Genomic DNA, 112,054 nt, shown 5'->3' with positions numbered 1-112,054 from the left:
TCAGTCCAGGGTACGCGCACTATGGCTGTCTCAACTGGTTCACCTTCGCCTGATCTAAATACGACGGGAAGATTCGGCAATGCCGAGACACGGTGACCCCGATCCCTGTCCTGCAAGGAGCTCTGCAGAGAACCTACTATGAAGATTCGACTTTTCCTGGTGTTAACGATGTTTCCGGTGATCGCTTGGGGCGAAGGTGGGTGCCCACCGGGGCATTACCCGATTGGCGGCCAGGGTGTACAGGGCTGTGCTCCCATTTCCGGGCAAGGCAATTCCAATGGCAGTTCCTCCGCACCGCGTCCTGCAGGAAAATGGGAGGACCGCTGGGGGGAATTGCTGTAGAGAGTTCGGTTCTTGCTCCGGGAGTTCAAGTTCCCACGGGTATCTCTGAGTCGAAGCGGTCCAAGAGGGAGGCTGTGTCATCAGCAATGGACCAATGTCAGCGGCTGGGGGGGGATAAATGCAGAATCTTGGTCACTTACCACAACCAATGTGCCGCTCTCGCCGACCCCACATTGGCTGGAAGTGCGCCCGCAGGTAGGTCAGCGGCAGGCACGGCTGAGACAAAGAGACAAGCGGAGGCTCTCGCGGTTGCGCAGTGCTCTAAGGCGAGCGTAGGCAGATCATGTTCTGTCGTCTATTCGGGCTGTAGCATGTCTGAGTTCAGATTCTTCTGAACGCGACGGGTCCCGCAATTGATGACGCGGTCATGGGATGCCTTCTTGATTCGTCGATATTGCTCTGCGCGATGCGAGCATCGAGTGGTGATGTCCACGCAGGGACATAGCGTTTTGAATTGCGACACCCCGGGAAAGCCGCGGATGATGCGGCAGCCTGCAGGGACAACCGCCGGGTTCTTATGTGCCGCAGCAGGCGCAGAATTCAGGGAGTCATGAGCAGGCGTCTTCAAGCAATCCGCGGCAGGAAATGGCTAGAAGCGTAGGGTATGCACAGAGCGCGGCGACACCTGACACTGGCAGGATGGGCGCCGCGAATCGTGGAGAGTAAGTATATTTTTCTATGTCGGTTGGTTGAGTGAGGCCCTTATGCGCGCTGCATTACTTTCAGCATTCCTTCTGGCTCCAACGATTGCGTTGGCGGAGGGGGCTTGCCCCCCAGGTCAGTATCCTGTCGGCGGACAGGGGGTCGTGGGATGTGCGCCTATTTCGCAGGGCGGCACGGGCGGTTCCGTCGCAGCCCCGCGTCCTACAGGTAAATGGGAAACCCGTTGGGGCGCGGTCGTTGAGGACAACACGTCTTCAAATCTGGCTACGGGCACAGCCGTGTCTCGCAAATCGAAGAGAGAAGCGATTGCCGCGGCGACTATGGTGTGCGAAGAGATGGGTGGCAAAAGATGCAAGCCACGGATTACGTACTACAACCAGTGCGTCGCCCTTGCGGATCCAACCGAGGAATCGCGGCGTGGAGGTGCTACTCAGACGATCGCGTCCGCCGAAAAAACCGTTGAGCTGGCCCGGTCACGCGCCCTCAGTCGCTGCGAGTCCGAGGCAGCGGGCCGACAATGCAGTATTGTGTACTCAGAGTGTAGTCCTTCTGAGTTCAAGGCATTTTGACGGATTCAAAAACATGGAAAAAGAGAGGTTTACCTGGTGTATCGCTGGCAGTTTCTGATCGTAGCGTCCTTTCTTGTGCCGGCGATTGCCTGCGCAGAAGGCGCTTGCCCTCCAGGTCAGTATCCTGTTGGCGGACAAGGCGTACAGGGCTGTGCACCAATACAGACGGGTTCGAGCGGCGCGGCTTCATCTGCGCCTCGACCTGCTGGGAAGTGGGAAACGCGGTGGGGAGCAGTGGCTGAAGGTCGCGGTTCTTCGGGGCCAGATGCGCCTACCGCGACCGGGGTCTCCGTATCACAGCCTTCAAAGAAACTCGCCACTAGCGTTGCCTTGGACGAATGCAAGCGCGGCGGTGGCCTGGAATGCAAGATTCGAATTGCCTACCACAATCAATGCGTGGCCATCGCGGATCCAATCGCAAGCGAACGGGCGCGCGGAGCTACGACGTCCAGTGTGGTTGGTGCTGAGACTCTATCAAAAGCATCCAAGATGGCGCAGGACCGCTGCGGCTCTCGCGGCGCGTCCTGCGAAATTGTTTACTCAGCTTGCAGCATGTCCGAATTCAAGGCCTTCTGACGGCGGGCTACTGACCGCCCGCAGTGACGCTTACCGCGTCACTGCATGCATTCGCTGAAGACGATCGGGCAGACCTTGGCGCCGGCGCCGATGCAGTCGGTCAGCGCTGCTTCGTCGGCCACGTCCTTGGTCTTGCCACGACCGCCGAAGCTGATGTTGCGTCCGTCCGTGCCGCGCAGGCGGATGGCCGCTGCGCACTCGCCGTGCGGCACGGCCACCAGTACCTTGCAATCGCCGCCGCCGCATTTGCTCAGCGCGGTATCGCTGGCGTCCTGCTGGTTCAGTCCCCAATGCACCGCATAGGCGTTCGCGCCGGTGCCGGTGGCAATAGCGGTCCAAGGGCGGGCCATACGTGTCATGCCCTCGGCGCGCCGCTCCACCATCACTCCGGCGTAGGAACGGTTGGGGTCCGCAGGCATGTCGGTATTCACTGCCTTCATCGCTGTGGAGGTGCCGCGCTTGGCGGGCGGTTTGGCCAGATATTCCTGCGCGCCGGGGAAGGGGATCAGCTTGGCCGTGGCCACGTCTCCGCGTGCGGTCAGGTCCGCGCGGTGCAGGAAGCGGTCGACCGCGCGGTAGGCGTACTTCCAGCCGGAGCAGAACGCTTCCTGCGACGGGCTCTGGCACTGCGCACCGCCGGCCGCGCTGCAGGCGCTCGTTGCCGCGGCACCGGCGGTTTCGCGGCTCTCACCCTGGCCCCAGTACATACCGCCCTGCTGGCTGTAGGCCGGCGCCATGCACGCATTGGCGAACGTGAGCACCGGCGAACAGGTTCCTTTGCACTGGCGCATGGCATCCAGCATGGCCTCGCCCTTGTCCTGCTCGTTGAGCACGACGTTCCAGGAACCGTCGTCGGTGCTGACCACCACCACGCCCCACCAGTCGCGGATGGCATCCTTGCGGATCCTGGCCTTCTCGGCGGCGCGGATATTGGCGGCGATCTGCGCGGCTGCGGCAGCCTCCGCCTGGTTCACGTAGGTTCCCGCCGCCTGGTTGCGCATCCAGCCTTCGTAGTTGTGCACGGCCTGCGCATGCCGCTGCTGCTCGGCCTGGGCACTGTTCTGCGCCATGGCCGGTGCCGCCAGCAGCAGGGCGGCTGCCAGCAGCATGGTGACGAGGTTAGAAGCAGTAGTCATTCTGCGACTCGCACTTTGCGCCACCGCCAGCCTTGCATTGTTCCAGCGACTTCGCCGCGAGTTCGCCGGGCTTGGTCTTGGTACTCTCCGCCACGTTGACGAACAGGGCGCGGACATTCGGCTTGGCCTTCTTGTCCACGGCGATGCCCATGCAGTGGTTGCGCAGGGGGAAGGTCACCAGCTCGACGCAGCCCTTGTGCTTGCCGTTGCATTCCTGAAGCGAACGGATGCGTGCCTCCGCCGCGCTCATGCCCATGTTCTGGCTGACCTGCTGGTCGGCGTCGCTTACCGCCATGCTGAAGAACATCTCGACACCTTCCGGCATCTGCGCGCTCATGGTGCCCGGCGGCGGCAATCCGGCGGGGGCATCCTGTGCGCCTGCCGTGCCAACCATGATGAGGGCGAGAGCCAGCATCCCGCGGGCACGCAAGGGGTCCAGCAGCATACGTTTCATGTGTTTTCCCGGACAGTGGTGCCACGCAGGCGCGGGCATGAGAATCGTCCTCCCACAATAGCGGCGCAGGCCAGGCCAGCGTATAGGTATTTTCCTACATTTGACGCCGTGACGTAGTGCCACGCCCTGCGTGGCAAAGCATCCCAAGCCGCGTTAGGCCCCATCAACCAAAAGCCGGAATTCGAGTCAAACAATCAAATTCCCATCGCATCGCACACAGCGCATGGTGGCGTCCCACATCACGATCGATCTGGAGCGGGCAGTGCGGGCATTGAAGGGGAAAAGAGAAAAGGGTCGGCTCTCCGCCCTGGGACGGCACATCGCCGCGCGCCTGCTGATCGCGGCGCTGCTGGCTGCTCCCGCCGCCAATGCAGGTGCGCCGGTCATTGACATCACCTCGATCATCGGCGATCTCCGCGCCTGGCTGGACGACACCGTCCAATACGCCAAGGAAGCGAAACGCTGGAAGGAAGTGCAGGCACAGATCAACAGTGTGCGCGCGATCTTCGACCCGCTGCGCTTTTCGATCGGCCTGCCACCGGGGGCGACGCTGGAGAAGGTGGCGCCGGACTATCTGGTCGTGGAAGCCTGTGGAAAGGGCGCCGCAGATCTTCGGATGCAGAGCGCAGTGACGCCCCTGCGCTTCGCCCGAAGGGAAGAAAGGAAGGAGAGGGAGGCCCAGCAGCGGCAGATCTGCGTGAACATTCAGATGATGCAGAACCGCAAGTTCAACGAAACGGTGACCTTCCTGGAGCGCACGATCGATGACGCTGAAACCGCAATGCACGACATTTTCCAGGCCCGCGTGGACAGCAACAACACCACTGGCGGCGTGCAGGCGACCCAAAGCGATACGGCGAGGCTGACCAACCACCTCAACCTGACGGCCCAGCAGTGGTCCACGCGCATGCAGGCGTACGATGCCTACATCGCGGTCATGCGATCGCGACAGAACGTCATTGCGCGGGCTGCACTGCAGGGCGACCCGACCGCGGACGCCGTCTCCGACATCATGCAGACGGTGCTTCTGGAGCAGGCGTTGAAAATCAAATGAGCGGCGTGGACGATCAGTCAGCGCTGACCCGTTCAAATCGGCGGCGCAGGACCCCGTCAGCTTCTACCTGCGCACAGAACATTTCGTAGGGTCGTACCCACAGTCCCAGATCCTCATCCAGGGGCCGGTAGAGGACCATTGGCTCCAGCGTCTCGCTGTGCCGGACCACGTCCAGCACTTGGTAGTTGCCGCCCTTGAAATGACGGTATAGGCCAGGTGGCAGGGCGGGCAGGGGAGTCAGATCGGACATGCGAAACCGTCGTCGGGTGGGTGTCGGGCCATTTTAAGGCCACGGCGGCCTGGAGGGCCTGTCAGGCCGTCATGCTGCGTGCCGAGGCCTGCTCACGCTCGGCAGCGGCCTGCAAGGCACGACTGCTCTGTTCCAGCGGCGTGTTCATCGCAGGAACGGTATCGACCGCGACGCGCAGGTGGGCAGGGTCATCAACCCGGCCCTGCACTGCGAACGTGCGCTCCGCGTCGTTGCTCATCAGGACGGCATCAATGCGACTTCCGCCGGCGGCATGCATCCGGGTGGCCAGGCTGCCGGCCAGCTGGTCGCTGGCATGGTCCGGGGTCCGGCCCACCCGGGCGTCCTGCGCGTGCACGCCGCGCTGGGCGTCCTTGAACAGCGAGTAGCCGGGGTGGCCCGGATCGTCCATGCGCGCGCCGTCGCGATCAGGGTTGTCCTGGCCGGTGTGGCGGCGCGCCGGCTCGCCCGGCTCAAGCGGCCCCCGCAGTTTGTCGTAGGCATCGATCACGCCGCCGGGAACGCCGCGCGAGATGACGGTAGCGCCCGTGCGAAAGCCGTCGATATCGCTGCGGTACTCGTGAATCATCCGCGCATTGGCGGCGGCCAGCTGCCGGGCGCTGCCCATCAGCAGGACGGATTCATCGCCGATGAACTGGCCCATCTTGTGGGAATCCACAGACGCGGCTGCGGCGGTGATGGGGTAACCCGGAATCAGGACGTTGAGCGCGCTGTTGCTGTAGTGCGCCTGAGACAAGGTGTCGATCTCGTGCTGCCTGGCATACACCCGCACTTCGCCAGAATGCGGCGAGGCCGCGCTGACTGCGTCGGCGGCCATCACGTGATTGACCACGCTGTGCCCGCCTTGCGGAATGCGGTGCCTGGAGAGGCTCACTGCACCATAGGCGTTGAAGGTTTCGCCCTTCAGCCCGTAATGGTGGGCGGTGATCTGGGCGAGTGAACCGCCCAGCGAATGGCCGGCGACCGTCACTGGGATATCGTGGCCAACGTTGTCGCTCAGGCGCTTCCCCTCATCCATGGCACGCCCGGTCAGGGCGATCGCCTGCGCCGCCTGGGGATTGCTGCGAGCCAGCACCATCGCTGCGTCGGTGAGCATGCCATCCTTGATGATCTCGGCCGTACCGCGATGGGCGACGATGAGTTCCTTGGAGTCAACGCGTTGATATAGGGTGCCTTGATAGCCGGTTCGCGGATCGCTTTCATGTTCACGGATCTTGTATTGATGCCGATTGAGATGGACGTTTTCTTCCTGACCAGGGATCCGTCGGCCGACGACTCTATCTTTGTAGGCATCATCGGCTAGCGCTGCGTAGTCCTGGCTGGTCATTGTCACGGGGATTTCTCAACCGCCGTGATCGATATTGAGAAGAGCGCGTCCCGCAAGCCAGGCCTGTATTCCGTCGGGTCGTCTTCGCCGCTGGAGGCGTAATCATCGATGGCGGGGATATCCGCGCCATCGATGGGACCTGCACGCGGATAATCTCGCAGCGGGTAATACCGCGTATACGTCTTCCCGGCCACGAGCTCCGGCGCATCCATGAACGTCAGGAAGCGCGTCTCTTCGTGCGCGCCGGTGGCCTTGAGCAGGGCGCCGGCCCCAGTGAATTCCCAGCGGCAAAGGCCGCGCCCGTAGTAGTCCTGATCCTGCATCCGGTCCAGGTAGAGGGTGCCCTGGTATTCCTCGTCGGAGATCCGGGTCAGCTCCAGCGGCTCCTGGCTGGTGATGCGCGAGGGCGTTCCGGTGGCCGGTTCGATATGCCCGCACTGTTCTTCATTGATCACGTCGTACTGGGCACTGCCACGGACGTGCTGGAAAGTGCCCGGGGCACCGTGGATGCGCAGGGTGACCTGGTACGCCTTGACCGGTGCGGGGTTGAGGGTGGCCAGCCCACGGCCGCCGGCGGCGATATCGGCTTCGGCGGTGGACAGGTCGCGGCTCGTGGCAGGCTCCGAACGGTTGCAGGCCGTCATCAGTACGGCGGACAGGCAGAACAGGGTCAATCGATTCAAGACGGCACTCCAGCCGGGTGGTCGCGCGAGTGGCTGCGCGGTGAAGACAAAAGGCGGCAGTACGGTGCGCGGTCAAGTCATGCTCGCAGCGCGTCAGAGGTGATTGTCACGGCTCAACTCTTGCCGCGCTGATTGAGATTGAGAAGAACCTACCCTGCAGCTTGGGCGCGAATTCCTGTGGATCAACCTCACCGCTCGACGGGTAGTTGTCGGGAATTTCAAGGTCTGGATGGTCCTCGATGGGCTTTACGCGCGGGTAGTCATCCTGAGGGTAATACCGCGTATACGTCTTCCCGGCCACAAGCTCCGGCGCATCCATGAACGTCAGGAAGCGCGTCTCTTCGTGCGCGCCGGTGGCCTTGAGCAGGGCGCCGGCCCCAGTGAATTCCCAGCGGCAAAGGCCGCGCCCGTAGTAGTCCTGATCCTGCATCCGGTCCAGGTAGAGGGTGCCCTGGTATTCCTCGTCGGAGATCCGGGTCAGCTCCAGCGGCTCCTGGCTGGTGATGCGCGAGGGCGTTCCGGTAGCCGGTTCGATATGCCCGCACTGGTCTTCATTGATCACGTCGTACTGGGCGCTGCCACGGACGTGCTGGAAAGTGCCCGGAGCACCGTGGATGCGCAGGGTGACCTGGTACGCCTTGACCGGTGCGGGGTTGAGGGCGGCCAGCCCACGGCCGCCGGCGGCGACATCGGCTTCGGCGGTGGACAGGTCGCGACTCATGGCAGGCTCCGAACGGTTGCAGGCCGTCATCAGGACGGCGGACAGGCAGAACAGGGTCAATCGATTCAAGACGGCACTCCAGCCGGGTGGTGGCGCGAGTGGCTGCGCGGTGAAGACAAAGGGCAGCACTACGGTGCGCGGTCAGGTCATGCCAGCAGCGCGTCAGAGGGAGGTTGCGTGTGCGTGGTCACGATCACGATCACGCCGACATGCCCCGGAAGACAGCCTGGGTTTCCGCAAGTTGCAGGCTCCGCTGTTCTGCCTGCTGGCTGGCCGCAGCCTGCAAGGCACGACTGCTCTCTTCCAGTGGCGTGTTCATCGCAGGAACGGTATCGACCGCGACACGCAGGTGGGCAGGGTCATCAACCCGGCCCTGCACTGCGAACGTGCGCTCCGCGTCGTTGCTCATCAGGACGGCATCAATGCGACTTCCGCCGGCGGCATGCATCCGGGTGGCCAGGCTGCCGGCCAGCTGGTCGCTGGCATGGTCCGGGGTCCGGCCCACCCGGGCGTCCTGCGCGTGCACGCCGCGCTGGGCGTCCTTGAACAGCGAGTAGCCGGGGTGGCCCGGTTCGTCCATGCGCGCGCCGTCGCGATCAGGGTTGTCCTGGCCGGTGTGGCGGCGCGCCGGCTCGCCCGGCTCAAGCGGCCCCCGCAGTTTGTCGTAGGCATCGATCACGCCGCCGGGAACGCCGCGCGAGATGACGGTAGCGCCCGTGCGCAAGCCGTCGATATCGCTGCGGTACTCGTGAATCATCCGCGCATTGGCGGCGGCCAACTGCCGGGCGCTGCCCATCAGCAGGACGGATTCATCGCCGATGAACTGGCCCATCTTGTGGGAATCCACAGACGCGGCTGCGGCGGTGATGGGGTAATCCGGAATCAGGACGTTGAGCGCGCTGTTGCTGTAGTGCGCCTGAGACAAGGTGTCGATCTCGTACTGCCTGGCATACACCCGCACTTCGCCAAAATGCGGCGAGGCCGCGCTGACTGCGTCGGCGGCCATCACGTGATTGACCACGCTGTGCCCGCCTTCCGGAATGCGGTGCCCGGAGAGGCTCACTGCGCCATAGGCGTTGAAGGTCTCGCCCTTCAGCCCGTAATGGTGGGCGGTGATCTGGGCGAGTGAGCCGCCCAGCGAATGGCCGGTGACAGTGACGTCGGGCGTGGGTATCCCGGATTCATTACCGAATCGTCTCGCTTCGATCATCGTGCGACCGACGAGCGCGATGGCTTGGCCAGCTTGTGGATTGCTCCGTGCGGATATCATTAGGGCATCAGTTGCGACCCCGTCCCTGATGAGCTGCTCCGTGCCCCTATGAGCTATGACAACTTCGTTGGTATTTGCGCGTTGATAGACGGTTCCCTGATAACCGGTGCGTTGGTCGTCAACATGCTCCAGAATTTTGTACTGTTGGCCATTCAAATAGATACGTTCTTCCTGGCCGGGCTCCCTTCGGCCTACTCTGCGATCAACGTATGCATCGTTTGCCAGCGCTGCATAGTCCTGACTTGTAATTGTCATGGCTTTATTTCGACGGCAGATATCTGGATCGAGAAGAGCTGGTCCTGCAGGTTCGGGGCATACTCAGTTCGCTGCTCGCGCCCTCGGGCCGCATAGTCCGCGATCGCAGGAAGCGAGGGATCATTATCGATCTGGCCCGCACGCGGATAATCGCGAAGCGGGTAATACCGCGTATACGTCTTCCCGGCCACCAGCTCCGGCGCATCCATGAACGTCAGGAAGCGCGTCTCTTCGTGCGCGCCGGTGGCCTTGAGCAGGGCGCCGGCCCCAGTGAATTCCCAGCGGCAAAGGCCGCGCCCGTAGTAGTCCTGATCCTGCATCCGGTCCAGGTAGAGGGTGCCCTGGTATTCCTCGTCGGAGATCCGGGTCAGCTCCAGCGGCTCCTGGCTGGTGATGCGCGAGGGCGTTCCGGTAGCCGGTTCGATATGCCCGCACTGGTCTTCATTGATCACGTCGTACTGGGCGCTGCCACGGACGTGCTGGAAAGTGCCCGGAGCACCGTGGATGCGCAGGGTGACCTGGTACGCCTTGACCGGTGCGGGGTTGAGGGCGGCCAGCCCACGGCCGCCGGCGGCGACATCGGCTTCGGCGGTGGACAGGTCGCGGCTCATGGCAGGCTCCGAACGGTTGCAGGCCGTCATCAGGACGGCGGACAGGAAGAACAGGGTCAATCGATTCAAGACTGCACTCCAGCCGGGTGGTGGCGAGTGGCTGCGCGGTGAAGACAAAGGGCGGCAGCACGGTACGCGGTCAGGCCATGCTAGCAGCGCACCACAACCGGACGTCGGGTGACCGGTCACGGATCACGCAGAGCGCTCAGTCCGCGTCGAATTCTTCAGGCGGACCGGCGCGGCAGGCCAGTACCAGCTGCGTGACGGCTTCAGCACTCATCGGCCGCGCCAGGTAGTACCCCTGTGCCTCGTTGCAGTTCCACAAGCGCAGCAGCGAAAGCTCGGCCTCGTGTTCGACGCCTTCGGCAACGGTGCGATAGCCCAGCTGGTGAGCGAGCTTGATGATGGCTTCCACCTTCAGGCGCGCGGTGCGGGATTTGGCCAGCCCGGTGACCAGGCTCTGGTCGACCTTGATGTGGCTGATCGGCACTTCGCTCAGGTACCCGAAGTTGCTGTAGCCGCTGCCGAAATCGTCGATGGCGATGCGCACCCCGGCAGCGGCCATCGCGCGCAGCTGGGGCAGGGCGGCGGGGTGGCTGTGCAGCCACTGCCCTTCGGTGATTTCCACTTCGATCTGTGACGCGGCGAGGCCGTGCAGCTGCAGGCGGTTGCCCATGCCGGCCCACAACTGCTCGTTGTCGAAATCGCGCGGCGACAGGTTGAGCGACAGTGCGAAGCCCGGCAGCAGTCGCTGCCAACGCGCGGCCTGCTCAAAGGCGTGTTCGATGACCCATTGGCTGAGGGCGGGCATGAGCGCCGTGCATTCCAGCACCGGAATGAACTCGCCGGGACTGATCGGACCCAGCATGGGGTGGGTCCAGCGCAGCAGCGCCTCGGCCGAGACCGGCTCGCCGGTGCCGAGATCGTAGCGTGGCTGGTAGACCAGGCTGAACTGGTCCTGCGCCAGCCCACGCGCCGCGTCCGACGCCAGCCGGTAGCGGCGGCGCAGGTGTGCATCGCGGTCGGCCGAGTACCAGCACAGGCAGGCATCGGTGTGCAGGGCATGGTTCAGCGCCACCATGCATTTGCGCAACAGGTCGTTGGCTTCGTCCGGATCGGCGTGGAAATCGCACAGCCCGGCATGGAACTGCGGCGACATCGGAATGCTGCCCACCATCAGCGGGCGTCGCATGCGTTCGCGCAGCCGACCCATCAGTGCCTCGGACTGGTCATGCGCGTGGTCGCGCAGCACGAACGCAAAGCAGGTAGAGGCCACGTGATACACCTGCACGCTGTCCTGCACCACTTCCTGCACGCGAAGTGCGGCCTGGCGCAGCAGCGATTCCACCGGCTTCAGGCCCAGTGCCTGGCCGGCGTCGTTGGCACTTTGCAGGTCGAACACATCCAGCAGCACGCCAGTGTAGCGGCTGGCGCCATCGCGGCGGCTAAGCACGCTCAGGTCGGCCTGGAACTGCTGGCGGTTCGGCAGGCCGCTGATCGGCTCGCGGCGGCCCACCGACATGGTCAGCTCCATCTGGTTCACCACGATCCGCGCCAGGGTCTGCAACTGGCGCTGCTCCTCGGCGGACAACTGCCTGGGTGCGCGGTCCATCAGGCACAGCGTGCCCAGCGCGATGCCGTTGCGGGTCACCAGCGGTGCCCCCGCATAGAAACGCATGCGCTCGGAACCCGAAACGAGCGGATTGTCGTGGAAGCGGGGGTCTTCGCGCAGGTCGCTGATCTGCAGGATCCCGGTGGACTGCAGCGCGCACGAGCAGATGGAATGGTGCCGATCGGTGCGCTCCAGGCTCAACCCGACCCGCGAAATGAAGCGCTGCGAGTCCGCATCGACAATCGAGATCAGCGCGATCGGCGTGCCGAAGGTGAAGGCCGCCAGTTCGGTGATCGGGTCAAGCGAACGGCCCAAGGCTGGATCCATCACATTCAGCGCTTCGATCAGCGCGACACGTTCAAGATCCTGGCTGCGGTCGAGCATCCGGTGCGTCCTGTCATTCGGAATACACAGGTACTATCCCGCCGCAGTTGCAGAGTTGGTGTGAAGTATTCCGTTCAGGGATGAAGCGTTCACGCCGATGCGGGTCACCCCGCCGGGACGGTACCGCGAAGAAGATCCACGAGCTGGCGCAGACGGTAGGGCTTTGGAATGAAGGTGACGTGGTCCGGCAGCGCTGGCAGCTGCGAGCGCGCAAACCCGGAGGCCAGGATCATCCGCGCATTGGGCAGACGTTCGGCCACGTGCTCGCTCAATTCCAGCCCGGTCATGTTGTTGGGCATGTTGATGTCACTGAACACGACATGGAAATCGCCGGTTTCATCAATGACGCGCAACGCATCGGGGCCGTCGTTGGCGGTGTGAACGTCGATCCCGAAGTCCCTCAACGCCATGCCGATGAGTTCGCGCAGCTGCTCCTGGTCTTCGACCATCAATACGCGGAGGGGCTCAGACATGTGCGGGTTCCTCAAGGGCAGGTAACAACAAACGGACCGTGGTGCCGCGTCCCGGGGCGGTCTGGACGTCGACGAAGCCATCGCACTGGGACACGAACCCGAACACCTGGCTCAGGCCGAGTCCGCTGCCCTTGCCCACCTCCTTGGTGGTGAAGAACGGCTCGCTTGCACGCTCGGCGACCTCCGGCGGCATGCCACTGCCTGCGTCGGTAACCGTAATGGCAACGTAACGGCGCTGGGTAGGCGTCGCCAGGTCCGGGGCGAGGCGTTCTTCGACCTGGGCGCTGAGCGTGATGGTCCCGCCCGACGGCATCGCCTCGCAGCTGTTCAGCAGCAGGTTCAGCACCGCAGTGTGCAACTGTACGCCATCGGTGCTGATTCGAGGTAGGTCGAAAGGCACTTCCGTACGCAGAAGAATGTTGGCCGGGCAGGCGCGCTGCAGCGAGTGCAGTTCGTCCTGCAGCAGGCGGGCAACCTGCAGGGGCTCGCGAATGAGGGTCTGGTCGGCCGAGAACGCAAGCAACTGGCGGGTCAGCAGCGAGCCCCGGTCGGCCGCTGCCTGGGCCAGCTCCGCCAGCTCGCGGGTACGGGCGTCGGCGACCGGCGCCATCGCGATCAGGTCCAGCGCGGTGCCGATGGTGGTCAGCAGGTTGTTGAACTCATGCGCCAGCCCGCGGGTCAGGCGACCCACGCCTTCGAACTGCTGAAGCTGTTCACGTGCGCGCTGGGCATCCTGCAGCAGCCGCTGGGCCTGGTAGCGCTCGGTAATGTCCTGGGTGACCTTGACGAAGCCGAGCAGGGCGCCGTCCTGGCGGACCGCTTCGATGACCTCGCTGGCACGGAACCGCTCGCCGCTGCGGCGCACCCGCCAGCCTTCGCCCACGAAACGGCCTTGGCTCCCGGCCTGCGCCAGGGTCTGCTGCGGCACGCCGTTGGCGCGGTCATCACTGCCGTAGAACAGCCCGACATGCTGGCCCAGTGCTTCTTCGGCGGTATAGCCCTTGACGCGTTCGCAGCCGCGGTTCCAGCTGCGGATGCAGCCGTGTGCGTCGAGCATGTAGATCGCGTGGTCGGAGACGTGATCGATCAACAACTGCAACTGCAGGCGATCATCAGCAAACGGCGCGATGTCGGTGATTGCCTGGACCACGGCGATGACGATACTCCCCCGGTAAGGGGCTGAACCCTAGAAGCGATGGTGTGAAGATAGTGTCAAGAACGTGGTTGGATACGTCGCCAACTGGCGGATATCGCACGCATTCACTGTTCGGTTACCATCGAACCCCTTTTTGCGTTGGAACCGTCTGGATGAATGCTGCGCCGACTGCCCGCGACCGCTGGATATGGCTGGCCTCGGCTGGGCTGATGGGCCTGACCATCGGCCTGGAGCTGGTGGTGCCGTTGGGCTACGCGGTGTGGCTGACCTATTTCATGGCGGTGGGGATCACCCTGTTCCAGCGGCGCCTGGAAGCGCCGATCCTGGTGGCGCTGGGTTCGTGCGTGCTGCTGGTGGTGGGCTACAACCTTGCACCGGCCAGCACCAATTCTGCATTTTCGTTCGTCAACCGCAGCATCGGCGGGGTCGCGTTCGTGCTGATGGCGCTGACCGTGGTCAAGGCGATCCAGGCGCGGCGTACCGCTGCCGACGCGCTGTGGCTGCAGGAGGGCGAGAACGACGTCACCGTGAGCCTGCGCGGCGACCCCGAGCCCGGCACCTTGGCCGATGCGGCCATGCGCTCGTTGTGCGCGCGCCTGAATGCGGATGTGGGCGCGCTGTACCGGCTGCAGGGCGAGCGCCTGGTCCTGGTGGGCGGCGCGGCGTTGCCGCCCGGACTCGCCGACAGCCTGCCGGCGCAGGCCGGGCAGTGGGGCGAGGTGCTGCGCGGCGGCGAGCCGCGCCGGCTGGAAGAAAGCGGGAGCGCGCTGGAAATCGAGACCGCGTTGGGCCGCACGCCCGTTCACCAGCGTCTGCTGGGTCCGATCACGGCCGATGGCGTGGTGGTCGGTCTGATCGAACTTGGCCGTGCGGGCGTGTCGCCGGCCCGTTCGCTGGAACTGGACCTGCTGCTGCAGTGCGCCGAGCCGGTCGGCATGGCCCTGCGCACCGCGCTGCTGCGCGCGCAGCTGGTGGAGCTGCTGGAAGAAACCCAGCGCCAGAGCGAAGAACTGCAGACCCAGCAGGAAGAGCTGCGGGTGGCCAATGAGGAACTGGAAGAGCAGAGCCGCAGCCTGCTGCACTCGCAGGCCAACCTGGAACAGCAGCAGGCCGAGCTGGAACAGACCAATGTGCAGCTGGAAGAGCGCACCCACGAGCTGGAAGCGCGCCAGCAGGCGCTGCTGGTGGCACAGGGCCAGCTGGTGCAGAACAGCCGCGAGCTGGAGGCGAGCTCGCGCTACAAATCCGAGTTCCTGGCCAACATGTCGCACGAGCTGCGCACGCCGCTCAACAGCGCGCTGATCCTGGCCAAGCTGCTGGCCGACAACAAGGACGGCACGCTGACCGCCGAACAGGTCAAGTATGCGCAGGCCATCCACTCCTCCAACAACGACCTGCTGGCGCTGATCAACGACATCCTTGACCTGTCGCGGATCGAAGCCGGGCATGTCGAGCTGGCCGAGGAAAACCTGGCGGTGTCCAGCGTGCTGCAGCGCCTGAAGGAAACCTTCGAGCCGCTGGCCGCCCAGAAGGGCCTGCTGCTGGAGATCCGGGCCGAGGACGATGCGCCCACCCAGCTGGTCGCCGACGGCCAGCGCCTGCAGCAGATCCTGAAGAACCTGCTGGCCAATGCGGTCAAGTTCACCGAGCATGGCAGCGTGTCGCTGGTCGTGCGCGGCGACCGGGCAGGGCGCATCCAGTTCGCCGTGACCGATACCGGGATCGGCATCGCCCAGGCGCAGACCGAGGTGATCTTCGAAGCCTTCCGCCAGGCCGATGGCAGCACCCGTCGCCGCTATGGCGGTACCGGGCTGGGCTTGTCGATCTCGCGTGACCTGGCCGCGCGCATGGGCGGCGATATCGCCGTGTCCAGTGAGCCCGGTCGTGGCAGCTGCTTTACCCTGACCCTGCCGCTGGCGGCGGGCGCCAGCGCCGCGCCGCTGGCCAGCGCGCCCGATGTGCGCCCGGCGCCCACGGCCAAACCGGCCGCGCCGACACCCCTGTTCGGCACCGGTCACGACGCGCCGACCGTGGCGCAGGGCCCGCGCGTGGCCGACGACCGCGGCCGCCGCAGCCGCGCGGGGCGCATGATCCTGGTCGTCGAGGACGACGTCGCATTCGCCGAGGCCCTGGTCGGCATGGCGCATGAGCTGGACTTCGACTGCGTGGTCGCGCAGAGCGCGGAGGAAGCGCTGGCGCTGGCCTCCGAGCTGCGACCGAACGGCATCCTGCTGGACATCGGCCTGCCCGATGTGTCCGGCCTGAGCGTGCTGGAGCGCCTGAAGCGCGACCCGGCCACGCGCCACATCCCGGTGCATGTGGTCTCCGGGCTGGAGCGTTCGCAGCTGGCGATGGAGCTGGGTGCGATCGGCTATGTCATCAAGCCGGCCACGCGCGAACGCCTGGTCGAGGCGATCCAGCAGCTGGAGGCGACCAGCGAGCGTGATGTACGCCGCCTGCTGATCGTCGAGGACGACAGCGCGCTGCGGTCCAACCTGCAGCTTCTGCTGGGACGCGACCAGCTGGAGATCACCGCGGTCGGCACCATCGCCGAGGCGATGGCCGAGCTGGCCAATTCCACCTTCGACTGCATGGTGACCGACCTGGCACTGCCCGACGGCACCGGCTACGACCTGCTGGAGCACATGGCCGGCAACGAGGCCCTGGGCTTCCCGCCGGTGATCGTCTACACCGGGCGTGCACTCACCCGCGACGAAGAGCAGCGCCTGCGCCGTTATTCCAAGAGCATCATCATCAAGGGCGCACGCTCCCCCGAGCGCCTGCTCGACGAGGTGACCCTGTTCCTGCACAGCGTGGAAGCCTCGCTGCCAAGCGACCAGCAGCGCCTGCTGCGCGAAGCGCGCCGCCGCGATGCAGTGCTGGACGGGCGCACCGTGCTGCTGGCCGAGGACGATGTGCGCAACATCTTCGCGTTGTCCAGCGTGCTCGAGCCGCTGGGGGTCAAGCTGGAGATTGCCCGCAACGGCCGCGAGGCGCTGGATCGGCTGGGCCCGGAGATCGACCTGGTGCTGATGGACATCATGATGCCGGAGATGGACGGGCTGACCGCGATGCGCGAGATCCGCAGCGACAACCGCTGGCGCGACCTGCCGATCATCGCGCTGACCGCCAAGGCCATGCCCGACGACCGCGAGCACTGCCTGCAGGCCGGCGCCAACGACTACATCGCCAAGCCGATCGACGTGGACAAGCTGGTATCGCTGTGCCGTGTGTGGTGCTCGCGCCGATGAACGACAGCGAGCTGTTCGACCTGGAGCTGCGCCTGCTCCTGGAGGCGGTGTACCAGCGCTACCACTACGACTTCCGCAACTATGCGCTGGCGTCGCTGCGGCGGCGCATGCGCCATGCGATGGCGCGGTTCGAGTGCCCCAGCATGGGCGCCCTGCAGCACCGCCTGCTGCACGAGCCGGAAACGTTCGCGCAGGCGATGCAGTACTTCACCGTGCAGGTGTCGGAGATGTTCCGCGACCCCGCGTATTTCCGCATGCTGCGCGAGCACGCCATTCCCGTGCTGCGCACCTATCCGTCGATCAAATTGTGGATCGCCGGTTGCAGCACCGGGGAAGAAGTGTGGTCGCTGGCGATCCTGCTGCACGAAGAGGGGTTGCTGGACCGCGCGATCATCTACGCCACCGACATCAACCCGGAGGCGCTGGCGGCAGCCGAGGCCGGTGCGTTCCCGATCGACCGGATCGCCCAGTTCAGCCGCAACTACCTGGAGGCCGGTGGCAGCACGTCGCTGTCGGACTACTACAGCACCGGCTATGGCAACGTGGTGTTCGACCGCCGGCTCAAGCGCAATATCGTGTTCGCCGACCACAGCCTGGCCACCGACACCGTGTTCTCCGAGGTGCACCTGGTGTCATGCCGGAACGTGCTGATCTACTTCCAGCGCGCCCTGCAGGACCGCGCCATCGGCCTGTTCCTCGAGGCCCTGGTGCACCGCGGTTTCCTTGGCCTGGGCAGCAAGGAGTCGCTGCAGTTTGGCGAGCACGCGAATGCGTTCGAGGCCTGCGCCCGCGAACAGCGCCTGTACCGGAAGCTGGCCTGATGCACGCCGAGTCCTCGCAGCCCGCCATCGAACTGATCGTGGTCGGCGCCTCGGCCGGCGGCGTCAGCGCGCTGCAGCAGCTGCTGGCGGCGTTGCCGGCCGAATTGCCGATGCCGGTGCTGGTGGTGCTGCACCTGCCGCGCGATCGCCCCAGCGGCATTGCCGGCCTGCTCGACGTCGGCTGCGCGCTGCCGGTGCGCGAGGCCGAGGACAAGCAGGCCCTGCTGCCCGGCACGGTGACGTTCGCGCCGCCGGATTACCATCTGCTGGTGGAAGATCGTGACAGCGTGGCGCTGTCGGTGGATCCGCTGGTGCTGTTCTCGCGGCCGGCGATCGACCCGCTGTTCGAAAGCGCGGCCGATGTGTTCGGCAGCGGCGTGCTGGCGATCCTGCTGACCGGGGCCAGCAACGATGGCAGTGTCGGCGTTGCCCGGGTACGCCACGCCGGTGGCCAGGCCTGGATCCAGAGTCCCGACGATGCCTATTCCCCGATCATGCCGGCCGCAGCGCTGGCGCATGCCGGCGCTGATGCCGTGCTGACCCTTGTATCCCTATGTTCGCGTATGAAAGGCCTTGCACGATGAACCTGATTGCGCCCACCCCCACGGCCGCCACCGAACGCGTCAACCTGCTGATCGTCGACGACGTGCCGCAGAACCTGGTGGCGATGGAGGCACTGCTGCGCCGCGACGGGCTGGACATCCTGTGTGCCGCCTCCGGCGCCGAAGCGCTGGAACTGCTGCTGGAGCATGAAGTGGCGCTGGCGCTGCTGGACGTGCACATGCCCGAGATCGACGGGTTCTCGCTGGCCGAACTGATGCGCGGTTCGCAGCGCAGCCGCGACGTGCCGATCATCTTCCTGACCGCCTCGCCGAACGACCCGGTGCGCGCGTTCAAGGGCTATGAAAGCGGCGCGGTGGATTTCCTGCACAAGCCGATCGAGCCGCAGGTGATCATGAGCAAGGTCAATGTGTTCATCGAGCTTTACCAGCAGAAGCAGTTGCTGAAGGCGCGCAACCAGGCGCTGGAGCATGCGCTGACCTTGAACGAAACGATGATGGCGGTGCTCACCCACGACCTGCGCACGCCGCTGTCGGCCATCCTGCTGTGCGCGGACAAGCTGGCGCTGGACGTGCCGGGCGATCCGTCGGTGCAGCAGACCCTGGTACACCTGGAAAACAGCGCCGTGCGCATGGCGCGCATGGTGGAGCAGCTGCTGGACTTTTCGCGCATCCGCAGCGGTGGCCTGCGCCTGCAGCAGGTGGAGTGCGACCTGGCCGAAGTGGCGGCAGCGGTAGTCAGCGAAATGGGCCGCGCCCATCCGCAGGCGCAGATCGAGTTGCAGGTGGAAGGCGACACGCGCCTGCACGGCGATCCGGACCGGCTGGCGCAGCTGCTCTCCAACCTGGTGGGCAATGCGGTGCTGCACGGCGGCAGTGCGCCGGTGCTGGTCGCGGTGCGCGGCCTGCAGGGCGATGCGCTGCGACTGCAGGTACGCAACGCCGGGCAGATTCCCGAGGCATTGCTGCCGCGGCTGTTCGAACCGTTCAAGGCCAGCTTCCACGACAGCCGTGGGCTGGGCCTGGGGTTGTTCATTGCCCATGAGTTTGCCCGGGCGCATGGCGGGATCCTGGCCGCACGCAACCTGGACGGCGAGGTGCTGTTCGAAACCGGGCTGCAGCGGCGCGCCGGGTGACAGGGCGACCCTGCTGCCGCGGTTGACGGGCATGGCCTTCGTCAGTTGACGGGCATGGCCCGTCACTACGGTAAACTGGGGGTATGTCGCCCTCTCTCCGCAAGTCGTCTACGCCGCTGATCGATGCCCAGGTGCATGTCGAAGGGTTCGTGCAGGTGCGCGAGGCGCGGCGCTCGGAGCTGGTTGAAGATTACGTGGAATTGATCGCCGACCTGATCGCCGACGGCCGTGAGGCCCGGCAGGTGGATATCGCCACCCGGCTGGGCGTGGCGCAGCCAACCGTCGCCAAGGCGCTCAAGCGGCTGGTCAAGGAGGGCTGGGCCGTGCAGCGGCCGTACCGGGGGGTGTTCCTGACGCCGGCGGGTGAGCAGCTGGCGGTGGAGATGCGGGCCCGGCACCAGACCGTGGAGCGCTTCCTGCTGGCGCTGGGGGTGGACGCCGATTCGGCGCGGCGCGATGCCGAGGGCATCGAACACCACGTCAGCGAAGCCACCCTGGCCGCGTTCGAGGCCTTTCTGCGCAAGGCCGACGCCGGTGGTTGAGCGCCTGCCCGCGCCGCCGCCGTTGGGCGTGCCGGTGCACGACCAGGACGAATACTGGATGCACCAGGCGCTGCGCCTTGCCGAACGTGCGGAACGTGAGTTCAACGAGATCCCGGTGGGCGCGGTGCTGGTCGCGGCCGACGGCAGCGTGCTGGGCGAGGGCTGGAACCTCAACATCGCCGACCACGACCCCAGTGCGCATGCCGAGATCGTGGCGATGCGCCAGGCGGGCAGGGCGCTGGCCAACCATCGGCTGCTGGGCAGTACGCTGTATGTCACCCTGGAGCCGTGCGCGATGTGCGCCATGGCCGTGGTGCATGCGCGGGTGGCGCGGCTGGTCTACGCCGCCAGCGATCCCAAGACCGGCGCCTGCGGCAGTGTGTTCGACCTGCTTGGCGACCCGCGCCACAACCATCGCGTGGACGTGCACGGCGGGGTGCTGGCCAAGGACGCGGGGACCCGCCTGACCAATTATTTCCGCGCCAAGCGCGGCAAGCCGCCGCTGCTGCTGCCATGACACCGGCCGGCGGCTGGCGCTACGCGATATCATGGTCCTCTCGTAGACAAGGTTTGAACACATGGCCGACAACGGCGCCGAAGGCGAACGACTGATCTGGATCGACCTGGAAATGACCGGTCTGGATACCGACAACGACGCGATCATCGAGATCGCCACCGTGGTCACCGACGCGCAGTTGAACGTGCTGGCCGAAGGCCCGGAACTGGCCATCCACCAGCCGGTGGAGCGGCTGGAGGCCATGGACGAGTGGAACCGCAACCAGCACCGCCGCTCCGGGCTGTGGCAGCGGGTGGTGGACAGCCAGGTCACCCTGGCCCAGGCCGAGGCGCAGACGGTGAACTTCCTGGCGCAGTGGATCAAGGCGGGCGCATCGCCGATGTGCGGCAACTCGATCTGCCAGGACCGTCGTTTCCTGCACCGTGAAATGCCGCGGCTGGAGAAGTACTTCCATTACCGCAACCTGGACGTATCCACGGTCAAGGAACTGGCGCGGCGCTGGGCCCCTGCGGTGGCTGCTGGCGTGGGCAAGACCTCCAGCCACACCGCGCTGAGCGACGTGCACGACTCGATTGCCGAACTGCGCCACTATCGCCAGTTCATGGGCGCGCTGTCGGGGCTGTCGGCGGCCTGAGGGGCGTCGCATGGCTGAGACGTTCGTGAGGGCCGGCCAACGGCCGGCGCTACCGGTGCCTCCGGTTCCGTCGGGCGGGGGTATGATCGGGTGATGAGCCATATCGTCCGGATCCTCCCGCCGCCGCTGGAAGCGAAGATCGCGCCTGCGTCCAGGGACTGGGCCGACCTCGAGCGGGCCGTCGCGCTGCTCGAGTCGCCTACGTTGACCGCCAAGATGGCGAACCTGGTCGGCTCGCCGCTGGAGTTCGCGGTCCGGAAGCTGCCGGACGTGGTGTCGCGCCGCATCCACGGCGCGGTCGAGGCGGCGCTGTTCAAATCGGCCCAGGCCGCGCTGTGGAGCATGGACAACACGCCCGGCAAGGCGGCCTCGACGCGCTGGCACAAGGCGGCCGCAGCCGCCACCGGCGCGCTTGGCGGCGCCTTCGGTTTCACCGCGCTGTTCCTGGAACTGCCGGTGTCCACCACCATCATGATGCGCTCGGTCGCCGACGTGGCCCGCAGCGAAGGCTTCGACCTGAGCGAGATGGGCACGCGCCACGCCTGCCTGGAAGTGTTCGCGCTGGGCGGCAACTCCGGACAGGACGATGCCAGCGAGACCGGCTACTACATCACCCGGGGCTTCACCGCCGAGGTGATGCGCCACCTGTCGGCCGAACTGGCCGGTGCGGCGGTGGGCGGCGGGGGCGTGATGATCGGCCTGACCCCGAAGGAAGCCGGCAAGTGGCTGGCCAAGATCGTGGAGAAGGTCGCGGCCCGTTTTGGCGTGGTGGTGACCGAAAAGTTCGCCGCGCAGGCCGTGCCGGTGATCGGCGCGGTCGCCGGCGCCACCCTCAATACTATGTTCACCGACTACTACCAGGACATGGCGCGCGGCCATTTCATCGTGCGCCGGCTGGAAAAGCAGTACGGCTACGAAACCGTCCGCGCCGCGTACAACCAGCTCGCAGGCCAAACCCCGTAGCGACAGGCCCTGCGTGTCCCAGGCGGTCCTGGCGTCGGATCATTGCACCCACGGCACAACTGTTTTGCCGCCATGGCGCTTTTTGCCGCGTCGGGTCGTCCCCATTCTTGGCACAGTCGTTTACCAAGGACCTCCCCCCATGCTGTTCACCCCCTACCGCCTCGGCCCGCTGACGCTGCCCAACCGCATCGTGATGCCGCCGATGACCCGCTCCCGCGCGGCCAGCGGCAACGTCGCCACGCCGATGATGGCCAGGTACTACGCCCAGCGCGCCTCGGCCGGCCTGATGGTCAGCGAAGGCACCCAGATCAGCCCGCAGGGGCAGGGGTACGCCTGGACCCCGGGCATCCACGATGACGCCCAGGTTGCCGGCTGGCGCGGCGTCACCGACGCGGTGCACGCGGCCGGCGGGCGCATCTTCGCCCAGCTCTGGCACGTGGGCCGGGTCTCGCACGTCGCCCTGCAGCCCGATGGCGCCGCACCGGTGTCGGCCTCGGCACTGCAGGCCGACGGGGTCAAGGTATTCGTCGACGTGGCCGGCAGCGGGCCGCAGGGTGGGGTGGGGGAAATGGTCCAGCACTCCATGCCCCGCGCCCTGGATAGTGCCGAGATCCCGCAGATCGTGCGCGATTATGCGCTGGCAGCGCGCCGTGCGATGGATGCGGGCTTCGATGGGGTGGAACTGCACGGCGCCAATGGCTACCTGATCAATCAGTTCATCGACTCCGGTTCCAACCAGCGTACCGACGGCTACGGTGGTTCGCTGCAGAACCGCCTGCGCTTCCTGCGCGAAGTAGCCGCAGCCGTCGCCGCCGAAGTGGGCGCCGACCGTGTCGGCGTGCGCCTGGCCCCGCTGACTACCCTGCAGGGCGCCGTGGACGACACCCCGCAGGCCACCTACCTGGCCGCCGCGCACATCCTGGACAGCATCGGCGTGGCCTACCTGCATATCGCCGAAGCCGACTGGGAAGACGCCCCGGTCATGCCCGTGGCATTCAAGGAAGCGCTGCGCATGATCTACCGCGGCACCCTGATCTACGCCGGCAAGTACACCGTCGAGCGCGCCGAGGAAGCGCTGGCCAACGGCTGGGCCGACCTGATCGGCTTCGGTCGTCCCTTCATCGCCAACCCCGACCTGCCGCTGCGCCTGCAGTACGGACTGGCGTTGAACGCCCCTGACAAGGCGACGTTCTTTGGCGGCGCCGAACCCGGGTTCACCGATTACCCCAGCGCCGAAACAATCGAAGCGTAGTGACACGCCACGCGTGTCACGCGGAGCCCGAACACAAAAAACCCCGCCGAAGCGGGGTTTTTCGTTATCAGCCCTTGGCCTTCAACTTGGCCAACCGCAGCCAGGTATCCACCACGGTGTCGGGATTCAACGACACCGACTCGATGCCTTCCTGCATCAGCCATTCGGCCAGGTCCGGATGGTCGGACGGGCCCTGCCCGCAGATGCCGACGTACTTGCCCTTGGCGCGTGCCGCCTTGATCGCCATCGACAGCAGCTTCTTCACCGCCGGGTTCCGTTCGTCGAACAGGTGCGCCACGATCGACGAATCGCGGTCCAGGCCCAGGGTCAGCTGGGTCAGGTCGTTCGAACCGATCGAGAAGCCATCGAAGATGTCCAGGAACTCATCGGCGAGCAGCGCGTTGGACGGCACCTCGCACATCATGATGATCTTCAGGCCGTTCTCGCCCTGCTTGAGGCCATTCTGCTCCAGTACCTCGACGACCTTGCGGCCTTCTTCCAGGGTACGCACGAACGGAATCATCACCCACAGGTTGTCCAGGCCCATCTCGTTGCGCACGCGCAGCACGGCCTTGCATTCCAGCGCGAAGGCGGCCGAGAAGCTCGGGTCGACGTAGCGGCTGGCGCCGCGGAAGCCGATCATCGGGTTCTCTTCGTGCGGCTCGTAGTTGCTGCCGCCGATCAGGTTGGCGTACTCGTTGGACTTGAAGTCCGACAGGCGCACGATCACCGGGTTCGGCGCCACCGACGCGGTCAGCGTGGCGATGCCTTCGGCCAGGCGGTTGACGTAGAAGCTGACCGGATCGGCATACCCGGCGATCTTCTCGTCGATCTTCTTCTTCGTGGCCGCATCCTGGCGGTCGTATTCCAGCAGCGCGTTGGGATGGATGCCGATGTGGCTGGCAATGATCATCTCCAGGCGGGCCAGGCCGATGCCGGCGTTCGGCAGCTGGCCGAAGTCGAAGGCACGTTCCGGGTTGGCCACGTTCATCATGATCTTCAGCGGCGCAGGCGGCATGTTGCCCAGGTCCGTGGTGGTGCGTTCGAAGTCCAGCTTGCCTTCGTAGATGAAGCCGGTGTCGCCCTCGGCGCAGCTGACCGTCACTTCCTGGCCGTCCTGCAGCACCTGGGTGGCGTTGCCCGAGCCGACCACGGCCGGCACGCCCAGCTCACGCGCGATGATCGCCGCGTGGCAGGTACGGCCACCGCGGTTGGTGACGATGGCCGAAGCGCGCTTCATCACCGGCTCCCAATCGGGGTCGGTCATGTCGGCGATCAGCACGTCGCCCGGCTGCACGCGCGCCATGTCGTCCAGCGACTTGACCACGCGGGCCACGCCGGCACCGATCTTGGCACCCACCGCGCGGCCCTCGGCCAGCACCTTGCCGTCCTTCTGGTTCAGCGCGAAGCGCTCGATCTGCGTGGCATGGCCCCGCGACTTCACCGTTTCCGGACGCGCCTGCACGATGAACAGCTTGCCGCTCACGCCGTCCTTGGCCCACTCGATATCCATCGGGCGGCCGTAATGCTTTTCGATGATCAGCGCCTGCTTCGACAGCTCCTGCACATCCTCGTCGCTGATCGAGAAGGTGTTGCGGATCTCCACCGGGGTGTCTTCGATGCGCACGCGCTCACCGGGCACGTCCGAATACACCATGCGGATCGCCTTGCTGCCCAGCGAGCGACGCAGGATGGCCGGCTTGCCCGCATTGAGCGTGGGCTTGTACACGTAGAACTCGTCGGGGTTGACCGCACCCTGCACGACCATTTCGCCCAGGCCGAAGCTGGAGGTCACGAAGACCACGTCGCGGAAGCCCGATTCGGTGTCCAGGGTGAACAGCACGCCCGACGACCCCACGCCCGAGCGCACCATCAGCTGCACGCCGGAGGACAGGAACACGTCTTCGTGCTTGAAACCATGGTGCACGCGGTAGGCGATGGCACGGTCGTTGTACAGCGAGGCGAACACTTCCTTGACCTTGTGCACGACATCGTCGGCACCGGTCACGTTGAGGAAGGTTTCCTGCTGGCCGGCGAAGGAGGCATCGGGCAGGTCTTCCGCGGTGGCCGAGGAGCGCACGGCCACGGCCACGTCGCCGCCGCCGTTCTCGTCGCACAGCTGCCGGTAGGCGCTGCGGATGTCCTGGTCCAGCTGCGGCTGCAGCGGCGCGTCGATCACCCAGCCGCGGATTTCCTTGCCGGCGGCGGTGAGCGCGGCCACATCTTCCACGTCCAGCGTGGCCAGCTTGTCGAAAATGCGCTTGGAAAGATCGTTATGCGCGATGAAGTCCTTGAAGGCTTCAGCGGTGGTCGCATAACCGCCGGGGACGGACACCCCCAGCCCGGCAAGATTGCCGATCATTTCGCCCAGCGACGAATTCTTGCCGCCTACGCGGGCCAGGTCGGCCAAGCGCAGTTCGTGCAACCACAGGATATTCTCGTTCAAGCGCGATGCTCCGTTTGGCCATCGCCCGAGGCGGGCTTAATGGCCACGTCCGTAGGAAGAAGCCGATATGATGCCGGGCAGACCGCCGTCGGCACAAGCTTGTATCGTCGGCCTTTTTAAGCTTCAGAGGGGTTAAAAGCCGTATGTCGACGATCCGTCCGGTCTTCTACGTATCCGATGGAACCGGTATCACCGCTGAAACCATTGGGCATAGCCTGCTCACCCAGTTCTCCGGGTTCAGCTTCATTACCGACCGCATGTCGTTCATCGACGACCCGGAAAAGGCGCGCGAAGCCTGTGAACGGATCCGCGCGGCGGGCGAGCGCTACCAGGTCCGGCCGATCGTGGTCAGTTCCTGCGTGGACAGCGGACTGAGCATGATCCTGGCCGAAAGCGGCGGGTTGATGCTGGACGTGTTCGCCCCCTTCATCGAGCCGCTGGAGCGCGAACTGGCCGTCAACCGGCATTCCCGGGTGGGCCAGGCGCATGGCATGGTGGACTTCGAGACCTACCACCGGCGCATCAACGCGATGAACTTCGCGCTGACCCATGACGACGGGATCGCCATCAACTACGACGACGCCGACGTGATCCTGGTAGCGGTATCGCGGGCCGGCAAGACCCCGACCTGCATCTACCTGGCCCTGCATTACGGGGTCCGCGCGGCCAACTACCCACTGACCGACGAGGACCTGGAGCACGATCGCCTGCCGCCCCGCCTGCGCCCTTACCGCAACAAGCTGTTCGGCCTGACCATCGACCCGGACCGGCTGCAGCAGATCCGCCAGGAGCGTCGCCCCAATTCGCGCTATGCCAACCTGGAGACCTGCCGCCGCGAGGTGGCGGCGGCCGAGACCATGTTCCGCATGGAGCGCATTGCGACCCTGAGCACCACCCATACCTCGATCGAGGAGATCTCGAGCAAGGTGTTGACCACGCTGGGATTGCGGCGCGAGTTGTATTAACGGAAGGCGTCACGACCAACGGTCGTGACCTACCGGTCCGCCTGCGGCGTCCCCACCTGTGTCCTACCAACGTGTAGGATCGGATTCATGGCCCAGGCATCGCCCCGCATCGAACGTATCCCCCGGCTCAGTCGGCTCAGCTGGCTGATGGGTCTGTACGCGGAGAACTATCGCCATCTGGTGCGGTTGTTCGAACCGGCCGACCTGGCCGCCGGCAGCTATGTATCGTCGGTGGGCGATGGCCTGGACGTGCGCCTGGATGTGATCGAATGCCATCGCTACACGGTCGAGCTGCGCCTGACCTACGATTTCGCCGACCCGGTCACCGGGCAGCCCGACCCCTCGGCGTATGTGCGCCTGTACCGTGACGCCCGCCAGGCCGAGACCACCCATTGCTATGTCGGCCGGCGCTGGCAGGACGTGGTGGGGATGTACCCGCCGCCGGCCGAGCTGATCAGCCACCGCATGCGCATGAACACCTTCCTGGGCAAATGGCTGGAATACCTGGCCGAGCGCGGCCACGGCGTGGCCACACTGCGCCGCGATGGCGACGCCGCGCCCGCACCCTCCGATGCCCGCCGCACCCAACTTGCCAGCTGACCCATGCCCTATACCCCGATCGTAGCCACGCTGGGCTACGTGCTGTCGCCCGATGGCCGCCAGGCCCTGATGATCCACCGCAACGCGCGGCCCGGCGACCAGCACCTGGGCAAATACAACGGCCTGGGCGGCAAGGTCGAGCGCGATGAAGACGTGGCCGCCGGCATGCGCCGCGAGATCCTGGAAGAGGCCGGCATCGAGTGCGGGCGCATGCGGATGCGCGGCACGATCAGCTGGCCGGGGTTCGGCAGGGCTGGCGAAGACTGGTTCGGGTTCGTGTTCGTCATCGACGATTTCACCGGCACGCCGCTGACCTCCAACCCGGAAGGCACCCTGGAATGGGTGGACGTGGACAAGCTGGAAACCCTGCCACTGTGGGAGGGCGACCGCCAGTTCCTGCCGCTGGTGTTCGATGCCGACCCGCGTCCGTTCCACGGGGTCATGCCCTACCGCGATGGCGCCATGCAGGGGTGGTCGTATACCCGTCTGTAGGGATGTGCCGCGTTATCCACAGGGGGTGTGGATGACCGGTGCGTAAGTTTGTGGATAAGCCCCGGCATCGACCAGCACCCCTTGCTGTCAAGATGGGTGGCGAAAAATTCACCGCAGGTCGACGCGGCGTGAGGGCTGCGCGAACGCCGACCGGAGCGTGAAGGCTGTCGCGGTTTGGCCCGCTCGCGGTACTCTTCCTGCATTGTCGTCATCCGAGCCTCCATGAAACGTCACTTCACGATGCTGCGCGAATTCCAGCTGGCCGACTGGTTCACCCTGGCCAATGCGTTCTGCGGCACCGGCGCGGTCTTCGCGGCCATGCGCTTCCTGCAGGATGGCGAGCGCAGCTACCTGCTGTTCGGCATGGCGTTGATCCCGCTGGCCTTCATCTTCGACGCCCTGGACGGGCGCATCGCGCGCTGGCGCAAGTCCAGTTCGACCCTGGGCCGCGAGCTGGATTCGCTGTCGGACGTGATCTCCTTCGGCGTGGCCCCGGCCTCGCTTGCGTATGCCTGCGGCATGCAGGGGGGATGGGACTGGCTGGTGCTCAGCTATTTCGTGTGCTGCGGGGTCAGCCGCTTGGCCCGTTACAACGTGACCGCCGAGGCGCTGGCAGGCGAGGGCGACAAGGTGCCGTACTTTGAAGGCACCCCGATTCCGACCAGCCTGGCGCTGGTGGTGGTACTGGCGGTCGCCGCCAGCATGGGCGCGATCGGCCATGAGCTGTGGCTGGGACGCTGGCAGCTGGGCCCGTGGCAGCTGCACCCGCTGGTGCTGCTGTTCGCCCTGTCCGGGTCGCTGATGATCAGCAAGACCCTGCGCATTCCCAAGCCGTGAGCCGGAGCCCGACCATGCTGCCGTCGCTGTCCCGTCGCCCTGGAGCCGTCCTGTGAGCACCGCCGGCAGCGGCCATGACGCCGGCGACTTCGAGGCGCTGGCGCGGCAGTACTTCAGCGCCTGGGGCGATGCGCTGCGCCATGCGGCGGTTCCGGGGGCCGGCGACGGCGCCGCGCCGGGCAGCTGGCAGCAGACCATCGAAGGCTGGGCGCAGCTGATGTCCGCCCCCGGCAATCGCCAGTCGGAAGACGCGGTGCACCGCTTCCGCGAACAGGCCGGCGGCTGGTACGGCACCATGCAGCAGGTGGCGGCTCGTTTTGCGGGCCAGGATGCCAGCAGTGCCGACATCGCCCAGGCCTGGCGCGAAGCCGTTGAAGGGCAGGGCGACGGTCTTCTCAAATGGATGCTGCAGGGCGCGCGCGGCCACACCCAGCCCGGTGGGCCGGACCTGCTCGGGCTGCTGGAGCGCCTGCAGCAGGAACTCGGCCCGTGGCTGCAGAGCCCGGCGTTCGGTCCTGGTCGTGAGCATCAGGCGCGCTGGCAGGCGCTGCTGCGCGCCCAGCAGGAATTCCAGGGCCACGCCGGCGACTACGTGGACCAGATCAAGCAGGCGCTGGACGACGCCTTCGCGCTGTTCGAGCAGCGCCTGGCCGAACACGAACAACCGGGTAACCAGCTGACCAGTGCGCGCGCGCTGTTCGACCTGTGGATCGAGGCGGCTGAGGACGCCTACGCCAAGGTCGCCCTGTCCGAGCCGTTCCAGCAGGTGTATGCGTCGCTGGGCAATGCGCAGATGCGCGTCCGCGCGGGTGCCCAGCAGGAGGTCGAGCGGCTGTGCGAGGCGGTCGGCCTGCCGACCCGGACCGAAATGGATGCCGCGCACCGGCGCATCACCGAGCTGGAGCGGCTGGTGCGGCGCTTGGCTGCTGCGGCCGGGCCGGCACCGGCACCGGCGCCGGCAGCGGCCAGGCCGGTGAAGAAGGCCGCGAAGAAGGCGGCAAAGACACCGGCAGCGAAGCCAGCCGCCAGGCCGCGCGCGCGCAAGGCGGCGCCGTGAAGGGGCCACTGGGCTTCAATGCCGAAGACCTGCTGCAGGAAACCCTGTCGATGCAGCGCAAGCTGATGGACGGGTTGAAGCTGCTGCCCTCGGTGGAGGACGTGGATTACGGCGCGACCCAGCGCGAGGAAGTCTGGCGCGACGGCAAGGTCACCCTGTACCGCTTCGTCGGCGAACAGGCGCCGGTCCAGCGCACCCCGCTGCTGATCGTCTACGCCCTGGTGAACCGGCCCTACATGGTCGACCTGCAGGCCGACCGTTCGCTGGTGCAGCGACTGCTGGCGCTGGGCCAGGACGTCTACGTGCTGGATTGGGGCTACCCCCACCGTTCCGAGCGTTACCAGACCCTGGAGGACTACCTGCTGCGGTTCGTCGACGGCGCGGTGGACCACCTGCTGGCCGCCAACGACGGCGCGCCGGTCAACATGCTCGGGATCTGCCAGGGCGGTGTGTTCGCACTGTGCTATGCGGCCCTGCGCCAGCACAAGCTGGCCAACCTGATCACCATGGTCACCCCGGTCGATTTCCATACCCCGGACAACATGCTGTCGCACTGGGCGCGGCAGGTGGACGTGGACCTGCTGGTGGACACGCTCGGCAACATCCCGGCCGACCTGATGAATGCCAGTTACCTGATGCTCAAGCCGTTCCGGCTCAACATCCAAAAGTATGTCGGCCTGCTCGACATCCTCGACGACAAGGCCGCGCTGCAGGATTTCCTGCGCATGGAGAAGTGGATCTTCGATTCGCCCGACCTGGCCGGTGAAGCCTTCCGCGACTTCATCAAGCAGTTCTACCAGGGCAACGGGCTGATGCACGACGGGGTGCGGATCGGCGAGGAGCAGGTGGACCTGCGCCAGGTCACGCTGCCGGTGCTGAACATCTATGCCGAACAGGATCACCTGGTGCCGCCGGACGCGTCGCGCGCGATGCGTGGGCGGATCGGCAGCGGCGATTACACCGAAAGCAGCTTCCGCGGCGGCCATATCGGCATCTACGTGTCCGGGCGCGCCCAGCGCGAGGTGCCCGGCACCATTGCGGCATGGCTGGCTGAGCGGCGCTGAAGGCCGGGTTCAACGCATGGGCTGCACACCGGCTGCGTTACCGTCATCCCGATCACCGTTGGAGGATCTCGCCATGAACACTACCGCCCCCCGCACGCTGTCGCGTTCGCTCAACGACCGCATGATCGCCGGGGTGATGGGCGGAATCGCCCACCGTTTCGGCTGGAGCCCGACCCTGCTGCGGGTCCTGTTCGTGCTGGTGTCGCTGGCCTCGGCGGCCTTCCCCGGCATCCTGGTGTACCTGGTGCTGTGGCTGCTGATCCCCAACGAGGCCGATTGAGCCTGCCGCGACCGGCCCTGCGCGCGCTGCAGGGGCTGGGCGCGCTCTGGACCGCGCCCAACACCCTGGTCGGCCTGCTGGGCGGACTGGCCGGGATGCTGGCGGGTGCGCGCCCCTACTGGCGCCGGGGCGACTGCGCGCTGGTGTTCCGCGAGTACCCGTGGGGCCCGGGTGGGGCGATCACCCTGGGCAATGTGATCCTGCACACCGGCCCGCAGCTGGAGGTGCCGTGCCGCACCTACGCGCACCAGGCCGGGCAGTGCAGCGAGCCGGTGATTTCGCTGCACGACCACGAACGCGCCCACGTCTTCCAGTACCTGGTGCTGGGGCCGTTCTACCTGCCGGTGTACCTGCTGTGCGGCGGGGTCAGCGCTGCCAACCCGTTCGAGCGCGCGGCCGACCTGTATGCGCTGCACGGCCGCGGCTGGTGGCCAACCGGACGTCATCTGCATGAAAGCAACGGTCATTAGCCTCTGACGCGGCAGTCAGGTGCGGGGCGCTAAGCTGCAACCGGTGGGAAATGCGTGACGCTTCTGGAGGAATACATCACATGGCGATCGTTCTGTATGTCGGTGGTAGCAAGGATGGCGACAAGGGCCTGGTGCCGCACGGATTCAGCAAGCTGCAGGCTGAAACCGACCTGGGTCCGGAGATCTACACCGAGCGGTTCATGGAACTGCAGGGCCTGGGCAGGGTCCGGGTGATGGCGCTGGAGTCGTTGCAGGACGAGGTGGTCAGGGCGCGCGCGGCACGGCATTACCGGTAGTTCGTACCGACCAACGGTCGGTACCTGCCTGGGAGAGCACGGGTAGAGGCCGACCGTTGGTCGGCATGCGCGGTTTTCGGGAATGTCAACGGCTTTCCCCCGCCGCGATGCGTTGCCACAATCGGTGTTTTCCGCATAGTGGCTTCGGCCGGACGCAATGCCAGACCTCAAGCTCGCCCAGCAGATCGCACAGACCATCGCCGCTGAGATCGGTGCCCAGCCCGCGCAGGCGCACGCGGCCATCGCGCTGCTCGATGAAGGCGCCAGCGTGCCGTTCATCGCGCGCTACCGCAAGGAAGTCACCGGCGGGCTGGACGACACCCAGCTGCGCAACCTGGAAACCCGCCTGACCTATCTGCGCGAACTGGAAGAACGCCGCGCCGCCGTGCTGGCCAGCATCGACGAGCAAGGCAAGCTCAGCGACGAGCTGCGCAACGACATCCTCGGCGCCGACACCAAGTCGCGCCTGGAAGACCTCTACCTGCCGTACAAGCCCAAGCGCCGCACCCGTGCCCAGATCGCCCGGGAAGCAGGCCTGGAACCGCTGGCCGATGGCCTGCTGGCCGACCCGGGGCTGGACCCGCAGACCTTCGCGGCCGGTTTCGTGGACACCGACAAGGGCGTGGCCGACACGAAAGCGGCCCTGGAAGGGGCGCGTGCGATCCTGATGGAGCGCTGGGGCGAGGACGCGGCGCTGGTCGGCGAACTGCGTGCCTGGCTGGGCGAGCACGGCGTGATCCGTGCGCGCGTGGCCGAGGGCAAGGAAGAGCAGGGCGCCAAGTACCGCGACTATTTCGAACACGCCGAGTCGCTGGCGAAGATCCCCTCGCACCGTCTGCTGGCGCTGTTCCGCGCGCGGCGCGAGGACATCCTGTTCCTCGAACTGGACCCGGGTGCCGATGCCGAAGCCGGCCACGTGTACGCCGAGGGCCGGGTGGCGTTCAAGGCCGGCATCCGCGACGCCGGGCGCCCCGGCGACCGCTGGCTGCTCGACGCCTGCCGCCTGACCTGGCGCGCCAAGCTGCACATGCACCTGCTGCTGGACCTGTTCAACCAGGCCCGTGAAAAGGCCGAGGCCGAGGCGATCACCGTGTTCGGCGACAACCTGAAGGACCTGATGCTGGCCGCGCCGGCCGGGCCCAAGACCGTGCTCGGCCTCGACCCGGGCATCCGCACCGGCTGCAAGATCGCCGTGGTCGACACCACCGGCAAGCTGGTGGCTACCGAAACCATCTACCCGCATGAGCCGCGTCGCCAGTGGGAGCAGTCGCTGCAGACCATCAAACACCTGTGCATGAAGCACAACGTGGAGTTGATCGCGATCGGCAACGGTACCGCCAGCCGCGAAACCGACAAGCTGGCCGGCGAGGTGATCAAGGCGCTGGGCGAAACGACGCTGCAGAAGATCGTGGTGAGCGAAGCCGGCGCGTCGGTGTATTCGGCGTCCGAATTCGCGGCGAAGGAATTCCCGGACCTGGACGTGTCGATCCGCGGCGCGGTGTCGATCGCACGGCGCCTGCAGGACCCGCTGGCCGAACTGGTCAAGATCGAACCCAAGGCCATCGGCGTGGGCCAGTACCAGCATGACGTGGACCAGTACCGCCTGGCGCGCGCGCTGGACGCACGGGTGGAAGACTGCGTCAACGCGGTCGGCGTGCACGTCAACACCGCTTCGGCGGCACTGCTGTCGCGGGTATCGGGCCTGTCCTCGACCGTGGCCGAGAACATCGTCCGCCATCGCGATGAAAACGGTCCGTTCAAGCGTCGCAAGGACCTGCTCAAGGTGCCGCGGCTGGGCGAGAAAACCTTTGAACAGTGTGCAGGCTTCCTGCGCATCGCCGACGGCGACCAGCCGCTGGATGCCTCGTCGGTGCACCCGGAAGCCTATCCGGTGGTGGAGCGGATCGTGGCCGCCACCGAACGCCCGATCAAGGCGCTGATCGGCGACGGCAGCTTCCTGCGCGGGCTCAAGCCCGAACAGTTCACCGACGCCACCTTCGGCGTGCCGACCGTGCGCGACATCCTGAAGGAGCTGGAGAAGCCCGGTCGCGATCCGCGCCCGGAGTTCAAGGCGGCGCGGTTCGCCGACGGCGTGGAGGAGATCAAGGACCTGGTGCCCGGCATGATCCTGGAAGGGGTGGTCAGCAACGTGGCCGCCTTTGGCGCGTTCGTCGACATCGGCGTGCACCAGGACGGGCTGATCCACATCTCGGCGCTCTCGGACACCTACGTCAAGGATCCGCGTGACGTGGTCAAGGCGGGCGACATCGTCAAGGTGAAAGTGCTGGAGGTGGACGTGGCGCGCAAGCGCATCGCGCTGACCCGGCGCCTGGACGAGACCCCGGTACCGGCCAAGGCACCCGGCGAGCGCGACCCGCGCCCGGCCGGTGCAGGTCGGCGCGACGGGGGCGCCGGCCGTTCCGGCGGTCGCGGCGCAGGAACCGGGCCGCGACCGGGCAGCAGCGCGCCGCCTGCCAACAATGCGCTGGCCGACGCGTTCGCGCGGGCCAAGCGCGGCGGCTGAGGCCGCGCTCCGACCCGGGTTGACGATGGCTTGACCCCGTTTCCCGTTGAATGCCGGTACGCTGTACCGGCGGCGGGAGGCTGGATGACAGAACATCAGGCAGGGGAACGCGGTCCGGGCCAGGACGACGGTGCCAGTGATGGCAGCGTCGCGCTTGCGCGTGCCCTGCGCGAGATGACCGAGCAGCACCGCCGCCTGGAAATGATCATCGACGGCACCGCGATGGGCACCTGGGAGTGGAACTGCCAGACCGGCCAGATGCGGGTCAACGAGCGCTGGGCGCAGATCGTGGGCTATACCCGCGAGGAACTGGCGCCGATCACCTCGGACACCTTCCTGCTGCTGGTCCATCCCGACGACCTGGCCCGCTCCAACGCGCTGCTGCGCGAGCATCTGGAGGGGCGTTCGCCGCACTACGACAGCCTGTGCCGGATGCGGCACAAGCAGGGGCGCTGGATCTGGGTGCAGGACCGCGGGCGCGTCTACGAATGGGACGCGCAGGGCCAGGCGCTGCGCATGGCCGGCGCGCACGCCGACGTCAGCGACCTGCAGAACGCCCGCGAGGATGCGGCGGACATGCGCCAGCGCCTGCAGGCGGTGGTCGATGCGTCGGATGAGGTGGCGGTCATCGCCACCGACCCCCACGGCGTGGTCAATCTGTTCAATACCGGCGCCCAGAAGCTGCTGGGCTACCGCCCCGAAGAGGTGATCGGCCAGGTCAACCCGGCGCTGTTCCATGACGTGCTGGAGATGCAGGATTTCCTGCGCCCGCTGGCCGATGCCGACGGCCGCGCGCCCACCGTGTTCGAGGCGCTGACCGCGCAGGCCGCGCATGGTACCTGGTCGCACCAGTGGACCTTCGTGCGCAAGGACGGCGAGCACCGCCAGGTGCGGCTGTCGATCAGTCCTTTGGATTCCGGCACGGGCCAGCGCATGGGCTACGTCGGCATGGCGGTGGACATCACCCCGTTGCTGGAAGTGCGCGAGCAGGCCTTCGTGGCGGCGGAAAAGTTCGCCGGCGCCTTCAACTCCGCGGCGCTCGGCATGGCCCTGGTATCGCTGGAGGGGCGCTGGCTGGACGTCAACGACGCGCTCTGCGGCATCCTCGGCTACACCCGTGCCGAACTGCTGGACATCGACTTCCAGACCCTGACCCATGCCGATGACCTGCATGCCGACCTGGCCCTGGTCGGCGACCTGCTGGCCGGCCGCCGCGACCATTACCACATGGACAAGCGTTACCTGGGCAAGGGAGGGCGGGTGGTGTGGGGACGCTTGTCGGTGTCGCTGGTACGCGCGCCGCACGGCGAGCCGCTGCATTTCGTGTCGCAGATCCAGGACGTCACCGCGCAGCGGCTCAGCGGGCAACAGCTGCGCGACTCCGAGCAGCGTACCCGGGTCACCCTGGATGCGGTGGCCGACATGGTGCTCACGCTCGACTTGGACGGCCGGGTGCAGTACGCCAACGCGGCGGCCACCCGCGCGCTGGCCGGGGAGGGCGCGACCCCGTTGACCGGCAGCCAGGTCCAGGAAGTGATGGAGCTCACCACCGAATACGCGCCGCGTTCGCCGCTGGACCTGGCGGTGCTGATGGACCCGGACAGCAACGCGGTGGACCTGCATTCGGACCTGCTGCTGTCGGTAGGCGCCCGCCTGTTGCCGGTCGACGTGACCCGCGCCTGGCTGCAGGACGTCGATGGCCAGGTCAATGGGGCGGTCTGGGTGATCCGCGATGTCACCCAGCAGCGGGCACGCCAGCGTGAAGCGCGGCACCTGGCCGAGATGGATCCGCTGACCGAGTTGAGCAACCGGCGCGGATTCGAGGCGCATCTGCAGGCGGCCATCACCCGGGTGGCACGCACCGGGCAATCGGCGTCGCTGATGTTCATCGACCTGGACAACTTCAAGCCGATCAATGACAACCATGGCCACCTCGCCGGCGACGCCATGCTGTGGGCGGTGGCCAACGTGCTGCGCAACGGCGTGCGCGATTCGGACGTGGTGGCGCGCCTGGGGGGCGACGAATTCGCGGTGATCCTGGCCGGCTGTTCGCTGCGGCGCGCGCGCCGGATCGCCAGCGACCTGCTGGAATCGGTGCGCGCGCTGAGCGTGCCGTGGAGCGTGGACCGGCTGGCCGTGCAGGCCAGCATCGGCATTGCCGCCCTGCATGGCGGCATGAGCGTGGACGCTGCGGTGGCGGCGGCTGACGCACAGTGCTATCGGGCCAAGGCCCAGGGCAGGAACAACGTGCAGGTGGAAGCACCGGTGCACGGCGGGCCCGATCCCCTGGACCTGGGCGACACGGACGGCGACAGCGAGACCAGCGAGGGCGGCCCGGGCTGAACCGGTCAGCATGGCATCGCCGGCGGCATCTCAAGCGTGAGGCTCCCGGGTCGATACCTTCCCGCAGCCACTGCGGTGGCGCGCTCCAGTAAATGACCGAACCCGGGTGGGACTGGGTACGTAAATACTGTCGATAATGCGCCGGCGAGATTCGAGCCAGTATGGTTCGTGGAAACTATCGCGCGATCCACAATAGCGTCGGCATGCAGATCCTGCGACAGGATGCCGGGCAGTCCCCACCGCCCGGCACCCCGTCGCGAGGCGGCCAATTCTTACGTCTTGAGTTTCCAGATCGCTACGTAAAGTTGGCCAGATTCAGCAGAATCCGCCATGACCTTCAGCTGTGCACCGCTGTCTTCACGTGCCGTAGAGTAAGCCCCGCCCGCACCGCGAGGCTCAGGACGATCGCTGACCGCGATGGTTTCCTGATTATCTCAACGCCCCCCCCGGAACGCATGCCTGCCTTGATTTTCCCTGACTTCGAAACATATTCAAATTCTGTCAAGGGAATCGACGGCGAGATGCGGGTCACCGGTCACGGCGATGGCGCCTGGATGTTGAATGCACTGGAGCTGGGTGACGTCACCCTGCTGCACGGCGTCGACGGCGCACCGGTGTTGTACCGCGGCGCGCCCCACCCGGCACATTTCGGCGTGTACCTGTCGCTGCCGGGGAGCCATACCGAGCTGGACGGGCAGCGGCTGGGCGAGGACTGCTTCACCTGGTTGGCGCCACGGGTGGAGCTGCAGGGTTTTACCCGGGTGCCGGCCCGCTTCCTGGCGATCGACCTGGCCGAGCGGCTGCTGCTGCAGCAGGCGGCGCAGGTCGACGGGCTGGACGTCACCGGCTTGTATCGCACCGGCACCCGGCCGCTCGCAGCAGCGATTCCGCAACCACCTCCCTCCTGCGTTCGCTGGGTGCGCTGGCCTTCGCGCCGCGCGCCTCCCGCCAGGCCAGCATGGCGCTGGCCGAGCGCAATGCAGAGCTGGAAGCCCAGGTGGCCGCGCTGCACCGGGTCCAGGCAGTGATCGAGTTCGACCTGGACGGCACCATTCTCCAGGCCAATGCGAACTTCCTGCAGACGCTGGGCTACACGCTTGAGGAGATCCGCGGTCGTCACCACTCGATGTTCGTCGATCCCGAACACGCGCGCACGGCCACGTACCGCGAGTTCTGGGCGCGCCTGGGGCGCGGCGAGTTCGACGCCGGGCAGTATCGTCGGGTGGGAAAGGGCGGGCGCGAGATCTGGATACAGGCCTCGTACAATCCCGTGTTCGACAGCACCGGCCGCCCGGTGAAAGTGGTGAAATTCGCCACCGACATCACCGCGCAGCAGATGCAGGCCGCCGATTTCGCCGGCCAGCTGGCCGCGATCAATACCTCGCAGGCGGTGATCGAGTTCAGCCTGGACGGTCGCATCCTGTCGGCCAACGCGAATTTCCTGGCCGCGATGGGCTACGACCTGGACGAGGTACGTGGGCAGCACCATTCGCTGTTCGCCGAGCCGGACTATGCACGCAGTGAGGCGTATCGGGCGTTCTGGCAGAAGCTGGGGCGCGGCGAGTTCGACGCCGGCCAGTATCGGCGGTTGGGCAAAGGCGGCCGGGAAGTCTGGATCCAGGCGTCCTACAACCCGATCTTCGACATGAACGGCAAGCCGTTCAAGGTGGTCAAGTACGCCACCGACATCACCGCCCAGGTGCGCGATGCGCAGGCCCTGGCCACCGCGGTCGCGCAGACCCGCGACGTGGTGAGTGCGGCGCAGGCCGGCGACCTCAGCGGGCGCATCGACACCGCCGACAAGAGCGGGCAGATTGCCGCGCTGTGCGAAGGCATCAACGCCATGGTCGAGACCATGGGCAGCATGATCGGCCAGATCCGCGTCGCCGCCGACGCGGTTGCCTTGGGCGCCAGTGAGATCGCGGTGGGCAACAGCGACCTGTCCGCGCGCACCGAGCAGCAGGCCGCGTCGCTGGAGGAAACCGCCGTGTCGCTGCAGGGCCTCACCAGCACGGTGCTGCAGAGCGCCGACAACGCGCGCCAGGCCAGCCAGCTGGCCGGTGGTGCGGTGGACGTGGCGGCGCAGGGGGGCAGGGTGGTCAATGACGTGGTCGCCACCATGGCATTGATCAACGCGTCGTCGCGCCGCATCGTCGATATCATCGGCGTGATCGACGGCATCGCCTTCCAGACCAACATCCTGGCCTTGAACGCAGCGGTGGAGGCGGCACGTGCCGGCGAGCACGGGCGCGGCTTCGCCGTGGTGGCTGCGGAAATCCGCTCGCTGTCGCAGCGGTCGGCGGGTGCGGCCAAGGAAATCAAGCAACTGATCGACGACTCGGTCGACCGCGTGGGCACCGGCACCGCCCAGGTCGAAAGTGCGGGGCGCACCATGGAAGAGATCGTGGCCAGCGTGCGGCGCGTGGATGAACTGATCGCGCGGATCAGCATCGGCGCGCAGCAGCAGAGCGACGGCATCGTGCAGATCAACCAGGCGGTGGAGCACATCGACCAGAGCACCCAGCAGAACGCTGCCCTGGTGGAAGAAGCCTCTGCGGCCGCGCGCAGCATGGAAGACCAGGCTACGCAGTTGCTGCAGACCGTGGCCGCCTTCCGGGTTGATGGCGCCGTGACCCAGGCGCTGCGACAGGCGGCGCAGTCCGGCGGGCCGGGTGGGGCGCCAGTGCTGCGGCTGGTGTAGCCGGACGGCAGAAACAAAAAGGCCAGATCGCAGGATCTGGCCTTTTGCATTCCATGGTGCCGAAGGTGGGACTCGAACCCACACGCTTTTAAGGGCGGCGGATTTTGAGTCCGCTGCGTCTACCGATTCCGCCACTTCGGCTGGCTGGCCGAGTAGTGTATACAAACCCGGGCGGATTGGGGAGGCCTGAACCGTTCACCCGTGCCCGGGCCTTCATCGGGACGCGACGCTATACTGACAGCGCTGAACCATACAGGGAAACGGGATGAACGCGCTGCAGGGCCTGCGGATACTCGTGGTCGAAAACGACGAGATGAGCGCAACGCTGCTGGAAATGCAGTTGACGCAATCGGGCGCGGTCGTGGTCGGTACCGCGGCGACGGTGGCCGACGCGCTGCACCTGGTGGACACGGCCTCGCCGCAGATCGTCCTGCTGGATTACCGCCTGGCCCACCACGAAACCAGTGACCCGGTCGCCGAACGGCTGGCCGCGCAGGGGCTGCCGTTCGTGGTGGCCACCGGCATGGCACCGCACGAGTTGCCCGAGGCGTTCCACGCCGGCGTGGTGCTGGTGAAGCCTTACCTGACCCGGGAACTGGAAGCGGCACTGGCCCACGCGCTGCAGGACCATCCGGTCGCGACCTGATCGCACCCTTACGCGGCTTCCTGGTAATCCAGCTGCACCGGCTCGCGATCGTCGAGTATGCGATACAGCGTGGCCAGGTCGGCCGGATCCGGATTCAACCACGCATCCAGGTTCTCGCGCCGGATCGGCACGATGCAGCGGTCGTGGCCCGCCGCTGCCACGTCCTGCGGCGGCTCGTCGGTAATCGCGGCGAAAGACAGCAGCCGACCTTCCGGCCCTTCCCATTCCGACCACAGGCAGGCGATCAGCAGGTCGCGCGGCGGCTGCGGGCGGAATTCCAGCACCACGTTCTGCGCGCCTTCGCCGGGTGCCAGCGTGCGCTGTTCCAGTGCATGGCGTGGGACGTGTTCGTAGAACGACTGCACCACCACCACGCCATGGTGGTGGCCGAAGGCGTTCTTCCAGTACGCCTCCAGGCTGTCGCGGCGCGCGTTGTAGGTGCCGGGGTAGAGCGTATCGTTGCGCGCCGGCTTGTCCGGCAACCGGCACTGGTAGCGCATGGGTTTGATCACGCGCCGGCCGTGCTCGGCGACGATCACCGGGGCATACACGCCCGGGAAGATGCGGCTGTCGCGGGGCAGCAGACCGGTGCGGTGCAGGTCGGCCAGGCGCGCCTGGGCCCGGTCGATGCGGTTGCCGGCAATGCGGATCTCGTTACGCGCCTTCTGGGTGGGGCGGTGGGCCAGGCTCTCCTGGGCGTGCTTCAGGCGCGCGCCCTGTACGCGCAGCTCTTCGTCCAGCGCGTGCATTTCGTCGGTGTGCCACTGCTGGATCTTCGCCACGATGTCCTGGCCCAGCGGCGTACGCGCGCCGGCGAAACCATCGTCCATCGCCTTGGGTGTTTTCGGGCGCTGCTTGCCGGCGTCGTGCGCGTAGAGCTGGGCGAACTCGTCCAGCGACAGGGTGGCACCGAATTCACGGACCAGCCTGGTGTAGTCGGCGCGGATCTGGGCGGAATAGCACATGGGCCTAGGCTACCAAAACAAAAAGCCCCGACCGGAGTCAGGGCTTTCTGCTTCTGTAATTGGCGTCCCCACGGGGATTCGAACCCCGGTCGCCACCGTGAAAGGGTGATGTCCTAGGCCTCTAGACGATGGGGACGCACGAAAACTTGAATTTTTATGCTGCATCCATCCGGTCGGCCTAATGACCGGATGTTGGTGGAGCCAGGCGGGATCGAACCGCCGACCTCCTGCATGCCATGCAGGCGCTCTCCCAGCTGAGCTATGGCCCCACGTTGATGCTGCGAGCCGCCCATCATATCGGGTTTGTCTGGGAATGCAAGGGGATTTTTGGGGCGCACAAAAAACCCCGGCATTGCCGGGGTTCTCTGCGTTATTGGCGTCCCCACGGGGATTCGAACCCCGGTCGCCACCGTGAAAGGGTGATGTCCTAGGCCTCTAGACGATGGGGACGCACGAAACCTTGAATTTTTGCTTCTGTCGGACGGCCTGTGTCCGGAGAAGTGGTGGAGCCAGGCGGGATCGAACCGCCGACCTCCTGCATGCCATGCAGGCGCTCTCCCAGCTGAGCTATGGCCCCACGTTGTTACCGCGAGCCGACCATCATAGCGTTCAACTGCCTGAATGGGAACCCCGCCGACAGGTAACGACCGTTGGTCGTTACACCGCATACGTCGATGATGAGTGGCGTCCCCACGGGGATTCGAACCCCGGTCGCCACCGTGAAAGGGTGATGTCCTAGGCCTCTAGACGATGGGGACGCATGAAACTCATCAATGTTTCCAGCACCTCCCGACGGCCTAAGGTCTGGAGTGGTGGAGCCAGGCGGGATCGAACCGCCGACCTCCTGCATGCCATGCAGGCGCTCTCCCAGCTGAGCTATGGCCCCACGATGCTGGAGCGCGAATTCTACGCGTGTGAAGAGCATTCGCCAAGGGGGCGCGTGCGAATTCTGCATTGCCATTGCACACAAACAAAAAGCCCCGAGCGGAGTCGGGGCTTTCTGCGTTGCAACTGGCGTCCCCACGGGGATTCGAACCCCGGTCGCCACCGTGAAAGGGTGATGTCCTAGGCCTCTAGACGATGGGGACGCACGAAAAACCTGAATTGTAGTCACTACCTTCCAATCGGCCTAAGGATTGGAGTGGTGGAGCCAGGCGGGATCGAACCGCCGACCTCCTGCATGCCATGCAGGCGCTCTCCCAGCTGAGCTATGGCCCCACGTCGTGAGGAGCGAAATCATAGCGACGCTTTTTTCGATTGGCAAGAAAAAAGTGTCATGCATTGGACACACGTTGATGACGAAGGCGCAATGCGTTGCTGATCACCGATACCGAACTCAGGCTCATCGCTACCGCCGCCAGCATCGGCGACATCGTGATGCCAAACGGATACAGCACGCCGGCGGCGACCGGAATGCCCAGCGCGTTGTACGCGAACGCAAACCCCAGGTTCTGGCGCATGTTGCGCACGCTGGCGGCGGAGAGCTGGCGTGCACGCAGGATGCCGCGCAGATCGCCCTTGACCAGCGTGACCTGCGCACTGGACATGGCCACGTCGGTGCCGTTGCCCATCGCGATGCCGACATCGGCGCTGGCCAATGCAGGCGCATCGTTGATGCCATCGCCGGCCATCGCCACCGTGCGGCCCTGTGCCTGCAGCGTGCGGATCAGTTCGGCCTTGTCCGCCGGGCGCATTTCACCGTGCACCTCGTCCAGGCCCAGCTCGCGCGCTACGGCTTCCGCCGTGGCGGTGCCGTCGCCGGTCGCCATCACGATGCGCAGGCCATCGCGGTGCAGCTGTGCGATGGCGTCGGCGGTGGACGCCTTGATGGGATCGGCCACTGCGATCAGCGCGGCCAGGGTGCCGTCGACGGCCAGGAACATCACGCTGGCCGCCGCCTCGCGCAATCGCCCGGCATCGGCGTGCAGGCGTTGCAGGGCGATGCCATGGTCGGCCATCAGCGCGGCGTTGCCGAGCAGCAGTACCCTGCCTTCAACCGTGCCACGCACGCCAAGGCCGGTGAGCGAGTCGAAGTCCTCCACCGATGCGAGGGGGCGGCCTCGACGGCGCGCTTCGGCGACGATCGCCGCGGCCAGCGGGTGTTCGCTGCCCTGGTCCAGGCTGGCCGCCCAGTGCAGCACGTCGTCGGGCGCGAATCCGGGCACCGGCTTTACATCGCGGAAGGCGGGCCGGCCTTCGGTGAGCGTGCCGGTCTTGTCCACCACCAGCGTATCCACGCTGCGCAGCGCTTCGATGACCTCGGCGTCGCGGAACAGCACACCCTGCTGCGCGGCCCGTCCGGTGGCGACCATGATGGTCATCGGCGTGGCCAGGCCAAGAGCGCAGGGGCAGGCAATGATCAGCACCGCCACCGCGCTGAGCACCGCATGCGTCCACGACGGGTCCGGTCCGAACAGGCCCCAGCCGAAGAAGGTCAGCATCGCCACGCTCAGTACCGCCAGCACGAACCCGTAAGCGACCTTGTCGGCCATCCGCTGCATCGGTGCGCGCGAACGCTGCGCCTGCGCCACCAGCTGCACGATCTGCGCCAGCATGCTGTCGTCGCCCAGCCGCTCGGCACGGATCACCAGGCTGCCGGTCCCGTTGAGGGTGGCACCGATGACCGTATCGCCCACGGTCTTGGCCACCGGCACCGGTTCGCCGGTCAGCATCGATTCGTCCACCGTGGAACGACCCTCCAGCACGCTGCCATCCACCGGTACTTTCTCGCCCGGCCGCACCCGCAGGCAGTCGCCGGGCTGCAGTGCCGCGATGTCCACATCTTCCTCGTGGCCGTCCTCGCGCAGGACACGGGCGGTTTTCGGTGCCAGCCCCAGCAATGCCTTGATCGCCGCCGAGGTCTGCGCGCGGGCGCGCAGCTCCATCAGCTGGCCGAGCAGGGTGAGCGAGATGATGACCGCTGCCGCTTCGAAGTACACGCCGACGTGGCCGTGCTGCTGGAACGACGGCGGGAATAGTCCGGGCGCAATCGTTGCCACCAGGCTGTAGCCATACGCGGCCAGCACACCGGTGCCGATCAGGGTCCACATGTTCGGGCTGCGGTTGCGGATCGACTGCGCCCAGCGCTGCACGAACGGCCAGCCCGCCCACAGCACCACCGGCGTGGCCAGCGCCAGCTCGATCCACACCCGCACGCCCGGCGGCACGCCGTGCAGCAGCGGGGTCATGGCCAGCATGGCCAGCGCCAGGGTGGCGATGCTCAGCGGCAGGCTCCACCAGAAGCGCCGGCGGAAGTCGGTGAGCTCCGGGTTTTCGCCCTCGTCCAGGCTGGGCATCATCGGTTCCAGCGCCATGCCGCAGATGGGGCAGGTGCCGGGCCCTTCCTGCACGATCTCAGGATCCATCGGGCAGGTGTAGAGCGTGCCTGCCGGTACCGGTTCGGCAATGTGCGAGGCAGGGTCGAGATAGCGCTGCGGCGCGGCGATGAATTTGCGCCGGCAGCCGTCGCTGCAGAAGTGGTAGTCGCTGCCGGCATGCCGGGCATGGTGCGCGGTGATGTCCGGGTTCACCTCCATGCCGCAGACCAGGTCCTTGACCGTGTTGCCCGCCGGGACGCCACCGCTGTGCGCGGCGCAGCAGCTGCCTTTGGACGCGGTCATGGGCGGGGCTCCGTCAGTGCGCCCAGGATCGGGCACTGTTCCAGGCCGCCATGGCCGGGGCAGGCATCGACCAGTTGCTCCAGCGCGGCATGCATGCGCTGCAGTTCGGCAACGCGCTGTTCGATGTCCTGCAGCTTCAGCACTGCCGCCTCGCGAACCTGGGCCATGTCCTGGCCGCGCTGGTCGCTCAGGGCCAGCAGCTCGCCGATTTCGTCCAGGGTAAAGCCCAGCGCCTTGGCGCGGCGGATGAAGCGCAGGCGGGTCAGGTCGGTGTCGTTGAAGACCCGGTAGCCACCGGCACTGCGCTGGGCCGTGGGCAGCAGATGCTGGCGCTCGTAATAGCGCACGGTATCGATGGGCACGCCAGCCTGGCGTGCGAGTTGACCAATGTTCACGGCAACCTCTCTGGGGAGCAGGTGCACAGTGTGGACCCTGGACTCTGGTCAAGAGTCAAGGGTTGCCCGACACGCGCCGCCTGTCGTTACCGGGCCTGTTTACAACTAGTTTCATAGCTGCGGCGGAAGTGCCTACGTACGCTCCTCTGGAATCGTCGGGAAGCCTTGATCCAGCAGGGTTTCGCCGGTCTCAGCAGCCGTTCCAGGAGCGCCGCCATGGATGCATCTTTCCCCTCTTCTTCGCCGATCACGAAGCCGGCCTCGCCGACCCTGATGGAGGTCGCCGTGCTTGAATACCCCGGCAGCCTGCGCGCTGCCGCGCCCGTGTTGTCGGAGCTGGCGCAACGCTGCAACCGCACGGCTGCGGCCGGCAAGCGCACCGGCGCGCGGATGCTGGTCACCCGCTGGACGCTGTCCACGCGCGGCCACGGCATGCAGCGCGTGGCCGGCGCCGAGCTGTTCGGCGACGCGCCGCCGGCGGTGATCGTGGTGCCGGGCAACGAACCCAGCTGGCCGCTGATGCAGGCCGACGACCGTATGCTGACCTGGCTGCGCGACTGCCATGATGCCGGCAGCCTGCTGGCCGGCTGCGAGGAAGGTGGGCTGCTGCTGGCCTCGGCCGGGATTCTCACCGGCCGTTCGGTGAGCCTGCCCGACCTCTGCCGCTGCCCGTCGCTGGCTGCGGTGGTGCCAAGCTGGCAGCCCAGCGAACGCGCCCTGGTGGACGACGGCGACCTGCTCACCGCGTCCGGTCCGGACGCCTGGAAGTACCTGAGCCTGCGCCTGCTGGCCCGCATCTACGGCCAGAGCGTGATGAGCGCGGCGATCCAGCAGCTGCAGCTGGTCATCCCGCGCGGTGTGCAGGAAGACCTGGAGCGCTTCAGCCCGAACTTCGCCCACGGCGACCGCGGCATCCTCAAGGCGCAGCGCTGGCTGCACAGCATCGCCGCGCGCGGGGTAACCCTGCAGGACATCTGCGACGCCGCCGGGTTGGAGCCGCGCACCCTGCAGCGCCGTTTCCTCAAGGCCACCGGGCTGCGCCCGATCGCCTACTGCCAGCGCCTGCGCATCGCCAAGGCGCAGCTGCTGCTGCAGGCCGGCGGTGCGGTCGATGAGGTGTCCTGGGCCGTAGGCTATTCGGACCAGAGCGCGTTCCGTCGCCTGTTCCTGCGCATCGTCGGGGTAACCCCGGCGCGCTACCGGCGGCAGATCTTCGCCCAGCGTCGTGAGCGCACGCGCAATGCACTGCCGCACCTGCAGGGTGAGCCCCTGCGTCCTGCTGCCTGAGCGGCGACGCTGCGTTCCCCGACGCCGGCTGCGCGCGCCGCCGGATACGACTACCCTGTGGGTCGTTCGTGACGTGTTCCCCAGGAGTTTCCATGTTGTTGAAGACCTCGCCCGCGTCGGGCTCCGCGCTGGCCCTCGCATTGCTGCTGGCGGTGGTGGGCTGCAGCCAGGCCCAGCAGCCGTCCCCGCCTGCCGCCGGCGCCGCATCCAAGGGCGCGGCGAATCGACCGGCCATCCTGCAGGGCATCGAGAAACAGGGCTTCGAGGTGATGGGCGAGTTCGACGCGCCCGGCGGCCTGCGCGGCTTTGCCGGGCTGGTGGGTGGCCAGCAGCCGGCCGCGGCGTATGTCACTGCGGACGGCAAGGCTGTGATGGTGGGCACACTTTTCAATGAGCAGGGCGAGGATGTCGGCGCCGGCCCGATCGACCGCCTTGTGGCCAAGCCGATGTCGGACCGGATCTGGAAGAAGCTTGATGCCAGTGCCTGGGTTCGCGACGGCCGTGCCGATGCACCGCGCGTGGTGTACACCTTCAGCGACGCCAACTGCCCGTACTGCCATCGGTTCTGGGAAGCGGCGCGTCCGTGGGTGGACAGCGGCAAGGTGCAGCTGCGCCACGTGATGGTCGGCGTCATCCGTGAGGACAGCCCGGCCAAGGCCGCGGCCATTCTCGGTGCACCCAATCCCAGTGCGGTGTTCCTGCAGAACGAACATGATTTCAGCAAGGGCGGCATCAAGCCGGCGGCCAGCATCACCCCGGCGCTGGCCAACAAACTCGATGCCAACCAGGTGTTGATGGTCGAGCTGGGTTTCCAGGGCACGCCGGGCATTCTGTTCCGCGATGCCGAGGGCGTAGTACAACGCGTGTCCGGCATGCCGCAGGGCGAGGACATGGACAAGGTGATGGGCGCTCGCTGATGCGGGCGTGACATGAATGCGGTGCGCCGGACGCGCCGCATTGATCTGCATCAACGCAGGCGCCAGCGTGCGCCGCCATGCTGCGAAGCATGAGGTTCCGCTGCATACCCACGACGTCACGCGACACAGGGTGCACCGAGATAGGCGCACGTCACTGGCGTGACACGCTCGCTTCACGATGCGGTCACCGCGCGATTGGTACTCAAGGCGCAGGCACGCGCAGCGAGTGCGCGAAACCCGGGATCAGGAGGGAGTCCCGCATTACCGGGTTGTCTGTCAGGGAGCGCACGCGCTGCGTCGTGCTCCGGGCGGGCAGTGTTGTCTGCGGTCCAGGGAGGACGTGATGCGTTGCTCTGTGCTGGTCATCTGTAGTGCCGCGCTGTTCGCGGCCCCCGTTCATGCGCAGGATTCGGCCGAGGCATTGCGCCAGGATATCCGCGCCGTGCGCCAGACCCTGCAGGCGATGGAACAGCGTCTGGACGCGCTGGAGCGTGCAGAAGGGCGGTCCCCTGCGTCGCCCCCCGAGGTGGTCTCGGTCGCGCCCACTGCGATCGCACCCGCCGCAACGCTGCGCCAGGCCGCCAGCGCGAGCGTCCCCGGGACCGGACAGGCCATCCTGCCGCCGCGCGATTCGGTCGCCGATCCTTCCTCCGCCGCGTCGCGACCGGACAGTGCGGCCGGGCCGACCGACCCGGAGCTCAAGGGCTTCTTCGCCATTCCCGGTACCGAGACGGTGATCCGCATCGGCGGCTATGCCAAGCTCGATGCCATCGCCGATGCGCGCGCGGCCGGCGACGAGGACCAGTTCATCACCTCGTCGATTCCGGTGGGAAGCGCCCACCGCGACACCTCCAACTTCAACCTGCATGCCAAGCAGACCCGCTTCAGTTTCGAGGCGCGGCGGCCGACCTCGCGCGGCAACCTGCGCTTCTATCTGGAAAACGACTTCTTCGGCAGCAGCGACGGCTACCAGTTCCGCTTGCGCCACGCGTATGGCCAGCTGGGCAATACCTATGCCGGTTACGGCTACTCCAGTTTCATGGATGCCGACAGCCTGCCCGACACGCTGGATTTTGCCGGGCCGGGCGGGGCGGGCTACCTGCTGGTGGCCGGCATCCATCACAGTTTCAATTGGGGCAAGGGCAACACCCTGACCGTGGCCGCCGAGGATCCGGACAGCCAGCTGGCGGGGACCACCGACGACACCATCGCCGTGAACCGGCTGCCCGACGTCACCCTCACCGCACGCATGGAGCGCGACTGGGGGCATCTGCAGCTCGGCGCCGTGGCCCGCAGCCTGGGCTACGACGGCGACCAGCGCGATGACCGCCGCTTCGGCGGCGGCGCGCAGCTCAGCGGCTCGGCCTCGGTCGGGGAACGCGACCTGCTGCTGTTCGGCGTGCTGGGTGGCAAGGGCCTGAGCCGTTACACCGCCGACCTGACCGGCTCCGGACTGGACGCTGTGATCGGTGCGGACGGTCGCCTGCATGCGTTGTCGCTGCAGGGCGGGTTCGTCGGCTACACCCATTACTGGACGCCGATGTGGCGCTCCAACCTGATCTACGGCCAGCTCACGATGGCGCGCAACGCCGCGCTCGCGGCCGACGCGTTCCGGCAGAGCCGCTACGGCGTGTTCAACCTGATCTGGAGTCCGGCGCCGTCCTGGACGATGGGCATGGAGCTGCTGTACGGGCAGCTGGAGCAACAGGATGGGCAGCGCGGCGACACGATGCGGCTGCAGGGCAGCCTGCAATACAACTTCATCAAGTAGCGGAGAGACCGTCATGGCGCAAGCGAAGAAAATCGGGGTGGTCGGTGCCACGTTCCTGGTGGCGGGCAACATGATGGGCTCGGGGGTGTTCCTGCTGCCGTCGAGTCTGGCCAAGATCGGCACGGCATCGATCTGGGGCTGGCTGATCACCACTGCCGGCGCGCTGCTGCTGGCGTTCGTGTTCGCCAAGCTGGGCAAGCTGGCGCCGAAGGCCGGCGGTCCGTATGCCTACGCCCGCGACTGGTTCGGGCCCTACATGGGCTTCCAGACCAACACCATCTACTGGTTCGCCAACTGGATCGGCAACGTGGCCATCCCGATCGCGGCGGTGGGCTACTTCAGCTATTTCTTCCCGATCCTGTCGCAGCCGTTGCCGCGCTGCGCGGCGGTGCTGGCCCTGGTGTGGGCATTGAGTTTCGCCAACGTGATCGGTCCGGCGTTCGTGAGCAAGGTGCAGACGGTGACCACCAGCTTCGCGCTGGTCCCGATCCTGGGGATTGCGATCTTCGGCTGGTTCTTCTTCGACCCGGCCATCTTCAAGGGCGCCTACAACGTGTCCGGCGAATCCAACTTCGGTGCGATCTCCAGCGCGGCCGCGCTCACGCTGTGGGCCTTCATCGGCGTGGAGTCGGCCTCGGTGACCGCCGGCGTCGTGGAAAATCCGGAGAAGAACGTCGCCCGCGCCACGTTGGCCGGCGTGTTCCTGGCCGCCGTGGCGTACATCGCCAGTTCGTCGGTGATCATGGGCATGGTGCCCAATGGCCAGCTGCAGGTGTCCGATGCGCCGTTCGCACTGGCGGCTGCAAACGCCGTGGGCGGCTGGGGCGGCGCTGCGGTGAGCCTGTGCGCCTTCATCGGTGCCGCCGGTTCGCTGGGCGGCTGGATCCTGCTGACCGCGCAGAGCGCCAAGGCCGCGTCCGACGACGGGCTGTTCCCCAGCATCTTCAGCAGGACCAACAAGCACGACGTCCCGGTCAAGGGCGTACTGATCGTGGCGGTGCTGATGACCGTGGCGGTGCTGGTCACCTCGACCTCGGAGACCGCCTCGGCGCAGTTCGACGTGATCACCTCGGCGGCGGTGGTGCTGACCCTGCTGCCGTACATCTATTCCTGCGTGGCGTGCTACTTCGTGGTGGAACGTTCGCACACCCTGGCCCACACCGGCGCGTTCTGGTTCCTGACCAGCACCACGGTGGTGTACTGCCTGTGGGCGATCTTCGGGTCCTCCGGCAGCATCGTGCAGTACGCGTTCCTGTTCGTCCTGTTCATCACCGTGTTCTACCCGTTCTTCAGCGAAGAGCGTCGCCGCCAGCGCGGCCAGCTGCCCGCGCTGGACACCACTGGCAGCCGCACGCTTTCGTGACCTTCCCCCAGGAGAATTGCCGTGTACTTCAAGTCACTGGATTACCCGATCATCGTCATCGACGCCGACTACGAGTCCCCCCGCATCGGCGGCATCCTGATCCGTGCGCTGGTCGAAGAACTGCGCCGGTACGACCAGCGCGTGCTGTGCGGGCTGACCCTGGCCGACGCGCAGGCCGGCGCCCGGACCTACGTGGCCGCGTCGGCGGTGCTGATCTCCATCGATGGCACCGAGGACGAGCCCACCGAGTTCCAGCGCCTGCTCGGTTTCCTGCGCGAGCAGAGTGCCCGTCGCGGCAGCCTGCCGGTGTTCCTGTACGGTGAGCGCCGCACCATCGAGAAGGTGCCGAGCAAGCTGCTCAAGTACGTGCACGGCTACATCTTCCTGTTCGAGGACACCAAGAATTTCATCGCCCGCCAGGTCATGCGGGCTGCGGACGATTACATGCAGCAGCTGCTGCCGCCGTTCTTCAAGGCGCTGATCCACCATTCCGCGGAATCCAACTACTCCTGGCATACCCCCGGCCATGCCGGAGGCGTGGCGTTCACCAAGTCGCCGGTGGGACGCGCGTTCCATCAGTTCTACGGCGAGAACACGCTGCGCAGCGACCTGTCCATTTCGGTGCCCGAGCTCGGCTCGCTGCTGGACCACAGCGGGCCGATCAAGGCCGCCGAGAACGAAGCGGCCGCCAACTTCGGCGCCGACCATACCTTCTTCGTCACCAATGGCACCTCCACCGCCAACAAGATCGTCTGGCATGGCACGGTGGGGCGGGGCGATGTGGTGTTCGTGGATCGCAACTGCCATAAATCACTGCTGCACGCGCTGATCATGACCGGTGGGGTACCGGTCTACTTCACCCCCAGCCGCAACGCGCACGGCATCATCGGGCCGATCAGCCTGGACCAGTTCACGCCGGAGGCGCTGCAGCAGGCCATTGCCGCCAACCCACTGGCCAGCAAGGCGTACCAGGCCGGCTCCAAGCCGCGCATCGCGGTGGTGACCAATTCCACCTACGACGGCCTGTGCTACAACGCCGAGAAGATCGCCGAGGAGATCGGCAGCGCGGTCGACTTCCTGCATTTCGACGAAGCCTGGTACGCCTACGCCGCCTTCCATCCGTTCTACGAGAACCACTACGGGATGGCCAAGGGCAAGCCGCGCGGGCAGGACGCGATCATCTTCACCACCCATTCCACCCACAAGCTGCTGGCCGCATTCTCGCAGGCGTCGATGATCCACGTGCGCAATGCCGCCACCCGCGAGCTGGACGCCGAGCGCTTCAACGAAGCCTTCATGATGCACACCTCCACCAGTCCGCATTACGGGGTGATTGCCGCCTGCGACGTGGCGTCGAAAATGATGGAAGGCGCGGCCGGCGAGTCGCTGGTGCAGGAAATGCATGACGAGGCGATTGCGTTCCGTCGGGCCATGCTGCACGTGCGCGAGGACCTGGGCCGCGACGACTGGTGGTTCAGCGTGTGGCAGCCGGACAAGCTGGAACGCACCCTGGCCAAGGGCGATGCGCCGGCGCCGCTGGTGGCCAAGCGCGCGGAATGGTACCTGCAGCCGGACGCGCACTGGCACGGCTTCGATGGGCTGGTGGAGGATTACGTGCTGATCGACCCGATCAAGGTCACGCTGTTGACCCCGGGGTTGTCGATCAACGGCGAGATGGGGCAGCTGGGCATCCCGGCGGCGGTGCTGAGCAAGTTCCTGTGGACGCGCGGGATCACGGTGGAGAAGACCAACCTGTACTCGGTGCTGTTCCTGTTCTCGATGGGCATCACCAAGGGCAAGTGGAGCACCCTGGTGACCGAGCTGATGGCATTCAAGGAGCTGTACGACAGCAATGCGCCACTGACCCGTGCGTTGCCCCAGCTGGCCGCGGACTACCCGGTCGCCTATGCCGGCTGGGGCCTGCGCGACCTGTGCGAGGCGCTGCACGGGTTCAACCGGGACGTCGGGGTGGCGCAGGTGATGCGGGCGATGTACGTGGATCTGCCCGAGCCGGTGATGACGCCGGCCGAGGCGTACGACCACCTGGTGCGCGGGCAGATCGAACGGGTCGACATCGAGGCGGTCAGCGGGCGCATCGCCGGCACCATGCTGGTGCCGTACCCGCCGGGCATTCCCACGATCATGCCTGGCGAGCGGTTTGGTGCCAGCGATGAGCCCATCATCCAATCGCTGCGCATCGCGCGTGAGCAGAACGCGCGCTTCCCGGGCTTCGAGTCGGACGTGCACGGCCTTATCATCGACCTCGACGGCGATGTGCCGAGCTACAAGGTGGAGGTGCTGAAGACCTGAGCCGCGGCCAGGATCTTCGGCAGGCGATGGATACAGCACGCGAGCAGCGGATCCTCAAGTTTTCGATCGGGGTCACGGTGGCGGTCAGCGCCACCGGCTTCATCGGTGGCCTGCTGGTGGGGTCGCAGGCGATCCTGTTCGACGGGGTATACAGCCTGGTCGATGTGGCGCTGACACTGGTGGCCCTGGCCGTGCTTCGATTGCTGGGCCGCGAGGGCAGCCCCCGCTTCCAGTACGGCTACTGGCACCTTGAACCGATGGTGGAGGCGCTGGGCGGCGCGATCCTGGCGCTGGCGTGCATCTATGCGCTGGCCAATTCGATCATCGGCCTCACCACCGGCGGGAACGTGGTGCGTGCAGGGCCGGCCCTGGCGTGGGCGACCCTGTTGTGCGTCAGCAACCTCGGGATGGCCGCCTTCGTGCGGGTGCACGCGGCGCGGCTGCGCTCGCCGCTGCTGTGGCTGGACGTGCGGGCGTGGCTGCTCAGCGGCATGATGAGCCTGGCGGTGGTGCTGGCCTTCGCCCTGGCGCTGCTGCTGGAAGACGGCGACCACGCGCACTGGATTCCGTTCCTGGATCCGCTGGTGCTGGCGATCATCAGCCTGGCGGTGCTGCCGGTGCCGTTGCGCGGGGCGTGGAAGGCCATGCGCGAAGTGCTGCAGGTGGCGCCTGATACGTTGGATGCGCGCGTGCAGACGGTGATGACGCAGTTCATCGCCGAGCACGGCTACCTGGGTTTCACCAGCCATGTCGCCAAGATGGGGCGCATGCGCTTCGTGGAGATCCACATCCTCACCCACCCCGACACGGTGATCGGCACCATCGGCAGCGTCGATGCGCTGCGCGATGACATCGCCGAACGGCTGGATGCCCGCGGCAGCGAGTTCTGGCTGACCATCGATTTCACCGCGGATCCTGCCTGGACCTGAAATATACGTATCGTATATGATGCGTATATTCCGTACCGAGGCATCCCATGGGCATCGTCAACATCGACGACGAATTGCACGACAACCTGCGCCGCGCCAGCGGCGTGTCCGGCCGCTCGATCAACGCCCAGGCCGGCTTCTGGATCAAGGTGGGCATGCTCTGCGAAATGAACCCCGGCATGACCTACCAGGAGATCGTCAATCGTGAGCTGCGCGCGGCCGGGGTCGATCCCGGTGCCCTGCGGGTGGCGGTCGCGTGATCAAGACGGTTGAAGAACAGGCGCTGATGCGGTCGTCGGGGCGGTTGTTGGCGTCGGTGTTCGAGGCACTGGACCGCTTGCCGCTGGAAGGCATGAGCACCCTGCAGGTGAACGACTGGGTGGAGCGCTTCATCGTCGATGAACTGCATGCGCGGCCGGCCAGCAAGGGCCAGTACGGGTTTGCCTATGTGCTCAACAGTTCGGTGGACAACGTGGTCTGCCATGGCGTGCCCTCGGCAGACGAGATCCTGCGCGGCGGCAGCATCGTCAACCTGGACATCACGCTGGAGAAGGAGGGTTTCATCGCCGATTCCAGCAAGACCTACCTGATCGGCGAGGTCGACTTCCAGGCGAAGCGGCTGGTGCGGGTGACCCGCGAGGCCATGTGGAAAGGCATCTCGGTGGTGCGCCCGGGGGCGACGTTGGGCGATATCGGCTTTGCCATCCAGCAGCATGCCAAGGCGCACGGCTACAGCGTGGTGCGCGAGTTCTGCGGGCACGGCATCGGGCGCGAGATGCACGAAGACCCGCAGGTGCTGCATTACGGCAAGCGCGGTACCGGCGTGGCGCTGGAGCCGGGCATGACGTTCACCATCGAGCCGATGATCAACCAAGGCCGTGCGGCGATCGACATGAGCGAGGACGGCTGGACCGTGACCACCCGTGACGGGAAGTTGTCCGCGCAGGCCGAACATACGGTGCTGGTGACGGAAACCGGGGTGGAAGTGCTGACCCTGCGCGAAGGCGAGCGCATCCCGACGGCGTAGCGCCACGCCCGGCGCTACGGTGTGTTCCGGGTGGAGACGAGCTTGAGGAACGCCTCGTTCTGGTAGCGGCTCATGCGCAACTGCTGGCCGGTGTCCAGGGTGACCACGTGGTGGCCGTTGAACCACGGGTGGATCGCCTTCACCCGCCGGATGTTGACGATGGCCGAGCGGTGTACGCGGGCGAAGTGGCGCGGGTCCAGCCGGGCGGCGAGGGCGGCCATGGTGCCGCGGTGTTCATGCATGCGGCCGGCCAAGTGGATCTCGGCGATGTTGCGTGCGGCCTTGATCCATACGATCTCGTCCACGTCGAGCAGCACCACGTGTTCGTCGACCCGTACCGGTATGCGCTGCAGGTAGGCCTCACGCTGGCGCAGTGCGTCCAGTGCCTGCAGGATCTGCGTCGCCGTCTGCGCACTGGTGCCGGCGGCGGTGGAAAGGCGGTGCCGGGCGCGCTGCAGGGTAGCGGCAAAGCGTTCGCGGCTGAACGGCTTGACCAGGTAATCCACCGCATTGGCCTCGAAGGCCTTCACCGCGTACTGCTCGTAGGCGGTGACGAAGACGGTGGCCGGCATGCGCTCGGCGCCGAGGGTGGCCACCACGTCCAGACCGGTGATCGCCGGCATCTGGATGTCCAGGAACACCAGGTCGGGCGAGTGCTCGCGGATGGCGTTCACGGCGGAGACGCCGTCGCCGCATTCGCCCAGCAGGTCGATCTCCGGGTCATCGGCCAGCAGGCGCACGATCGCGCGGCGCGCGAGCGGCTCGTCGTCCACCACCAGCACCGACAGGGTCATGCCGGCGCCACTCCCGCCGTGAATTCCGGCGCTTCGTCTTCCACCTCCAGGGTACGGAAGGGCAGGCGTACACGGCAGGCCACGCCCTCGGGCCAGATCATGTCCAGCCGCACGTCGGCGGCATCGCCGTACAGCTCCTTCAGGCGCAGCCGGGTGTTGGACATGCCGATGCCATGGCCTGTAGGCGCGCCGGGCGTGGCGTCAAGCGTGCTGTTGCGGTTGCGCACTTCAATGCACAGCACCTCGCCGTCGCGGCGCGTTTCGATCTCGATCACGTCACTTCCCACGCGCTGCCCGATACCGTGGCGCACCGCGTTTTCCACCAGCGGCTGCAGCAGCAGGCTGGGCACGGCGCAGTCGAGGGTATCCGGGGCGATATAGGTGCGGGTGGTCAGCCGGTCCTTGAAGCGCACGCGCTGGATGCCCAGGTACAGCTCGATCAGGTCCAGTTCCTGGCGCAGGGGAATCTCCTGGCCGTCGTAGTCTTCCAGGAAGGCGCGCAGCAGTTCGCTCAGGCGCAGCAGCATGTCTTCGGCCGAGACCGTGTCTTCGTCCAGCAGGGTGATGATGGCGTGCAGCGTGTTGAACAGGAAATGTGGCTGCAGCTGGGATTTGAGCGCGAGCAGCCTGGATTGCGCCAGTTCGGTGGCCAGCCGGCTGGCTTCCATCTCACGCCGCGCCTTTTCGGCCTGGAAGTGCCATGCCTGCTGCAGCGCGAACAGCGCCCAGTAGGTGAGCAGCCCGATGGCGAAATGCTGCGCCAGGAAGTACCCGAGCTGTTCGAAGAAGCCGCTGGGTTCGAACAGCGCGGAGGCCGCTGCGCCGATGAGCATCGCGCCGACGGTCACCGCCAGGCTGGCCACGACCTGCCTGCCCAGGCCAAGCAGGCGGCGCTGGGGATCCAGCGGATAGCGCTCGGCCAGGCGGAACACCAGCGGTGCCAGTGCCGCCCAGGTGTACCACTGGATCATGGCCCAGCGCAGGTGCACCAGGAACGGCCAGCTGTTGCCATGCAGTCCATCGCTGAGCGAATGCTGCACGGCAAACACCAGCACCACGGCCGTCCACAGCAGCAGGTAGCGGTAAAGGGGGATCGACGTACTGCCAAGGCGAACCTTCATGGCCGGTATCCAGGACGCCCGGCGCGGCGGGGCAGGGCCATCTTAGGCGTGCGGGCGGGCCCGGAGAAGCGCCATGAGGGCCCATTACGATTGGTCCTGCCGGGACGACGATTGGTCCCGGATCGGTGGCGTGCGCGGGGCGGCCAGCGGCTTGATGGCGGCGAACCCAACCGCCGGAGATGCCGCGATGTTCCCGATCCGTCTTGCCGTCCTGACCAGCCTGCTTTTCGCCACGGCCACGCATGCCGCCGCCCCGCGTTACCTGACACTGCTCAACCGCGCCCACGACAGCATCATCACGCTGGAGGTGGCCACCGCCGGCAGCGATGCGTTCGAACAACGGCCGATCGACAACATCGACGGTGGCGGGGGCAGCACCACAGTGCGCCTGGGCGATGCCGGCTGCCGCTTCGACCTGCGCCTGCAGTTCCGTAACGGGCGCACGGCGATCTACCGCGACGTCAACGTGTGCACGGGCGATACGCTGGTGATCGCGCCGCTGTAACTACCCGGAGACCACATCCTCGCCGCACAACCTCGGCCAGCGCTGCGCCAGCCGCCGGGAAATCCACCATGCGGAAATGGGCAGCGAGAGGGCCAATGGCAGCAGTGCGGCTGTGACCACGCTGTCCAGCGCCGTGAGCGTCGGTCCCAACGGCAGTCCTGCCTCCATGAACTGGGGCGTCAGGTAGAGGCCTGCGACTTTGACCGGGAAGATGACGACCACACTCACCGTCGCAATCAGCCCGTAAGCCAGCGCTGCAGACACGACCACGAAGGTGGCGGGACGGGGCAGGCGATCACGGCGCAGCAGCACCTTGAGCACCGCCCACCAGAGGGGCGATGACATCCATACCCGCCACAGGCCCTCCTCGAAGAACAGCCAGAGGAGAAGGGTGAACCACTGGTCGGGAATCTGCATCAGCGCACCTTCCGGCCGGAGAGTGCGCCACGGGTGCAAAGCCCGCGCCAATGGTCCGACAACTGGCGAGTGATGAACCACGTCATGAGGAGGTGCAGCGGTAGGAGTGCGGGAGGCAGCCAGGAGTCCAGCCGCGTGGCAAGCCATGTTCCGGGCGCAATCGCCGACAGCAACCAGGGATGCGCCGCCCCATCTAGCAAGCGTGACATGCCAACCACAGACGTCACGCCCATGGCGGCCAGTGCCGTACTCCCATATGCAAGCATCCCAGCGATGAGAATGAATGACCACGGGTGCACGAGCCGGTCGGCCCGCAGGAACGCCCGCCGTGCTGACCACCACAGTGGTGCGGTGGACCACAGCAGATACAGCAGCGCGATTGCTGCGAACATCATCGAAAGCCGCGAACCGAACAACTGGAGGAACTGCGTCAATGCCCGTCCTCGCCCGGCGCAGGGGCGCGGGCTTGTGGTTTCGATGCTAGGGCAGAGCCGAGCCTTTTGTCATCACCGGCACGTGTTCGGCCATCAGCGCCGCCACCCAGTCGACGAACACGCGCAGCTTGGCGCTGACGTGGCGGTTGGGACGGAAGGCGATGTGCAGCGGCATCGGGTCGACCTGCCAGTCGGTGAGCACGCGTAGCAGTTCCCCGCGCTCGGCGTGTGCGGCGGCAACGTAATCGGGCAGCCAGAGCACGCCGAGCCCGGCGACCCCGGCCGCCAGATAGGCGTTGCCGTCGTCGACCGCCAGCTGATGCCGGCCGTGCACGGTCAGCGTTTCTTCGCCACGCCGCAGCGCGTAGGGCATGGCGCCTGAACGCCGCGAGCCCCGGTAACCGATGATGCGATGCGGTTCGGCTTCCAATGCCTTGGGGTGGTCGGGCATGCCAACCGTGGCCAGGTACTGCGGCGCGGCGTACAACCCTGCCTGCAGGTCGCCGATGTGCCGCGCGACCAGCGAGGGGTCGGTGAGCACGCCGCCGCGGATCACGCAGTCCACGTTCTCATCGATCAGGTCGACATTGCGGTCGCTGACGCCCAGGTCCAGCTGGATGTCCGGGTACCGCGCGTGGAAACCGGGCAGGGCAGGGACGAGGAGGAACCGCGCCAGCGGCGCAGGCACATCCACCCGCAGCCGGCCGCGCGGGCTGGCCGCGAAGCTGGAGAGGCTGGTTTCCGCGTCGTCCAGGTTGGCGAGCAGCCGCGAGACGTGCTCGTAGTACGCCGCCCCATCGTCGGTGACATTGACCTGGCGGGTGGTGCGGTTGAGCAGGCGCACGCGCAGCCGCGCTTCCAGCTGCTGCACCAGCTGGGTCACGGTGGTGCGGCTCATGTGCAGGGTCTGCGCGGCACGGGTGAAGCTGCCGGTCTCCACGACCCGCGCGAAGGCCTGCATGGCATCGAAACGGTCCATCGGCACTCCTGGGGTCAATTGTTTGGATTCTACAAACAGTGATGGACAAGGTGGGTCGTTTATCGACCGGGCCGGGGCGCCTACCGTGGACATATCCCATCACCCGGGGCAAAACCCCTCTGGAGTCTGCAATGGCAAGTCGCGACGTCGTGTTCCCCTCCGGCCGGCAGGACCTGTACGCCCGCTACCGTTACTCGCCGGCGGTGCGGTCCAACGGCTTCCTGTTTGTCTCCGGACAGGTCGGCAGCCGCGAGGACGGTTCCCCCGAACCGGGCCTGGAAGCGCAGGTGCACAAGCTGTTCGAAAACCTCAACGCGGTGCTGACGGCCGCCGGCTGCACGTTCGACGATGTGGTCGACGTGACCGTTTTCATGATCGACCCGGACCGGATCCTGGAGCGGGTCTGGGCGATCGTGCCCGAGTACTGGGCCAGGCGCCGCATCCGACCCTGACCGCGGTCGGGGTCACCTGGCTCAGCGGGTTCGACGTGGAGTTCAAGGTGGTGGCCAAGCTGCCCGAAGCCAGCGCCTGAGCACTGTTGCATGTGTCACGGAACAACGGCAGGCCGGTGCAACGGCCTGTCGTTTTCCTTTGCGCGGGCAAGGGCATAGGATCAGCACGAACCCAGGGAGACTGCGATGGCAAAGGTGACCGGAATCGGTGGGGTGTTCTTCAAGAGCCGGGGGGATCGCGCGGCGCTGGCCGAGTGGTACCGACAGCACCTGGGCATGACGCTGGAGGACTTCGGCGGCGCGGTGCTGCGCTGGCCCGACGACAAGGCCAACGACGGCGGCCTGACGGTGTGGGCCCTGGCCGAGCCGGACAGCACGTGGTTCAGTCCCAGTGACGCGCCTTTCATGGTCAACTACCGGGTCGATGACCTGGAGGGGCTGTTGGCCAACCTGCGCGCGGCGGGCATTGCCATCGTCAGCGGACCGGAAACCCACGAAAACGGATCGTTCGCCTGGATCCTCGACCCGGACGGCAACAAGCTGGAGTTGTGGCAGCCGATGGCGTGGGACCCGGAGCGGCGCGCCGGTTGAGGGTCGGTGGCGGTGGGCCTTCACGCGGCTCCGTCGCCCGGTTGTCGATAGTGGAGCCGTCACTCCGCTTTGTCGCAGACCTCCATGCCCCTGATTCCCGAGCGCGTCCAGCGCTGGCCCCGGCCATGGCGCGTGGCGTTGTTCTCGCTGCTGGCGCTGTATGCGCTGTACCTGGTCGCCGGCAACGTGTTCCTCAACACGCCGCTGTTCAATGCGGTGACCAACCGTAAACCTGAAAAATTCACGCTGCAGACCGGGCCGGCGCTGACGCTGATGCCGGGCCATGCGTTTGTCTGGAACATCCGCATCCGCGGCCAGGCCAACCACACGGTGTACGTGTTCCGTGCCGACCACGCCAGCGCATGGATTTCGCTGGTGCACCTGTTCAAGCGCGAGGTGCGCATTCCGGGGATCGATGCGACCGGCGTGGAAGCGGACATCCAGCGGGTGGAGAAGGCGATCCCGCCACCGCCGCGCGGCGATCGCGGCTGGAACATCCGGCTGGATGCGATCCACAGCGACAGCATCCGCAGCGGGCGCTTCGGCAAGCTGCTGATCGCTGGCCAGGGCAAGGGCACGGTGGGCTTCCAGAAGCAGGTCAAGGGGGGGCCGTCGGAACTGTTCGATTCCACCGCCGGCTTCGAACAGGCCACCGTCAGTTATGACGGGGTGACGCTGCTTGACCAGGCGCACCTGGCCGCCCGGTTCCATTACCCACGGCATTACCGTGACGAGGCACCGGGGCTGCGCAAGTTCGGCATCACCTTTGCGCAGCTGGAGGTGGATGGGCGCAGCCAGGCGATCAACATCGATACGGCTGGCCCGCACGTCAAGGTGGGCAGCGTGCCCGCCGAAGCGCGGCTCACTGCGGACGTGGTGATGGATCGCGGCCTCCTGCAGCCGGGCAGCCGGGTGGTGTGGCGGCTTCCGGTGCACGCGGGCGTGCACGCACCGGACCGTGGCCTGCTGTCGCTGCAGCTGGACGTGGCCCAGGACATGCGCGTGCAGGCACGGCTGCCGCGCGACCCGGAGACCGGCAGTGAGCTGCATGCCGATCTGCGGGTAAGCGGGCGACGCATCCCGTTCGAGGCGCCGGCCGAGTTGCTGCCGCGCCTGTCTGGGCAGGTGCAGGGGGCGTGGCGGTTCGATTCGTTGAACTGGATCGCCGACCTGTTCGTGCGCAAGCCGTGGTTCCGGCTGGATGGCGGCGGCCTGCTGGAGGGCGACCTGAAGATCGTCGACGGCGCATTGGCGCCGGGCAGCCGCGTGGACGTGCCCAAGGTGGTGGCGGTGTCCGAGGTGGCCGGGGTGCGCATGCAGGGCGAGGCCAGCGCGGTGGGTCGCATCGTCGAGGACGCGCCGCCGCAGGCCGAACTGAAGGTCGCCATTCCCCGGTTCCGTGCCGCGCCGCTGGATGCGCCGAAGACCGTGCTGTTCGATGGCAAGGCCATGGCCCTGACCCTGCGCGGCGACGCGCGGCTGAAGCAGCTGCGCGACGGAATGCGCGCGCAGCTGCGCTTCACCGATGCGCGCGTGCCGGACCTCACGGCCTACAACCGTTACGTGGGCGGCGACAACGTGCGCCTGCTGGGCGGTACCGGCCTGCTCAGCGGCGATGTCGAACTGGACACCTCGGGCCGGGTCGGTCAGGGCCGGGCGGACCTGCGCGGCCGGGGCGCACGGATGCAGGTGGCCGGCATGGCGCTGAGCGGCGATGCGCAGGTGCAGGCGCGTCTGCGGCGGGCCGACCTGGACAACCGACAGTTCGATCTCGGGGGCAGCACCGTGACCCTGCGCAACATCCAGGTCGACGGCACCGGCGATGCGAACTGGTGGGGCGAAGTGGCGCTGCGCAGTGGGCATATCCATGCCGCCGCGCCCTACCAGGTCAGCGCCCAGGCCGACCTGCGCCTGCGCGATGCCGGTCCGGTGCTGGGCGTGTTCGCCCAGCGCAGCGACTATCCGCGTTGGGTGCTGGGCCTGCTGGATTCGGGCGAGGTACAGGCCACCGGGCAACTGCGCTGGCGAAAGGACCATCTCGCGCTGGACGACCTGCACGCCGAGAACGACCGCTTGTCGCTGCGCGCCCGCCTGGACATGGCCAAGGCCGGCAAACGCGGCGACCTGTACGTGCGCTGGGGCGTGTTCGGTGCCGGTATCGAGCTGGACAACGACAAGCGCAGCTGGCACCTCAAGGGCGCCCGCGAGTGGTACAACAGCCGCCCGCGGATACTGCCGGCGTCACCGGCCAACCCCTGACCCCGCGCCACGCGCGGCGGGGCAGGCGGATGCGGTAACGCCCGGGTCTGCTTCGATGGCTGCCGGCCCGGTTCCCGTTCCGGGCTCCCGCGCTGGTTCCTCCGTGTCTACCAGCTGCCGGGCCAGCGCTGCATCGGCGATATGCCCGTGCAGGAACAACAAGCCGCTGTAGATGTTCATGTCCGTGCTCCACTTGAGTGGAGCTCACGATAGGAGCAGGATGGACGGCGTAAAAGCGATGCTTTCGCAAGTCTTTCTTGAACTGGATTCAAGTCGCCATGTCCCGCATCCCGCTCCAGCCGCTGCAGAATTTCGTCACCGCTGCGCGCCTGGGCAACCTGACCCGCGCGGCCGATGCGTTGAACCTGACGGTCAGCGCGCTCAGCCACCAGATGCGCCAGCTGGAAGAACGCCTGGGCTATGCGCTGCTGCAGCGCCAGCCGCGTGGGGTACGGGCGACGCCGGAAGGGCAGCGGTTGCTGGAACAGGTGGGCCCGCACCTGGATGCGATCGCGCAGGCACTGCAGCCCTTCGCCGCGCGGCACGACCGTGTGCTGTCGGTCAGCGCCCTGCCGTCGATGGCGTCGAACTGGCTGGTGCCCCGGCTGGGCTCGTTCGTGGCCTGCCACCCGGAGATCGAGTTCAATCTGGAATCCAGCGAGCGGCTCACCGATTTCGACCGGCAACTGCAGTGCGATGCCGCGTTGCGGGTGGGGGCAGGGCAGTGGACGGGCCTGCATGTCGAACCGCTGTTCGACGAGTGGCTGATGCCGATGGCGAGCCCGTCACTGGTGGAACGCATGGGCGGGGTGGGTGTGCTGCCGCTGTCGCAGTGGCCGCTGCTGGGGGATCCGGACGGCGAATGGCAACGCTGGTTCACGTCGGTGGGGCAGGTGGCGCCGTCGCGCTATGTGGCCATGCTCAACGACTCCGAGTCGCATCACCGGGCGGCGCTGGATGGCTTCGGGGTGGCATTGGGGCGGGTGACGCGGGCGCGGCTGTTGCTGGATTCCGGGCAGTTGATTGCCTTGTCACCGCACCGGTTGAAGACGCGCTGGTCGCATTGGCTGGTGTATCCGCCGCGGTCGTCCACGCACCAGGGGTTCCTGGCGTTTCGTGAGTGGCTGCACGCGCAGGCGGCGGAGCATGCGCGGCATATGCAGACGTTGGTGGGGTAGCCGCGCGCCTGCGTGGCTGCGGTCCCGATCAACGCCCAGGCGTGGGCCAATAGTGGCTGTCGGGGGTGCTGCGTGCGCCGAAGATCGCCTGGCCCACGCGCACTACGGTGGCGCCTTCTTCGATGGCGATCTCGAAGTCGCCGGACATGCCCATCGACAGTTGGTCCAGGCTGACGCCGGCCGGCAGCGTGGGGCGCAGGCGGTCGCGCAGCTCGCGCAGGCGCACGAAACACGGGCGGACCTGTTCGGCATCGGGCGAGAACAGGGCCAGCGTCATCAGCCCGCGTACACGCAACTGGGGGAAGGCGGGCAGCTGCTGCACGAAATCGGCCACTTCGATCGGGCCCAGGCCGTACTTGCTGGCTTCGCCGGAGGTGTTGACCTGCACGAACACGTCCAGCGTGCGGCCTTCCTGCGCCAGCCGCTGGTCCAGCGCCTGGGCCACGCGCAGGCTGTCCAGCGCCTGGAACTCGCTGGCGAAGCGGGCCACGTCGCGGGCCTTGTTGGTCTGCAGGTGGCCGATCACCGACCAGCGGATGCCGAGGTCGGCCAGCGCTTCGGCCTTGCCCTTGGCTTCCTGCACCTTGTTTTCGCCCAGCGTGTCGCAGCCGGCGGCGACCGCCAGGCGCAGCCGCGCCTCGTCCACGGTCTTGCTGACCGGCAGCAGCCGCACGCTGGCCGGATCGCGTCCGGCGCGGGCGCAGGCAGCGGCGATGCGGGCATGGACCGTGGCGAGGTTGTGGCGGAAATCATCAACGGTGGCAGCCTGCGGCCAGGCGGGGGCGACGATGGGCATGGGCGGAAACCAGCAACGGGCGTGCGTCCATTTTCGCATGGCGGCCAACTGCCCGGCGCGTTGCGCCGCCGCCCGACCAACGGTCGGGCGCTATCGGTGAGTTGATTGTTCACGGTGCGGGGACCGCCGGCGGATTCGTTCCAGCGTCGGTAGCGCCCGACCGTGGGTCGGGCGGCGGTATCAGGGTGCAGCAGCGGTCCCCGGGCGGATGTAATGCGACTGGCCGTTGTCGTTGAGGAAGATCAGCTCGGGTTTGCCCTGCCATGAGGTGAGCATGGCGCCGGTGCTGTTCTGGTGCTTGATCACCAGGGTGGCGCCGCGGTCGGGGTTTGCGGTGATCTTGAATACTTCGGTGGTGCCCTTGGCATCGTCCAGGGTCAGCGAGGCTTCGTCGCCGACATCGGCCGTGCCATAGCTGCCCCGTTCGGAGCCGTCCGCGCCCAGCAGCACCAGACCGGACAACGGCGAGGCACGCGGGCCCTGCGGCACGCCCTTGCTGAGCGGGTCGGGCAGCGGCGCTCCCAGGATCACCCGGGCCTGGCCGCTGCCGTCCTGGATGACCAGGCCGCGCGCGGTGATGACGCGCTGGTCGGACTGGCTCTGGTGCAGCCGCACGGCGGTGTAGCCCGAGACCAGCAGGGCGAGGCTGGACACGGCCAGGGTGGTGAGGGTGAGTGCACGCGACATGGCCGGCTCCGGATCCTTGGATGGATGCGACGATAGCCGAAGCGGTGATTGCGACACCAGTCGGAAAACTCTGTATCTGTCATCTACGTGAAACCGGTCACAGCTGGCTCGCTCCGAAGCACCGCGTGGTCGTTGCCGCCCGTTGACTGGATGTGCGCGTGCCGGTGCGTTATTCGTTCTGGATAGTGCTGGAAACCCGGGAGGGTGCGATTGCCGCGTTGAGGTTCAAGCGCCACCTCCGAGAGGTCGGCAGGTCAATGGAAATCGCGGCTGTGGGTGCGCACGCCGTCGATCAGCGTGTCCAGGTTGTGCATGCGCTGCACGATCAGGTGCTGCACGCCGTCGACGCGTTCCAGCCGGCCATCGATCTGCATCAGCCGGGCTTCCACCAGCACGCGGTGCTGGCGGTCGGCGGTCCTGCGCCAGACCACCGCGTTGACCATGCCGCACTCGTCTTCCAGGGTGAGGAAGGTGACCCCGCTGGCGGTCTGCGGGCGCTGGCGCATGCGCACCAGCCCGGCGAAACGCACGCTGCGCCCATGCGGCAGCTGCGCCAGTTGGTCGGAGCGCTGGCAACGGCGCGCCTGTAGTTCGGTACGAATGAACGACACCATGTGCTGGCCGAGGGTAGTGCCGGTGCTGTTGTAGTCGGCCTGCATGTCCTCGAAGGCGCTGGGGGCGGGCAATGCCACGTCGGCTTCTGCCGTGGCGCGCACGCTCTCGAACAGCGGCAGCGGCTTTTCCACCCCGGACACGTCCCAGCGCGCGCGGTGGCGGTGCCCGCTCAGGCCCTTGAGCGCACCGGCGTCGGCCAGCAGGCCCTGGTGGCGACGGTCCAGGCGTGCGCGCTGGCTGAGGTCGGCCACGCTGTCGAAGGCATGCCGGGTGCGGGCCTGGACCAGCACGTCGGCCACCTCTTCGCTGAAGCCATCGACCATGCGCAGGCCCAGCCGGATGCCGGGCAGGGCGCCGGGCTGCGTGGCCGGCACCAGGGTGCAGTTCCACGCACTGTGGCGCACGTCCACCGGCAGCACCGGCACCCCGTGGCGGCGCGCGTCCTGCAGGATCTGGTCGGGGGTATAGAAGCCCAGCGGCTGGCTGTTGACCAGGCTGGCGGCGAACGCGGAGGGGTGGTGGCACTTGAGCCAGCAGCTCACATAGGTGATCAGCGCGAAGCTGGCGGCGTGGCTTTCCGGGAAGCCATAGCTGCCGAAGCCTTTGATCTGCTCGAACAGGCGCTCGCCGTAGTCGCGGCTGTAGCCACGCGCGGCCATGCCGGCCAGCAGTTTGTCGCGATGCGGTTCCAGGCCGCCGTGGCGCTTCCAGGCGGCCATCGAGCGCCGCAGGGCGTCGGCTTCGCCGGGACTGAAGCCGGCCGCGGCCACCGCCAGCTGCATCACCTGCTCCTGGAACAGCGGCACGCCCAGGGTGCGTTTGAACACCTTCTCCAGTTCCGGCGGGTAGTCGATTTCTTCGATGCCTTCTTCCTTGAGGCGTTTGCGGCGGTTGAGGTAGGGGTGGACCATGTCGCCCTGGATCGGCCCGGGGCGTACGATCGCCACTTCGATCACCAGGTCGTAGAAGCAGCGCGGCTGCATGCGCGGCAGCATGGCCATCTGCGCGCGCGATTCGATCTGGAACACGCCGAGCGTGTCGGCGCGGCAGATCATGTCGTAGGTGGGAACATCGCCGGCCGGGAGGCGGGCCATGCTCAACGGCTGTCCGTCCGCGTCGCGCACGCCCTGATCGTGCAGCATCGCCAGGCACTTGCGCACGGCGGTGAGCATGCCCAGGGCCAGGCAGTCCACCTTCATCAGCCCGGTGGCATCCAGGTCGTCCTTGTCCCACTGGATCACGGTGCGATCGGCCATGGCCGCGTTCTCCACCGGCACCAGGGTCGACAGCGGATGTTCGGAAATCACGAAGCCGCCGGGATGCTGCGACAGGTGCCGCGGGAAGTCCACCAGTTCGGCGGTCAGCGCCACCACCCGCTGCATGAGCGGGGTGTCCGGGTCGAAACCGCGTTCGCGCAGCGCCTCGGGCAGCGGTTCGTGGCTGCTCCAGCGGTCCAGGCAGGCGGCCAGTTCGTTGACCTGGTCCGGCGGCAGGCCCAGCACGCGGGCGACGTCGCGCACCGCGCTGCGGCCGCGGTAGCTGATCGCCACGGCGGTGAGCGCGGCGCGTTCGCGGCCGTAGCGGTTGAACACGTACTGCAGCACTTCCTCGCGCCGTTCGTGTTCGAAATCGATGTCGATGTCCGGCGGTTCGTCGCGCTCTTCGGAGATGAAGCGTTCGAACAGCAGTTCCATGTGGCTGGGGTCGATTTCGGTCACGCCCAGCACGAAGCACACCGACGAATTGGCCGCCGAGCCCCGGCCCTGGCACAGGATCTGCTGGCTGCGGGCGAAGCGCACGATGTCGTGCACGGTCAGGAAGTACGACTCGTACTGCTTGAGGTGGATCAGGCGCAGTTCGTGCTCGATCTGCCGGCGCTGCCCATCCGTGGCGCCACCGGGCCAGCGCCAGCGCATGCCTTCCTCCACCAGCGTGCGCAGCCAGCTGGCCGGGTCGTGCTCGGCCGGCACCAGCTCGCGCGGGTAGGTGTACTGCAGCTGGGCCAGGTCGAAGCGGCAGCGCTCGGCCACGCGCAGGGTTTCCTCCAGCAGCTCCGGCGGGTACAGCGCGGCCAGCGCCTGGCGGGTGCGCAGGTGGCGTTCGCCATTGGGGAACAGATGCCAGCCGGCGTCGGCGATGGTGCAGTGCTGGCGGATCGCGGTGAGCGTGTCCTGCAACGCACGGCGGCGACGCACGTGCATGTGCACGTCGCCGCTGGCGACCACCGGCACATCGTGCGCGTAACCGAATTCCAGCGCCGCCTCCAGGCGCTGCACGTCGTCGGCGTCGCGGTGCAGCTCCAGCGCCAGCCACAGGCGGTGCGGAAAGCGTGCCTGCAGCCAGGCCGCATCGGCAGCCTGCGGCACGCGGTCGGCCCACAGGCACAGCAGTCCGTCGGGCAGGGCATCGAAGTCCCCGCGCAGGCAGCGGTACTGGCCCTTGGCGGCGCGCCGGCGGCAGGTGGTGATCAGCTGGCACAGCCCGGCATAGCCGGCCAGGTCGGTGCACAGCAGCACGACCTTGGGGCCGTCCTCGATCTGGAATTCGGCGCCGGTGATCAGTGCCAGCTGGTGCTTCTTCGCCGCCTGCCAGGCGCGCACGATGCCGGCCAGTGAACACTCATCGGTGATCGCCAGGGCGTGGTAGCCCTGTTCCTTCGCGCGCGCGAACAGTTCGTCGGCGATCGAGGCACCACGCTGGAAACTGAAGGCCGACAGGCAATGCAGTTCGGCGTAGTCGGGCAGGGCGCTGCTCATGCGAACCAGCCGTGCAGCATGAACGGTCCATGCCGCGCGCCGGCGGCGGTATAGGCCCAGCCGCGCTGGCCCAGCGCGGTTTCCACCACGTAATAGTCGCGGCGCACATCGTCTTCGTCCCACCACCCCGATTCGATCCGTTCCGGGCCTGACAGGATGCGCAGGTCCGGGTCGTACAGCGGCTGCGGCGTGGCCAGCAGCCAGCCGGGGCGCAGCGGCACTACCGGCGGCGGCCCCTTGGCCGCCGGGGCGGCGGGGCCGGTGGCGCGTTCGGGGCGGTGTTCGGCGCGCAGTGCCACGCCCTGCACGGCGTCGTCGCCGAGCCGCGCGCGCAGGCGTTCGCGCAGCTGTTCCCAGGGCATGGCCTGCTGCGGGCGCGGGTCGAACAGGTCGCGCGCGGCGGGGACGAACGGGGGCAGGTGGTCGGCCTGCAGGCGCAGGCCGCGGCTGCCGGCGGGCAGGCGCAGGTGGTCGACGCGGTTGCGCGCCAGTTCGAACAGCATCGCCGCGTCGCGTTCGGGCGCGAGCAGGCCGATGCTCAGCCGCGTATCCGGGTGCCGTTCGTGTTCGAACCACAGGTCGAACTGCTGGGCGCCGCCATCCCGCGAACACAGGAAGGCGGCGAGGTCGGCGGTAAGGCGGCGCAGCGGGAACAGCAGGGCCTGGGTGGAGTCGATCTCGTAGTCGAACTCGATCCGCGCATCGAACCGGTCCGGCGGCCGGAAGTACTGCAGCGGCGCCAGCGCGCCGATGCCGCGCAGCGCATCCAGGTGCGCCAGCACCTGCGCCGGGAACCGCCGCGCCAGGCTGTCGCGGGGCAGGGCGAAGGCGGCGCCCAGGCTGCGCAGGCCGGAGCGCGCCAATACCGTGACCGCGTCGGTGGGCAGGCCGCTGCGGTCGATCGGAAGCTGCGCCAGTGCCGGTTCCAGCGTGCTGGCGTCCACTCCCAGCCGGGCGTGCACGCTGGTCAGTACCCAGGCGGCATGCGGGTTCGGCGCGGCCACCAGGCGGTGGCGGAAACCCAGCTCCTCCAGGCCCTCGCGCAGGCGCTGTTCAATCGCCGGCCAGTCGCCGAACAAGGCGCGGCTGGCGCCGATCTCCAGCGCCAGCGCATGCGGGAAGGCCAGGCTAACCTGCGAGCTGATGCCGTACAGCCAGCTGGCCAGCAGTTGGCGGGTGTCCTGCTCGGCGCGCGGGTCGTATTCCACGGTGAGCATGTCGCGGGTGAGCACCTGCGCGGCCGACAGCAGCATGCCGCGGCGCAGGCCGAGCTGGCGCGCGGCGGGACTGACCGCATGCAGCACCCGGCGCTGCGCCGGGCCGGTCACCAGCACCAGCGGCGCGCGGGGATCGGGCTGCTGGCGCAGGGCGGCATCCAGCGCCAGTTGAGGCAGCAACAGGCAGGCCCACTGCATGGCGGCGCCTCAATGGGCCACGGCCAGCGGCAACGGCTGCGCCGGTGCCTGGCCGCCACGGCACTTGAGGACCCGCACCTGGCCGGCCTCCAGCTGCAGCCGCAACGGGGCCGGGGAGGGGTTGCGCGCCAACCGGCTGTCGCGGAAGGCAAACCCCAGGCATTGCCCGGTTTCGGCCGCGACCTGCAACCGGCGCAGGGTGCGGTCGTCGGCGTGGCCGGGCCAGCACAGTACCGCCGCACAGGCGGCCGAGCGCAGGCATTGTTCGGCCGCCCACAAGGCCTCGCGCGGACTGGCATGGACCACCTGCAGCTGGCCCAGGGCCATCCCGGCACCGGCCCAGCCGGGCGCGTGCGGCAGGTGCGGCGGCGCCACCAGCACCACGGTCTGCTGTTGCTGGCTGAGCCGGGCCAGGGTCGGCCAGACCAGTGCCAGCTCGCCTTGGCCGGGCGCCGACAGCAGCACTTCGGACAGCGCCGACGGCGGCCAGCCGCCGCCGGGCAGGCGGGCGTCCAGCGCCGGGTGCCCGGTGGGGTGCGCCGGGGTCTCTGCAACCGCACCGCGCGGCTGCCCGCGCCAGACCTGGCGGCTTTCCAGCAGCTGTTCCAGTGCCCGCACCGCGCCCATCAGGGCACCTCCCGGGAGGGCTGGAACAAAGCGAAATGGGCGGGAAACCTGAACATGGAGGCAAGTATCGAAAGCGCGGGTGTCAAGGGTTGAGACCGACATGCTACCGCCAATTAGCAAAATTGCTAATGAAATTCGCCGTGCCAACGTCCCCACGTACCCAACGCCAGAAGAGAGACCCCAGCCCCCCAATCAACACACCGCCCGTGACCGCTGGTCGCTGCTGATCGGACGCCCATTGGCGTCCCTGCTGCTGAGCGACTCGGAAGGCCGACCCCTGGCGGCGACCGATACTGTGGTGATCGAGCCGGTGCACGATGTCTGACAGCGTTTTCGGTCAGCCTTGAACGCTGTGGCTGCCACGACGGAACTAGGAACCGTTGTGGACCTTGGCTTGCGGAAGCATCATCCCCGCAGTTGCCGCTTCCCGAATTTCTTCCAGCAGGTCGGGGTGGCGATCAAGCAGATGGAACAGGTTGAATACCGCTGCCACCGGCTGGGCCTTACCGGTCTCGTATCGCGAAAAGGCATTGGGACCGCCGCCGGTGATGGCTGCCGCCTCATGCTGGCTCAGGCGAAGTTTTCGCCGCACGCGGCGCAGTTCCGCGCCAGCCTCCCGGCGGACCTGGTCAACCAGCGCATCTGCGGCAGCCACATAACGTGCCTGGCTGGGGTCATCCAGAAATGCTTCTCCGCACTGCTCGCAACGCTGGCCGGTGAGGTGGGTGACCTCGATCGTCCGATGTCCACTGGCAAGCGGCAAACCGCCGGCGAAGGCAACCAGCGAATCCAGAGCGCCGCATGACGGGCACTGGCAGGAGGCAAGCGTGGGGTACTCATGTCCGGACGTCATGCTCAGAGTCTCTTGAAGGAGATGACCAGCTTGGGGGCAGGGGGCGCTGCTGTACTCGACGCAGCAGGGGGAAACCACAGCATGAACTTGATATAGGCCAGGCCATTTTCAGTAGGTCCGTGATAGACGTCCTGCCAAAGCGTGTGCGTGGTATCGGCCGCGGCGGTCATGGATTTGAAGAAATGGTCTGTGCGTAGCCTGAGAATCGTGTTCACTGCCTGATGCATGTTCAATTGCATGGCAGCAACACCAGCGACCGCCTTGAAACCAAAGACGCCTGCGCCGGACTGGCGCACTACCTGCTTGACCTGATCAAGTGAATACGAAGGGGTCTGCTTTTCCCATACGCCGTCAGATCGGACCGTGATCCCAAAAGGCGTTGGAGCCGGGCGAGTACTGGGCGGCGACGGATGCATGCGTCCTTCCGTGGTCGGGTTGAATATACACCTTAGAGGTTGATTTGCAATCAAGGCAAGGCAAACATTTCGATCAATTCAAGCGGGTCAATAGGCTTTGACTTGACGGGCCTGATCTGTTCCCGCGGTGAGTAAAACTGAACACCTGTTGACACGGATGAACGCGGTGAACGACCCTTGACCGGATGGGTGCCGGACACGCCACCCGGCGGATGCGGTGGCTGTAGCGACAGGCGGAGGGGCCTGATCGTGGCCGGCGTACCCGTGTAGTTCCCGAGACCGGGCCGTGGGCCCGGTGTCTGCCACTACGGCGCTGCACCCTTCTGCGGCAAGACTCCCTGGATTTTCTGCGTCAGCAAAAGGTGTTTCGCCCGCTTATGAAAACGATTACAAAGCCGCTGGCCCTGACGGCCGCCATTGCCGTGTCGCTTGCCGCAGCCGCCTCGGCGGCGCCGACCGCCGCCGCTGATGCCTTCACCGTGCTGCGCCTGGAACAGGCGCCCTCGCACCTGGATGCGTCTGCGGTGGCCGCGCAGCTGCAGGCGCTGGACGTGGATGCACTGACCATCGGCAACGTGGTCCGTGCGGCCGACACGATGGACACCGCGCTGGCACCGGACCCGCTGGCGGCGCTGGCCGACCAGCTGGGCTACACCTACCGTTTCGTCAGCGCCGATCCGGCCGCTGCCGAACAACGAGGTAGCGTGGTGCTGTCGCGGCTGCCGGTGGAAGCCGAATCGGGCGTGGAAGCGCCGGGCCTGAACTACCTGCGGCTCAACGACGGCCGCCACGTGGTGGCGCTGTATACGCGTGCTGCCGACAGCGATGCCGAGGGCACCCCGGTCAAGGCGCTGGTGGACGGCTCGCGCCTGGGCGCGCCTGCGGTACTGCTCGGCGCCGACGCGGAAACCGCGACCACCGCAGGATTCGCTGCGGTCACCCGCGATGCGGTCTACAGCGCCGGCTTCAATGCCGCCACCGCCAAGCAGGTCAAGCTGCGCCTGGATGCCGATTCGAGCATCGGTGGCGAGCTGGTGACGCTGGGCTACAGCGCGCCGCTCGGCGGCGATACGCCGTGGATGGACACCGGGCTGGGCGCGGACGCACGCGCGAAGCTGCTGGTCGCGCGCATGACGGTGGATGAAAAATTCCAGATGCTGCACAGCTACTTCGGGCTGGGCAAGGACGGCGGGCCGTTGCCGGAAGGCGCGGTGGGCTCGGCCGGTTTCGTGCCGGGCGTGCCGCGGCTGGGCATTCCGGCGCAGCAGTCGGCCGACGCCGGCGTGGGCGTGACCAACCCGGGTGGGATCCGCAAGGGCGATATCGCCACGGCGATGCCGTCGGGGCCGTCCACGGCGTCGACCTGGAACCCGCAGATCGCGTTCACCGGGGGCGCCACGATGGGCCGCGAGGCCTGGCAGCAGCGCTTCAACATCCTGCTGGCGGGCAGCGTCAACCTGCAGCGCGATCCGCGCAACGGCCGCAATTTCGAGTATGCGGGTGAAGATCCGCTGCTGGCCGGTCGCCTGGTCGGTGAGTCGATCCGCGGCGTGCAGAGCCAGCATGTGATTTCGACGATGAAGCATTTCGCGCTCAACGACATGGAAACCTCGCGCAATTTCCACAGCGCCGAGATCGGCGAGCAGGCGATGCGCGAGTCGGACCTGCTGGCGTTCGAAATCGCGATGGCCGAGGGCAGGCCGGGCTCGGTGATGTGTTCGTACAACAGGATCAACGGCACCTACGGCTGCGAACACGATTACCTGATGAACCAGGTGCTCAAGCAGGAATGGAAGTTCCCGGGTTTCGTGATGTCGGACTGGGGCGGGGTGCACAGCGGTTCGAAGGCGGCGCTGGCCGGCCTGGACCAGCAGTCGGCCGGTGAGGTATTCGACAAGGCGGTGTACTTCGACCAGCCGCTGCGCCTGGCCGTGGCCGGCGGGGTGGTGCCGCAGGCGCGCCTGGACGACATGGTGACGCGGATCCTGCGCACGATGTTCGCGCATGGCAACTTCGACCTGCCGCCCCAGCACGTGCCGATCGACGTCGAGGCCGGTTTCGCGGCCGCGCAGCGCACGGTGGAAGAAGGCAGCGTGCTGCTGCGCAACGAAAACAGCCTGCTGCCGCTGGACAGGGACGTGCAGCGCATCGTGGTCATCGGCGGGCACGCGGACAAGGGCGTGATCGGTGGCGGCGGTTCGTCGCACGTGGGGTTCACCGCGCGCGGTACCAATGCGGTGCCGGGCGTGCTGCCGACCACGTGGCCGGGTCCGGTGATCTTCCACCCGTCGTCGCCGTTGCAGGCGCTGCGGGCGGAGCGCCCGGAGGCGAGCATCGAGTATGTGGACGGCCGCGACGTGGCGGCGGCGGCGCGCGCTGCGGCGGCGGCGGACGTGGCGATCGTGTTCGCGACGCAGTGGTCGGCCGAGTCGGTCGATCTGCCGCACATGCGGCTGCCGGACAACCAGGATGCGTTGATCGCGGGGGTGGCCAAGGCCAATCCGAAGACGGTGGTGGTGCTGGAAACCAACGGGCCGGTGGAGCTGCCGTGGCTGCAGCAGGTGCCGGCGGTGATGCAGGCGTGGTACCCGGGCATCCGCGGCGGTGAGGCGATTGCGGCGCTGCTGACCGGCAAGGTCAATCCGTCCGGGCGCCTGCCGGTGACCTGGCCGGTGGACGCGTCGCAGTTGCCGCGCCCGCACGTGAACGGGCTGGGCTTCACCCCGAAGCACAAGCCGGACGACACCATCGATTACACCATCGAAGGCGCGAACGTCGGTTACAAGTGGTTCGCGGCCAAGGGGCTGACCCCGCAGTTCGCGTTCGGCCACGGGCTGTCGTACACCCGCTTCCAGTACGACAACCTGACCTACACGGCGATGGGCCAGCGCCTGGTGGCGACGGTGGACGTGCGCAACACCGGCAAGGTGGCCGGCGCGGACGTGGCCCAGCTGTACCTCAAACTGCCGGAAGGCAGCACCACGCCGATCCGCCTGATCGGCTTCCAGAAAGTAATGCTGCAGCCGGGCGAGTCGCGCCGGATCCGTATCGAGGCCGAACCGAAGGCGATGGCGAGTTTCGATACGGCCGACAAGCAGTGGAAGATCGCCGAAGGCCGTTACGAACTGCAGCTTTCGCGTTCGGCCAACGAGCCGCTGCAGACCTCGCCGATGGTGTTGAGTGGGGGTGTGGTGAAGTAAAGCCGGAGCCAGAGCCAGAGCCAGAGCACTCGTCCACGGGTGTCTCTGGTCTGGGCCGGCGCGGGCGGGGCGGGACGGGACACGCCGACCCGAGCCAGGGACATCCGCAGACCAAGGCTTCCGCTATGAAGGCTTTGCTGTAGAAGGCCGTTGGCGGCCAACCAAAGGCACATATCGGGTGGCGGGAAACAGCGCTAGGCTGCGGGAGTTGCCTGCCATCACCTTCCCGGAGAGAGCCATGCGTGTTCGTGTCGTGCCTGTGCTGTTGCTGAGCCTGATGATCGCTGCCAGCGTGTCGGCGCAGACCGCGCCGATGACGCCGGATATTCCGGCCAAGGGCTTCGTCACCCCCACTGCGGGGTATGACTACGAGAAGCGCGAAGTGATGGTTCCCATGCGCGATGGGACGAAGCTGTATACGGTGATCGTGGTGCCCAAGGGCGCGCGGAACGCGCCCATGCTGCTGACCCGCACGCCCTACGATGCCGCCAACCGTGCGAAGCGCATGGACTCGCCGCACATGCGCGACATCCTGCCGCAGGGCGATGAAGTGTTCGTCGATGCCGGCTATATCCGCGTGTTCCAGGATATCCGCGGCAAATACGGTTCCGAAGGCGATTACGTGATGACCCGCCCGTTGCGCGGGCCGCTCAATGCCACCAAGGTCGACCATGCCACCGATGCGTGGGACACCATCGACTGGCTGGTCAAGCATGTGCCCGAAAGCAACGGCAAGGTCGGCATGCTGGGCTCGTCGTACGAGGGCTTCACCGTGGTGATGGCCTTGACCAACCCACATCCGGCGTTGAAAGTGGCCGCCCCGCAGAGCCCGATGATCGATGGCTGGATGGGCGATGACTGGCTCAACTACGGCGCCTTCCGCCAGGTCAACTTCGGCTATTTCACCGGGCAGCTGGCCAAGCGCGGCAAGGGGCCGGCCATTCCCAGCCAGGGCTACGACGATTACACCACCTTCCTGCGCGCCGGTTCGGCCGGCGACTATGCCAAGGCCAATGGCCTTGAACAGCTGCCATGGTGGCACAAGCTGGTCGAGCACCCGGCCTACGACGCCTTCTGGCAGGAACAGGCGCTGGACAAGCGCATGGCCAGCACCCCCCTCAAGGTTCCCACCCTGTGGCTGCAGGGCCTGTGGGACCAGGAAGACATGTGGGGCGCGGTGCACAGCTACGCGGCGATGGAACCGCGCGACACCGGCAACACGCTCAACTACCTGGTCATGGGCCCATGGCGGCACAGCCAGGTGAACTACGACGGCAGCAGCCTGGGCGCCCTGAAGTTCGATGGCGATACCGCGCTGCAGTTCCGCCGCGACGTGCTCAAGCCGTTCTTCGACCAGTATCTAGTAGACGGCGCGGCCAAGGCCGATACGCCGCCCGTGCTCATCTACAATACCGGCGAAAACCGCTGGGACAAGCTGCAGCAGTGGCCGCGCGCGGCCGCGCAGACCCGGCCGCTGTACCTGCGTGCCGGTGGCAGGCTGTCGTTCGAGGCGCCGCAGGCGGGCGAGGCCACGCATGAAGACTACGTGTCCGATCCGGCCAAGCCGGTGCCGTTCGTCCCCCGCCCGGTGCGCTTCGCCGACCGCGACATGTGGACCACCTGGCTGGTCAAGGACCAGCGTTTCGTGGACGGCCGACCCGACGTACTGACCTTCGTCAGCGAACCGCTCACCGAACCGCTGCGCATCGGGGGGGCGCCGCAGGTCAACCTGCAGGCGTCCACCAGCGGCAGCGACAGCGACTGGGTGGTGAAGCTGATCGACGTGTATCCCGACCAGGTGCCGTCCACGCCGGAGATGGGCGGTTATGAGCTGGCGGTGTCGATGGCGATCTTCCGCGGACGCTACCGCGAGAGCTTCAGCGAACCGAAGGCGATCGCCGCCAACCAGGTGCTCGACTACCGGTTTGGCCTGCCCACCGCCAACCACGTCTTCCAGCCCGGCCACCGCGTGATGGTGCAGGTGCAGTCGACCCTGTTCCCGCTGTACGACCGCAACCCGCAGACCTTCGTGCCCAACATCTACCTGGCCAAGCCGGGCGATTACCAGAAGGCGACCCAGCAGGTGTGGCATGCGCCGGGCCAGGCCAGCTTCATATCGTTGCCGGTGTATTGAGGCAAGCCCGATCGACAACGACCGATCTCAATGATCGGTTTTGCCGGCCGGCAATGCCGGCCTGCAATGCCGACATGCAATGCCGACCGGTAATGCCGACCTGCAATGCCGACCTGCAATGCCGACCGGTAGTGCCGACCGGTAGTGCCGACTGTTAGTCGGCAACCGCGCGCCAGCGCGGCAAGGCCGAGGTCATGATGTCGGAACGGAGAGCAGCCGACTGACAGTCGGCTCTACCCCCGTACCCGTACCCCCGTAGCCGTACCCGTACCCCCGTAGCCGCACCCCCGTAGCCGTACCCGTACCCGCACCCCCGTACCCCGCATCAGCCCGACACGCTGGGGTAATCGATATAGCCTTCGGCGCCGCCGCCGTACAGGGTGTCCGGGTCGAACTCGGACAAGGCCACGCCCAGGCGCAGCCGTTCGACCAGGTCGGGATTGGCGATGTAGGCGCGGCCGAACGCGACCATGTCGGCGTAGCCCGACGCAACCGCCTGTTCTGCGCTGTCCTTGTCGTAGCCGTTGTTGGCGATCCACGGACCGCGGAACTTCGCACGCAGCGCGGCATAGTCGAACGGGATGTTGTCGCGCGGCCCACCGGTGGCGCCTTCGATCACGTGCACGAAAGCCAGCCCGCCGATCGCATCGAGGCGCTCGACCGCGCGTTCGAACAGCGGCTGCGGGTCGGAATCGTGCGCGTCGCCGGCCGGCGTCACCGGCGACAGACGCACGCCGGTGCGATCGGCACCGATTTCCGCGGCAATCGCACGCACCACTTCGTCGAGCAGGCGGGTGCGGTTTTCGATGCTGCCACCGTAGTCGTCGGTGCGCAGGTTGCTGCCATCACGCAGGAACTGGTCGATCAGGTAGCCATTGGCTGCATGCACTTCCACGCCATCGAAGCCGGCCGTGATCGCGTTGCGCGCAGCCTGCCGGTAGTCCTGGACCAGTGCCGGAATCTCGTCCAGGCGCAGCGCCCGCGGCTCGGAAACATCTTCGAAACCGTTGGCGGTGAAGGTCTTGCTGTTGGCGCGCAGCGCGCTGGGGGCCACCGGCACTTCACCCTCCGGCAGCAGGCTGGTGTGCGAAATGCGGCCCACGTGCCAGAGCTGCAGCACGATGCGGCCACCGCGGGCGTGCACGGCATCGGTCACCTTGCGCCAGGCATCGATCTGGTCCTGGCTGTAGATGCCGGGCGTATCCAGGTAACCCTGGCCGAGCGGGCTGATCTGGGTCGCTTCGGCGATGATCAGGCCGGCGCTGGCGCGCTGCTCGTAATACTGGATGGCGAGGGGATTGGGCACGCGTCCGTCGATGGCACGGTTGCGGGTGAGCGGTGCCATCGCAATGCGGTTGCCGACGTCGATGGCGCCAAGCCGGGTGGAAGTGAACAGCGTGCCGTCAGGAGACTGGGTCATGGGCGATGCCTTGGGGAAGGAGAGGTCGTGCAGGGATACGACACCCAGCATAGGCCGGGGTGCGTTGCAGCGATGGGAAGGATTGTTGCGGGGCGCCGTGTGCACGTTGCGTAACGCAGACGAGGCGTAGCGTAGGCGCGAACTCAAGCAGAGGCAGTGCAATGATCGATTACCAACTCAAGGGCAAGGTCGCCATCGTCACCGGTGGCGTGTCGGGCATCGGCCTGGCCGTGGCCGAACTGCTGGCCGATTCCGGTGCGGCCGTGGCGGTCTGGGACCTCAAGGACGATGCGGTCCAGAAGACGGCCGAGGCGATCCGCGGCAAAGGCGTAAAGGCCATCGGCATCGCGTTGGACGTCACCGACGAGGCGGCGGTGGACGCAGCCGTACAGCGCACCGTGCAGGAGCTGGGCGGCCTGGACATCGCGGTCAACAACGCCGGCATCGGCGGCCCCTCCGCCAGCAGTGGCGATTATCCGGTCGATGGCTGGAAGCGCGTCATCGACGTCAACCTCAACAGCGTGTTCCTGTGCCAGCGGGCGCAGATCCAGGCGCTGCGCAAGGCCGGCAACGGGGGCAGCATCATCAACATGGCGTCGATCCTGGGCCAGGTCGGTTTCGCCAGTTCGGCCGCCTACGTGGCCGCCAAGCACGGCGTGGTCGGCCTCACCCAGACGGCGGCCTGGGAGCATGCCGGCGACAACATCCGGGTAAATGCGGTCGGCCCGGGCTTCATCGCCACGCCGCTGCTGGACAAGATGGACCCGACAGTACGCAAGGCGCTGGAAGCCAAGCATGCACTGCAGCGACTGGGCAAGGCAGAGGAAGTCGCCGCGCTGGTGGCCTGGCTGGCCAGCAGCGATGCATCGTTTGCCACCGGCACTTATTACGCCATCGATGGCGGCTACCTCGCGCAATGAGGTCGGCGCGGCGGGCACCGTGGCGGCCGAGCCCGCCACCCGTGCACGCCGCGCTCACAGGCAATTTCACGGTGCTCCCACGCGGCCCACGCAACGCTCTGTTCATTGTTGAGGAGTGTGTGATGGGACTGGAACAAGATCTGTCGATCCTGCTGCGCATCGCGGCCGCGATGCTGTTCGGGGGTGTGCTGGGGATCGAGCGCGAGCTGGGCAAGCATGCGGCCGGGTTGCGCACGCACATGCTGATCGCCGGCGCCGCCGCGCTGATCGTGGGCCTGGGCGACAGCATCGCCGAACACTTCCAGCAGGAACGCTACCGCGACCTGCTGCAGGTGGACCCGGTGCGCCTGATCGAAGCGGTGGTGGCGTGCGTGGGTTTCGTCGCCGCCGGCACCATCCTGCGCGGCAACCGCGATGACGAAGTCAGCGGCCTGACCACCGCCAGTTCGCTGATCATGGCGGCGGCGATCGGCATCGCCGTGGGTATCGGGGAATACGTGATCGCCATCGGGGTGAGCGTGCTGTGCGTGACCGTACTGACGGTGTTCCGTCGGCTGGCCAAGAAACTGGAGTCCACATGAGCAGCGAACGTCCCTTCGAGCTGCAGCGGATCGACCACCTGGTGCTGCGCGTGCAGGACCTGGACCGGTCGGTTGCGTTCTACCGCGATGTCCTGGGCTGCACGGTGGCCCGGGAACGCCCCTCGCTGGGCATGGTGCACCTGCATGCCGGTGCATCGATGATCGACCTGATCGCGGTGGACGGGTCGCTGGGCCGTCGCGGCGGCGCTGCCGCCGGCGCGCAGGGCCGCAACCTGGAACACCTGTGCCTGCGCATCGAGCCGTTCGACGAGTCCACCCTGCGCGCACACCTGCAGATGCACGGCATCGCCGTGGACGGTGAGGTGTCCAGCAACCTGGGCGCGGAAGGCGACGGGCGATCGCTGTACCTGCGCGACCCGGATGGCAACGGGGTCGAGCTCAAGGGCCCCTCCACGCCCTGCGGCTGCTAGGGCCCCCCTTCAATCTTTGGTCTAATGGGCGGACGGCGCATGTCTCGGCCATGGTTGGACCATGATCATTTCCGCTTCCACCGACTACCGCGCGGCCGCGCAACGCCGGCTCCCCCCGTTCCTGTTCCACTACATCGACGGCGGCGCTTACGCCGAACATACGCTGCGGCGCAATGTCAGCGACCTGGCCGACATCGCGCTGCGCCAGCGCGTGCTGCGCGACATGTCCGAGCTGCGCCTGGAGGCGGAACTGCTGGGCGAGCGCATGGCGATGCCGGTGGCACTGGGCCCGGTGGGGCTGACCGGCATGTATGCGCGGCGTGGCGAAGTCCAGGCGGCCCGCGCGGCCGCCAGCCGCGGCATTCCCTTCACCTTGTCGACCGTGTCGGTGTGCCCGATCGAAGAAGTGGCACCGGCCATCGACCGCCCGATGTGGTTCCAGCTGTACGTGCTGAAGGACCGCGGATTCATGCGCAATGCACTGGAGCGGGCCAGGGCCGCCGGGGTTACCACGCTGGTGTTCACGGTGGACATGCCCGTGCCCGGCGCGCGTTACCGCGACGCGCATTCGGGAATGAGCGGACCCAACGCCGGGCTGCGACGCATGCTGCAGGCGATGGCGCACCCGCGCTGGGCATGGGACGTGGGCCTGCGGGGTCGCCCGCATGACCTGGGCAACATTTCGGCGTATCGGGGCAGCCCGACCGGCCTGGCCGACTACATCGGCTGGCTGGGGAACAATTTCGATCCGTCGATCGGGTGGAAAGACCTGGAGTGGATCCGCGAATTCTGGAGCGGGCCGATGGTGATCAAGGGCATCCTGGACGCCGACGATGCGCGCGATGCGGTGCGTTTCGGCGCCGATGGCATCGTGGTCTCCAACCACGGCGGACGTCAGCTGGACGGGGTACTGTCGACGGCGCGGGCGTTGCCGGCGATCGCCGCGGCGGTCAAGGGCGAGGTGGAGATCCTGGCCGATTCCGGCATTCGTACCGGGTTGGACGTGGTCCGCATGCTCGCGCTGGGCGCCGACGGCGTGCTGCTGGGGCGCGCATTCGTCTATGCGCTGGCGGCCCAGGGCGAAGCCGGGGTGGCCAACCTGCTGGATCTGCTGGCCAGGGAAATGCGCGTGGCGATGACCTTGATCGGGGCGCGCCGGCTGGCCGACATCACTACCGATGCGCTGGCGCTGTGATGCCGTGCAGCCGGGCAGGGCCCGGTGCTACCCGCACTGGACCGAGGTGATGATGTTGGCCTTGTCGATGAACACGCGCAGCCGGTCGGGACGGTAATCGCGGCTGGTGATGGTTTCCGGGCCGATCGGGTTGATCAGGCCGGCGCCGCTCTGCTTGAGCAGGGCGCGCATGTTGGCTTCGTCGGCAGGTTTGCCGACGGCCCAGGCCAGCGGCTCGGCGTGGCATTGGCCGCTGCCGGTGATGTGCGGGCCCGGCGCGGTGGCGCAGGCCGACAGGCTCAGCGCGGCCAAGGCCGCCAGCGGCGCCAGGGTGCGTGGGCGGGTGCGCGAACGAAGTGTCATGGGTCGCTCCTGCGGGGGGCCAGGCCTGACCTTACCACCGCGGCACGGCGTGTGCTCAGTGCGCCTGGCGGGCATGGGTGATCGAGCGGGCACCCAGTGCGGACCACAGCGCGTCCAGGTGCTGCACGAATGCCGGCGGCGCGGCCGCCAGGCTCGGGCTCCGGTACCGTTCGCCATCGAAACGGACCTCGCCGGCGCGGTCCCTGCGGGTCTCACCCTCGATGCCATAGCTGGTGCTGCCATCTATCAGGCTCACATGCAGCTGGTGCGGGTCGCTGTCGCCCCCGCAGAAGGTATGGCTGGCCAGGGTGATCTCGGCCTGGCCGTCGCCGTCCAGGTCGGTGGCGCCGACGTGCTGCAGCAGCCAGCCCGCCTCCAGCGCCGGCCCTGCGCAGCGCTGCCGGATCTGCCGCTGCCACTGCTTTTTCCAGGCCGCGCCCGGCGCTGGCCGGATGTACAGCCGCGCGGTAAGGACGGCCAGGTCGAGCATGCCGCCACGGTCCGGGTCGTCCACCCGGGCCTGGCTGCGCTCCAGCACCAGCACGCCCTCGCCATGCAGGTCGCGGTAATGCACCCGGCGCAGCGCATCGTCGCTGCCGGGCAGGGCGTGGGTGTCCATGTCCTGCGCCGCGACCAGGGTCAGGCCGGGCAGCTGCGCGGCGGGCGCGGTCTTGTCGCAGGCAGCCAGTGCCGCGCAGGCCGTGCCCAGCAGGGCCGGGCGGAGCAGCAGGCCGAACAGGCCGGGAGCAGGAGGGCGGGTGTGCATGAGGCGGTATCTACGGCAAAGCGCCGGCGATCATCTCCCGTCCGCCACGGCATGACCATGCAGGACGTCGCGATCAACCTGATTTTGCTGCGATGCGGAAAAGGCAGCGCGGCCCCGCGCGCTCCCCGCGACAGCAGGCAATCGTCAAACAGCCACGCTATAGTGGCCGATCAATGCGGTGCCCGCTTTCGCGCCCGGGCTGTCTGGCGCGTCGTACCTGATCAATTCCATGACTGCTGAAACGACTACTCCGCCGGACGCGCCGGCCCAGGCTTCCGGCCCGCTGTTCTACCGCGAGCCGCTGCCGCTGCAATCGGACAAGCACGCCAACTGGCGCCTGCGCCCGGGTTCGCTGGACTTCGCCGCCGAGACCAATGCCATTCCGGCGGTCATCGGTGAATTCGGCATGGCCGCCCAGCATTTCCCGATCCTGTTCACCGGCAAGGACGCGGCGCCGATCGTGGCGGTGGGCCTGGCCCGCAACAATCTCTTCGTGACCGAAGGCAAGTGGGCCGACAACACCTACGCGCCGGCCTACCTGCGCCGCTATCCGTTCGTGTTCATGCAGTCCGATGAGGACGGCAACTTCCTGCTGGCGCTGGATGCCGGTTCCGAACAGGTCAACCAGGGCGTGAGCGACGAAGGCGAGCCGCTGTTCGTCGACGGCAAGGCCACCGAGGTGGTCGACAATGCAATGAAGTTCTGCGCCGACTTCACCCGCGAGCACGAGCACACCCGTCAGTTCAGCGCCGCGCTGCAGGCGCAGGCGCTGCTGGTGGAGCGCAGCATCGACGTGACCCTGAGCAATGGCGAGAAGATGTCGATCAACGGCTTCCATGTGGTCGACGTGGAGAAGCTGGCGCAGCTGCCCGACGACGTCGTCGTTGCCTGGCACCGCAACGGCTGGTTGGCGTCCATCCACCACCACCTGACCTCGCTGGCGCGGTTCAATGCCCTGGTGCAGCGCCAGAGCGAGCAGGTCCAGGCCAAGGCGGCCTGATCGGCCCGGTGGCAGACGCGCCAACGGCGACCTCCGGGTCGCCGTTCGCGTTTCTCAGCCCTCATCCTGCGTCGCGCGGTGAAGCCGTGACCGGAACGGCTCGAGCTTGTGCGAGCGCGGTTGCGCCTCGGACCAGATCCAGCCGTCGCGTTCGCTGCCGTCGATGTCGTACTGCACATCGTGGCGGACGATCTCCTGGGTGCTGATCGTGGCGTCGTCGACCCCGATGATTTCCGTGATCGACGCCAGCACCCGGCGGCCGTTGTCCAGGCGCGCGATATGCACGATGAAATCGAGGGCGCCGGCAATCTGTCGGCGCAGGGTGTCGTCGCTGCCCGTCGAGCGGGCGAGGGCGGCGAGGCGTTCGATCCGACACAACGCGTCAGCCGGAGAGCGGGCACGCAGGGTGGCCATCGTACCGTCCTGCCCATCGTACGTCGCCTGCAGCAGCTCCCTCACCTCGGCGCCGCGGAGTTCGCCGACCACGATGCGGTCCGGGGCCATGCGCAGGCTGTTGTGCAGCAGGTCGCGCATGCTCACCGCGCCTTGGCCGTCGGCATCGCCGCCCCGGCTTGCCAGGCGTACCACGCACGGGTGCTCCAGCGAGAGCTCGACGGTGTCTTCGAGGGTGACCACGCGTTCGCTGACCGGCACGCAGGCGACCAGTGCATTGAGCAGCGAGGTCCGGCCCGAACACGCGGCGCCGGTCACCAGGACGTTGCAGCGGCCCAGCACCATGGCGTGCAGCAACGCCTGCACGGCCCCGTCCAGGCTGCCCATGCGCTGCAACTCGCCAAGCGTGAATGCGTGCCTGCGGAACCTGCGGATCGACACCACCGGGCCATCCACCGCCACGGGCGGGATGATGGCGTTGAGTCGGCCGCCTCCGGGCAGGCGGATGTCCACCATCGGATTGGATTCGTCCAGGCGGCAGCCGAGCGGCGCTACCATGCGACGCAGGATCCGAAGCAGGTGCAGCTCGTCGCTGAAGCGCTCGCGCACGCGCACGCGCCGGCCGCCCTGGGAGACCTGGATGTCCTGGTAGCCGTTGACCAGGATGTCGTCGACCGTGGGGTCGTGCAGCAGGTCGTCGAGCGGGCCGAAGCCAATGAGCTCCTTGACCAGGGCCTCGGCCAGGATCTCCAGCTGCGGCTCGTCGAGCGCGATGGCCCATGCCTGCATGAACAGCCGCGCCTGGCTGCGCACATAACGGGCCACCGTCTCCGGGGCCCAGGCTTCGATGTCGATGCGGTCGTCTTCGATGGCGTCGAGCAGGTGCTGACAGGCGGCGACCAGGACGTTCTGGTAGGCGTCGCTGTGCGCGAACGACGGCTCAGCGGTTGCCGGGGCAGCCACGTGCACCTCGCGCGGGGCGGGAGGGGCAAGTGGGTTCATGGCAGCTGCCGTCGGAAAACATGCCGGTATACGACTGTGCGGCCGCGGCGGCACCGGACGGATTTCAACGTAGTCATCGCATAGCCCCCTGTCGTCCCGCCCTGCGCCACCCGTACGCGGGCGTGGTGTGAGGGATTATCTTCAGGCCGGGTCCGCGCCGCCGATGCACAAAATCGGCACGCCGGCGGCAAAGATTCACCCCCGCATGTTTACATGCAGGAAAACCCGCACGTTTCCCCGTAAAACATGCATCCGCCAGAATAGTTTACAGCGACGCGTGAATAATCGCGGACACGTTGCATTGACGCGGCCTACACATCCCCATGACGAAACTTGGATAATGCGCCCCATACTGGTTCGACTTAATCAGGGCGTGGCTCAACCCGGCACGACCGAGTTTGCGTCGAATTGGATCTGATAATCGCGGTATCGGTCGATCGAGAAGGAACGGTACCCGGGCCGACGTCGTTCGGCAGCGGGTACGATTCAACCTGGGGTCCACTGTCATGGCCGATGGTGTAGCGGAAACAACGGAGGCGGCTGCGTTGCAGCCATTCGATCTGGCGACGCTGGGTGGAATGCTGCGCGTATGCGAGCTGGAGATGGTGCTGCTGGACGGCAATGGGCCCCGGGCCTCGATACAGTCGCAGGTACACGACGAATCGCTGTTCTGCACCGCGACCTGTGGCTTCCAGTTCCGCGGCCGCTTCCTGCTGCCGCAGGACTGGTGCCTGCTCGGCTACATCCATCAGACCGATGCAGCGCGGAGCTGGTGCCACGGCATGCCGCTGGCCGCCGGCACGGCGCTGACGGTGTTGCCCGAAGGCGTCAGCGAATTCGCCTTCAGCGCGGGGACCCGCATCAGCCTGCTGCTTACGCCGCTGCGGCGCCTGGAGCGCAAGCTTGCCGAACTCAGCCTGCGCACCAGCCTGCCGTCGGGCCAGGCCCTGTCGCTGTTCGGCGCTGACGCCGCCGAGGGTATATCGGCGCTGGCGCAACGATACGCACCGTGGCCGGCCTGGTTGCACGCGGGCACGGCCGGATTCCCCGCCGATGCGGTCGATGCGATGCTGCATGCGCATGTGCAGGCGTTGCTGGCCGCAGGCAGCGCGCAGCGGGCCGCCGGTTCGCGCGCGCGTCGCGCGCATTACCTCATCGCCCAGCGTGCGGAAGCGTTCATGCGGCAGAATCTCAGGCGCTATATCTACATGCATGAAATCTGCGATGCGGCTGGGGTCAGCGAGCGTGCGCTGCGCTATGCGTTCGAAGATCTGTATGGCACCTCGCCCAACCGCTACCTGTCGATGCTGCGGCTGTGCGCGGCGTGCCGCGGACTGTCCATGGCCGACGCGACCCGCAAGTCGGTCAAAGCCGTTGCCTTGAGTTGCGGATTGTGGGACCTGTCCCGCTTTGCGGACAACTATCGCCGCGTATTCGGCGAACTGCCCCGCGACACCTTGATGCGTGCGCCCGCCTCGCTGGGCAGCTCCGCCTGAATGCACGTATCCGGCAGCGTGCCGGATTTGTCCATGCGGTTGCCGGTTAACCGCAACGCCTTGCCGGAACGCACGCCCGCGCTGCCGGAATGAGGCGTCCGTGCGGCGCCGCCCACGCTGTAATGACCCTCAATCGCCGACCGGACGGAAGATCCGCTTCCGGCTGGATCGGCAGCACGGGGGCAGGTACTGATGAACCACATGGGCGCACGGGTGCAGCTGAAGGACAAGGGGACGCGGACACGACCTGCAGCGCCGGGCGTCCGCGCCAGGGCCGGGAGTGCCAGATCGCTGGCATCCCCGGCGCGGGCGGCGCTGCCGTCGGGCCCGGCCGGTGGGCTGGCCGGGACCGGGCTCGACGGGGCTGCGGTGCGCCGCGCGGCTGCATCCCTTCCATATTCCGAGACCGCTGCACGGGCGCGGGATCGGCACCGTTTTGACCTGGCTCGCTGTCAACCGCGGGATGTCTCCCCCGTCATCGCTCAGGGGGCAGCGAGCCAGGCCATCCTGTTTCACTGCGTCGTGCGCCGGCACGACGCGATCCCGGGCTGACCGGGACCACGGCTTGACCCGGCTCGTCGCCACGCGCGGTGTCTCCCCCGTCATCGGGTAGGACGACGAGTCGGGCCATTTCATCCACCCGGTTGGCTTCATTCCACACCGGGTATCTTCACCTCCAGCGCCGTCGCCTCTGCCTCGCAGTCCTGTGCGTCCACGCCATTGGCGCGCAGCGCGCTGATTTCGTTGCGCGCTGCGGCCATGTCGGCGATGAACTGTGCGTTGGCATGCAGTACCGCCACCGCGCCGGCGCCCACCGCGCGCCCCTGCAGCACATCGCTCTGCCAGTGTGCGTTGCAGATCAGCCGGTTCTCGCCGAACGCGCGGCCGCGGGCCAGCACCGCGTCGGCCTGTTCCGGACTGAGTTCGCTCAGCAGCAGGGCCCAGGCCCAGCCGACGGCGGTATGCCCGGAGGGGTAGGAACCGTCCTTGCGCAGCGCGGCTTCGTCGGCGGCAAAGCAGGTCTTCTCCTTGTAGAACACGAACGGCCGTACCCGGTTGTAGTGATCCTTGGCGGCATAGGTGGCCAGGCCCGCATCAACCATGCTCCGCTGCAGCAGCAGGTACAGGCGTGGCGTGTGCTGTGGGCTGATCGGAACGCCGAGGGCGCAGGCGAATGTGCCGGCCGCGTGCGGGAATCCCAGGTCCGCGTCGCTGCTGGCCAGCGCGTACCGTGGGCCGCCTTTCAGCGTCTGCGCGGCTCGGCTGACGGCCTGGTCACGTGCCCATGCCGGCGATCCCCTGGGGGGCGGCGCGGGTAACAGGGCCAGGCTGTCGGGCAGGGACCTGCCCAGATAGCCGGCGGGCACGCCTGGGCGAAGCTCCGGCACCGGCGGCGGCGCCGGTGGCTGCGCACTGGGCAGCACGGCGGGGGCCGGACCGGTGAGCGGGCCGCTGGCGCAGCCGCCGAGCTGGGCGGCCAGGGCCAGGACGAAGACCGTACGGATCGCACGCATGGACTGCTCCTTGCTGGGGGTGGGGGGCATCGCGCCGCTCAACGTTCGCGCGGTGCGCCCTCGCGCAGGGGAAAACGCACTTCGATCCGCGCGCCGCCAAGCGGGCTGGTGTCCAGGTGCAGTGCACCGCCGAGCAGTCGCGCGCGTTCTTCCATGCTGATCAGGCCCAGCCCCGGCGCCCGCCGCAGGTGACCTGCGGGAATGCCGATGCCGTCATCATCCACGCGGAGCACCAGCTCGGCGCCGCGCACGCAGACCAGGACGTCGGCCACCCGGGCGCGCGCATGCTTGTCGACGTTGTTGACGGCTTTCTGCACGATCCGGAACAGGCTCAGTTCCTGTTCGTCGTCCAGCCGCGGCGCGTCTTCGATGCTGCAGCGCAGGCGCAGCCGGCCGCGCGCGTTGCGCTTGATGCAGAACGCGTCCAGCGCGCTGGCCAGGCCGGTGAAGCGCAGGATGCTGGGGTGCAGTTCGTGCGAGATGGCCCGGATGTCGTTGGACACCGCCAGCAGCTGGTCCTGCAGCTCCACCACGCTGGAACGCTCGTCCAGCGGGATGTGGGTACGCAGCGTGCTGAGCCGGATGGAAATCGCCGCCAGCGACTGGTTCACGTCATCGTGCAGGTCGCGCGCGATCCGGGTACGTTCTTCTTCCTGCACCACCAGCATGCGCCCGGTCACTTCACCCAGGCGCGCATAGGCCCGTTGCAGCTTGAGCCGGCTGGACAGCTTCTGCTCCGACAGCGCGCCCAGGAACAGCAGTGCGAAGCCGGTGCACAGCGTCCAGGCCTGCCCGGTAAGCAGGTTGCGGTCGAGGGTCCAGAAGCCGAACGGCCCCATGCCTTCCACGCCCAGCTGCAGGCCCAGTACGGCCACCGCCAACAGGGTGAGCGACGCGCCGGCGATGCCGAACACGATCAATGCCCACACCAGCAGGGGGATCGGCGCCAGGGTCAGCAGCGGGATGATCACCCCGTCCTGCCAGTCCACCGTCCACAGCACCACCAGCAGGCCCAGCAGCAGCAGCGCCACGGCCACCGAGTCCCAGCGCCAGCCGTGGCGGCGTTCGGGTGCATCGATGATGCGCGCCACGTTGACCAGCGCCGGCACCAGGACCAGATAGCTCACCGCGCTGGTCAGTGCCAGTTCGCGCATCACCGCCGATCCGGCAGCGCCGTCGCGACTGCTCTGCGCCAGGGCATACCACCACGCGCTGCAGAGCGGCCGCAGTACGCAGGCCAGCAGCAGGAACAGGGTGAGATCACGATAGTCTTCCAGCGCCGCACGCTCGGCGCGCCAGCGCAGCAGCAGCCAGGCCACGCCTGCGACCATGGCGAACTCGCCCAGGGTGGCCAACAGGCGCGGCAGCGATGACATCGGCACCAGCGGCAGCGACAGCACGGTGCCGATGCAGGCGGCAAGCACGCAGGTGCGCCACTGGGTGCGGGGGGTGACCAGCAGGAAGCCCAGCAGCAGCGGGCCCGGGATCCACAGCACATGCAGGTGCAGCTGTGACGGCAGCACGGTGGGCAGCCATTGGCCAAGCAGGCACCCCACAACAAGGGGCAGGACCAATGTTAAAAAAGCGCGCACATCCAGTGCAGAAGATGTGAAGCCATCGGGGCGGACGGAGGGGAAGGGCGTGCCCTGTACGTGCGGCGTCTCGGCGCCGTCGCGATTGACCTGGCTGCTGGCCTGCACTCTGCACCTCGGGGGAGACAGCTCTGTGCCACAGGTGGAACGACGTCCGGCGGGAACCCTTGCCGACATGTCGCTTCAGCCCCACAATCGGCCCGATCAGAACAGGTTGATGCAACGCACGCTATCCACATTCCGACGTGACGGGGGAGCTGGCGATGGACGAACCGATGTCACCCTACAGCCGATTCGTGGTCGACGGCTTCGATGCCGACGCGCTGCTGGGGGTTGTGCGCGATACCCGCTTCGAACAGCGCCTGTTGGCGTCCGGGCACTTCCGCGCCTGCGTGCAGCGCCTGGTGTTCCAGGAATTCAGTCTCGACAGTGGCGCCTATACGCTGCCGATCTTCGCCAGCGGCAGCTTCAGCCAGGGCATGATCGCGCTGGCCCTGGCGGTGACCTGCGAACAGCCGATGTGGGCCAATGGCCGCTGGATCGCAGCGGGCCAGGTCATGGTGTTCGCCGAGGACAGCGAGCTCAATGTCCGGCCCAGTCCGGGCGGGTGGCAGTGGGCGGTGATGCTGATTCCGCGCGAGGTCCTGCAACGCGAATCGGTGCACCGGCTGGGCCGGGAACTGCGGCTTCCACGCACCGGCTGGTACAGCCGGACAGCGGCACCGCGCGATGCGCGCAACCTGCGCGAGGGCGTGTTCGGTGTCCTGCAGGAGGCGGCTGCGTGGCAGGGGGTGGTGGGCCCGGAACAGGTAACGGCGCAGGCCAACACGCTGTTGAACGTCTTCATCGACGCCGTCGGCGCGGCCGACGGTGGCCCGGAACGGCGTGGGCTGGGCAGTGGTACCGAGCGTCGGCGCGAGGCGATCGTGCGCCAGGCGGAGGCGTACCTGAAGTCGCAGCTGGAAAGCCCCTACGACAGCCGCGCGCTCTCGCGCTACCTGGGCGTGGGCGAGCGACAACTGGAACGATTGTTCCGCGACGCCTATGGCCATGGTCCGTGCCATTGGCACCAGCTGGCGCGGCTCAACCTGGCGCGCAGCGCGCTGCGCCGTGCCAACGGTCGTGGCGGCGTGACCGAAGTGGCCACCCGGTATGGCTTTGCCCATCTGGGCCGTTTTTCGGTGATGTACCGCGATGTATTCGGTGAAAGCCCGCGCGATACGCTGCGGGCCTGAACACGTTTGTGTCTACGTCACATATTGAAACACCGTCACGGCGGCATCACGGATCGGCTGTAAGTTTCAGGACATTGCACGACAGTGGCCGCAGCGCCGCAACGGCCAGCAGTTCAATCAGGGGACGATTGACAGCCAAGGGAGACGAGCACATGCAGGTTTCGTATTCGACGGCGGAGTGCCGCTATCGCCGCGTGGTTCTGGCAGACGACCACCGCGTGGTGGCCCAGGGAATAGAGCACCTGCTGGAAGACCGGTTCGATTCCATAGAACTGGTGTCATCGGGCGAGGAACTGGTGGAGGCAGTGCGCCGCGACCCTCCCGATGTGGTGGTGGCCGACATCAGCATGCCCGGACTGACCGGCATCCAGGCACTGCGCCGGATGCGCGAGGAAGGCTTCGAAATGCCGGTGGTGTTCCTGACCATGCACGATGAATCCAGCGTGGCCGCCGAGGCGATCCGCGCCGGCGCACGCGGCTACGTGCTGAAGAGTGCGGCCGGTGAAGAGCTGGTGCGGGCATTGGCCGGGGTGATGGGGGGACACACCTACGTGACCCCGACCCTGGCGATGGATGCCATCACCAGCGCCGGGCGCCAGCAGTACGTGCTGACCGACAAGCAGCTGCGGATCCTGGAATACGTGGCGCGCGGTCTGCGCTCCAAGCAGATCGCCTATGAGCTGGGCGTCTCGGTCCGCACCATCGAATCGCACAAGTACGCGATCATGCAGGAGCTGGGCGTGCACGGCACCCTGGAGCTGGTGCGCAAGGCCGAGCACGAAGGGCTGATCCGGCACTGAGCGCAACGCCCTGCATGGGCCCGGGCAAGTAGATTTACTTGCCCGCGCCCCGTTGTTTTTCCCTTGTTTCCGCTTTGGTCGCAGCCCACCATCAGGGCGTGCCTCGACCTGGCGGAAACCATGAATGCTGTGCGCGTGCTGCTGGCCGAAGACGGTTCCGCCATGGGGCGCCAGCTGCGTGGGCTGCTGGCCGAGCAGTTCGAGGTGATCGGACTGGTGCAGGACGGTGCGTCGCTGGTCAAAGCGGCGCAGAGCATGCTGCCCGACGTGGTGGTGACCGACATTGCGATGCCGGAGATCAACGGCCTGGAGGCCGCGCGGCGGCTGCGTCGGGAGCGACCCGTGCTGGGGGTGGTGTTCATCACCGTCCACGCCGAGCCGCAGATGGTGGCCCAGGCCATGGCGCTGGGGGCCTGCAGCTACGTGCTCAAGTCCGACGCCGGCGATGACCTGGCCACGGCGGTGAGCGCCGCCTCGCGTGGCGAAGCGTTCGTGTCGCGCTCGATGTCGGCGGCCTGGCCATCCTCCCGACCGGGGTAGCCATGGACCTCAGAGCAGGATGCCGGCCAGCTTGCCGACCAGCTCATCGACCGACATCGCCAGCAGCACCAGCGGGCACAACGGCAGTACCGCATGCAGGCCGATCCACAGCAGGTTCCAGCGGTTGATCGGCACGATCGCCTGCCACGCCCTGGTACACGGCATTGAAGTCCGCCAGCGCCGACGGGTCGCCATGGTCCAGCAACGAATCAGCGGGTGCCGCCGTGCGCAGCGGATGCCAGCGCGCATCGAAGGTCGCGGCCATGCGCGCGCCCAGGGCGTCGAAGCGGAACAGGGCATGGCGCCTGGCGCGCAGCATCGGCGGTGCCAGCAGCAGCAGGGGCGCCACCAGCACCAGCGTCGCGCCGACCACATACCCGCCCAGCAGGTGGCGCAGGCTGTACAGGCTCGCGCCCAGGTAGGTCATCTGGTTGAGGCACGCACCGGCCACCAGCAGGCCGCCCACCAGCGACAGCACCGCGAAACGTTCCTGCGCCAGGCCAAGGAATCCCAGCCCGCCGGCGCCATCGGGATGCTGCGGCCGCAGGGTCAGGCCAATCCGCGGCAGACGCCACAGCAGGCCGATCCAGAGCACGAACCGCCACCACCACAACAGCAGTACCAGGCGGTACAGCGGCAGCGACACCCATTCGTGCCAGTGGCCGGCCGCATTCAAGGCGTGGCCGTCCATGCGCCAGTCGGCAATGCCCGGCAGCAGGGTCACCGGCGCGTCGCCCAGCAGCGGTGGCAGCCAGGCGATCACCAGGCAGCACGCCTCCGGCAGCCAGCCATCGCGACCGCGTTGGACGCGGGACAGCACGGCCGCAAGGCGCGGCTGGCGCCTGGGCGGCACCAGGGTCGGCTGCGAAAGCTGCCGGAACGCGTTGTGCAGCAGTGCATCGGCGCGCGGTGCAGCCACCACCAGCAGGGGCAGCGCCAAGAGCAGACGTGCCAGGGTGGTGTAGTCGCCAAGCAGGGCCATCCCCGACGGGCGCGCCCACAGCCACCCGCTGCGCGCGCACAACAGCATCAGCGGCAGCAGCCCTACCGCCAGCAGCGTTGCCGCGATCCACCGCGACAGGTGCCGGCTGCGTCGGGTGACGCCGGTCGCCTGCAGCAGGCGGTGCACCAGGCCACCGCGCATCAACGAATAGCCATGCCTGACCATGCAGGTGCACCGGTTCGCATCCACGCCGAGCATAGCGCTGCGCAGGGGCGCCGATCGCGCAGTAAAAATACTGGTGGCGATGCAGTACTTATCTGGGTTGTGCCGCCGTGGTCGCGCGTCCAAGCTGGATCCCTGTCGCACGGAATCCGGCAATGCTGCTCCTGGTGATCGATTTCCTGACCCGGTTCTGGACCGACATGATCCATCGCGCGGAAGGCCCGATGACGTTCCGGTTCTTCCTGCAGCCCACCATGGCGCTGATCACCGCGACGATCGATGGCATCCGCGACGCCAGGTCAGGACGGACGCCGTATGCATGGCTCATCGCGCACAGTGAACCGGTCGCCCGCAAGGCGGCGTGGCGCGAGGGGGTGACCGCCACGGCGCGGATCCTGCTGCTCGGGGTGGCGATGGATGTGATCTACCAGTTCCGCACGTTGGGCGGTTTCAGGTATCCGGCCGAGGCCTTCGTGATCGCCGTGCTGCTGGGGTTCGTACCGTACCTGCTGCTGCGCGGGCCGATCGCCCGCATGGCCAGCCACTGGCTCAAGCGCCATCCCTCCACGCCAGAAGGCAAGTGAACCCATGAATGATTCCGCAACCGACGACGACCTGCTGCGCACCCGCGCGCGCGGTATTGCCCACGCCAGGGAGCTGCTCGGCGGCACCGACGAAGCATCGCTGGAGCTGTCCTCGCGGCGCACCGGGATGTCGTTCCAGCGCACGCGCATGAGCGCGGACCGTACATTGATGTCGATCATCCGCACTGCACTGTCGTTGATCGGCTTCGGCTTCACCATCTACCAGTTCTTCGGCCACATGCTGGAGGCCGCAGCGGCCGGCCTGCGACCGCACGCGCCGCGCAATTTCGGCGTGGCGCTGGTGGCGCTGGGGCTGGTGCTGCTGACCCTGGGCATCCTCTACCACCTGCGCTACATGAAAGAGCTGCGCGCCGAGCGCGCGCTGATGATCGAGCAGGGGTTGATCCACGGTCAGAGCCACTACCCGGTCTCGCTGACCCTGATCACCGCCGGCCTGCTGTGGGCGCTGGGCCTGATGGCCATCGTCAGCATGACCTTCAACGTCGCACCGTTTGGCTGATCGTCGCGCCTGCCTGTTTTCCCTTTCCCCGATGGAGTGTTGCCATGGCCACCGCCCGCACCGCCAAGAAGCCTGCCGCCCGCCCTGCCGCGACTGCAAAGCCGACCGGCGCCAAAAAAGCGCCGGTGCGCACATCGCCAGGCGGCAAACCCGGTGGCAAGCGCCCGAACATCCTGGTGATCTGGGGCGATGACATCGGCATCAGCAACCTGAGCTGCTACAGCCATGGGGTGATGGGCTACCAGACGCCCAACATCGACCGGATCGCACAGGAGGGCATGCTCTTTACCGATTCCTACGGCGAACAGTCGTGTACGGCCGGGCGCTCGTCGTTCATCACCGGGCAGAGCGTCTACCGCACCGGCCTGTCCAAGGTGGGCATCCCCGGCGCCCCGATCGGCATGAGCGACAAGCTGGTGACCATTGCCGCCCTGCTCAAGAACCAGGGCTACGCCACCGGCCAGTTCGGCAAGAACCACCTGGGCGACCTCAACCACATGCTGCCCACCAACCATGGCTTCGATGAGTTCTTCGGCAACCTGTATCACCTCAACGCCGAGGAAGAGCCGGAGATGTACGACTATTTTCCGGAGAAGGACTTCCCCACGCTGCGCAGCCAGGTGCTGCCGCGCGGGGTGATCCACAGCTGGGCCACGAGCAGGGATGATGCCACCGTGCAGCCGCGCTGGGGCAAGGTCGGCAGGCAGAAGATCACCGACACCGGGCCGTTGACCACCGAGCGCATGGAAACCTGCGATGACGAGTTCGTGGCGGCGGCAAAGGATTTCATCCAGCGCCAGCACGACGACGACCAGCCCTTCTTCGTCTGGCTCAATGCCACCCACATGCACCTGTTCACCCATACCAAGAAGGAAAGCCTGGGCCAGGCCGGGCGCTGGCAGTCGCCATACCACGACACCATGATCGACCACGACCGCAACGTGGGCGAGATGCTGGATTTCCTGGACGAGCTGGGCATTACCGAAGACACCTTCGTGATGTATTCCACCGACAATGGCCCGCACCGCAATTCCTGGCCCGATGGCGGTACCACGCCGTTCCGCAGTGAAAAAAACACCAACTGGGAAGGCGCGTTCCGGGTGCCCATGCTGATCCGTTGGCCCGGCCGGGTGCCCGCAGGCACCGTCGCCAATGGCATCGTGCAGCACCACGACTGGCTGCCGACCTTCCTGTCCATGGCCGGCGATCCCACGGTGTCGGACAAGCTCAAGAAGGGACTGAAGGCGGCCGGGCGCACCTACCGCAACCACATCGATGGCATGGACCTGACCGATTACATCACCGGGAAGAGCGCTGAAAGTCCGCGCAAGCTGTTCCTCTACTTCAGCGACGACGGCGACGTGCTCGGACTGCGTTACGACAACTGGAAGGTGCTGTTCATGGAACAGCGGTGCCGGGGCACCATGCAGGTCTGGGCCGAGCCGTTCACCCGCCTGCGCCTGCCAAAGGTGTTCAACCTGCGCACCGATCCCTTCGAGTACGCCGACATCACCTCCAACGAGTACTACGCGTGGTTCCTCAAACACGCTTACATCCTGTATGGCGCGTTCGCCATTGCCGACCAGTTCGCCGCCACCTTCAAGGACTTCCCGCCGGTGCAGTCACCCAACAGTTTCACCATCGACGATGCGCTCAAGGCACTGCACGACGCCTCGGCGGGTGGTTGAGGAGCGGGGCATGAGCGTGATCGCCGACACCATGATCGACATCGAGGGCGGGCTGTTCCTGATGGGGTCCAACGACCACTACCCGGAGGAGCGCCCGGCCCACAAGGTGCGGGTGGGGCCGTTCCGGATCGACCGCTACCCGGTGACCAACCGTGAGTTTTCGCGGTTCGTGCGCGACACCGGCCATGTGACCGCCGCCGAGCGCTCCGCCGATCCGCGCGACTACCCCGGTGCCGACCCGGCGCTGCTGGTGCCCTCGTCGGTGGTGTTCGTGCAGCCCCCGCACCCGGTCGACCTGTCCAACACCCACAACTGGTGGCAGTACGTGGCAGGGGCCGACTGGCGCCACCCGCGCGGGCCGTTCACCCACCTGCAGGGGATGGACGACCATCCGGTGGTGCACGTGACCTTCGCCGATGCGCTGGCGTACGCGCAATGGTTGGGCAAGGACCTGCCGACCGAAGCGGAGTGGGAGTTTGCGGCCCGGGGCGGTGGGCAGGACAGCGAGTTCGCCTGGGGCGACAGCCTGACCCTGCGCGGGCGGCACCAGGCCAACACCTGGCAGGGCGAATTCCCCTGGCACAGCCTGGACGAGGACGGATTCCGCTGGACCTCGCCGGTGGGCAGTTTCCCGCCCAACGGCTACGGGCTGTACGACATGATCGGCAACGTCTGGGAGTGGACCCGCGACTGGTACCAGCAGCACGACCAGCTGCCCAGCAAGCCCTGCTGTGCGATCGACAACCCGCGCGGCGGGGCGCGCGAGCGCAGCCATGACCCGCATGACCGCGTCGCGGTACCGCGCCGGGTCATGAAGGGCGGATCGCACCTGTGCGCGCCCAACTACTGCAGGCGCTACCGGCCGGCGGCGCGGATGGCGCAACCCATCGATACCTCCACCTGCCACGTCGGATTCCGCTGCGTGGAACGTTGACGTCTTCCTTGAAGCTGCACATGAGGTGATTGCCATGCCAGGTACAACGCCCGCCCACTATCGCCGCAGCTGCGTGGCCTGTGCGGTGCTGCTCGGGACGCTGGCGCTGGTGGCCGCGTTGCCGGCCCGCGCGGTGGAGGGCGGCCTGGGCCGCTCCATTACCGGAATGCAGATCACCGCCTACGTGGGGGTGATTCCGCCGGATCCCGGCATGCAGTGGTCGCTCAGCTATGTGCACTACGACGGCACGATCCGCGGCAGTCGTGCGGCGCCCGTCGCCGGGCAGGTCGCGCTGGGGCTGGACGCCGATGTCAGCCTGACCGCTGCCACCGGCGTCTACGTGTGGCCGACCGGGCCGGGCAAGTGGAACTTCGCTTCGATGCTGACCGTGCCGTATATCGACTCAGATATCACCGCGGGCCTGCAGGGCCCGTTCGGCAACCAGGTGCGGACCCAGGACAGCGCATCGAACCTGTTCGACGTGTACGTCGCGCCGGTCATCGCCGGCTATCACATCGATGAGGTGCAACATCTGTCCTTCGGCCTGTATGTGTACGCGCCGACGGCCAAATACACCCCGGGCAAGCTGGCCAATCCCGGACTCAACGTCTGGACGGTGTCGCCGGCGGTGGGCTACACCCACCTGTTCCAGAAGGGCACGCTGGAGTTCAGTGTGCTGGGCGGCATGGACTGGTACAGCCGCAATGACGATACCGATTACAGGAACGGCCTGGTGCTGCGTGCCGACGCACTGCTGATCAAGCGCACCGCCAGCGGCTGGGGCTTCGGCCTGGCAGGCGGGTGGTTGCAGCAGGTGCAGGACGACGATGGCGATCTCGCCGACCGCCTTGACGGCTTCAAGGGCCGTTCGTTCGGACTGGGCCCGACCCTCACCTATGGCAGGAAATGGTCGGGCGGAGAGCACCTCGACGTCTCGTTCCGTTACCTCAGTGAGTTCAGCGTGCGGAACCGCTTCGAGGGCGACCCCTGGAGCATCACCCTCAGCGCCGGCTTCTGAGCCGGGCGCTGCCCTTCGCGTTACTGGAGACAGGTCCATGCCTACCCATGCAACACCCCTTGGCTACGCCGCGTGCCTGTTGCTGGCCGGCGCCGGCGCCACCGCCTTTCCATTGGCAGCGGGGCCGGCTGCGCAGGTCGCTGCAGCGGAAACCTCCGCCGCCACGCAGGAACGCGACCCGCAGGCACTGGCCGCGCTGGACCGGATGGGCGCGGCGCTGCGTGCGCTCAAGCAGTTTTCTTTGACCTCCGAGGCCAGCACCGAGGTGGTGCTGGAAGACGGGCAGAAGATCGAGCTGGACGGCACGGTGACCTACAAGGTGCAGCGTCCCGACCACCTGTTCCTGGAGCTGCGCAGCGACCGCCAGCTGCGGCAGCTGATCTACGACGGCAACCGCCTGACCCTGTACTCGCCGCGCTTGAAGTACTACGCGCAGGTGGAGGACGTCGGCGCCACCCTGGGCGAACTGGTGGAGGCGGCCGCCAACCGCTACGGCATCGAGATGCCGCTGGCCGACATGTTCCTGTGGGGCACCGACAAGGCGCCCAAGAGCGCCATCCGCGACGCGCTGCACGTAGGCGGCGGCACCCTGGACGGCGAACCGATCGAACAGTACGCCTTCAAGCAGGACGGGGTGGACTGGCAGGTCTGGATCTCCACGACCTCCTCCCTGCCGAAGAAGCTGATCATCAATTCGCTGGACGACCCGGCGCAACCGCAATACCGCGCCCGCCTGCGCTGGGACACCCGGACCCCGGTCCAGGCCTCGGCCTTCCAGTTCAGCCCGGCGGCGGATGTCGCACGGATCAAGCTGGTGCCGGTGGAGGTTGCGGTAGTGGAATCCGATGCGGAGCCGGAGAACTGACATGCACACATCTGCAGCCCTTCGACCCCTCGTGCGCGCCTGCGCCGGCACCCTGCTGGTGGTATTGGCGCTCGGCAACACGCTCGCCCATGCCCAGCACGGGCATCGCGGCGGTGCGGCACGCGCCGGTGCCCACGCCAACATCAACCACCCGGTGCAGCGGCCGCACGGCGGCGCGGTCAACCGCGGCGGCAACCCTTCACGTGCGGGCAACGTCGACCGCAACGTCAACCGCAACGTGAACCGCAACGTGAACCGCAACGTGGATGTGGAGGTGAACCACCACGATCACTACGACGACCACTGGAACAGCTGGGACGACCATCCGTTCGCCACGGCGGCGGCGGTCACGGCGGGCGTGGCGGTGACCTCGGCGGTGATCGGCTCGATCGTCAACAGCATCCCGCCCAGCTGCGTGACCACCGTGATCAACGGCATGGCCTACCAGCAGTGCGGCAGCACCTGGTACGAGCCGCGCTACAGCGGCACCACGGTGCAGTACGTGGTGATCAACCCGCCGCGGTGAGCGCTGCCGGACCGGTAGTTTTGCCTGCCCGCGCTGCGTAGTTATGCGGATTCCCCGCCGCCGCGCGCGCAGTAGGCTGTGTGCAACGTGACGTCCCTCAACGGAACTGGAGCCTGTGCCATGAAAGCCTTCGCGATTGCGGTCGTCGCCACCTCGCTGGTGGCCTGTGCCTCCACGCCCACCGTGCATACCGATTTCGACCCCGGCGCGAACTTCGCCTCGTTCAGGACCTACACCTGGGCGATGAAACCGCAGGGCGGCTCACCGCTGGTGCAGCAGCGCATCGTGGACGGCATCGACGCCCGGCTGGCCGCGCGCGGCTGGACCCAGGCGGCCAACGGCGACGTGGCGATCGCGGCGCATATCGTGACTACCCAGCGCCAGACCCTGGACACCTTCTACACCGGCAGCAACATGGGCGGTTGGGGCTGGCGCGGTGGCGGCTGGGGCGGCGGCATGGGCATGGGCTCGGCCACCACCACGGTGCGTACCTATGACGTTGGCACCCTGGTGGTGGACATGTTCGACACCAAGAGCAAACAGGCGGTCTGGCGCGGCACCGCCGGCGGGACGGTGCCGACCTCGCCGGACCGCGTCAACGCGGCGGTGGAGGCCGGGCTGGACAAGCTGTTCGCCAACTTCCCGCCAGGCTCCGCGCCGGCGCGTTGAGCCAGCGCACCCTTCGTTTCACCGCGCGATGCCGTGCCAGGGCCCATCCCTCCCACTGGCACGGCGTCGCGCACTTTTTCCGTCCCCCGACCCGTCCCGCCGAGGTGACCTGTGACGAGCCGCGCAGCTCCCGCCGCGTTGACGCTGCTGCTGGCCATGGCGGCGCGGGCCGCGCCGGCCTGGAGCCAGGACGCGCCGGCCCCGGCGTCGCGCCCGGTGCCGCAGGCTTCGCTGTTCCGTGACGCCGAAGACGGGCATTTCGACATGTCGCGCTGGCTGCTGGACCACCGCGGCTTCCTGCCGGTGCCGGTGGTGATCACCGACCCGGCGCTGGGCAATGGCGGCGGCCTGGCCCTGGCCTTCTTCCACCGGCCGCATGGCGCCGGCGACGACGCTGCCGACACCGCGGCGGCACCGAAGATGGACACCCCGGATATCTACGGGGGCATGGCGATCCGCACCGAAAACGGCAGCAAGGCCTACGGTGTGGGTGCGTCGCTGCATTTCGACGACGATCGCTGGCGCTACAAGGGCGGGGTGGCCAAGGCCTCGCTGAACCTCGGATTCCACACGCCCGGCACGCGCGCGCCACCGCTGGACATCGACTACAACGTGGACGGCGTGGTCTCGTTCCAGCAGGGCTTCCGCCGGCTGGGCGAGCAGAACCTGTACCTGGGTCTGGCGTGGATCTACATGGACGTGGACATCGGCTTTGACCTCGCCGCCGACCGGGACTTCTTTACCCCGCGCGAACTGGCCTCGCGCAGCTCCGGCCTGGGCCTGTCGCTGCAGTACGACACGCGCGACAACACCTTCACCCCGTCCAGCGGTTGGCTGGGCATGATCGAAGGAAACGCCTACCTGCCCGGCATCGGCAGCGACGCCGCCTTCCAGAGCTATCGTGGGCACGCTTACGGCTACTGGCCCCTGGGACGGCATGTCGTGCTGGGGGGGCGCGCCGATGCGCGTTGGGCCAACGGCGACATTCCGTTCTACCGGCTGCCCTACATCGACCTGCGTGGCATCGGGTCCGCGCGCTACCAGGACACCCGCGCGGCGGTGCTGGAAACCGAACTGCGCTGGAATGTCACCTCGCGCTGGTCGCTGATCGGCTTCGTCGGCGCCGGGCGAACCTGGGGCCGCCACAACAGCTTCGACGACGCCGACAGCCAGGTTTCCCGCGGCACCGGGGTCCGCTACCTGATCGCGCGGCAGCTGGGCATGCAGGTGGGGCTGGACTACGCCTGGGGCCCGGAGGACGACACCTTCTACATCCAGGTGGGCAGCGCATGGCGCTGAAACCGCTGGCCACAGGGCTGTGCGTGCTGGCCCTGGCCTGGGCGGGCAGTACGCGGGCCGCACCCGCGGTGAACATGCCCACCGGCGGCAGCTGCGGCCACCGTGAGCCGGGCGACACCCGTCCGCGGATCGGGCTGGCGCTGGGCGGCGGCGGCGCGCGCGGCATCGCCCATGTGCGCATCCTGCGCAAACTGGAAGCGCTGCACATTCCGGTGGATTGCATTGCCGGCACCAGCGCCGGCGCGCTGGTCGGCGCACTGTACGCCGCCGGCAAGCGTCCCGCGCAGATCGAACAGGTGGTGCTGGACACGCAATGGATGGCAATGTTCAGCGATACCCTGCCGCGTCGCGAGCGCTCGCTGCAGCGCAAGGCCGATGACTACGAACAGCTGGCCCCGATCGGGATCGGGCTGGGCGGGCAGGGCAAGCGCATCCAGCTGTCCGGCGGCGTGTCGCAGGGCGAGCGGCTGATCGCTTTGTTCGAAACCGCCACGGGGGGCAGCCGGGTCAGCGGCGATTTCGATGATCTGTCCATTCCCTTCCGTGCGGTCGCCACCGACCTCAACAGCGGCGAAGCGGTGGTGCTGGACCACGGCAGCCTGCCGATGGCGATGCGCGCCAGCATGTCGCTGCCGGGCATCTTCCGCCCGGTGGCGATCGATGGCCGCGTGCTGCTGGATGGCGGCGTCTCCAACCAGGTGCCGATCGACGTGGTGCGCGCGATGGGCGCCGAGCGGGTGATCGCGGTGGACGTGGGCACGCCGCTGAGCGAACTCGATCGTGACGCCAGCCTGGTCGACGTGATCAGCCAGCTCAGCGGTTTTCTGACCACCCGCAACGCGCAGCGCCAGCTGGACACGCTGGGCGCGCAGGACCTGCTGATCGCGCCGGCGCTGACCGGCAAGGTGGCCACCGGCGACTTCGACAAGGCACCCGAAGCCCTGGAGATCGGCCAGCAGGCCGCCGACCTTGCGGCGCCTGCCCTGCGTGCGTTCTCGCAGCCGGAACCGGCCTGGCAGCGCTGGTACGCAGGCCGCGAGCAGCGCGCCGCGCGGACGGCGCCGGCGCCGGTCGCGTTCGTGGAAGTGCGCAACCACACCCGCTATGCCGATGCGCTGCTGCTGTCCTACCTGCCGGTGGAGATCGGCCAGCCGCTGGACAGCAAGGCGATGCAGGACGGCGTGCTGCGCGCCTACGGGATGGATACCCTGGCCAGCATCAGTTACGAGGAGACGCGTCGCGGCGACCAGGTCGGCGTGGTGATCACCGCCTACGAGAAACCGAACGGGCCGGCCTACCTCGAGGCGGGTTTCCGGCTCAGCAACGACCTGGACGGCAACCATGAAAGCAACCTGCGCGCCGGCCTGCTGTTCGCGCCGCTGTCGCCGTATGGCGCCGAGGCGCGGGTGACGCTGCAGATAGGCAGCGAGCCGGCCCTGCAGGGCAGTTACTACCATCCCTTCGATGTCGGCAACCGGTATGCCTTCGCCGCCGCGGGCGGCTACGAGACACGCAGCTTCAATGTGTTCGACACGGAAGGAAACAAGACCTCGCGCTACCGGGTGCAGCGCACCGGCGCCAGCGTGGAACTGGTGCGCAACGTGTCCAACGTGCTGTCGCTGCGCGCCGGCGTGGAGCGGTTCGCCGGCAGGGCCAGCATGGACATCGGCTCGCCACGGGTACCGCGCACCGACTTCGACGAGGGCGCCCTGACCGCCAGTGCCGCCTACGACAACATCGACAGTGTGTACTTTCCGCGCGATGGCTTCCTGGTCGAGCTGGGCACCTACCAGTCGCGCGAAAGCCTGGGCGCCGATACCCGCTTCGGCCAGATCGACCTGGACGCGGTGGGCGCCTTCCCGTTCGGCAGCAGCGCCGTGCAGCTGGGGCTGCGCTACCACGTCACCGCGTCCGGCACCGCGCCGCTGCAGAGCCTGTACCGCCTGGGCGGACGCTGGCGGCTGGCGGGTTTCCAGCACAACCAGCTGACCGGGCAGGATTACGCCTTGGGTTTTGCCGGCTACACCTATGAGCTGGGCAAGGTGCTGGGCCGGTCGGCGCAGGTGGGCGGCACCGTGGAGTATGGCAATGCCTGGCAGCGTCGTTCGGACATGTCGCTCAGCGACGGCATCTGGAACGGCAGCCTGTTCCTGGGCTTCGACTCGTGGATCGGGCCGCTGATCTTCGGCCTGGGCATGCGCGAAGGCGGTCACCGCGTGGTCTTCATCGAGCTCGGCCAGGCCCTGTGAGGTCACACCACCTGCGCCAGGATCACCGCCAGCGCCCCGACCCAGCAGACGATGACGAACCAGGCCAGCACCGCATTGGCGCTGATGCCGCGCTTGCGCACGAACAGGCTGACCACCAGGGCCGCCAGCAGCGGCACCAGGAACAGGCACAGGATCCAGAACCAGGGGTGGGTGATCATGGAACGCGCGCGCCGCTCATCGCGGCGCGTCCACGACGATGTACTGGACGGTGGTGCCGACATAGCGCGGCTGGTACCAGCCATCGCTGCACTGCCGGTAGCCGATGCCGTCGATCACCACGGTGCTGCAGTCCACCGGCAGGGTGTACACCACCGAGCCGATCGCCGCAGCGGTGATCGCGGCTCCGGCGGTGAACGCGGCCGCGTCCCAGAACGGGTGGTCCCAGTAGGGCGGCGGTGGCGGCGGGGGATACGGATGCGGTCCCGGACCCGGCCCCGGACCCGGATGTGGACCGGGGCCCGGTCTAGGGCCCGGTCCAGGATGCGGACCCGGACCAGGACCAGGACCTGGATGGGGGCCCGGATGTGGACCCGGGCCGGGACCCGGACCGGGATGCGGGGTGAACCCGCCGCCGCCGTGGAAGCCACCGCCCCCGCCGAAACCGCCGTGACCGGCAATCGACGGATGCGCGAAGCCGCGCAGGCCGGGCCGGGCATCGGCCGCGGCCGGCAGCAGCATCGCGGTAGCGCCGGCACACAGCAGGGCGGTCAGCAGCGTGGTCCGCATCGCACTGGGCAGGGTCATGTCAGCGGCCTCCGGTAGCAGCGTCATCGGCGGCCACGGCCACCGGGACGAACACGATGCGGGTGGCGCCGTCGGGGCGGAACACCAGGTCGTTGGCGGCCACTGCGCTGCGCGTGTTCCAGTTCAACGTGGCCAGGTAGCTGGGCAGCGCCGGGTCGGCGTGGCTGGTGATCATCAGCTGCAGCGGCAGCCGGGTGGTATCGGAAATCCACACCTGCCAGTCCACGCCGGGCTGGCGGAACGCGTAATGGCGGGTGGGCTGGTTGTCGATGCGGTCGGTCCCCACGAACAGCGCCGAATCGATGCGCTCGGTCGGGAATCCGGGGGTACCCCACAGGAACAGGTCGGCCAGCGGGAACTCGATGCCCAGCCGGGTCGCCGAATCGCTGAGCAGGGCCTGGCTGCTGCGGTCCAGGTTCTCCACCCGCGCGTAGTACTTCTGCTCCGGCGAGGCGATGGTCAGCGTGTGCCCGTCATAGAACAGCTGGCGGTGCTGATGCTCGCTGCGGATCTCGACGAAGAAGCGGTCCGGCCCGATCACCTTGTAGTCCACGGTACCGGACAGCGACACCTTCTGCCCGTCCTCAAGCACATAGTCGGTGCGGGTGGCGGCCGACAGGGCGAACTGCGGCAGTGCGCGCAGTGCCTTGCCCATGCGCTCGAGCGCGGCGATCGCATCCGGGTCGCGGGTGGCCGCGCCGACGGTGTCGCTGGCCGTGGGCGGCGCGGCCAACGCGGTGGGCATGGCCCACGGCGATGCCAGCAGCATCCCCAGCAGCAGGCAGGAACGGGAACGGCGCATGGTGCTCTCCGGCGGGTGAGGACCTGCGGCGCAGGCCATGCTTCACTGTGCGCACCCGCTGGCGGGCCCACAACCGGAGTTACACCGAGCGGGCCTAGGTATTTCTACCGGTCAGGGGGCGCGCCGCGGCTCACCGCCGCCGCTGACAATCCAGGCGTCCACCGCCTGTTCGACCACGGTCATCGGCATGGCGCCGTTGCCCAGGATCAGATCGTGGAAGGCGCGGATGTCGAAGCGTCCGCCCAGCTGCGTGCGGGCCTTGTCGCGCAGTGCCAGCAGGCGCAGCTGGCCCATCTTGTACGACGACGCCTGGCCGGGCTGCACCAGGTAGCGGTTGACCTCGATACGCACGTCCGATCCGGTCATGCCGGTCTTTTCCTGCATGTAGGCGATGGCCTGTTCCGGCGTCCAGCGCTTGCGGTGCAGGCCGGTGTCCAGCACCAGCCGCACCGAGCGGAACATTTCCGCCTGCAGCCGGCCGATGTCGCCGGCCGGATCGTCCTTGTAGACGCCCGCTTCGGCCATCAGCTGCTCGGCATACAGCGCCCAGCCCTCGGAGAACGCACTGGGGTTGAGGCTGCGGCGCAGCAGCGGCAGGTCGGTCAGGGTCTGCCCGATCGAGATCTGGAAGTGGTGGCCGGGAGAACCCTCGTGGTAGGTGAGGGTGGGGATGCTCCAGCGGGTGTTGGACGCCATGTCGCCCAGGTTGATGAAGAAGGTGCCGGGGCGCGAACCGTCCAGCGCCGGCGGATAGTAGTAACCGCCCGGGGAGGTCGCCTGCATGTGCGCCGGCACCGGCTGCACCACCAGCTTCTGCGGCGGCAGGTGGCCGAAGTACGTTGGCAGCAGCGGGTCGAGATCGCGCAGGCGCTGCTCGATGTCGCCGATCAGCTGCCGGCGGCCGGCCTCGCTGTCGGGGTAGCGGTAGCGCGGGTCTTCGCGCAGGGTCCGGATGCGTGCGGCCACCGTGCCGTCGCGCAGGCCCAGTTCGCGCAGTCGTGCATCCATGCTTTTCTCCAGCCGCGCCACCTCGTCCAGGCCGATCTGGTGGATGGCGTCGGCGCCCAGGTCGGTACTGGTATACCAGCGCAGTGCGGCATCGTAGTAGGCATCGCCGTGCGGCAGTGCCCACATGCCCTTGTTGCCGGGATGCATCGCCTGCAGGGCCAGCACCCGGTCCAGCAGCCGCTGGTAACCGGGATTGACCGCCTCGCGGACGGCCGTGGTGGCCTGTTCAAGCAACGCGCTGCGTTCGGTGGCGGGCATGTCGGGCATCTTGTCCAGCCGGCGCCGCAGCGCAGCCACCCACAGGCTGTCGCCGGGCGCGGGTGCCAGCAGCGTACGGAACTGGGTTGCCGCGCCGGCCAGCGCCACCTCCGGTGGCACCACCCCCTGCGCGACCTGCATGTCCAGGTTGGCGCGGACCTGGTCGAGCTTGGTGTCCATGGCCTGCAGGCGCGCGATGTAGCGGCGCGCACTGGCCGCGTCGGTCACCGGAACCTGGTTGTCGAAGAACTGCGGCAGGTTCACCGGCAGGCTGAACAACTGGTCCACTGCATAGGTGCTGCCGCCCACCGGCAACCACGCGGCCGACCACGGCACCGCCATCAGATCGATCTGGGCCTGGTAGAACCAGCGCGCCAGGCCGTCGCTGAGCTGTTGCTGCGCGTCCAGCGGTGCCCCGTGCCAGCCCTTGATCGCGGCCAGGTTGTCGGCCAGCAGGCGGCGGTTGACCTCACGCTGGGCCAGCGACACATCGGTGAGGCGGCTGGCGCTGTCGTCGGCGCCGGGACCGCCGATGCCGAGCAGGGTGCGCAGTTCCGGGTCGGCGTGGATGGCGGCCAGGGTCTGCGCGTCGAGCAGCGCGTTGAAGGGCTGCGCGGCCGGCGTGGATGCGGCGTCGGCCTGGACGGGCGGGGCAGCAGCCGACGCGGGTTGCAGGGCCGAGGTGAGGGCCAGGCAGAGCAGGGCAGTGGCAGCGACGGCAGGCGTGGACGACGGCACAGGGCGGACTCCGAAGGCAGGCGGCTGGTACGGAGGCTACAGCAAGCGCTTATCCGGCGCGTATCGACCAGCAGGCGGCAGTGAAGACCACGTGGTTGCCGCGGACGAACGGTGCGAAGGCGTCCACGGCTGCCTGCAGGATGCGCGTGCGCGCCGCAGGCGCCAGGTCGCTGGCGCGCAGGGCCTGGCCAACCGGGCCCAGCAGCGAAACGTACGTCGGCAGCTCGTCCACGGCCATGCGGCATTCCACGTCCAGCGCGGTGATCTCGATGCCGTTCCAGCCGCTGTCGTCGAGGACGCGCCGCACGTACCCGGGATCGGCGAATGCGAACTGGCCGGGGCCGCCTTCGGCACGCGCCGGCAACCGCAGCAGGGGTGCGGCGGCGCGCTCGGCGGTGGTCATGAACGGGTTCTCGTGCGGGTCGCGCCAGGCGATCGCGTGCAGGCTGCCGCCGCTGCGCAGCGCACGGCGCAGGTTGGCGAACGCGCGCACCGGGTGGTTGAAGAACATCACCCCGAAGCGCGACACGATGCGGTCTACGCTGCCTGGTTCGAACGCATGCTGCTCCGCGTCGGCCACGGTGAACTCGATCGGTGTAGCGGCCGCGCGCGCCCGTTCGCGGGCCACGGCAATCATCGGCGCGGAAATATCCACGCCGCTGCTGCGCCCGGCGGGCCCCAGCCGGGCGGCGATGGCCAGGCACAGGGCGCCGGTGCCGCAGCCCACGTCCAGCACGTGGGCGCCGGGCAGGTCGACGATGGGATCGGCGAGGAGCGGAACGAAGCCGGCGAACAGGCCATCGAGCAGCGCTTGGGCCTGCACCCAGGCATCGCCGGCCGGGCCGTTCCAGAGTGCGTGCTGGGTGGGGGGCACTGTGGTATCGATCATGGTGGTGGGCCGGTCGTGTGAACGTGCCGACACTGTGCCAGCTCAACCGCGATTGAGGTCAAGGCCCTGCGTCATGCGGGCCGCATCCCGAGCAGCAGGGTGAGGTTCAACACCACGATCAGCCCGGCAATCAGCCAGGCCAGGGTCAGCAGCCAGCGCGGCGCCACCAGCGCGCCCATGCGCGCCTTGTTGCCGACGAACATCACCAGCGGGATCACCGCGAACGGCAGCTGCATCGACAGCACCACCTGGCTCAGCACCAGTAGTCGTGCGGTGCCGTGTTCGCCGTAGATCGCGGTGACGATCACCACCGGCACGATCGCGATGCCCCGGGTCAGCAGGCGCCGCGCCCACGGGGCGATGCGCAGGCGCAGGAAGCCTTCCATCACGATCTGGCCGGCCAGGGTGGCGGTCACCGTGGAATTGATTCCCGACGCCAGCAACGCCACCGCGAACAGGGTGGAGGCCACGCCCACGCCCAGCATCGGTGCCAGCAGTTCGTAGGCTTGTTCGATCTCGCTCACCCCGGTGCGGCCGTTGGCATGGAATACCGCCGCGGCCAGGATCAGGATCGCGGCGTTGATGAACAGTGCCAGCATCAGCGCGATGGTGCTGTCGGTCACCGCCCAGCGCAGCGCGCTGCGTCGACCGGGGTCGGTGCGTGGGTAGGCCCGGGTCTGCACGATGGACGAATGCAGGTACAGGTTGTGCGGCATCACCGTCGCGCCGATGATGCCGATCGCCAGGTACAGCGCGTGCGGGTTGGTGACCACTTCAGCACGCGGGATGAAGCCGGCCAGCACCGCCTGCAGGGGCGGCGCGGCGAGCACGATCTGGAATGCAAAGCAGGCGAAGATCACCAGCAGCAGCGCGATCACGAACGCCTCCAGCGCGCGGAAGCCGCGATGCATCAGCCACAGCACCAGCACCACGTCGATCGCCGTGACGACGGCCCCCATCAACAGCGGCAGGCCGAACAGCAGCTTCAGCGCGATCGCGGTGCCGATCACCTCGGCCAGGTCGCAGGCGATGATCGCCCCTTCGCACAGCAGCCACAGGCACAGGTTCACCGGTCGGGAGAAATGGTCGCGGCAGGTCTGCGCCAGGTCGCGCCCGGTGGCGATGCCCAGCCGCGCCGACAACCCCTGCAGCACGATCGCCATCAGGTTGGAGAGCAGGATCACCGACAGCAGCAGGTAGCCGAACCGCGCGCCGCCGGCAATGTCGGTGGCCCAGTTGCCCGGGTCCATGTAGCCCACCGACACCATGTAGCCCGGGCCCAGGAAGGCCAGCAGCCGGAAGCCCCAATGGCCGCCGGCCGGCACCGCCACGCTGGCGTGCATCTCGCCCAGGCTGGGCCGCTGGCCCGGGGCGTCGGCCCAGGCCGTGGCGGAGGGAGGAGCGGGGTCAGCGCGCATGCGCCGAATATAGCAAAGGCTATGTAAGAAAGTCGGTGCAAACTTGAGGGGTGCGGCCGGGGTCAGTCCAGCGATCGCATCCCATGCGTCTGCGGCAGGCTGGCTTTCATCGTGTCGATGAAGGCGCGCAGCCGCGAAGGAATCTGGCGCGTGGAGGGAAACACCAGGTGGACCGGCAGCGGGGGCGCTTCCCAGCCGGGCACCAGTTGCAGCAGGCGCCCTTCGCGCAGGTCGTCGGCGACCAGCCATGACGACACCACCGCCGCGCCGAGGCCGGAGAGCGCGGCACGGCGCACCACGAACAGGTTGTCGGTGAGCAGGCGCGGCTGGATGTCGATCCGCAGCGCCGGGCCGCCGCCCGCAGGCAGCAGGCTGAACCGTTCGCGGTAGAACGTGGTCAGCGCGATCCACGGCAGCTGCGGCAGCAGGGACGGGTCATGCGGATCGGCCGCGCCGACCAGCGCAGGGGCGGCGATGACGATGCGCGGCACCTCCGCCAGCGGCACCGCGACCAGCTGTGGCTGGTCCACGCCGCCGACCCGGATCGCGCAGTCGATGCTGTCGGCGATGAAGTCCACCGGGCTGTCTTCCAGCATCCATTCCAGGGTTACCTGCGGGTAGCGCGCCAGGAACTGCAGCATCGGGTCCAGCAGCTGGGCCTGGCCGAAGGCGTGCGGCACCACCACGCGCAGCCGCCCGCGCGGCACCTCGCGTTCACCGCGCAGGTCGGCCTGGATGGCCTCCCACTCGTCGACCAGCGTCCGCGCGTGCGCATAGCAGCGCTCGCCGTCCGCAGTGAGCGTCATGCGGTGGGTCGAGCGCTGGATCAGGTGCAGGCCGAACAGCCGTTCCAGCGCCTGCAGGCGGCGGCTGACCGTGGGCTGGGTGGTGCCCAGCTGCGCGGCAGCCGCCGACAGGCTGCCGCTTTCCACGATGCGGACGAAGGTATGCAGCAGGTCGATCCGGTCCGCGCCGACGACCGGGGAGGGGGTGGCCATGCAACCTTCGTATGACGGATATGTACTCAAGCCTACTACACGCCTGTTGCTCCAGGCGCGATCCTTGCGCCACTTACTGTTTCGTGGAGTGGATCATGTCCAGCGTGCATATGGGGGCCGTGGCGGCCGAACGGACGGGCGTCCCGGCGCGGTTGATCGTGGCGCTGGCGGCCGGCGCCGGCTTTTCGGTCGCGTCGATCTATTACAGCCAGCCGATGCTGGGGGTGATCGCCACTGGCCTGGGCAGCGATGCGCAGGCCACCGGCATGGTGCCCACCCTGACCCAGCTGGGCTACGCGCTGGGCATCCTGCTGCTGGCGCCGCTGGGTGACCGGGTCGACCGGCGCCGGCTGATCCTGCTCAAATCCCTGCTGCTGGCCGCAGCGTTGGTGGGCGCTGCCGTGTCCGGCGGCCTGCCGTCGCTGCTGCTGGCCAGCCTGCTGGTCGGGTTGATGGCCACGGTGGCGCAGGACGTGGTGCCGACCGCAGCGATGCTCGCACCCGAACACCAGCGTGGCGCCGTGGTCGGCAAGGTCATGACCGGCCTGCTGCTGGGCATCCTGCTCTCGCGGGTGGCCAGTGGGCTGGTGGCGCAGGCGCTGGGCTGGCGGGCGATGTTCGGCATCGCGGCGGCGTCGGTCGTGGCGATGGCGCTGGCCCTGGCCCGCGAACTGCCGCACCTGGCCCCCACCACCTCGCTGGGCTACCCGGCGCTGCTGCGGTCACTGCTGCACCTGTGGCGCGGGCAACCGCAGCTGCGCCGCGCGATGCTGGCGCAGGGACTGCTGGCGGTGGGCTTCAGTGCGTTCTGGTCGACCCTGGCGGTGATGCTGCACACCCGCTACCAGCTGGGCAGTGCGGTGGCCGGCGCGTTCGGCATCGCCGGCGCCGCCGGTGCGCTGGCCGCCCCGCTGGCCGGGCGCTGGGCCGACCGGCTGGGTAGCCATGCGGTAGCGCGCATCGCCATCCTGATCGCACTGGCGGGCTTCGCGCTGCTGCTGCTGGACCGGTGGCTGCCGCGGGCGGCCGTGCTGCCGCTGCTGGCCATCAGCGCGGTGGTGTTCGATTTCGGTTTCCAGGCCGCGCTGGTCTCGACCAGACCCTGGTCTACGGCCTGGCGCCGGAAGCGCGCAGCCGGCTCAACGCGCTGCTGTTCACCGGCGTGTTCCTGGGCATGTCCGCCGGTGGCGCCCTCGGCGCGGTAGCGCTGGCGCGCTTCGGCTGGAGCGGCGTTGCCGGCCTGGCGGTGGCCACCGCGGCGATGAGCCTGGTGGTGCGCCGGCGGTGACGTCAGCCGGCGGCGTCGGCGCCGCCGGCATCGTCGAGACTGATGATGCCGCGCTTGAGCGCCAGGGTCACCGCATGGGTCCGGTCGCGGGCGCCCAGCTTTTCCATGATGTTCTTCATGTGTGCCTTGACGGTCTGTTCGGAGATCTGCATGCGCTCGCCGATGCCCTTGTTGGAGCGGCCGCAGGCGACGTGCCCGAGCACCTCGGTTTCGCGCGGGGACAGGCTGTCTTCGACCACGTGCGCGGCAATGCTGGCCGCCAGCGGCGCCGGAATGCCGGCGCGCCTGCCGCTGTGCACGGTGCGGATGGTGTCCACCAGTTCGTGCCGCAGCATGTCCTTGAGCAGGTAGCCGCTGGCGCCGGCCTGCAATGCACGCACCG

At 67.5% G+C, this 112,054-nt stretch carries 102 protein-coding genes, 9 tRNA genes and 2 pseudogenes (1 of these 113 only partly in view); 62 read left to right on the top strand and 51 right to left on the bottom strand.

What is annotated here, in order from left to right; all coding sequences use genetic code 11:
• Positions 1 to 311: 311 nt before the first annotated feature.
• The 3 genes from ACIGII_RS06285 (at position 312) to ACIGII_RS06275 (ending at position 2,150) form a co-directional block, all read left to right on the top strand.
• Entirely contained in the window at positions 312 to 677 is a 366-nt protein-coding gene (locus ACIGII_RS06285) for a DUF4189 domain-containing protein (protein ID WP_399634308.1), read from the top strand.
• A gap of 369 nt (positions 678 to 1,046) precedes the next feature.
• Positions 1,047 to 1,574, top strand: coding sequence for a DUF4189 domain-containing protein (locus tag ACIGII_RS06280; protein ID WP_399634310.1), 528 nt, complete (start codon positions 1,047 to 1,049; stop codon positions 1,572 to 1,574).
• Positions 1,575 to 1,610: 36 nt separating this feature from the next.
• Positions 1,611 to 2,150, top strand: a complete 540-nt coding sequence (locus ACIGII_RS06275; protein WP_399657451.1) for a DUF4189 domain-containing protein — start codon at positions 1,611 to 1,613, stop codon at positions 2,148 to 2,150.
• Between the two features lie 38 nt (positions 2,151 to 2,188).
• Here ACIGII_RS06275 and ACIGII_RS06270 read toward each other — a convergent pair whose 3' ends face one another.
• On the bottom strand, positions 2,189 to 3,286 hold the full coding sequence (locus tag ACIGII_RS06270; RefSeq protein WP_399634314.1) for a DUF4189 domain-containing protein: 1,098 nt from the start codon (positions 3,284 to 3,286) through the stop codon (positions 2,189 to 2,191).
• A complete protein-coding gene (locus tag ACIGII_RS06265; protein ID WP_399634316.1) occupies positions 3,270 to 3,740 on the bottom strand; it encodes a DUF4189 domain-containing protein in 471 nt (156 codons plus the stop codon). The genes ACIGII_RS06270 and ACIGII_RS06265 overlap by 17 nt, the downstream gene beginning before the upstream one ends.
• Positions 3,741 to 3,966: 226 nt before the next feature.
• On the opposite strand from ACIGII_RS06265, the gene ACIGII_RS06260 reads away from it, so the two are divergent.
• Positions 3,967 to 4,794, top strand: coding sequence for a hypothetical protein (locus ACIGII_RS06260; RefSeq protein WP_399634318.1), 828 nt, complete (start codon positions 3,967 to 3,969; stop codon positions 4,792 to 4,794).
• A 13-nt stretch (positions 4,795 to 4,807) separates the two neighbouring features.
• Here ACIGII_RS06260 and ACIGII_RS06255 read toward each other — a convergent pair whose 3' ends face one another.
• From ACIGII_RS06255 to ACIGII_RS06215, 9 genes are all read right to left on the bottom strand, one after another.
• Complete coding sequence (locus ACIGII_RS06255; RefSeq protein ID WP_399634320.1) at positions 4,808 to 5,044, bottom strand: DUF1653 domain-containing protein; 237 nt, start codon at positions 5,042 to 5,044, stop codon at positions 4,808 to 4,810.
• A 61-nt stretch (positions 5,045 to 5,105) separates the two neighbouring features.
• On the bottom strand, positions 5,106 to 6,395 hold the full coding sequence (locus tag ACIGII_RS06250) for an XVIPCD domain-containing protein (RefSeq protein WP_399634322.1): 1,290 nt from the start codon (positions 6,393 to 6,395) through the stop codon (positions 5,106 to 5,108).
• Complete coding sequence (locus tag ACIGII_RS06245; protein ID WP_399634323.1) at positions 6,392 to 7,072, bottom strand: hypothetical protein; 681 nt, start codon at positions 7,070 to 7,072, stop codon at positions 6,392 to 6,394. Before ACIGII_RS06245 ends, ACIGII_RS06250 begins: the two co-directional genes overlap by 4 nt.
• Before the next feature lie 106 nt (positions 7,073 to 7,178).
• Positions 7,179 to 7,862 (bottom strand): hypothetical protein, encoded by a 684-nt coding sequence (locus ACIGII_RS06240; RefSeq protein WP_399634325.1) that lies wholly within the window; start codon positions 7,860 to 7,862, stop codon positions 7,179 to 7,181.
• Between the two features lie 130 nt (positions 7,863 to 7,992).
• A complete protein-coding gene (locus ACIGII_RS06235; protein ID WP_399634327.1) occupies positions 7,993 to 9,318 on the bottom strand; it encodes an XVIPCD domain-containing protein in 1,326 nt (441 codons plus the stop codon).
• The gene (locus ACIGII_RS06230; RefSeq protein WP_399634329.1) at positions 9,315 to 9,929 is read right to left on the bottom strand and encodes a hypothetical protein; all 615 of its coding nucleotides are present in this window, start codon (positions 9,927 to 9,929) and stop codon (positions 9,315 to 9,317) included. Before ACIGII_RS06230 ends, ACIGII_RS06235 begins: the two co-directional genes overlap by 4 nt.
• Before the next feature lie 205 nt (positions 9,930 to 10,134).
• Positions 10,135 to 11,925 carry an EAL domain-containing protein gene (locus ACIGII_RS06225; protein WP_399634330.1) on the bottom strand — a complete coding sequence of 597 codons (1,791 nt, stop codon included), beginning with the start codon at positions 11,923 to 11,925 and terminating at the stop codon, positions 10,135 to 10,137.
• Positions 11,926 to 12,029: 104 nt separating this feature from the next.
• On the bottom strand, positions 12,030 to 12,398 hold the full coding sequence (locus ACIGII_RS06220; protein ID WP_399634331.1) for a response regulator: 369 nt from the start codon (positions 12,396 to 12,398) through the stop codon (positions 12,030 to 12,032).
• Positions 12,391 to 13,548 carry a nitrogen regulation protein NR(II) gene (locus ACIGII_RS06215; RefSeq protein WP_399634333.1) on the bottom strand — a complete coding sequence of 386 codons (1,158 nt, stop codon included), beginning with the start codon at positions 13,546 to 13,548 and terminating at the stop codon, positions 12,391 to 12,393. Before ACIGII_RS06215 ends, ACIGII_RS06220 begins: the two co-directional genes overlap by 8 nt.
• A gap of 158 nt (positions 13,549 to 13,706) precedes the next feature.
• Here ACIGII_RS06215 and ACIGII_RS06210 point away from each other — a divergent pair, with 158 nt between their 5' ends.
• From ACIGII_RS06210 to ACIGII_RS06170, 9 genes and pseudogenes are all read left to right on the top strand, one after another.
• Positions 13,707 to 16,805, top strand: a complete 3,099-nt coding sequence (locus ACIGII_RS06210; protein ID WP_399634334.1) for a response regulator — start codon at positions 13,707 to 13,709, stop codon at positions 16,803 to 16,805.
• Positions 16,778 to 17,626, top strand: coding sequence for a CheR family methyltransferase (locus ACIGII_RS06205; protein ID WP_399634336.1), 849 nt, complete (start codon positions 16,778 to 16,780; stop codon positions 17,624 to 17,626). Before ACIGII_RS06210 ends, ACIGII_RS06205 begins: the two co-directional genes overlap by 28 nt.
• Positions 17,626 to 18,210, top strand: coding sequence for a chemotaxis protein CheB (locus tag ACIGII_RS06200; RefSeq protein WP_399634337.1), 585 nt, complete (start codon positions 17,626 to 17,628; stop codon positions 18,208 to 18,210). Before ACIGII_RS06205 ends, ACIGII_RS06200 begins: the two co-directional genes overlap by 1 nt.
• Complete coding sequence (locus ACIGII_RS06195; protein ID WP_399634339.1) at positions 18,207 to 19,322, top strand: response regulator; 1,116 nt, start codon at positions 18,207 to 18,209, stop codon at positions 19,320 to 19,322. The genes ACIGII_RS06200 and ACIGII_RS06195 overlap by 4 nt, the downstream gene beginning before the upstream one ends.
• A gap of 83 nt (positions 19,323 to 19,405) precedes the next feature.
• Positions 19,406 to 19,864 (top strand): manganese-binding transcriptional regulator MntR, encoded by a 459-nt coding sequence (gene mntR, locus ACIGII_RS06190; RefSeq protein WP_399634341.1) that lies wholly within the window; start codon positions 19,406 to 19,408, stop codon positions 19,862 to 19,864.
• A complete protein-coding gene (gene tadA, locus ACIGII_RS06185) occupies positions 19,857 to 20,381 on the top strand; it encodes a tRNA adenosine(34) deaminase TadA (protein WP_399634343.1) in 525 nt (174 codons plus the stop codon). Before mntR ends, tadA begins: the two co-directional genes overlap by 8 nt.
• A gap of 61 nt (positions 20,382 to 20,442) precedes the next feature.
• Complete coding sequence (orn, locus tag ACIGII_RS06180; RefSeq protein ID WP_399634345.1) at positions 20,443 to 21,015, top strand: oligoribonuclease; 573 nt, start codon at positions 20,443 to 20,445, stop codon at positions 21,013 to 21,015.
• 87 nt (positions 21,016 to 21,102) lie between these two features.
• Positions 21,103 to 21,978 (top strand): annotated as a pseudogene (locus ACIGII_RS06175) (EcsC family protein); the annotation flags it as partial.
• Positions 21,979 to 22,117: 139 nt separating this feature from the next.
• Positions 22,118 to 23,230, top strand: coding sequence for an alkene reductase (locus ACIGII_RS06170; protein ID WP_399634346.1), 1,113 nt, complete (start codon positions 22,118 to 22,120; stop codon positions 23,228 to 23,230).
• Between the two features lie 67 nt (positions 23,231 to 23,297).
• Here the strand turns inward: ACIGII_RS06170 and ppsA are convergent, their stop codons facing one another.
• Positions 23,298 to 25,676, bottom strand: coding sequence for a phosphoenolpyruvate synthase (gene ppsA / locus ACIGII_RS06165; RefSeq protein ID WP_399657448.1), 2,379 nt, complete (start codon positions 25,674 to 25,676; stop codon positions 23,298 to 23,300).
• Between the two features lie 143 nt (positions 25,677 to 25,819).
• On the opposite strand from ppsA, the gene ACIGII_RS06160 reads away from it, so the two are divergent.
• The 13 genes from ACIGII_RS06160 (at position 25,820) to ACIGII_RS06100 (ending at position 39,305) form a co-directional block, all read left to right on the top strand.
• Complete coding sequence (locus tag ACIGII_RS06160) at positions 25,820 to 26,641, top strand: pyruvate, water dikinase regulatory protein (protein ID WP_399634348.1); 822 nt, start codon at positions 25,820 to 25,822, stop codon at positions 26,639 to 26,641.
• Positions 26,642 to 26,728: 87 nt separating this feature from the next.
• Positions 26,729 to 27,241, top strand: a complete 513-nt coding sequence (locus ACIGII_RS06155) for a DUF1249 domain-containing protein (protein WP_399634350.1) — start codon at positions 26,729 to 26,731, stop codon at positions 27,239 to 27,241.
• 3 nt (positions 27,242 to 27,244) lie between these two features.
• Positions 27,245 to 27,733 (top strand): NUDIX hydrolase, encoded by a 489-nt coding sequence (locus ACIGII_RS06150; RefSeq protein WP_399634351.1) that lies wholly within the window; start codon positions 27,245 to 27,247, stop codon positions 27,731 to 27,733.
• A gap of 222 nt (positions 27,734 to 27,955) precedes the next feature.
• Positions 27,956 to 28,570, top strand: a complete 615-nt coding sequence (locus tag ACIGII_RS06145; protein ID WP_399634353.1) for a CDP-alcohol phosphatidyltransferase family protein — start codon at positions 27,956 to 27,958, stop codon at positions 28,568 to 28,570.
• 52 nt (positions 28,571 to 28,622) lie between these two features.
• On the top strand, positions 28,623 to 29,627 hold the full coding sequence (phaE, locus tag ACIGII_RS06140) for a class III poly(R)-hydroxyalkanoic acid synthase subunit PhaE (RefSeq protein ID WP_399634354.1): 1,005 nt from the start codon (positions 28,623 to 28,625) through the stop codon (positions 29,625 to 29,627).
• Positions 29,624 to 30,691 carry a class III poly(R)-hydroxyalkanoic acid synthase subunit PhaC gene (gene phaC / locus ACIGII_RS06135; protein WP_399634356.1) on the top strand — a complete coding sequence of 356 codons (1,068 nt, stop codon included), beginning with the start codon at positions 29,624 to 29,626 and terminating at the stop codon, positions 30,689 to 30,691. Before phaE ends, phaC begins: the two co-directional genes overlap by 4 nt.
• A 73-nt stretch (positions 30,692 to 30,764) precedes the next feature.
• Positions 30,765 to 30,971 (top strand): PspC domain-containing protein, encoded by a 207-nt coding sequence (locus tag ACIGII_RS06130; RefSeq protein ID WP_068852656.1) that lies wholly within the window; start codon positions 30,765 to 30,767, stop codon positions 30,969 to 30,971.
• Positions 30,968 to 31,441 carry a hypothetical protein gene (locus tag ACIGII_RS06125; protein ID WP_399634358.1) on the top strand — a complete coding sequence of 158 codons (474 nt, stop codon included), beginning with the start codon at positions 30,968 to 30,970 and terminating at the stop codon, positions 31,439 to 31,441. The genes ACIGII_RS06130 and ACIGII_RS06125 overlap by 4 nt, the downstream gene beginning before the upstream one ends.
• A gap of 80 nt (positions 31,442 to 31,521) precedes the next feature.
• Positions 31,522 to 31,737 carry a hypothetical protein gene (locus tag ACIGII_RS06120; RefSeq protein ID WP_399634359.1) on the top strand — a complete coding sequence of 72 codons (216 nt, stop codon included), beginning with the start codon at positions 31,522 to 31,524 and terminating at the stop codon, positions 31,735 to 31,737.
• 157 nt (positions 31,738 to 31,894) lie between these two features.
• On the top strand, positions 31,895 to 34,261 hold the full coding sequence (locus tag ACIGII_RS06115; RefSeq protein WP_399634361.1) for a Tex family protein: 2,367 nt from the start codon (positions 31,895 to 31,897) through the stop codon (positions 34,259 to 34,261).
• 84 nt (positions 34,262 to 34,345) lie between these two features.
• Positions 34,346 to 36,604, top strand: coding sequence for a PAS domain S-box protein (locus ACIGII_RS06110; RefSeq protein ID WP_399634363.1), 2,259 nt, complete (start codon positions 34,346 to 34,348; stop codon positions 36,602 to 36,604).
• A gap of 521 nt (positions 36,605 to 37,125) precedes the next feature.
• Positions 37,126 to 37,632: a hypothetical protein gene (locus tag ACIGII_RS06105; protein WP_399634365.1), complete on the top strand. Its 507-nt coding sequence runs from the start codon at positions 37,126 to 37,128 to the stop codon at positions 37,630 to 37,632.
• Positions 37,563 to 39,305 (top strand): methyl-accepting chemotaxis protein, encoded by a 1,743-nt coding sequence (locus ACIGII_RS06100; protein ID WP_399657445.1) that lies wholly within the window; start codon positions 37,563 to 37,565, stop codon positions 39,303 to 39,305. The genes ACIGII_RS06105 and ACIGII_RS06100 overlap by 70 nt, the downstream gene beginning before the upstream one ends.
• Positions 39,306 to 39,359: 54 nt before the next feature.
• On the opposite strand, the gene ACIGII_RS06095 is transcribed toward ACIGII_RS06100, so the two are convergent.
• Positions 39,360 to 39,446, bottom strand: a tRNA-Leu gene (locus ACIGII_RS06095).
• Between the two features lie 124 nt (positions 39,447 to 39,570).
• Here ACIGII_RS06095 and ACIGII_RS06090 point away from each other — a divergent pair.
• Positions 39,571 to 39,951: a response regulator gene (locus ACIGII_RS06090; RefSeq protein ID WP_399634366.1), complete on the top strand. Its 381-nt coding sequence runs from the start codon at positions 39,571 to 39,573 to the stop codon at positions 39,949 to 39,951.
• Between the two features lie 8 nt (positions 39,952 to 39,959).
• Here the strand turns inward: ACIGII_RS06090 and ACIGII_RS06085 are convergent, their stop codons facing one another.
• The 11 genes from ACIGII_RS06085 to ACIGII_RS06035 form a co-directional block, all read right to left on the bottom strand.
• Complete coding sequence (locus ACIGII_RS06085; protein WP_399634368.1) at positions 39,960 to 40,916, bottom strand: SOS response-associated peptidase family protein; 957 nt, start codon at positions 40,914 to 40,916, stop codon at positions 39,960 to 39,962.
• Between the two features lie 60 nt (positions 40,917 to 40,976).
• Positions 40,977 to 41,052, bottom strand: a tRNA-Glu gene (locus ACIGII_RS06080).
• A 57-nt stretch (positions 41,053 to 41,109) separates the two neighbouring features.
• Positions 41,110 to 41,185: transfer RNA gene (locus ACIGII_RS06075), tRNA-Ala, on the bottom strand.
• Between the two features lie 105 nt (positions 41,186 to 41,290).
• A tRNA-Glu gene (locus tag ACIGII_RS06070) sits at positions 41,291 to 41,366 on the bottom strand.
• A gap of 51 nt (positions 41,367 to 41,417) precedes the next feature.
• Positions 41,418 to 41,493, bottom strand: a tRNA-Ala gene (locus tag ACIGII_RS06065).
• Positions 41,494 to 41,598: 105 nt separating this feature from the next.
• Positions 41,599 to 41,674, bottom strand: a tRNA-Glu gene (locus ACIGII_RS06060).
• 52 nt (positions 41,675 to 41,726) lie between these two features.
• Positions 41,727 to 41,802, bottom strand: a tRNA-Ala gene (locus ACIGII_RS06055).
• A gap of 126 nt (positions 41,803 to 41,928) precedes the next feature.
• Positions 41,929 to 42,004 (bottom strand) — tRNA-Glu (locus ACIGII_RS06050).
• A gap of 54 nt (positions 42,005 to 42,058) precedes the next feature.
• Positions 42,059 to 42,134, bottom strand: a tRNA-Ala gene (locus ACIGII_RS06045).
• Between the two features lie 56 nt (positions 42,135 to 42,190).
• Complete coding sequence (locus tag ACIGII_RS06040; protein WP_399634369.1) at positions 42,191 to 44,536, bottom strand: heavy metal translocating P-type ATPase; 2,346 nt, start codon at positions 44,534 to 44,536, stop codon at positions 42,191 to 42,193.
• Positions 44,533 to 44,931: a heavy metal-responsive transcriptional regulator gene (locus tag ACIGII_RS06035; protein WP_399634371.1), complete on the bottom strand. Its 399-nt coding sequence runs from the start codon at positions 44,929 to 44,931 to the stop codon at positions 44,533 to 44,535. Before ACIGII_RS06035 ends, ACIGII_RS06040 begins: the two co-directional genes overlap by 4 nt.
• Before the next feature lie 216 nt (positions 44,932 to 45,147).
• Here ACIGII_RS06035 and ACIGII_RS06030 point away from each other — a divergent pair, with 216 nt between their 5' ends.
• The 8 genes from ACIGII_RS06030 (at position 45,148) to map (ending at position 54,535) form a co-directional block, all read left to right on the top strand.
• Positions 45,148 to 46,218, top strand: a complete 1,071-nt coding sequence (locus tag ACIGII_RS06030; RefSeq protein ID WP_399634373.1) for a GlxA family transcriptional regulator — start codon at positions 45,148 to 45,150, stop codon at positions 46,216 to 46,218.
• 92 nt (positions 46,219 to 46,310) lie between these two features.
• On the top strand, positions 46,311 to 47,135 hold the full coding sequence (gene dsbG, locus ACIGII_RS06025) for a thiol:disulfide interchange protein DsbG (RefSeq protein WP_399634375.1): 825 nt from the start codon (positions 46,311 to 46,313) through the stop codon (positions 47,133 to 47,135).
• 343 nt (positions 47,136 to 47,478) lie between these two features.
• Positions 47,479 to 48,906 carry a DcaP family trimeric outer membrane transporter gene (locus tag ACIGII_RS06020; protein WP_399634377.1) on the top strand — a complete coding sequence of 476 codons (1,428 nt, stop codon included), beginning with the start codon at positions 47,479 to 47,481 and terminating at the stop codon, positions 48,904 to 48,906.
• Between the two features lie 13 nt (positions 48,907 to 48,919).
• Positions 48,920 to 50,269 carry an arginine/agmatine antiporter gene (gene adiC, locus ACIGII_RS06015; RefSeq protein ID WP_399634379.1) on the top strand — a complete coding sequence of 450 codons (1,350 nt, stop codon included), beginning with the start codon at positions 48,920 to 48,922 and terminating at the stop codon, positions 50,267 to 50,269.
• 21 nt (positions 50,270 to 50,290) lie between these two features.
• Positions 50,291 to 52,579 carry an Orn/Lys/Arg decarboxylase N-terminal domain-containing protein gene (locus ACIGII_RS06010; RefSeq protein WP_399634381.1) on the top strand — a complete coding sequence of 763 codons (2,289 nt, stop codon included), beginning with the start codon at positions 50,291 to 50,293 and terminating at the stop codon, positions 52,577 to 52,579.
• A 26-nt stretch (positions 52,580 to 52,605) separates the two neighbouring features.
• Positions 52,606 to 53,508 carry a cation diffusion facilitator family transporter gene (locus ACIGII_RS06005; protein ID WP_399634383.1) on the top strand — a complete coding sequence of 301 codons (903 nt, stop codon included), beginning with the start codon at positions 52,606 to 52,608 and terminating at the stop codon, positions 53,506 to 53,508.
• Between the two features lie 47 nt (positions 53,509 to 53,555).
• On the top strand, positions 53,556 to 53,768 hold the full coding sequence (locus tag ACIGII_RS06000) for a ParD-like family protein (RefSeq protein ID WP_399634385.1): 213 nt from the start codon (positions 53,556 to 53,558) through the stop codon (positions 53,766 to 53,768).
• The gene (gene map, locus ACIGII_RS05995; RefSeq protein WP_399634387.1) at positions 53,765 to 54,535 is read left to right on the top strand and encodes a type I methionyl aminopeptidase; all 771 of its coding nucleotides are present in this window, start codon (positions 53,765 to 53,767) and stop codon (positions 54,533 to 54,535) included. Before ACIGII_RS06000 ends, map begins: the two co-directional genes overlap by 4 nt.
• 14 nt (positions 54,536 to 54,549) lie before the next feature.
• On the opposite strand, the gene ACIGII_RS05990 is transcribed toward map, so the two are convergent.
• Positions 54,550 to 55,329 carry a LytR/AlgR family response regulator transcription factor gene (locus ACIGII_RS05990; RefSeq protein ID WP_399634389.1) on the bottom strand — a complete coding sequence of 260 codons (780 nt, stop codon included), beginning with the start codon at positions 55,327 to 55,329 and terminating at the stop codon, positions 54,550 to 54,552.
• Entirely contained in the window at positions 55,326 to 56,450 is a 1,125-nt protein-coding gene (locus ACIGII_RS05985; protein ID WP_399634390.1) for a sensor histidine kinase, read from the bottom strand. The genes ACIGII_RS05990 and ACIGII_RS05985 overlap by 4 nt, the downstream gene beginning before the upstream one ends.
• 187 nt (positions 56,451 to 56,637) lie before the next feature.
• On the opposite strand from ACIGII_RS05985, the gene ACIGII_RS05980 reads away from it, so the two are divergent.
• Positions 56,638 to 56,955, top strand: a complete 318-nt coding sequence (locus ACIGII_RS05980) for a hypothetical protein (protein WP_399634392.1) — start codon at positions 56,638 to 56,640, stop codon at positions 56,953 to 56,955.
• On the opposite strand, the gene ACIGII_RS05975 is transcribed toward ACIGII_RS05980, so the two are convergent.
• Genes ACIGII_RS05975 through ACIGII_RS05965 form a run of 3 tightly spaced genes read right to left on the bottom strand, consistent with a single transcriptional unit; the run spans position 56,956 to position 58,803 of the window.
• Positions 56,956 to 57,372, bottom strand: coding sequence for a hypothetical protein (locus ACIGII_RS05975; RefSeq protein ID WP_399634394.1), 417 nt, complete (start codon positions 57,370 to 57,372; stop codon positions 56,956 to 56,958).
• Complete coding sequence (locus ACIGII_RS05970) at positions 57,372 to 57,806, bottom strand: hypothetical protein (protein WP_399634396.1); 435 nt, start codon at positions 57,804 to 57,806, stop codon at positions 57,372 to 57,374. The genes ACIGII_RS05975 and ACIGII_RS05970 overlap by 1 nt, the downstream gene beginning before the upstream one ends.
• Positions 57,807 to 57,852: 46 nt before the next feature.
• Positions 57,853 to 58,803, bottom strand: a complete 951-nt coding sequence (locus tag ACIGII_RS05965; protein WP_399634398.1) for a LysR substrate-binding domain-containing protein — start codon at positions 58,801 to 58,803, stop codon at positions 57,853 to 57,855.
• Between the two features lie 113 nt (positions 58,804 to 58,916).
• On the opposite strand from ACIGII_RS05965, the pseudogene ACIGII_RS05960 reads away from it, so the two are divergent.
• The 4 genes and pseudogenes from ACIGII_RS05960 to ACIGII_RS05945 all read left to right on the top strand — a co-directional run bounded on the left by ACIGII_RS05960 (position 58,917) and on the right by ACIGII_RS05945 (position 63,265).
• Positions 58,917 to 59,317: pseudogene (locus ACIGII_RS05960) on the top strand (RidA family protein).
• 106 nt (positions 59,318 to 59,423) lie between these two features.
• A complete protein-coding gene (locus ACIGII_RS05955; protein ID WP_399634400.1) occupies positions 59,424 to 59,828 on the top strand; it encodes a VOC family protein in 405 nt (134 codons plus the stop codon).
• Between the two features lie 84 nt (positions 59,829 to 59,912).
• Positions 59,913 to 62,087: a hypothetical protein gene (locus tag ACIGII_RS05950; RefSeq protein ID WP_399634401.1), complete on the top strand. Its 2,175-nt coding sequence runs from the start codon at positions 59,913 to 59,915 to the stop codon at positions 62,085 to 62,087.
• A gap of 278 nt (positions 62,088 to 62,365) precedes the next feature.
• On the top strand, positions 62,366 to 63,265 hold the full coding sequence (locus tag ACIGII_RS05945; protein WP_399634403.1) for a LysR substrate-binding domain-containing protein: 900 nt from the start codon (positions 62,366 to 62,368) through the stop codon (positions 63,263 to 63,265).
• Positions 63,266 to 63,293: 28 nt separating this feature from the next.
• On the opposite strand, the gene ACIGII_RS05940 is transcribed toward ACIGII_RS05945, so the two are convergent.
• The 7 genes from ACIGII_RS05940 to ACIGII_RS05910 form a co-directional block, all read right to left on the bottom strand.
• Positions 63,294 to 64,061, bottom strand: coding sequence for a YggS family pyridoxal phosphate-dependent enzyme (locus ACIGII_RS05940; protein WP_399634404.1), 768 nt, complete (start codon positions 64,059 to 64,061; stop codon positions 63,294 to 63,296).
• A 180-nt stretch (positions 64,062 to 64,241) separates the two neighbouring features.
• Complete coding sequence (locus tag ACIGII_RS05935) at positions 64,242 to 64,748, bottom strand: hypothetical protein (RefSeq protein ID WP_399634405.1); 507 nt, start codon at positions 64,746 to 64,748, stop codon at positions 64,242 to 64,244.
• A gap of 254 nt (positions 64,749 to 65,002) precedes the next feature.
• The gene (locus ACIGII_RS05930) at positions 65,003 to 68,119 is read right to left on the bottom strand and encodes an error-prone DNA polymerase (protein WP_399634407.1); all 3,117 of its coding nucleotides are present in this window, start codon (positions 68,117 to 68,119) and stop codon (positions 65,003 to 65,005) included.
• Entirely contained in the window at positions 68,116 to 69,534 is a 1,419-nt protein-coding gene (locus tag ACIGII_RS05925) for a Y-family DNA polymerase (RefSeq protein ID WP_399634409.1), read from the bottom strand. The genes ACIGII_RS05930 and ACIGII_RS05925 overlap by 4 nt, the downstream gene beginning before the upstream one ends.
• A gap of 9 nt (positions 69,535 to 69,543) precedes the next feature.
• Positions 69,544 to 70,161, bottom strand: a complete 618-nt coding sequence (imuA, locus tag ACIGII_RS05920) for a translesion DNA synthesis-associated protein ImuA (protein ID WP_399634411.1) — start codon at positions 70,159 to 70,161, stop codon at positions 69,544 to 69,546.
• A 370-nt stretch (positions 70,162 to 70,531) separates the two neighbouring features.
• Positions 70,532 to 71,014, bottom strand: coding sequence for a type II TA system antitoxin MqsA family protein (locus ACIGII_RS05915; RefSeq protein WP_399634413.1), 483 nt, complete (start codon positions 71,012 to 71,014; stop codon positions 70,532 to 70,534).
• A gap of 2 nt (positions 71,015 to 71,016) precedes the next feature.
• The gene (locus tag ACIGII_RS05910) at positions 71,017 to 71,430 is read right to left on the bottom strand and encodes a type II toxin-antitoxin system MqsR family toxin (protein ID WP_399634414.1); all 414 of its coding nucleotides are present in this window, start codon (positions 71,428 to 71,430) and stop codon (positions 71,017 to 71,019) included.
• Positions 71,431 to 71,807: 377 nt separating this feature from the next.
• On the opposite strand from ACIGII_RS05910, the gene ACIGII_RS05905 reads away from it, so the two are divergent.
• Together ACIGII_RS05905 and ACIGII_RS05900 are read left to right on the top strand one after the other, a co-directional pair.
• Positions 71,808 to 74,630, top strand: coding sequence for a beta-glucosidase (locus ACIGII_RS05905; protein ID WP_399634415.1), 2,823 nt, complete (start codon positions 71,808 to 71,810; stop codon positions 74,628 to 74,630).
• Positions 74,631 to 74,868: 238 nt separating this feature from the next.
• Positions 74,869 to 76,764, top strand: a complete 1,896-nt coding sequence (locus ACIGII_RS05900) for a CocE/NonD family hydrolase (RefSeq protein WP_399634417.1) — start codon at positions 74,869 to 74,871, stop codon at positions 76,762 to 76,764.
• Positions 76,765 to 77,089: 325 nt separating this feature from the next.
• Here ACIGII_RS05900 and ACIGII_RS05895 read toward each other — a convergent pair whose 3' ends face one another.
• Positions 77,090 to 78,184, bottom strand: coding sequence for an alkene reductase (locus ACIGII_RS05895; RefSeq protein ID WP_399634418.1), 1,095 nt, complete (start codon positions 78,182 to 78,184; stop codon positions 77,090 to 77,092).
• 161 nt (positions 78,185 to 78,345) lie between these two features.
• Between ACIGII_RS05895 and ACIGII_RS05890 the strand changes: the two genes are divergently transcribed.
• From ACIGII_RS05890 to lldD, 4 genes are all read left to right on the top strand, one after another.
• Positions 78,346 to 79,104: an SDR family NAD(P)-dependent oxidoreductase gene (locus ACIGII_RS05890; RefSeq protein ID WP_399634420.1), complete on the top strand. Its 759-nt coding sequence runs from the start codon at positions 78,346 to 78,348 to the stop codon at positions 79,102 to 79,104.
• Between the two features lie 122 nt (positions 79,105 to 79,226).
• A complete protein-coding gene (locus ACIGII_RS05885) occupies positions 79,227 to 79,685 on the top strand; it encodes an MgtC/SapB family protein (RefSeq protein ID WP_399634422.1) in 459 nt (152 codons plus the stop codon).
• Positions 79,682 to 80,116 carry a VOC family protein gene (locus tag ACIGII_RS05880; protein ID WP_399634424.1) on the top strand — a complete coding sequence of 145 codons (435 nt, stop codon included), beginning with the start codon at positions 79,682 to 79,684 and terminating at the stop codon, positions 80,114 to 80,116. The genes ACIGII_RS05885 and ACIGII_RS05880 overlap by 4 nt, the downstream gene beginning before the upstream one ends.
• A gap of 61 nt (positions 80,117 to 80,177) precedes the next feature.
• Entirely contained in the window at positions 80,178 to 81,311 is a 1,134-nt protein-coding gene (lldD, locus tag ACIGII_RS05875) for an FMN-dependent L-lactate dehydrogenase LldD (RefSeq protein ID WP_399634425.1), read from the top strand.
• A 27-nt stretch (positions 81,312 to 81,338) separates the two neighbouring features.
• Here lldD and ACIGII_RS05870 read toward each other — a convergent pair whose 3' ends face one another.
• Together ACIGII_RS05870 and ACIGII_RS05865 are read right to left on the bottom strand one after the other, a co-directional pair.
• Positions 81,339 to 81,653 carry an I78 family peptidase inhibitor gene (locus tag ACIGII_RS05870; protein WP_399634426.1) on the bottom strand — a complete coding sequence of 105 codons (315 nt, stop codon included), beginning with the start codon at positions 81,651 to 81,653 and terminating at the stop codon, positions 81,339 to 81,341.
• Between the two features lie 55 nt (positions 81,654 to 81,708).
• A complete protein-coding gene (locus ACIGII_RS05865) occupies positions 81,709 to 82,419 on the bottom strand; it encodes a M949_RS01915 family surface polysaccharide biosynthesis protein (RefSeq protein WP_399634428.1) in 711 nt (236 codons plus the stop codon).
• A gap of 229 nt (positions 82,420 to 82,648) precedes the next feature.
• Here ACIGII_RS05865 and ACIGII_RS05860 point away from each other — a divergent pair, with 229 nt between their 5' ends.
• The gene (locus ACIGII_RS05860; RefSeq protein ID WP_399634430.1) at positions 82,649 to 83,419 is read left to right on the top strand and encodes a SapC family protein; all 771 of its coding nucleotides are present in this window, start codon (positions 82,649 to 82,651) and stop codon (positions 83,417 to 83,419) included.
• Between the two features lie 54 nt (positions 83,420 to 83,473).
• Here ACIGII_RS05860 and ACIGII_RS05855 read toward each other — a convergent pair whose 3' ends face one another.
• On the bottom strand, positions 83,474 to 84,814 hold the full coding sequence (locus ACIGII_RS05855) for a CpaF family protein (RefSeq protein WP_399634432.1): 1,341 nt from the start codon (positions 84,812 to 84,814) through the stop codon (positions 83,474 to 83,476).
• A 506-nt stretch (positions 84,815 to 85,320) separates the two neighbouring features.
• Between ACIGII_RS05855 and ACIGII_RS05850 the strand changes: the two genes are divergently transcribed.
• A complete protein-coding gene (locus ACIGII_RS05850) occupies positions 85,321 to 86,310 on the top strand; it encodes a helix-turn-helix domain-containing protein (RefSeq protein ID WP_399634687.1) in 990 nt (329 codons plus the stop codon).
• Positions 86,311 to 86,960: 650 nt separating this feature from the next.
• Here the strand turns inward: ACIGII_RS05850 and ACIGII_RS05845 are convergent.
• The gene (locus ACIGII_RS05845; protein WP_399634433.1) at positions 86,961 to 87,824 is read right to left on the bottom strand and encodes a phosphatase PAP2 family protein; all 864 of its coding nucleotides are present in this window, start codon (positions 87,822 to 87,824) and stop codon (positions 86,961 to 86,963) included.
• A gap of 38 nt (positions 87,825 to 87,862) precedes the next feature.
• Positions 87,863 to 89,593: an ATP-binding protein gene (locus tag ACIGII_RS05840; RefSeq protein WP_399657442.1), complete on the bottom strand. Its 1,731-nt coding sequence runs from the start codon at positions 89,591 to 89,593 to the stop codon at positions 87,863 to 87,865.
• Positions 89,594 to 89,691: 98 nt separating this feature from the next.
• On the opposite strand from ACIGII_RS05840, the gene ACIGII_RS05835 reads away from it, so the two are divergent.
• From ACIGII_RS05835 to ACIGII_RS05825, 3 genes are all read left to right on the top strand, one after another.
• Positions 89,692 to 90,651, top strand: a complete 960-nt coding sequence (locus ACIGII_RS05835) for a helix-turn-helix domain-containing protein (RefSeq protein WP_399634437.1) — start codon at positions 89,692 to 89,694, stop codon at positions 90,649 to 90,651.
• 152 nt (positions 90,652 to 90,803) lie between these two features.
• Positions 90,804 to 91,451 (top strand): response regulator, encoded by a 648-nt coding sequence (locus ACIGII_RS05830; protein WP_399634439.1) that lies wholly within the window; start codon positions 90,804 to 90,806, stop codon positions 91,449 to 91,451.
• 120 nt (positions 91,452 to 91,571) lie between these two features.
• Positions 91,572 to 91,991, top strand: coding sequence for a response regulator transcription factor (locus ACIGII_RS05825; protein ID WP_399634441.1), 420 nt, complete (start codon positions 91,572 to 91,574; stop codon positions 91,989 to 91,991).
• Between the two features lie 43 nt (positions 91,992 to 92,034).
• On the opposite strand, the gene ACIGII_RS05820 is transcribed toward ACIGII_RS05825, so the two are convergent.
• A complete protein-coding gene (locus ACIGII_RS05820) occupies positions 92,035 to 93,159 on the bottom strand; it encodes a hypothetical protein (RefSeq protein ID WP_399634443.1) in 1,125 nt (374 codons plus the stop codon).
• 152 nt (positions 93,160 to 93,311) lie between these two features.
• On the opposite strand from ACIGII_RS05820, the gene ACIGII_RS05815 reads away from it, so the two are divergent.
• From ACIGII_RS05815 to ACIGII_RS05770, 10 genes are all read left to right on the top strand, one after another.
• Positions 93,312 to 93,740: a hypothetical protein gene (locus ACIGII_RS05815; RefSeq protein ID WP_399634445.1), complete on the top strand. Its 429-nt coding sequence runs from the start codon at positions 93,312 to 93,314 to the stop codon at positions 93,738 to 93,740.
• Between the two features lie 4 nt (positions 93,741 to 93,744).
• On the top strand, positions 93,745 to 94,260 hold the full coding sequence (locus ACIGII_RS05810; protein ID WP_399634447.1) for a DUF202 domain-containing protein: 516 nt from the start codon (positions 93,745 to 93,747) through the stop codon (positions 94,258 to 94,260).
• A 44-nt stretch (positions 94,261 to 94,304) separates the two neighbouring features.
• A complete protein-coding gene (locus ACIGII_RS05805; RefSeq protein ID WP_399634449.1) occupies positions 94,305 to 95,948 on the top strand; it encodes an arylsulfatase in 1,644 nt (547 codons plus the stop codon).
• 10 nt (positions 95,949 to 95,958) lie between these two features.
• Positions 95,959 to 96,882: a formylglycine-generating enzyme family protein gene (locus ACIGII_RS05800; RefSeq protein ID WP_399634450.1), complete on the top strand. Its 924-nt coding sequence runs from the start codon at positions 95,959 to 95,961 to the stop codon at positions 96,880 to 96,882.
• 34 nt (positions 96,883 to 96,916) lie between these two features.
• Entirely contained in the window at positions 96,917 to 97,900 is a 984-nt protein-coding gene (locus ACIGII_RS05795) for a transporter (RefSeq protein ID WP_399634452.1), read from the top strand.
• A gap of 37 nt (positions 97,901 to 97,937) precedes the next feature.
• Entirely contained in the window at positions 97,938 to 98,765 is an 828-nt protein-coding gene (locus ACIGII_RS05790) for a DUF2092 domain-containing protein (protein ID WP_399634453.1), read from the top strand.
• A gap of 1 nt (position 98,766) precedes the next feature.
• Entirely contained in the window at positions 98,767 to 99,291 is a 525-nt protein-coding gene (locus tag ACIGII_RS05785; RefSeq protein ID WP_399634455.1) for a hypothetical protein, read from the top strand.
• Between the two features lie 120 nt (positions 99,292 to 99,411).
• The gene (locus ACIGII_RS05780; RefSeq protein ID WP_399634456.1) at positions 99,412 to 99,960 is read left to right on the top strand and encodes a DUF4136 domain-containing protein; all 549 of its coding nucleotides are present in this window, start codon (positions 99,412 to 99,414) and stop codon (positions 99,958 to 99,960) included.
• 111 nt (positions 99,961 to 100,071) lie between these two features.
• Positions 100,072 to 101,259 carry a BamA/TamA family outer membrane protein gene (locus ACIGII_RS05775; protein WP_399634458.1) on the top strand — a complete coding sequence of 396 codons (1,188 nt, stop codon included), beginning with the start codon at positions 100,072 to 100,074 and terminating at the stop codon, positions 101,257 to 101,259.
• A complete protein-coding gene (locus ACIGII_RS05770; protein WP_399634460.1) occupies positions 101,250 to 103,508 on the top strand; it encodes a patatin-like phospholipase family protein in 2,259 nt (752 codons plus the stop codon). Before ACIGII_RS05775 ends, ACIGII_RS05770 begins: the two co-directional genes overlap by 10 nt.
• Positions 103,509 to 103,510: 2 nt before the next feature.
• Here ACIGII_RS05770 and ACIGII_RS05765 read toward each other — a convergent pair whose 3' ends face one another.
• The 7 genes from ACIGII_RS05765 to ACIGII_RS05735 all read right to left on the bottom strand — a co-directional run bounded on the left by ACIGII_RS05765 (position 103,511) and on the right by ACIGII_RS05735 (position 110,384).
• Complete coding sequence (locus tag ACIGII_RS05765) at positions 103,511 to 103,687, bottom strand: hypothetical protein (RefSeq protein ID WP_399634461.1); 177 nt, start codon at positions 103,685 to 103,687, stop codon at positions 103,511 to 103,513.
• 16 nt (positions 103,688 to 103,703) lie between these two features.
• Entirely contained in the window at positions 103,704 to 104,273 is a 570-nt protein-coding gene (locus ACIGII_RS05760) for a hypothetical protein (protein ID WP_399634463.1), read from the bottom strand.
• 1 nt (position 104,274) lies between these two features.
• Entirely contained in the window at positions 104,275 to 105,075 is an 801-nt protein-coding gene (locus ACIGII_RS05755; RefSeq protein ID WP_399634464.1) for a DUF2092 domain-containing protein, read from the bottom strand.
• A gap of 111 nt (positions 105,076 to 105,186) precedes the next feature.
• Complete coding sequence (locus ACIGII_RS05750; protein ID WP_399634466.1) at positions 105,187 to 107,079, bottom strand: DUF885 domain-containing protein; 1,893 nt, start codon at positions 107,077 to 107,079, stop codon at positions 105,187 to 105,189.
• A gap of 49 nt (positions 107,080 to 107,128) precedes the next feature.
• The gene (locus tag ACIGII_RS05745) at positions 107,129 to 107,965 is read right to left on the bottom strand and encodes a class I SAM-dependent methyltransferase (RefSeq protein WP_399634688.1); all 837 of its coding nucleotides are present in this window, start codon (positions 107,963 to 107,965) and stop codon (positions 107,129 to 107,131) included.
• A gap of 74 nt (positions 107,966 to 108,039) precedes the next feature.
• Positions 108,040 to 109,386 carry an Nramp family divalent metal transporter gene (locus tag ACIGII_RS05740; RefSeq protein ID WP_399634467.1) on the bottom strand — a complete coding sequence of 449 codons (1,347 nt, stop codon included), beginning with the start codon at positions 109,384 to 109,386 and terminating at the stop codon, positions 108,040 to 108,042.
• A 62-nt stretch (positions 109,387 to 109,448) separates the two neighbouring features.
• The gene (locus ACIGII_RS05735) at positions 109,449 to 110,384 is read right to left on the bottom strand and encodes a LysR family transcriptional regulator (protein ID WP_399634469.1); all 936 of its coding nucleotides are present in this window, start codon (positions 110,382 to 110,384) and stop codon (positions 109,449 to 109,451) included.
• A 95-nt stretch (positions 110,385 to 110,479) separates the two neighbouring features.
• On the opposite strand from ACIGII_RS05735, the gene ACIGII_RS05730 reads away from it, so the two are divergent.
• Entirely contained in the window at positions 110,480 to 111,589 is a 1,110-nt protein-coding gene (locus ACIGII_RS05730) for an MFS transporter (RefSeq protein WP_399634471.1), read from the top strand.
• A gap of 85 nt (positions 111,590 to 111,674) precedes the next feature.
• On the opposite strand, the gene ACIGII_RS05725 is transcribed toward ACIGII_RS05730, so the two are convergent.
• Positions 111,675 to 112,054, bottom strand: partial view of a response regulator gene (locus ACIGII_RS05725; RefSeq protein WP_399634473.1) — the 3' portion only. The gene runs 286 nt beyond the window's last position; the window shows 380 of its 666 coding nt (coding positions 287-666); its start codon lies off the right edge, out of view; the stop codon is at positions 111,675 to 111,677.

It is taken from the genome of Stenotrophomonas sp. NPDC077420 (assembly GCF_044543385.1).
In the GTDB taxonomy this organism is placed as follows: domain Bacteria; phylum Pseudomonadota; class Gammaproteobacteria; order Xanthomonadales; family Xanthomonadaceae; genus Stenotrophomonas.
This window is presented reverse-complemented; position numbering and strand designations above follow the sequence as displayed.

Excerpts from the sequence above, each read along its gene's own strand:
- ACIGII_RS06170 (WP_399634346.1), top strand. The coding sequence starts at position 22,118 with ATGCTGTTCACCCCCTACCGCCTCGGCCCGCTGACGCTGCCCAACCGC.
- ACIGII_RS05765 (WP_399634461.1), bottom strand. The coding sequence starts at position 103,687 with ATGATCACCCACCCCTGGTTCTGGATCCTGTGCCTGTTCCTGGTGCCG.
- ACIGII_RS05810 (WP_399634447.1), top strand. The coding sequence starts at position 93,745 with ATGAATGATTCCGCAACCGACGACGACCTGCTGCGCACCCGCGCGCGC.
- ACIGII_RS05975 (WP_399634394.1), bottom strand. The coding sequence starts at position 57,372 with ATGCAGATTCCCGACCAGTGGTTCACCCTTCTCCTCTGGCTGTTCTTC.
- ACIGII_RS05935 (WP_399634405.1), bottom strand. The coding sequence starts at position 64,748 with ATGTCGCGTGCACTCACCCTCACCACCCTGGCCGTGTCCAGCCTCGCC.
- ACIGII_RS05840 (WP_399657442.1), bottom strand. The coding sequence starts at position 89,593 with ATGTCGGCAAGGGTTCCCGCCGGACGTCGTTCCACCTGTGGCACAGAG.
- ACIGII_RS06030 (WP_399634373.1), top strand. The coding sequence starts at position 45,148 with ATGGATGCATCTTTCCCCTCTTCTTCGCCGATCACGAAGCCGGCCTCG.
- ACIGII_RS06120 (WP_399634359.1), top strand. The coding sequence starts at position 31,522 with ATGGCGATCGTTCTGTATGTCGGTGGTAGCAAGGATGGCGACAAGGGC.
- ACIGII_RS05815 (WP_399634445.1), top strand. The coding sequence starts at position 93,312 with ATGCTGCTCCTGGTGATCGATTTCCTGACCCGGTTCTGGACCGACATG.
- ACIGII_RS05925 (WP_399634409.1), bottom strand. The coding sequence starts at position 69,534 with ATGCAGTGGGCCTGCCTGTTGCTGCCTCAACTGGCGCTGGATGCCGCC.
- ACIGII_RS05735 (WP_399634469.1), bottom strand. The coding sequence starts at position 110,384 with ATGGCCACCCCCTCCCCGGTCGTCGGCGCGGACCGGATCGACCTGCTG.
- ACIGII_RS06280 (WP_399634310.1), top strand. The coding sequence starts at position 1,047 with ATGCGCGCTGCATTACTTTCAGCATTCCTTCTGGCTCCAACGATTGCG.
- ACIGII_RS05930 (WP_399634407.1), bottom strand. The coding sequence starts at position 68,119 with ATGAGCAGCGCCCTGCCCGACTACGCCGAACTGCATTGCCTGTCGGCC.
- lldD (WP_399634425.1), top strand. The coding sequence starts at position 80,178 with ATGATCATTTCCGCTTCCACCGACTACCGCGCGGCCGCGCAACGCCGG.
- ACIGII_RS06085 (WP_399634368.1), bottom strand. The coding sequence starts at position 40,916 with ATGTGCTATTCCGCCCAGATCCGCGCCGACTACACCAGGCTGGTCCGT.
- ACIGII_RS05800 (WP_399634450.1), top strand. The coding sequence starts at position 95,959 with ATGAGCGTGATCGCCGACACCATGATCGACATCGAGGGCGGGCTGTTC.
- ACIGII_RS06210 (WP_399634334.1), top strand. The coding sequence starts at position 13,707 with ATGAATGCTGCGCCGACTGCCCGCGACCGCTGGATATGGCTGGCCTCG.
- ACIGII_RS05820 (WP_399634443.1), bottom strand. The coding sequence starts at position 93,159 with ATGGTCAGGCATGGCTATTCGTTGATGCGCGGTGGCCTGGTGCACCGC.
- ACIGII_RS05830 (WP_399634439.1), top strand. The coding sequence starts at position 90,804 with ATGCAGGTTTCGTATTCGACGGCGGAGTGCCGCTATCGCCGCGTGGTT.
- ACIGII_RS05835 (WP_399634437.1), top strand. The coding sequence starts at position 89,692 with ATGTCACCCTACAGCCGATTCGTGGTCGACGGCTTCGATGCCGACGCG.
- dsbG (WP_399634375.1), top strand. The coding sequence starts at position 46,311 with ATGTTGTTGAAGACCTCGCCCGCGTCGGGCTCCGCGCTGGCCCTCGCA.
- ACIGII_RS05885 (WP_399634422.1), top strand. The coding sequence starts at position 79,227 with ATGGGACTGGAACAAGATCTGTCGATCCTGCTGCGCATCGCGGCCGCG.
- ACIGII_RS06005 (WP_399634383.1), top strand. The coding sequence starts at position 52,606 with ATGGATACAGCACGCGAGCAGCGGATCCTCAAGTTTTCGATCGGGGTC.
- ACIGII_RS05915 (WP_399634413.1), bottom strand. The coding sequence starts at position 71,014 with ATGACGTCCGGACATGAGTACCCCACGCTTGCCTCCTGCCAGTGCCCG.
- ACIGII_RS06200 (WP_399634337.1), top strand. The coding sequence starts at position 17,626 with ATGCACGCCGAGTCCTCGCAGCCCGCCATCGAACTGATCGTGGTCGGC.
- ACIGII_RS06155 (WP_399634350.1), top strand. The coding sequence starts at position 26,729 with ATGGCCCAGGCATCGCCCCGCATCGAACGTATCCCCCGGCTCAGTCGG.
- ACIGII_RS05825 (WP_399634441.1), top strand. The coding sequence starts at position 91,572 with ATGAATGCTGTGCGCGTGCTGCTGGCCGAAGACGGTTCCGCCATGGGG.
- ACIGII_RS06110 (WP_399634363.1), top strand. The coding sequence starts at position 34,346 with ATGACAGAACATCAGGCAGGGGAACGCGGTCCGGGCCAGGACGACGGT.
- ACIGII_RS06220 (WP_399634331.1), bottom strand. The coding sequence starts at position 12,398 with ATGTCTGAGCCCCTCCGCGTATTGATGGTCGAAGACCAGGAGCAGCTG.
- ACIGII_RS05955 (WP_399634400.1), top strand. The coding sequence starts at position 59,424 with ATGGCAAAGGTGACCGGAATCGGTGGGGTGTTCTTCAAGAGCCGGGGG.
- ACIGII_RS05760 (WP_399634463.1), bottom strand. The coding sequence starts at position 104,273 with ATGACCCTGCCCAGTGCGATGCGGACCACGCTGCTGACCGCCCTGCTG.
- ACIGII_RS06145 (WP_399634353.1), top strand. The coding sequence starts at position 27,956 with ATGAAACGTCACTTCACGATGCTGCGCGAATTCCAGCTGGCCGACTGG.
- ACIGII_RS06195 (WP_399634339.1), top strand. The coding sequence starts at position 18,207 with ATGAACCTGATTGCGCCCACCCCCACGGCCGCCACCGAACGCGTCAAC.
- ACIGII_RS05985 (WP_399634390.1), bottom strand. The coding sequence starts at position 56,450 with ATGAAGGTTCGCCTTGGCAGTACGTCGATCCCCCTTTACCGCTACCTG.
- ACIGII_RS05895 (WP_399634418.1), bottom strand. The coding sequence starts at position 78,184 with ATGACCCAGTCTCCTGACGGCACGCTGTTCACTTCCACCCGGCTTGGC.
- ACIGII_RS06160 (WP_399634348.1), top strand. The coding sequence starts at position 25,820 with ATGTCGACGATCCGTCCGGTCTTCTACGTATCCGATGGAACCGGTATC.
- ACIGII_RS06230 (WP_399634329.1), bottom strand. The coding sequence starts at position 9,929 with ATGAGCCGCGACCTGTCCACCGCCGAAGCCGATGTCGCCGCCGGCGGC.
- ACIGII_RS05755 (WP_399634464.1), bottom strand. The coding sequence starts at position 105,075 with ATGCGCCGTTCCCGTTCCTGCCTGCTGCTGGGGATGCTGCTGGCATCG.
- ACIGII_RS05905 (WP_399634415.1), top strand. The coding sequence starts at position 71,808 with ATGAAAACGATTACAAAGCCGCTGGCCCTGACGGCCGCCATTGCCGTG.
- ACIGII_RS06090 (WP_399634366.1), top strand. The coding sequence starts at position 39,571 with ATGAACGCGCTGCAGGGCCTGCGGATACTCGTGGTCGAAAACGACGAG.
- mntR (WP_399634341.1), top strand. The coding sequence starts at position 19,406 with ATGTCGCCCTCTCTCCGCAAGTCGTCTACGCCGCTGATCGATGCCCAG.
- ACIGII_RS05980 (WP_399634392.1), top strand. The coding sequence starts at position 56,638 with ATGTTCCCGATCCGTCTTGCCGTCCTGACCAGCCTGCTTTTCGCCACG.
- ACIGII_RS05780 (WP_399634456.1), top strand. The coding sequence starts at position 99,412 with ATGAAAGCCTTCGCGATTGCGGTCGTCGCCACCTCGCTGGTGGCCTGT.
- ACIGII_RS05910 (WP_399634414.1), bottom strand. The coding sequence starts at position 71,430 with ATGCATCCGTCGCCGCCCAGTACTCGCCCGGCTCCAACGCCTTTTGGG.
- ACIGII_RS05795 (WP_399634452.1), top strand. The coding sequence starts at position 96,917 with ATGCCAGGTACAACGCCCGCCCACTATCGCCGCAGCTGCGTGGCCTGT.
- adiC (WP_399634379.1), top strand. The coding sequence starts at position 48,920 with ATGGCGCAAGCGAAGAAAATCGGGGTGGTCGGTGCCACGTTCCTGGTG.
- ACIGII_RS05940 (WP_399634404.1), bottom strand. The coding sequence starts at position 64,061 with ATGCCCATCGTCGCCCCCGCCTGGCCGCAGGCTGCCACCGTTGATGAT.
- imuA (WP_399634411.1), bottom strand. The coding sequence starts at position 70,161 with ATGGGCGCGGTGCGGGCACTGGAACAGCTGCTGGAAAGCCGCCAGGTC.
- ACIGII_RS05805 (WP_399634449.1), top strand. The coding sequence starts at position 94,305 with ATGGCCACCGCCCGCACCGCCAAGAAGCCTGCCGCCCGCCCTGCCGCG.
- ACIGII_RS05850 (WP_399634687.1), top strand. The coding sequence starts at position 85,321 with ATGGCCGATGGTGTAGCGGAAACAACGGAGGCGGCTGCGTTGCAGCCA.
- ACIGII_RS05900 (WP_399634417.1), top strand. The coding sequence starts at position 74,869 with ATGCGTGTTCGTGTCGTGCCTGTGCTGTTGCTGAGCCTGATGATCGCT.
- ACIGII_RS05785 (WP_399634455.1), top strand. The coding sequence starts at position 98,767 with ATGCACACATCTGCAGCCCTTCGACCCCTCGTGCGCGCCTGCGCCGGC.
- ACIGII_RS05770 (WP_399634460.1), top strand. The coding sequence starts at position 101,250 with ATGGCGCTGAAACCGCTGGCCACAGGGCTGTGCGTGCTGGCCCTGGCC.
- ACIGII_RS05860 (WP_399634430.1), top strand. The coding sequence starts at position 82,649 with ATGACTGCTGAAACGACTACTCCGCCGGACGCGCCGGCCCAGGCTTCC.
- ACIGII_RS05855 (WP_399634432.1), bottom strand. The coding sequence starts at position 84,814 with ATGAACCCACTTGCCCCTCCCGCCCCGCGCGAGGTGCACGTGGCTGCC.
- ACIGII_RS06130 (WP_068852656.1), top strand. The coding sequence starts at position 30,765 with ATGAACACTACCGCCCCCCGCACGCTGTCGCGTTCGCTCAACGACCGC.
- orn (WP_399634345.1), top strand. The coding sequence starts at position 20,443 with ATGGCCGACAACGGCGCCGAAGGCGAACGACTGATCTGGATCGACCTG.
- ACIGII_RS05740 (WP_399634467.1), bottom strand. The coding sequence starts at position 109,386 with ATGCGCGCTGACCCCGCTCCTCCCTCCGCCACGGCCTGGGCCGACGCC.
- ACIGII_RS05870 (WP_399634426.1), bottom strand. The coding sequence starts at position 81,653 with ATGACACTTCGTTCGCGCACCCGCCCACGCACCCTGGCGCCGCTGGCG.
- ACIGII_RS06285 (WP_399634308.1), top strand. The coding sequence starts at position 312 with ATGGGAGGACCGCTGGGGGGAATTGCTGTAGAGAGTTCGGTTCTTGCT.
- ACIGII_RS06020 (WP_399634377.1), top strand. The coding sequence starts at position 47,479 with ATGCGTTGCTCTGTGCTGGTCATCTGTAGTGCCGCGCTGTTCGCGGCC.
- ACIGII_RS05990 (WP_399634389.1), bottom strand. The coding sequence starts at position 55,329 with ATGACCCTGTCGGTGCTGGTGGTGGACGACGAGCCGCTCGCGCGCCGC.
- ACIGII_RS06000 (WP_399634385.1), top strand. The coding sequence starts at position 53,556 with ATGGGCATCGTCAACATCGACGACGAATTGCACGACAACCTGCGCCGC.
- ACIGII_RS06100 (WP_399657445.1), top strand. The coding sequence starts at position 37,563 with ATGGCGCTGGCCGAGCGCAATGCAGAGCTGGAAGCCCAGGTGGCCGCG.
- ACIGII_RS05790 (WP_399634453.1), top strand. The coding sequence starts at position 97,938 with ATGCCTACCCATGCAACACCCCTTGGCTACGCCGCGTGCCTGTTGCTG.
- ACIGII_RS06105 (WP_399634365.1), top strand. The coding sequence starts at position 37,126 with ATGCGGGTCACCGGTCACGGCGATGGCGCCTGGATGTTGAATGCACTG.
- ACIGII_RS06255 (WP_399634320.1), bottom strand. The coding sequence starts at position 5,044 with ATGTCCGATCTGACTCCCCTGCCCGCCCTGCCACCTGGCCTATACCGT.
- ACIGII_RS05945 (WP_399634403.1), top strand. The coding sequence starts at position 62,366 with ATGTCCCGCATCCCGCTCCAGCCGCTGCAGAATTTCGTCACCGCTGCG.
- ACIGII_RS05730 (WP_399634471.1), top strand. The coding sequence starts at position 110,480 with ATGTCCAGCGTGCATATGGGGGCCGTGGCGGCCGAACGGACGGGCGTC.
- ACIGII_RS05890 (WP_399634420.1), top strand. The coding sequence starts at position 78,346 with ATGATCGATTACCAACTCAAGGGCAAGGTCGCCATCGTCACCGGTGGC.
- ACIGII_RS06115 (WP_399634361.1), top strand. The coding sequence starts at position 31,895 with ATGCCAGACCTCAAGCTCGCCCAGCAGATCGCACAGACCATCGCCGCT.
- ACIGII_RS06235 (WP_399634327.1), bottom strand. The coding sequence starts at position 9,318 with ATGACAATTACAAGTCAGGACTATGCAGCGCTGGCAAACGATGCATAC.
- ACIGII_RS05865 (WP_399634428.1), bottom strand. The coding sequence starts at position 82,419 with ATGCACACCCGCCCTCCTGCTCCCGGCCTGTTCGGCCTGCTGCTCCGC.
- ACIGII_RS05845 (WP_399634433.1), bottom strand. The coding sequence starts at position 87,824 with ATGCGTGCGATCCGTACGGTCTTCGTCCTGGCCCTGGCCGCCCAGCTC.
- ACIGII_RS06040 (WP_399634369.1), bottom strand. The coding sequence starts at position 44,536 with ATGACCGCGTCCAAAGGCAGCTGCTGCGCCGCGCACAGCGGTGGCGTC.
- ACIGII_RS06265 (WP_399634316.1), bottom strand. The coding sequence starts at position 3,740 with ATGAAACGTATGCTGCTGGACCCCTTGCGTGCCCGCGGGATGCTGGCT.
- ACIGII_RS05880 (WP_399634424.1), top strand. The coding sequence starts at position 79,682 with ATGAGCAGCGAACGTCCCTTCGAGCTGCAGCGGATCGACCACCTGGTG.
- ACIGII_RS06225 (WP_399634330.1), bottom strand. The coding sequence starts at position 11,925 with ATGCTCGACCGCAGCCAGGATCTTGAACGTGTCGCGCTGATCGAAGCG.
- ACIGII_RS05950 (WP_399634401.1), top strand. The coding sequence starts at position 59,913 with ATGCCCCTGATTCCCGAGCGCGTCCAGCGCTGGCCCCGGCCATGGCGC.
- ACIGII_RS06150 (WP_399634351.1), top strand. The coding sequence starts at position 27,245 with ATGCCCTATACCCCGATCGTAGCCACGCTGGGCTACGTGCTGTCGCCC.
- ACIGII_RS06270 (WP_399634314.1), bottom strand. The coding sequence starts at position 3,286 with ATGACTACTGCTTCTAACCTCGTCACCATGCTGCTGGCAGCCGCCCTG.